This is a genomic window from Streptomyces sp. NPDC057565, from assembly GCF_042801455.1.
Taxonomy (GTDB): domain Bacteria; phylum Actinomycetota; class Actinomycetes; order Streptomycetales; family Streptomycetaceae; genus Streptomyces; species Streptomyces yanii.
In genome coordinates this window covers 1-115,343 of sequence record NZ_JBHVFU010000014.1, presented here as the reverse complement: position 1 = coordinate 115,343, position 115,343 = coordinate 1, and the positions used below count along the sequence as shown (strand labels likewise).

Below are 115,343 nucleotides of genomic sequence, written 5' to 3'. Positions count from 1 at the left end.
ACGCCGTGTCCCGGTTCGGCGCGGCTGTGAGCGACGACTTTGCGCAGGTGGGCGTTCGTTAGTCGGGCACGGCGGCGGTCCAGGTGATCGCTGTGGGCACGACCCGTGCACATAGGGGGTTTCTGCGTGCGTCGGTCAGGCCGAGACGTCCGACGAGCAGACCGGAGTGCGCGGCCGAGGTGAGGGTCTCGGCGGGGACGGCATCAAGCATGAGCTTTGCACGGCGGAACATCGTGAAGGTGCACGCCTCGTCGACGGTGCCCCACGACAGGCGGAACGTCGGAGCGGTGAAGCAGGAACGGCAGACAGCCAGGAAAGCGAACAAGGACGGCGGTATCGTGCCCACTGGAAGCATCGGCGGATCACTCTCAACAGGGTGAACCAGACACTGCCGATGCTTCTGTCTGTCCGTCACACCCCATGAGAGGTACGGCCTCTCACCACCCGATCGAGCGCATCATCACACACCAGTTCACCGACCCAGTGATCCAAAAAGTGCGAAACACGAGGGTGATCCCGCGGGCCAGGAGCAGCTCCTCAACTTCGCGGAAGGAGAGCGGGAAGCGGTGGTACAGCCACACCGCGTGGGAGATGACCTCCGCCGGGAACCGGAACCCCTTGTACGACGGCCCGTCCCCGGCGCCCTCCACCACCAGCTCCCCCCGAACGATCAACAAACCCGGCCACCATCCCAGCCCGGAGACCACTCACTCAACTTGACAGTGCCCCACCACGGCCTGAACACAGGCCCGGACCCGGGGCCCACCATGCCCCGACGCCCCGTCAGGCACGTACACACCCAACAACGTGACAGCGCCAGCCTTAAAAATCTTCCCCATGCAGCTTGACTCGATAGAGCGGTCTCGGGGGGCGGGACGGAGCTTGGTCAGCCCAGCGTCACCGCGCCGGTGCCTGCGTGGTACGCGTGCAGCGTGTCCGCGGTCGCCCGGCGGGACGGCGGGTGGAAGCTGGCCGCCTGCACCGCCGCCAACAGATAGGCGATCTCTGGCGACTTGATGAAGGCGATGCCGCCCAGCGCGTCCACCGCCGTCGACACGGCACGCTTAATTCCGTGCCGGATCCCCTCCCGCACGAACAGTACCCGCGCGCTGAGCCCGTCGGACCGGTCACCCTCGTCGAAGGCGCGGGCGATGGCCTCGAGCGCCGCCATCGACGTCTCGATCTCGCACGCGGCGTCGGCGTAGAGCATCGGGCTGGTCTTCGGATTCGCCAGCATCCGCTCGAGCAGCAGCGACGCGGCACCCAGGTAGGTGGCCGAGATCAGCAGGCCGAACCAGACATAGCCGGTCTTCTCATGCTGGCCGGTCGGATCGTCGACGTCATTCCAGAACAGCATGTCCAAGGGAACGAACACGTCCTTGAGCACGACGGTGTCGCTCTGCGAGGCCGCCAGGACGTGGGTTTCCCAGAACGGCTCGACCGTGATCCCCTCGGACGCGGCCGGGATAACGGTGACACCGCGACGGCCGGTCGCCTCGTCGGCGACGCTAGCGGTGAGCAGGTCCATCGACGCGGACAGGCTGCACGGCTGCTTCCTGCCGTTGACCTTGAAGCCGCCCTCGACCGCCCGCGCCGTCACGGTTGGCTTGAAAGCACTCGCCGCGCTGGTGCCAGGGTTGCCCTCGGAGAAGCCCGACGAGAGCAACATCCTCGCGAGCACCACGGCCTTGAGGAGTTCCTTCTCATCGTCGGTGCCGGTGCCACTGTGCTCGATGAGCGTGGCGATCGACAGATGGTGCATGGTTGTGGCGGCACCGAGTGACGGCGACAGTGCGCCGATGGCCCGCTGCACGCGGGTCGCCTCCAACGCGGATGCGCCGAGACCACCCCACTCCTCGGGCACCACCAGTGCGGGCGCGTCGGAATCCTTGAACATCTCTATGACCCCGCTGTCGCGGGCCTCGAGGTCGAGTAGGCTGTGCCCGGCCAGTTCCTTACGCAAACCGGGCAGGTAGCGATCAAGGGCTGCGCGCTCCGTCGCCATCATGCGAATCGTCACGATGTCCCCCTCTGTGTTGTTACACGACGAGCTGGCGCTCAACGTCCAGCTCCAGCGTGGTGTGGATAGACTTGGCCGCCTCTTCCAGGTCGGCGAAGGTGTGCTCGGCGGTCACGGCCAGACGCAGCATGGCGCGGTTGAGCGGCACCGCGGGGTAATGCGCGAGGGCGGCGAACACACCGCGCTCGTACAGCTCGTGCCACTTGGCGAACGCTCGCAGAGACTCGCCGACGATCACCGGCACGATCGGCGTCACCGCCTCGGCACCGCCGGGTCCGATCGCCGGCTCGGCCAGCGGAACCCCCAGCGAGGCAAGAGAGTCTCGCAGGAATCGGGCGTTCGCCAGGCACCGCTCGGCCCGTTCCTGACCCTCAGCGGACCGGATGAGCCGGACCGCGGCGAGTGCACCGCCGACGGCGGCGGGCACCCCTGCCGCGGTGAACAGCAACGCTCGCCCGTTCGTCCGGATCGCGTCGATGAGGTCGTGCGAGCCCACCGCGAAGCCACCGGTCGAGGCGATGCTCTTGGAGAATGTGCCGGTACGCAGTGGTGTCTTGCCAGCCTTGCCGTAAAGCTCGGTGACGCCGGTCAGGTTCAGGCCGAGCACGCCGACCGAGTGTGCCTCGTCGACCAGCAGGAGCGCGTTGTGCTCCAGGCATACCTCCGCGATCTGGTCGATCGGCGCCAGGTCGCCCTCCATCGAGTACACGCCGTCCACGGTGACCATGGCCGGCCGGCCGTGCTTGGCCGCTGCGGCCAGTTTCTCGGCGAGGTTGTCGATGTCGTTGTGACGGAACCGGACGGACTGCGCGTCCGTGAACTTGCCCGCGTCGTGGAGCGAAGCGTGTGCGTCGGAGTCGGAGACGATCACGTCGCCGCGGCCGACCAGGGCGCCCACAGTCCCCAGGTTCGCCTGGTGCCCGGTGGTGAACACGATCGCGGCCTCGGTGCCGAACCAGTCAGCTATCTCGGCTTCCAGTTCGAGGTGCAGGTCGATCGTGCCGTTCAGCAGCCGACTGCCAGTGGACCCGGCTCCGAACCGCTCCAGGGCCCGGCGCGCGCCCTCGATGACCAGCGGGTGATCGGCGAGACCAAGGTAGTTGTTCGACCCCAGCATCATGCGGGGGCAGCCGTCCATGTTGATCCGGGGCGAGTTGGCCGTCTGCATGGCACGGAAGTACGGCGACGTGCCTTCCAGCTCCATGGCGCGAAGGATCTTCATGCTCCAGTTCTCCTGGAGGCGCCGTACCATCTGGCTTTTCTGGTTCCTGGACACGATAGAGTCCCCCCGTTTCTGTAGAAAGGTCGTGTGACGCGCTCCTCGCTGCGTCTGGCGGGCCCGGTGCGGACGGAGGTCAGCTCCAGTTCCCCTTGCCGACAGGCGCCTCGTTGAACAGATGCTGCCGCAGCGCCACTCGCCTGACCTTCCAAGTGGCCGTACGTGGGATGTCGCTCCAGCCCAGGTGGATCGGGCTGTCGAGGTCGGGCAGACCGGTCAGCGCCGCGCGCCACCGCTGCGGGTCGATCTCTTTGCCGGAGTAGGTGGAATAGACGACGCTGGGCTTGCCCTGTCGGCGGGCCAGCACGATCACCTCGCTCGCTTCGGGCAGCCGGTCCAGCAGCACGTCCTCGATGGCGATGCCGCTCGTGCCCTCGATCCGGTCGATCTCCCGGTCAACTAGCCGAATCATCCCGCTGCGCGACTTGGTGCCAAGGTCACCGGTGTTCCACCACCAGCCGCTGACCTTGTTGTCGTGGCGGTCCTGCTCACCGACATAGGCCAGGCACCGGCCGGGCTGGTTGATTTCGACCAGGCCCACCTCGCCCTTCGGAAGCTGCTTTCCGGTGGCTGGGTCGGTGATACGGATCTTGGCGATCGTGGGCAGCGGCCAGCCCATGTACTGGGTGGGCGGCGGGAACTGGCCGACTTCGCGCACCACCGACTTGAAGTACGGCCGTAGCACGAGACCGCCGTTCTCCGTCTGGCTCCACGACTGCACCCAGACCGGCAGCCGCGCGTCCGAGGCGTTGAGGAACTTGCGGATCGAGCGGGTGTGCACCGCGTCGAAGGAGCTGATGTAGAAGCGGACCTGCCTGAACAGCCTGCGTGGGTCGTCGAGCAGGTGCTCCTGGCGCAGGTACATGTTCGGGAGCATGTCGACAATCGTCGGGCGGTGCTCGGCGATCAGATCCGCGATGCGGTCGTCGGGCACGTCCGAGACCGCGACGTACTTCGGCCCGACCGTGGCGATGGCGAACAGCGCGGTGAGGGTGTGCTGGTGGAAGAAAGGGTCGAAGAAGGCGAAGGTGTCGCTGTGCCGGAAACCCATCCCGCCCCAACGCTCGGTCTGGACGTGCGCGATGGAGTGCAGCGTCTCGGCGCTGTGCAGCGCCAGCTTCGGGATGCCCGTGGTGCCCGAGGTGTGGGTGGCGACCATCGGCTCGTCGAACTTGCGCAGTTCGACGGGCGCGGCGGGGTTGCCGGCCATACTCTCGAAGGAGATCGCACCGTCGGGCAGCGCATCACCGGCGCCGATGACGATGGTTTTGCGGGTCAGCTTCGCCAGCGCCTCCGCGCCCAGTTCGGCGATCTCCAGACGACCCGGGTCGGTCACCAGGAACGGCTGCTCCATCCGCTGCAGCAGCGTGGTGGCCACCTCGTTGCCGTGGTTCCAGGCCAACTGGAAGGGGATGGCGCCGATGCGGGCCGCGGCCGACCCGATGACCTGGACGTCGGGGTGGTTCGCCTTCATCACCGCGACTCGGTCCCACGGCCGCACTCCGACCGCGTAGAGGCGAGCGGCCACGTCATCGACCAGTGCGGCCCACCGCCGGTAGCTGAAGAGAGTGCCTGCGTCGGGCGCGATGTCCGCAGGCCGCGACAGGATGATCTGCTGGTTCGGAAAGCGCTGAGCCGCGACGTGCCACGCCTCACCGTAACGACCGGTAGCCGGCGTCCGGGAGAACGGCGTAATCCGTTTCATGCCCCTGCTCGGGGTATAAACCTTGAGGAATTCTGGTACGGCAGTCGTCATGGTTGCCCTTGGATGTCGAGTACGGATTCGTATGTGGCCGGGCGTCGGCGGAGCCAACCGGAATGGCTCCCGCGCCAATCGCACTGGGGTCAGAACCCACCCGGAGAGCCATCGACACCCAGCTGTGCCTCTGTAGGTTCCGCGTTCCACGGAGCACTGCGTCCTGGAGCAAGTGGGGATCCGGACTGAATGAGCCGCGATGGCGACGACGAGTGTTGAGCAATTGGGTTTGTCTCCTCAAGAGCGCCGGTAACGTTGAGTGGCCAAGGTGTGCGGCGATCCCAGGATTCGCGCATCGGCAGGGGCCGACACTGCCTCAAGCGAGCCGCCTTACGCCGACAGCGTGGCTCCGGCATCGGCCGCGTGTGCCGGATGGCTGCATAGGTCGCATCCGTAATGGGCGATGGTCGGCTGCTGGCATGTTGCGGTACGGGACTGCAGGGCTGCGGCGGCCGCATACCCGGCGGGCGCAACGAGTGATGTCAGAAGCCAGCCAGCGGGAGCGTCGGAGCTGTGGGCGAAGTCGGGTCCCAGTCCGATGTCCACGGTCTGAAGGTGGCCTGCGCCGAGGCCGGTTCCGTGTCCCTTGAGGTAGGCCTCTTTGCGGACCCAGCATTCGAGCAGCGCGCGGGAGCGGTGCGCCGGTGGCAGTCGGTGAATCGCTTCCTGCTCGTTGAGGTGGAGACGGCTCAGCAGTGCCTCGTCGACGCGGTCGACGGCTTCGACGTCGATGCCCACGGGGGTTCGGGCGAGGGCGATCATGACGGTGGTGCGGGTGTGGGACAGGGAGAAGTGCAGGTTCCTCTGTCGCAGCGTTGGTCTGCCGTGGGGCTTGTGGCAGGAGGGGCAGGGCGCGCGCGAGATGGTGACGGCTCGCAGTGCGGTGCCGAGGCAGCTGGCGAGGATGAGTCTCAGGGCCAGGTGCGCGAGGACGTAGGTGTCGCGTCGGTCGGTGCTGAGGAAGCTGTTCGCGCGCTGGCGTTCTGAGGCGTCGAGCAAGGCTTTGAGGCGTTGAGCGCGTCCGGCGGTGTCCGGGTCGGCGTGCAGGGTCCACACGTCGATGTGGCTGGCGGCCGGGCGATATCCGGTCGGCGGGAGGACGAGTTGGGGCAGGAGGTGGTGCTGTGTCCAGGCTGTCATCCGCTTTCCTCTCGCCTGATGGGGGGTGTGGCGGTGGTCGACCAGTCGGAGAAGGGCGGCGGCAGCAGTGGCGCCGCCCTGTCAGGCGAGGCGGCGGTAGGTGCCGCGGTGGCGCAGCAGCGGCTCGCCGTGCCCGTGGCTGGTGGTGGTGACGGCGCCGATGAGGATGGTGTGGTCTCCGCCGGGGTGGGTGGCGTGGACGCGGCAGGTCAGGGAGGCGACGGCTTCGCCGAGGATCGGCACGGTGTCCCGGTAGTGGTGCGGGACGCCGGCGAACCGCTCCATCAGGGGCTTCTCGGCGAAGACCTGCGAGGTGTGGGCCATGGTCGCGGCGAGGATGTTCACCGCGAATGTTCCGTGTTCGCGGATGAGGGCGAGGGTGCCGGAGTGGTTGGCCAGGCAGGCCAGGACGAGCAGCGGGTCGAGTGAAAGTGAGGTGACGGCGCTGGTCGTCATGCCGATCGGGCCGCTCGGGGACATGGTGGTCAGCACCGTAACCCCGCCGGCCAGTTCGCCCATGACATGGCGGAACTGCTGCTGGCGCGCCTGTTCGTCGGTATCGGGGGCGGCGGGGGCTGTGCGGGGCACGGTGCTGTGCGGCATCTAGGCCAGCCTCCCGGTCAGGTAGTCCTCGCGCAGGCGGCCGCGCTGGCGCTTGCCGCTGGTGGTGCGGGGTATGCCGCCGCGGCGCAACGCGATCACGTCGTGCAGGTTGAAGCCGAACGACTGGCGGACCAGCATCGCGGCTTCGCGCTTGATGCGCGGGTGGTCATCGGCTCGTAGCCGGGTTTCGACGACGGCGACGACGTGTTCGCCGATGTCGTCGGTGTAGGAGAAGACGGCGCTGTTGCCGGCGTCGATGTCGGGGTGGGTCTCGATTGCTTCCTCGACGTCGTAGGGCGGCAGGTTGCGGCCGTTGACGATGAGGAGTTCTTTGACGCGGCCGACGATGTAGAGGTCGCCGTCGCGGGTGAAGCCGAGGTCGCCGGTGGCGTGTGTGCGGTCGGCCGCCGGGGCCGTTGTGCCGCTGGGGCTCAGGTAGCCGGCCATGACGGAGTCGCCCTGGAGGTGGATCTCGCCGATTTCGTTGTCGCTGCAGGCGGTGCGGTCGGGTGTGCGGATGTGGACGGTGAGGCCGCCGAGCGGCTGGCCGCAGGCGATGACGGTGAGCGAGGGCCGGTCTGCGGTGGCGTCGGTGACCTTGTTGTGGTGGTGCAGGTCTTCGCGGTCCAGGCGCAGGGCTTTCACGCGGCCCCAGGACAGGTCGCCGGGCGGGCGCCGGTCGAGAGACATGGTGGCGGCGAGGACGGTCTCGGCCATGCCGTAGCAGGGGATGATCACGTCTTCGCCGAGGTTCTGCTTGGCAAAGGTGTCGCGGAAGTCGGTGAGGACCTGGAGCGGGATCGGCTCGGCGCCGACGTACGCCTGTCGCAGCGTGGACAGGTCGAGGTCGGTGTCGGGTGTGCGGCGGAAGCGGTCGGTGGCGGTGCGGTATCCGAAGGGCGGGGCGGTGGTGATGGTGGCGCCGCGCTGGGAGATGTGCCGCAGCCAGGACAGCGGGTCGCGCAGGAAGCTGATGGACGGCATGAGGTCCAGCGGCACGCCGCGGGTCAGGGTGGACAGGGACAGGATGAAGCCCATGTCGTGGTGGAGTGGCAGCCAGTGGCACACCCGGTCTCGTGCCGCGTCCAGTTCGAGCGCCTGGTGGATGGCGCGGACGTTGGCGTTGACCTGTGCGTAGGTCAGTACCGCGGCTTTGGGGGCGCTGGTGGAGCCGGAGGTGAGCTGGATGTGGTGCGCATCGTCCGGGTGTGGGGCGGGCAGTTGCTCGTCGGGTGCGGGTGGATGCTCGAGGTCCGCCATGGTCAGGTAGAGCGGCCCCTCTTCGGTGGCGAGGGCGGTAGCGGTATCCGAGTCGGTGGTGATGACGGCTGCGGGTTCGGTGACGGTGACGACGGCACGGAACTGGCGGGTGCCGGTCGCGGTGTCGTCGCCTGGGCTGGGCGGGACGACGATCGTGCATGGAACCAGGCCGGCGAGCAGGCAGCCCCACAGGGCAGTCAGGTGGTCGGGGCCGGTGCCGAGCGGAAGCAGGACGCGGTCGCCGCGCGTGAGCCCGCGGGCCAGGAGTGCCCCCGCGGCTCCCCTGGCCTGGTCGGCGAGCTGGTGGTAGGTGACTTCTGCGGTGATGCCGCGCGAGTCGAGGAAGGTGACGCCCGCGTCATGGTCGCTGAGGGTGCGGTAGTCCAGCAGCGGTTGGTGGTCGACCGTGGTGATGGCCATGGCCTGGTCCTTCACTTGTCGGTGCGGGCGGCCTTGGCCGCCACCCGCTCACGGACGAAGTCGGCGAGGTCGCCTACGTGGGTGAAGGCGAACGCCTTCTGTTCGGGGATGAAGACGCGGAACGTGGTCTCGATGCGGCTCATCGCGGCGACCAGGGTGATGGAGTCCAGCGGCAGGCTGAGCAGCGGCGTGCTCCGGTCGATCCCGGGCAGGTCTACGTGGGCGAGATCGGACGGGTCGAGGATGTTGGTGAGGGCTTCGCGCAGCGCCGCCAGGAGCTCGTCGTCGGTCGGGGTGGCAGCAGCGGGTGTGGTGGTCACGGCCGGGTCTCTCCTGTGGGTGCGGTGATGGTGTCGCTGCGCGGGTCGAGGCCGAGGGCTGCTTTGCCGATCATGTCGCGCAGAGCGTCGAGGTTGGCGCCCATGACGGCGCCGGCTCGGGCGTCGCGGTAGTGCCGCTCGAGCGCATTGGCGCGCAGGAAGCCGTGGCCGCCGGTGACTTGCATGGCGGTGTCGGCGACGGCGATGGCGGCCTTGTTGCAGATGTACTTGGTCATGTTCAGCGCCGGGAGCGCTTCGAGCGGGTCGTTCTCGGCCGTCCACGCGCCGTGTAGCAGCGACAGGCGGGCGGTGTGGACGGTGGTGGCCATGTCGGCGACATGCAGCCGCACGCCCTGGAACGCGGCCAGTGGCTGGCCGGTGGGGGCGAGTTTGCGGCGCATAACGTGGTCGTTCGCGAAGTTCTGGGCGGCGCGGGCGATGCCGAGGGAGGCAGCCGCGAGGCCGAGGATGAGGGCGGGCAGGGCGTGGGTGAGGCGTGTCATGCCGCCGCCGGGTCCGCCGATGCAGTTCGCACTGGGGATGCGGCAGTCCAGCAGCAGGGTGTTGGCGCTGTTGGCGCGCATGCCCATCGCGTCCCACGTCTGCTTGACGGTGAGGCCCCCGTGTCCGGCTGGGATGACGGCCATGGTCTGGCTGCGGCGGAACTCGGCTTCGCCGCTGTGGGCGTTGATGAGGTAGTAGTCGGCGTGTCCGGCGCCCGTGCAGAACGCTTTGGTGCCGGCCAAGTGGACTTCGTCGCCGTCCGGGGTGGCGCGCAGCTGAGGGTTGAGGATGTTGCCGCCGGTGCCGGGTTCGGAGAATCCCCAGCTGAGCAGCTTGCCCTCGGAAGTGACTTCCTTCAGGATGCGTTCAGCGACCGGGTTGGTCGCGGCGTCTGCGGCCAGGAGGCGTGCGGCCCCGGAGTGCATGGCGAAGATCAGTGCGGTGGATCCGCAGGCTTCGGCGAGCTCGGCGATGGCCAGTCCCCACGAGGTGAGGTCGGCCCCGGTGCCGCCGTATTGGGTGGGCACGAGCAGGCCAAGGAGTTCGGCGTCGTGGAGGTCGGCGAAGTTCTGCGCCGGGAAGCCGGCGTCACGGTCGTGTTCGGCGGCCCGGGGTGCCAGGCAGCGGCGGGCGACCGCCCGGGCCTGGTCGACGATGTCCTGCTGGTCACTGCTCAATGCAAGGTCAACCATGAAAGCTCCTAGAAAGACGCCGCTGACACGGTGGGCCGCAGCGAGGCCACCCGGGTGGCCAGCTGTTCGGGGGTGTAGAAGCGGGCGTCGACGATGGCATCGCCGCCGGCGGCCTCGGCGGTGGTGGGTGTGGTGGCGTAGACGGCATTGCCGTACACCACCAGCGGCACTTGGGCGGGCCGGTCGGCGACGGGGATGGGTTCGCGGTGTCCGTGGCCGAGCTGCCAGCGATGGGTGGCCACCATGTCGGTGGGCGTATCGCAGGCGCTTACGCAGTGGGGCGGGGCCAGCTGGTGGTGGCGGGCGGTGGGGCACGAGCGTGCCCAGGCGAGCGGGGTGACATCGGCAAGGCGCCGCACCACCAGGCCGTCCCGCTCAGGGACGACGGCTGCCGCCTCGGCCTCCACCATGGCGATGCCGAATGCTTCGAGTTCCTGGAGGTACGCCTCTTCGAACACGGTCGGCTCGAGCGAGCGGCGCGGCGTCTCGGCCGCATCATGCGGCCGGCCGGGCAGCATGGCGAGCCCTGCGACCAGCTCGCAGCCCGCGGTGCCAGCGAGGGTGGCGGCGGTGCCGAGGTCGTTGACGGTCACCGTGAGCGGCCCCTGGCCGACCAAGCTCAGCGCCGTGTCGACGAGTTGGGCGCCGGTGCGCTGCCAGGCGGCTGGCAGGACGACACCGGCCCGCAGTCCTGCTTGGCGGATGCGGTCCACGGCCCGGTGCAGCGTGGCCTCGTCCGGCAGCTTGGCCGCGCAGCCTTCCTGCCCGATGCTCACCGCGTCGACGGGCAGGCCGAGGACTTCGTCCAGCCGGTCGGGGGTGGTCAGGCGGACTTCAATGGTCATGAATCTGTCCCCCTTCTATACGTGGGCGCGGCGGTGGGCGGTGTCGCGGAAGCGGCAGCGCTGCTGCTCGCACATCCGCGGCACCCAGCCCATCTGCCACATCAGCTCGACGCGGTCGATGTCGGCGATGGTCTGCTTGGTGCTCCAGCCCTTCGCGACCCCGTTCAAGGCCCGCCGGTACATCTGGGTGATCTTGGCGTTCTGGCGGACGATGGGGCTTTCCCGGCCGGGGATCTGCAGCGCCGCCACCCCGAGCGCCACCAGGGACGGCACGTCGCACAGGGCGCAGTCCGATGCCCCGTCGAGGAACCCGCCCAGATCGGCAACCGCCTCCTCGGGTGCGGGGGTGCCCTGGTAGCCGGCGCGGCAGCCGAGACCGGAGCCGGCCTGGTCGGGCAGTCGGCAGGCATGGCAGTTTGCGCCGGACCCGGTCTGCACGGGGACCTCGACCTCGAGGCCGTCCACAGCGCAGAACGCGGCGATCTCGTCCAGTGTCGTGGCGTGCGGGACTACGACCCTTCGCACCCCGTACGCCTCTTGCAGACGCTGGGCGTAGGCGACGGTGGTCACCCCGAGGTGGGTGCCGGCGACGAGCGGAACGCCCGGATGCCTTTCGGCGATCCAGCGGGCGGCGGGCAGGGTGCCGACGACCACGGTGTCGGCGCCCGCGTCGATGCCCTGGGCGACATGGGTCAAGAACGCGTCCTTGTCGCCCGTGGCGACCGCGGGGGCGTCCGCGCACAAGTGGACTCTCATGCCGGCCGCATGGGCCTGGGTGATGATCTCCTTGAGCAGGCGCCGGTTGGACACCTGCGTCGGATCGCCGTCCCGCTTGCCCGGCAAAGCGTCGAAACTGCTTCCCGACTCGGCCGGTGGCCGGTGGGCGAGGTAGATCTCGGTGGCGCCACCGGTGATCTGCAGTTCCAGCATCTGCAGGTTCCGAACCGGCGCGTCCAGCCCCACCAATGCCGCCGCCGCGGGATCGGGCACCGCCACGAACGCCGCTTCCCGCTGCGTGTGCGGCGGGGCCAGCTCCCACTGATCGGTCACGTCAATACTCACTGCTCAGTGCCCCCGTACTGCTTGGTGTGTCGTGCTAAGGACCGGACGTGCCGTTCCGCTCAGGCGTGGATCGGCTGCGGCGCATCGGCCGGGCCGAGCGCCCGGAGCTTGCCGACGACGTCGACGGTCCGCGCGGCCGCCAACCGGACGGCCTCCAGCGTGGTGGTGCGGCCGGGGCTGAACCGCACCGCGCTGCGGGCCCGTTCTGCCCCGATGCCCATCGCGGTCAGCACGTGGGAGGGCTCGTCGCTGCCGGCGTGGCAGGCGGAGCCGGCCGAGACGCAGATGCCGTGCACGGCGAGCACGTCGACGAGGGTGTCGCCGCGTACTGCGGTGAAGGACACGTTCAGCGTCTCCGGCAACGTGGGTGCGCCCTCGCCGTTGACCGCGATGTCACCGGCCTCCTCAAGCCCCTTGAGCAGGTGGGTGCGTAGCGCATGGCGGTGTTCCTGGTATGCCGGATCGTCCAGGTGTTTCAGGGCCGCGGTCGCTGCGGCGGCCATGCCGAGCACGCCGGGGACGTTCTCCGTGCCGGCGCGCAGGCCGCGCTCCTGGCTGCCGCCGCGTATCAGGGGCGACAGCCGCACGCCGGGCGCTACTTTGAGTGCGCCGACGCCCTTGGGGCCGTAGAACTTGTGCGCGGAGACGGACACCAGGTCCGCGCCGATGCCGGCAAGAGAGATCTTGCCCGCGGTCTGCACGGCGTCGGTGTGCATGAGCGCACCGGCCTCGTGGGCGATGTGGGCGATGTCGGCGATGGGCTGGAGGACACCGGTCTCGTTGTTGGCGTGCATCACCGACACGAGCACGGTGTGCGGGCGCAGCGCGCGCCGTACGTCCTGCGGGTCGATCCAGCCTCGGGAGTCCGGGACCAGGATGGTGATCTCGGCGCCCAGTTCGCGGGCCATGGCGCAGGACTCGAGGACCGCGGAGTGCTCGATCGCGGTGGTGATCACATGCACCGGGCGCCGGTCGGCGGCGGCCAGGACGGTGCCGCAGATCGCGAGCGCGTCGGCTTCGGAGCCACCGCCGGTGAACACCACATCGTCCGCCGTGCAGTCCAGGAGTGCGGCCATCTGGGTGCGGGACGTGTCGAGGGCTTCCTTGGCCTCGTCGCCGGCGTCGTGCCGGCTGGAGGGATTGCCCGTGATGCTCATGCCGTGCAGAACCGCGTCGGCCGCTTCGGGGCAGACGGGGCTGGTGGCCGCGTGGTCGAGGTAGACGCCCGTTCCGCCCGTGGTGGGCTGGGACGGGCTAGGCACAGATGAGAGGTGCGTCATCGTCCACTCCCTCCCGGTGGTTGGTCACCAGGCGGTGCGCCACCTGTCGGCCGAGCGCGGCAACGTGCCGCTGGTCGGGGGCGAGGCCGCCGAGAAGGGCCTCGACCCGCTCGTCGTCCCACGCCTCGATCTCGGTGAGCTTGGCGCCCAGGGCGGCTTCGGTGATGACGCTGGCCGTGGCCAGGGAGGCGGCGCAGCCGTGGGCGCGGAAGCGGATCTCGGCCACGGCGCCGTCGGTGATGCGGGCGGTGAGCATGATCTGGTCCCCGCACACCGGGTTGCCGATGAACGCGCGCACATCCGGGTTGTCGAGCTCGCCGGCGTTGCGCGGGTTGGTGAAGTGGTCCACCACGGTGGGGCTGTAGCGCGGCATGGTGTCAGCCCTCCACCGGCGTGGTGGCGGCGGGGACCTCGCACTCGGCGACGATCTCCTGGCTGTCGATGAACTTCTCGATGCTCACCGCGCAGCAGCCGAGTTCGGCGCCCTGCAGGCGGCGGCGGAAGGACACCGTCTGGCCAGTGCGGCCGCACGGGCAGGGGGTGTGGTCGACCTCGCCGACGTCCTCGCTGAGGATGAACGCGGGGTAGCCGGTGGACAGCGCGTCCATCAGGGCGATGACGCCGGTCTTACCGGGGGCGAGTTCGACATCGGTGTTCTCGACGTCGCGAATCGAGATGTAGGACCACGGCGGCACGTGCTTGCGGTGGTGCTCGCACTCCATGGCCAGCATGTTCGACTCGATCATGCCGTACATGTCACGGACCCGGTCCGCGGGAATACCGAGGTACTTCTCGATCTTGGCGTTGAACTCCTCGCGGCTGATGGACTCGCCGGTGTAGCGCTTCCACCCGCCCAGGGTGATGATCAGCGACTCGGGGTCGAGCTTGAGGGTGATGTCCTCCAGCTCCAGGAAGCGCAGGAGCCGGCCGACGAGGAACGGCGGGCCGATGATGTGCCGCGTCATCGACTCCTCCCACTTGTCCAGTTGGGCGATCGCCTCCTCGGGGTCGAAGGCGTAGTCGCGCACGATGTACGCGTGGTCATCCAGCAGGCCGTTGAGGACGTTGAAAGCCTTGACCATGCCCATCTCCGGCGTCTCGGCCGTCGACGGGCACAGGAACAGCCCCGCGCCCTTACCGACCTGGAAGAACTCCCGGTACTGGGCGAAGATCGCGGTCATCACGCGGCTGACCGTGGTGATGTCGCGGCGGGCGACGCTGGGCACGCCACCGGTGCCGGTGGAGCGGATCTCCAACTCGACGTCGGTCAGCGGAGCGGTCATCAGCACGTGCGCGTCGGGCTGCTTGAACATGCGAACCGGCAGCAACGGGATCTTCACCAGGTCGGCCAGCGTCTTGATGTCCTCGGCCTTCACTCCGGCGGCCTCGCACTGGGCGCGGTAGAAGGCGTTGTGCTCGGCGTGCTCGGCGAACGAGCCGCGCATCGCGGCAGTCACCGAGGCTTCCCACCCGCTCTCGGACTGACGGAAAGCGACGTCCGGACAGCCGAGCATGGCAGCGAGTTCCATGAATCCCCCTTGGATTTGAGCAGCAAGAACTGCGTGCCGCGGTTGGGTAGTTGGCTTGAGAAGCACTCGACCGCGGCGCGACCTACTATTGCAGTAGTACTACGTGGATAGTCAAGGATCGGCTGATGTCCTATGCTGCTCGCCATGGCGAGACTGGGTGACCTCGAGCGAGCGGTGCTGGACTGCCTGTGGCATGCCGACGAACCGCAGACCGTGCGCGAGGTGCACGAGGCACTGGCGGGACGCCAGTTGGCCTACACCACGGTCATGACCACGTTGCAGCGCCTGGCCAAGAAGGGTCTGGTCACCCAGGATGCGCAGGCCCGGGCGCACCGGTTCGGCGCGGTCGCCACACGGGAGGAACTGTTTGCCGAGCTCATGACCGACGCGCTGGGTATCGCCGGGGACCAGCACGAGGCCATGCTGCGGTTCGTCGACGTCATCAGCCCACAGGCCCGCGCCGCCCTGGCCGAGACCCTCGGCCAGCAGGAGCGCGACACGCCGGCCTGACGTAAGACCCCGCGCGGCCGCCGGCGATGACGCCGGGCGGCAATTGGCTCCAGGGGTGGAAGCCGGCCGCGCGGACGAGAACAAGTGGACCAATGTAACGGGGGGTTACGTGGATGCGCTGTGTGTTGTGCTGTTGTCCGTGTTGTTACTGGCTGGGGTCTCAGCCGTCGTCACTCATGCCAAGTGGCCCTACCGGGCTCCGTGCGCGGCGCTGGCGCTGTGGTTCGCAGGGTGCATCGGGGCGCTGACCGGCCTGCTGTTCGCCACCTATGGACTGATCGTGCACTTCGGCGAAATCTCCCAGCACCAGACGCTGTGGCTGCCCGTCGACTTGACCGCTGTGGTGGTTGCCTGGGCCTTCGTGGCCCGCGTGATCCGCGCTTACACGAGGATCCACCGCCAGGGGTCTGAGCGGCGCAAGCGGCATCTGACCCTGCTCGGGCTGTTCGGTCGGCCGGTGCAGCACCTGCGGGCCGTGATACTGCCCAGCCGTCAGCCCCTTGCCTACAGCGTGCCGGGGCCCGAAGGCGGTCACGCCGTCATCTCCGACGTGGTGCTGGCCAAGTTCAGCCGTGAAGAGGTCGACTCCGTCCTCGCTCACGAGCAGGCCCACCTGCGCCAGCGCCACCACCTGCTGACCCAGTTCAGCGACGCGTGGTGCGCGGCGCTGCCCAAGCGCACGTTCGCGGTCCGCTTCGCCGAACGCTTTCACGGGCTGATCGAGATGCGGGCCGACTGCGCGGCCCGGGTCAAGTGCGGCCGTCACACCATTGCGAGCGCGCTGGCCCGCATGGCGTACGACAAGAGCCCCGAACCCGCTGCTGACTCCGGCTGCCCGGTCGCGGCCCGGCGCCGCCACCTGCTGACCAACGACCGATGTTGCAGTTCCCTGACCGCCTCCGCCGTCTTCTGCGTGGCGTGCGCCGTCGCCGCTGCTCCCGCCGCCCTGCCGGCCGTCGGCGTCCTGGCCGCGGCGTGTACCTGGATCTGCCGATGACCGCCCTCCCGTGAGGGCTTTTTTGTTGAGCCGAGAGCGTCTTCGAGAAGGGTTACCGATGGAAGCGCGAGTCTCCGAGTCCATAGAGATCGCTGTGCCGCCCAGCGTCGTGTACGAAGCGGTGACGGACGTGGCCAACATGGGCCGCTGGAGCCCCGAATGCACTGGTGCCGACGTCAAGGACGACGGCCTGCGTCCGGGGGTGCGGCCGGGTATGAAGTTCACCGGGCACAACCGCTCCGCCAAGCGGCCCTGGTCGACCCAGTGCACCGTGACCGCGGCCGAGCCGGGCGAGCGGTTCGCCTTCCTGGCCCGCGGCGCGGGGCTGCGGGTCGCGATCTGGAGTTACCGGTTCGAGCCGCTCGACTCCGGCCAGGCGACCAAGGTCACCGAGACGTGGATCGACCAGCGCGGCTGGTTCATGCACTTCATCGGCCCCAAGGTCAGCGGCATCCACGACCGGGCCACGCACAACCGCCAAACCATGAAGGTCACCCTTCAGCGTCTGAAGGAGACGCTGGAGAAGGAACACCAGTCCAGCTGACAAGCAGCCCCGGCCGGGCGTGCAGAGTAATGCGGAGGGGGTGTGCTCCCAATGGGTGTACACCCCCTCCGCGTTGCGCGCTGCCCATCGGCAGCGCGCCGGATGGACCAGGCTGCCGGGCCGGACGGGGGCGGCCGTGCCCGGCAGCGGGTGGGCGCGGCACGGCACGGGGGATGAAGCCGCACCGCACCCGGCCTGGCCGCCCGGCACGGGCCGGGCGGCCAGGGGCCTTTACGGTGTCGCGCTCTCGGCCTTGGCCTTCGCCCCGGCCGGCTCGGTCAGCAGCGGTGCCTTGTCGCGGGCCGGAAGCAGCGCGACCACCACCACCGCGGTGACCGCGGCCAGGCCGGCGCAGATCAGCGACACCGTCGACATACCGGCCACGAACGCATCGCGTGCGGAGTCGGCGATGCCGCCCGCCTGGGCGGCCGGGAGCTTCTCTGCGACCTGGATGGCGCCGGCCACGTTGTCCCGGATCGCGTCCCGGGCCTGCTCCGGCAGGGCGGCAGGGATGTCGTCATCGACGTTGTTGCGGTAGGCGGAGTTCAGGGAGCTGCCCAGGACCGCCACACCCACGGAGGCGCCGATCTGGCGCATGCTGTTGGCCAGCGCTGACCCGGCGCCGACCTGGTCAGCCGGCAGGGAGCTGAGGATCGCGTCCAGCGTGGTGGGCATAGTGAAGCCCAGCGCGAGGCCCATGATGGCCAGCGCGGTTCCGGTGACGGTGAAGTCGGTGTCGGGATCCACCGTGGCCACCATGCCGAGACCAGCGACCCACAGCACCATGCCGGTGGCGACGATGGCCTTGGTGCCGATCTTGCCGACCAGCCGGCCGCCGATGCCCGCAGCGATGATCAGCGCGCCGATCATCGGCAGCAGGTGCAGGCCCGTGTCCATGGCGTCCTTGCCCTGCACCTGCTGCAAGAACTGGGGCACCACGAACAGGACACCGAACAGGATGAACATCACCGCGGAGATCGCGACGCTGGACCAGGTGTAGCGGGCATTGCGGAAGAACCCGAGGTCCACCAGAGGGTTCGCAGAACGGCGCAGCCATACGAGCAGCAGGCCCAGCAGAACAAGGCCGCCGACCATGGTCAGCAGGACGATCGGGTCGTCCCAGCCGGCGTTCGGGACCTCGATGACGCCGTAGACGAACGCCGAAACACCCAGCAGCGACAGGGCGGCACCGATGAGGTCGAGCCGCTTGGCGTTCGAGTCGCGGGTCTCCGGCACGAACAGGAGCATGCCAATGACGGCGACGATGACGACGGGGATGTTGATGAGGAAGATCGAGCCCCACCAGAAGTTGTTCAGCAACCATCCGCCGGCCAGCGGGCCGAGTGGGAGTCCGAGGGCGAACCCGGCGGTGGCGATGGCCATGGCCTTGGAACGCTCCTCCGGCGGGAACATCAGCGGCACGATCGACAGCGCCAAGGGTGTGATCGCAGCAGCGCCGGCGCCCATGACGATGCGGGCGACGATCAAACCGTCAGGGCTGTCGACTCCCAGGACCATCAAGGACCCGATGCCGAACAGCAGCAGTCCGCCGATCAGGACGAGTCGGCGGCCGATGCGGTCGCCGAGCACGCCGAGCGGCAGCAGCAGGCCGGCGAAGGGAAGGGTGTAACCGTCGGTGAACCACTGCAACTCGGTGGTGGTCGCCTCGAGTTCCGTGGCCAGAGTCGGCAGGGCGACAGTCAGGATCGTCGCGTCCAGACCGACGATCATCAGGCCGAAGACGGGTGCGGCCAGAGCCAGCCAGCGTTTGCGTGCCAGCCCGCTGTTGCCGGGCGATGGCTGATCAGTTGCGGTGGTGCCGGGCATTGCCATGGATGCTCCTCAGCAGGGCGCAAAAGAAGAAGACGATTGAGTGCCGGGCCGTCTGCCCGGCCGGATAAGAGCCACCGATCGGCACGATCTGACGTGGCCCGAGGCGCGTACGGGCGCGCTGGGAAGCCCCCTGAGCTGTTCCGTGTCGCTCAGGGGGCCGATGAACCATCCCCCTTGTCAAGTTGCTTGGGCCCAAGGCCCTGGCTGCCTGCGAGCGGCAGCACTGTCAGGTCAGTTGCAGCAGGCACACCCCGAGGCGCAGCCGCAGGCGTCCTGGTCGACGGCCGGGTCGGTACCGGCCTTCATCGTGCTCAGACCGGTCGGTGCGCAGCAGCCGTCGCCCCGCCATGCTTCCCGGCCCTCCTTGACCGCGATCGCCGCTATCACCAGCGCTGCGATCGGGTCCGCCCACGACCAGCCGAGGGTGGCATTGGCGAGCAGGCCCACCAGCAGCACGGCCGAAAGGTACGTGCACAGCAGCGTCTGCTTGGAGTCCGCGACCGCCGAGGCCGACCCCAGCTCCCGCCCCGCGCGCCGCTGCGCTGCGGACAGGAACGGCATGACGGCCAGCGACAGGGCTGCCAGCACGATGCCGGGTATCGACGACTCCGCCTCGCCGCTGCCCACCAGAGCGCGGATCGCATCCACGCTCACGAAGGCGGCGAGCGCGAAGAACGACACCGCGATGATCCGCAGCGCCTTCTTCTCCCGCGCTTCGCGCACGGCGTGCTCGCGGGCCGAGAACTGCCAGGCGACCGCGGCTGCCGACGAGACCTCGATGATCGAGTCGAGACCGAAACCCACCAGGGCGGAGGACGACGCGATCGTTCCCGCGGTGAGGGAGACCATCGCCTCGATCACGTTGTAGGCGATGGTGGCCGCAACCAGCAGTCGTATACGACGGGCCAGGACCTCCCGGCGTGCGGGGGCCGGGTCGAGCGATACCTCTGCGGCCATCAGCAGCAGCCCTTCTCCTCGGTGTCCGGGCAGGTGCTGTCCTCGGCAACCGCGACGACGGCCTGGCGGAGATCGTCCAGCGCGTGTCCCAGGCGGGGGTCGGCCAGCTCGTAGCGGGTACGGCGGCCCTCGGGCACCGCCACGACCAGCCCGCAGTCGCGCAGACACGCCAGATGGTTCGACAGACGCGTGCGGGAAATGCCGATGGCGTCGGCCAGGTCGGACGGGTAAGCGGGAGCCGCACGCAGGGCGAGCAGCAGCCGGCAGCGGATCGGGTCGGCGAGGGCACGGCCGAACCGTGCCAGCACCTCGATGTCTTGCGCGAGATTCAGCACACCAAAGACGATACACAGAAACCTGAATTCAGGGAAACGTGGATAGTGCCGGATGTGGGCGCACCGGGCCTCGACGGGCGGGCGGCGCCGTACAGGCGCGTGGACCGGGACAGCGCTCGTGCGGTTCGCCGCGGCGGGCCGGCCCGTGCGGGCCCTCGCAATGCGGTGCTGGGTCCAAGCCGCCTCCGGACGCGGCGACTTGGAGGAGCCTCTCCGGCTGGTGGCCCACCTGGAGCGCCATGTAGGTGATGCCGTAGTCGCAACCAATCGCCAGGCGGTCGATACGCCGCCCGGCGACGCTTCCCTGATGACGTCAGCGGCGACTGTGCTGCTGGGACTCGTCGTAGAGGCGGATGATCCTCTTGAGGAGTTCAGGGTGATCGGTCAAGTCTACGTGGCGGGGGTTGGCGGCGTAGCTGAGGAGTCCGAGCATGCGATGCAGGATGTCGGTTTCCTGTTGCTCAAGCTGCCATTTCTCGTCTCCAAGACCATGTCGTTCAGGGTTGAGGTGTTCTTGCGGCGCGGCGCAGAGGCGTAGGTTTTCGGCGAGGCATTCCTTCAGGGCGCCAGGCCAGGCCATGTGCGCGATGAACCGATGGTCGGGCGGGTTGGAAGGGGTTCGGCGTGGGGTTGAAGGCGACGAGGGAGCAGGAAGCGGCGCGGGACGCATTCGCTTCTGGAGCGGACCTGGCGTTGGTTGCCGGGGCCGGTACGGGAAAGACGTCGACGCTGGTGATGATGGGATCGGCGACCCGTCGGCGTGGCCTGTATGTCGCATTCAACAAGCCGATCGCTCAGGAGGCGAAGAGCCGGTTCGAGTGGAACGTGCGGTGCAGCACGTCCCACTCGCTTGCCCATCGAGCGGTCGGCCGACAGTTTCAGGGCCGGCTGAACGCCTCTCGCCACATGCCGCTGAAGCGCACGGCGCAGTTGCTGGGGCTTGATCGGGATCTGGCGGTGGGCAAGAGGCGGATCAGGGCGACGACTCAAGCGCGGCTGGTGATGGAGATGGTCCAGCGGTTCTGCTGGAGCACGGATGAGCAGGTAGCGGCTCGGCATCTGGGGCCCGTGAACGGGCTGGATGACAATGGGGTGCAGTATCTGGCGCAGGTTCTGCTGCGCCGGGCCCGCTGGGCGTGGGACGACATCTGCTCACCTCAGGGGACGTTGCCGTTCAAGCACGATCACTACCTGAAGATGTGGGCGTTGACCCGGCCCGTGTTGCCGGCGGATTTCGTGCTGCTGGATGAGGCCCAGGACACGAATCCGGTACTGGAGGAAATCTTCCTTGCTCAGGACGCTCAGCGGGTGTGTGTCGGGGATCCCGCTCAGCAGATCTACGAGTGGCGGCAGGCCAAGGACATCATGAGTTCGTTTCCGGGGCAGCGCCTGGAGTTGACGCAATCGTTCCGGTTCGGTCCTGCTATCGCGAATGTGGCGAACCGGTGGTTACGTGCGGCGGAGTCGACGATGCAGCTGACGGGGCACGCCTCGGGGGCCTCCGGGCTGGGGCGGGTGGAGGTGCCGGATGCGGTGTTGTGCCGGGGTAACGCGGACGCGCTCGCCGAGGTATTGCGTTTTCTGGATCAGAGGGTGCCGGTGGCGCTGGCCGGCGGCGGCGGGCCGCTACTGAAGATCGCCCAGGCGGCGATCGATCTGAAGGCGGGCCGGCGGACATCGCACCACGAGCTGTGTTTGTTCTCGTCGTGGGGCGAGGTGCAGGAGTATGCCGAGCAGGATTCCGCGGCCGCCGAGCTGAAAGCGATCGTGGAGCTGGTCGATACGTACGGGCCCCAGCAGATTGTCGCGGCCGTTAACGGGATGGTCGACGAGGGCCAGGCCCGCGTCGTGGTGTCCACGGTGCACAAGTCCAAGGGCAGGGAGTGGAACCGCGTGCGGATCGGCGACGGCTTCACGCCGGTGGACGAGCAGGCCTCGGCCCGTGGCGTGCATCCTGCTGAGGCACGGTTGATCTACGTAGCTGTGACACGGGCCCGCGCACAGCTGGACACCGCCGGCATCGCATGGGCCGAGGCGCAGCTCCGGCGCCCCTCGGCCGCGACGGCGGACAGCACACCGCAGGGAGTTCCCTTGGCGGCGCTGCCGCTCACCGGGCAGCTGGAGTACCCGCGATCTCCAATGTCAGTGTTCATGGCGCGGCATCTCCCCCGCCCAGAACAGGTGGTCGGCTCCTATTTGCAGCGGCTGCGAGAGCTGCCGCACCCGGTACAGCCCATGGACGAGCGGCGGCCCGACTGGTCGGCACTCGGGCACACCATCGACTACCGCCTGCGCCTCAGTCTCGGCAGCGACCCTGGACTCGCCGTCGTCCAGGGCGTCCGCCTCATCGGGAGCCCTGTCCCGCTCGATGGGGCCCCGGGTGCCGGTGTTCGCGCGGCCCTACACACGGCCGGAACCCGGCTGCTCGCCCTCTTGCAGTCCCACCTCGACGGCAGATCGCTGTTGAACGAGGAAGACCTGACGCGGTTGTGTCACGTGGCGGGCTACTTCGAGGCGGTCTACCGCAGCGGCGTCTTCCCGCGACGTCGTAACCTGCTTGCCCAGGCCGACGAACACACCACCCTCGAAGAGCTGACCACGGCCGTGCCGGTGTATGTGCTGGAGGACATTGCTGAGCAGATGCAGCTCGCCGAGCAGCCCTTCGCCCCGCTGCGCCGACTGCCTGCTGGGCGCAGGGCGTGCGGGCCGGTCTTCGCCGGAAGCAGCGATCTCGGCGGGGCGGATGCCGACTTCATCGTGGGTGGGCTTCTGATCGACTGCAAGGCCACAACCCGCCCCCACAAGATCGGCCGCGCCGAGGTGCAGCAGCTCGCCGGATACCTGCTGCTCGACTACGACGACACGTACCGGATCGACCGAGTTGGGTTCTACCTCTCCCGCCAAGGCGCCCTCATCGCCTGGACCGTGCCCGAATTCCTCACCGCTCTCGGCTCACGGGAACCGCTGCCTCAACTGCGCGGAGAACTGAGCGACCACTGGCGCCAGACCCGCGTCACGAGAGTTGCTGGAGCGAGTAGCTCAGCGCACTCTCGGCGGTGATGCCGCCGCCGTAGCTGAGGCGGCGTACGAAGTGGCCGACTGCGGCGTTCCGGTGGCGTCGTCCCCAGCGGGACAGACGGCGCCGGTGAATATCGTGCCGCGCCGACCCTGCCGAAGTCCGCTCATCAAACCGTGCGGAGACCCTCGCTGCGGCATGGGAAGATTGCATCTCGGAAGTGCCTTGCTGATCGTCCGTGCTGGAAGCGTGAAGAACTCCCATCATCGCAGGTCACAAGGCACTTCCTCGTTTTCGGAGAAGCTATCCAAAGGCATCAAGCCGGTGGATCCGGGCTGAGGCGGCCTCCTGCCTGATGTGCTGCCGGCCCTCCATGCTCTGGATGCTCGCTTCTGAAGGGGGTGTGAATGCGGAGCGTCACGCGCCCCCACAACGCTCCTGTTGCCACCGATGGTTTGAGATTGTATGTCTGGTGTGGTGGTGAGCGGGGGATAAGCCGGGTGAACTCATTCGGTGGGCCGCCCATGGGTCCCCTCCCGGGAGGTTCCGGCCTTGGCCGACGCTGCTCAGCGTTGCCGACTGCAGGCCACACGACTCCCGCCCGAACCCTTCAAGGGGTCTCCGCCATGAACGCCATCGCACAACTGTTCTCGCAGCTCGGACTGCCGACGCCGACCGCCCTCGCGGCGGTCGCGAGCACGCCGCAGCCCGCAGCCGCGGCATCGCTGGCAACCCAGACGACCATCCCCGTCGGGACCGCCCCGTTCTGGGTGGCGGTCGCACCCAACGGACACGCCTACGTCACCAACCAGAACTCGAACAATGTGACGGTCATCGACACCGCCACCGACACCGTCATCGCCACCGTCCCCGCCGGAAGCCTCCCGCATGGGGTGGCGGTGGCACCCAACGGACGCGCCTATGTCACCAACCTTGGCTCGGACGACGTGACGGTCATCGACACCGCCACCGACACCGTCATCGCCACCGTCCCCGTCGGGACCGACCCGCTCGGGGTGGCAGTGGCGCCCAACGGACGCGCCTACGTCGCCAACACCACCTCGAACAATGTGACGGTCATCGACACCGCCACCGACACCGTCATCGCCACCGTCCCCGTCGGGACCGCCCCGCTCGGGGTGGCGGTGGCACCCAACGGACGCGCCTATGTCACCAACGTCAGCTCGATCAACGTGACGGTCATCGACACCGCCACCGACACCGTCACCGGAACCGTCCCCGTCGGGACCGCCCCGTTCGGGGTGGCGGTGGCACCCAACGGACGCGCCTATGTCACCAACGTCGGCTCGGACGACGTGACGGTCATCGACACCGCCACCGACACCGTCATCGCCACCGTCCCCGTCGGGACCGACCCGTGGGGGGTGGCGGTGGCGCCCAACGGACGCGCCTACGTCGCCAACACCACCTCGAACAATGTGACGGTCATCGACACCGCCACCGACACCGTCTTCGGCTCGCCCATCCCCGTCGGAGACAGGCCGCTCGGGGTGGCGGTCGTACCCGACGGACGCATCTACGTCGCCAACCAGGGCTCGAACGACGTGACCGTGCTCGTCCCGCCCACGCTGGCCATCAGCCCGACGCAGGGAAGCGCCGCCGGCGGCACGCAGGTCACCCTGACCGGTACCAACCTGTTCGGTGCCACCGCCACCATCGGCGGCCAGCCGGCCACCAACCTGTTCTACAACCTCGCCGGCACCGCGCTCATCGCCACCACCCCACCCGGCACCCCAGGCCCCGCCGACGTCACCGTCACCAACCAGGACGGCAGCGTGAGCCTGCCCGGCGGATTCACCTACGTCTCCGCCGCCACCACACTGACCGCCACCCCGGCCGTCATCCGCCTGAACCTGACCACCAGGCAGCGCTACATCCCCACCCTCAGCGCCACCCTGACCGACCAGGTCGCCGGCACCCCCATCCCCAACCAGACCATCACCTTCACCGCCAACCCCGCCACCGGCCCCGTCACCCTCGGCAGCGCCACCACCGATGTGGGCGGCACCGTCGCCCTCACCAACACCATCGTGTCCTCCACCCTCCACACCACCAACCACTACACCGCCACCTTCGCCGGCTCCCCCGGCCACCCAGCCGCCACCGACACCGCCCCCCTCACCTTCAGCGGGCCTGTGTGATGTCGTGATCAATCTTGACGAAGGACATAGAGCCCCCCGTCACGGGGCGCCGCAGCACGTCCTGGTCGACGTGGGGCCGGGGTGGCCTCGCAGGTTGTCAGTCCGCCGTCGGCTCCGCCCCGATCAGGGAAAACGCGAGGATCGAGGCGCGCGTGATCAATCCCGCAAGCAGGATCGTGCCGAAGCCCTCGACCTCCAGCTCGGCGAACTTCCCGCCCAGCCAGGAAAGCAGCCACCAGATGAGCGAGTCCTGTACGAATCCGGCCAGGCCGAAGGCCAGCAGGGCCGGGGCCGGGACACGGGCGGACGGTCCGACGTAGACGAGCTGGGTGAGGAGCATGACCACGAGGGCCGCGACCATGAGTGAGAGCGGCACGTCCACGTCTTCCGCACCCAGGGTGATGCCGGGCAGCAGGGCCCCAGCGATGCATACGCCAGCGAGGGCACCGAGCTTGCGTCGTCTGCCTATGTCAGTCATGGGCGGACTCTCGCACGCGGAAGGTGAGCCTGTGAAGATTCCGCAGGGTCCGTGACCGGATCGAACCGACGTCACCCGACTTGCAAGCGGCTCCCTGAACAACTTGGGCACACGGCCGTGTTGTGCACGAGTACGACCGTAGGGCGGGCAAGCGGGAACGCGTCGTGCTGTACAGCAGCGAAGTACAACAACCACGGCAACTGTCCCCGGCCCACACCGACCCCCAGCGGCCGACTGACCAGCCAGCAGAGGGTCTGTACGGTCAACGGATCTTCGAACAGGAAGTGACAGGTGGGGCAGGCGCCGGTCCCCGCGGTAGACGGCAGTTTGCCGCGCCAGTCAGGGGAGTTCGCGGTATTCGGTGATGAGGTAGTCGGCCTCGTCATCGATGGCATTGTCCAGCCAGTCGATGTGAATCTCAGTGGGGTGTCCATCTGCGGCAAATACCGTCTCCGCGACTTCAGCCTGGCCTGCACGGGCCTTCTGGACATCGGTGAGGAGACCGCCAAGCGTCGGGACATTCTGCGGATTCTCCTCGACCGTGCGCCGGGCCGGCTCGTCGAGGCCGATCGCTTTGACGACCTTCCCGTTTCCCACGGTGATCCGGTACTCCCCAAGGCCGCTCCGCTCTCCGGACTCGGAGAGAAGCCGGAAGGAATACCGATGCGGTTCGGACCATCGGGCTGCCTTTGCCTGGCCACCGCGTCCGGCGGTGGCCGGTGTGGACCCTGCGTCGCAGCCGACCACGGCGAGGGCAAGCGCAGCGGATGCGACGAGCAGGTACATGCCGGATTTCGTCACGGTTAGGCCTTTCAGCAGCTCAATTGCCCCTTCGACGGCATCGCGATTGATTCGGTTCCGCGCGCGAGGATGCCGGACAGAACACCGTCGGCCCGCTGGCTTTATCGAGCAGTAGTGACGCCACTTATCGATGAGTTTGGGAGGTACCTCGATCCACGGTCGGGTGATGTGGATGAGTTTGGGAGGCATGGGGGCTCTTGCCGGGGCAGCATCGGGATGCTCTTGGTGAAAGGTGCTGGTCATGCCTGTCGAAGGTCGAGCTGTACGCGGCAATCCAGCGTCGGGCGCCTGTCTGGCTGTCCGTGAGGTGTCGACGGCAGACATCGGGAAAGCTTCCAACGGCTGTTACCGACGGATACTATCGGACATGACGGATGATCAGACGGGGGAGGCGGAGGGCATGCCGGAGGGTCAGGTGCGGGCGGCCGTGGCGTCAGACACGCTGCCCGGCCGCGTGGCGGTGGCGAACGGCCGGAGGATCGCCCGGTGAAGCACTCGGTTATGAGGTTCGTCGTGTGGGCCCTGAAGCGGGAGACAGCAGCGGAGGCCCCGGAGGCCATCCACGTATTTCAGTGCACGACGTGCGGAGCAGAAGGGGACACCCACGAGGACGTCGTCCTGGCCCAGAACTGGGCATTCTCCCACGTAGGAGAGCATCCATCCCATACGGGATATCGGGAGACCATCACGCGGATCTGGCGGATGTCGAAGACCCCCTCCCCCGCTCAGTAACGCCCACCCTCCTGCCCGGACGCTTCCCCCATGGCATCCCGGACGGGGGCCTGTCTGTTATGCCAGACTCCGGCCCTGTGCCTGCCGAAAACCTCATCCGTCCAGTTCAGGCGGCATGCTGGTACTCGTGGAGGGTGTGGCCGAGGCGGTCGCGTTGCCGTATGTCGAGGCGGGCGATCTGGTCCGGAACGGTGATCGGCGTCGGCAAGGGACGCAGTGGGCGGGCGTTGGCGATGCCCTGGTGGGGTCGGTGGGAGTTGTAGAACTGCCCGCGCTCTTGGGCGCCGGGCGGCGCTGGTGCCGTCGCTCTGGCAGCGGGCGCGACCCGAGCTGGCGTGGAAGATCCAGCCGAAGCGGTCCGGTGAGACAGCGATACTGCGCCGCGGCGGATACGGGCTCTACAAAAGCGGGCTCGGGTACATCAACCGGGATGAGGCGATCATCGCCACGCGGACACCGTGGATGCCCTGGTGGTCGGGTTCACGGGACCGCGGCGTCGACCGCACCATCTGACCTTGGCGGTCGGGGACGAGGGCGGACCGGTCCGGGAATCGACCACCACCCACCGGGTTATGCCCGTTGCCGGACAAACAGCCCGCTCCCCCACGTAGATCCGTTCCACGTGCCGAACGTAACCACCACTCCCCCACCCTCACCCCGAGATTGCCTCGCAATCATTCCCGCAGGTGACAGCCCAAACAAACATCCCTCACACCCGAACCACCCCTAGATAAAAGGACTTCGGGCACATGATGAACGTGCCATCGAGATGCTCGCAATTCCTCAAGAAGGCCAGAAGCGGATTGTAGATCCGTCGGAGAACATCGGCCCCGAACCAGGGGAAGGTGAAGAGGAGTCGCGGCTGCTTCTCAGGTTCGCGGCACCCAGGGATCCGGTGATGGTCGCCAAGTGGGTCAAGTTCCAGATCCTTGACACCGAACGCCAGGACTGGGCCCGCGGCTACGACACCGCTCGGCGCTACCAGGAGCGGGAGGGGCACCTGGACGTGCCGTACGAGCACACCGAGGGCGCCTACCCGCTGGGCCGGTGGCTGTCCGACCAGAGGCGGTCCTACCGGGCCGGAACCGTGTCCAGCACCCGCGCAGATGAGCTGGAAGAGCTCGGCATGATCTGGGACACCGCCGACACGGCGTTCGCCGAAAACCTCGCCGCCGCCCGCGCCTACTACGCGGACGCCGGCACCCTCGCTGCCCCGCGGCACGCGACCGCCCTCGACAAACCCGTCGGGCAATGGCTCACCAACCTCCGACGGCCGGGCGGCCTCGGCAAGGACCCCGAGCGCGCGGCCCGGCGAGCCGAGCAGCTGGTCGCGATCGACCCGGACTGGAATCCGGGGGCCTTGGGGTGGACCGTCGACTGGCAACGCCACTACACCGGCCTGAAGGTGCTCCTCGCGGGCGGTGCCGGCCTCCAGGAGATCGTGCCCGGGGTAACGCACCGCGGCGACGACATCGGACGCTGGCTCACCCGGCAGGAACGCGACTGGGCCCGCCTGAACCCGGAACAGCAACACCGCCTGGGCGAGGCAGGCGTCAAACCAGCTGCACGGCCCTCTCGCGGCCCTACAGTGCGCCCGGCAGGAACTGGCGCGGCACGCGGTAGCGAAGCGTTCCAGCGAGGCGTAGCAGCCCTCGCTCAGTACATCCAGCGGGAGGGGAAGACCGTGGTCGGAAGACAGCACGTGGAAGAGCTCCCCGACGGCACATCGGTGCGGCTGGGTGTGTTTCTGAGCAACCAGAAGAACCGGCGGGACCGGCTCAGCGAGCAACAACTCGCCGCCCTCGCCGAACTCGGATACGACTGGGCGCAGTGACAGGCGGGGCGGTGAAACCGGACACGTCATACCGACCAGCAACCAACTGACCTGCACCATCACCAAAAGCATCAGCCCCAGACCGGTATACGTGTCACCACTCGAATCACCAACCACAACAAACTGAACAGAACAGACCCCCGCCTAACCCACTGACATCACACTGCCGAACCACCACCGACAAAACCCCACAGATCATCAGTCGGGCGAGTGGAAGCAGATCGAAAAGCACCTCAATCGCAAGTAAGGAAGCTGGAGTGACCCGAAAGAAACTGCCGCGAGGATATGCGTGGCCTGTGACGCACAGTGAAATGCGGGATGCGATCGAACCTGCGTCGGCCAAAATCGTGAACCTCACGTTCGGTTCGTCGACCACTGGAGACACATCCGTGATCATGGTTGCCCTATGGACTGCGGCCCAGTCAAGGACTTACGGAGGCGGCGTGCATCCGGAATCCGTGGGGTTCTGGGTCTCGGTGAATCCCGTTCGCATCGAACGCAAGCAGGCGGCGAGGAGAGCGCTCCTCGAAGAAGGGGTACCCGGCATGTTGGCATGGATGAAGGGGCCCCTAGTTGCCAAGGAAGGATGGCAGGCAACACATCACACAAGAGTATGGACCTTCAGGGACGGGAAACTGAAGGCCACTGACATTAAGTGATCTCCTTCTACCCATGGCACAGGGGGCACTGCCCTCGATCAGCCACCGGCCTACGCCGACGGACCGAGGTCAGCGCAGGAACGGAGGAGCACCGTCGAGAGAAGCCACATCGAAGAACTCCCCGACGGCACCTCCGTACGCCTGGGTGTGTTTCTGAGCAACCAGTGTCCCGCGTCGGTAGTTGATCGTTAGTTGTTGTGTGACTTCTGCAGCTGGTACATCCATTCCTCGTCGTGGTCCGAAGCTGGAACCGTTACTGCTGTCCGCCGAAGAGCAGATGGCGCTGGAGCGGTGGACACGTCGGGCTACGACGGCTCAGGCGTTGGCCCTGCGGGCCCGGATCGTGCTCGCGTGTGCCGGGCCCGAGGTCCCCCCGATCGTCGTGGTCGCCCGCGAATTGTGGCGGGCGAACCACTTCATCGCCCGCCACAGCACCATCCGGCACGAGGAGGCTGGAAGGTCCCATGGCTAAGTTCCGAAGCCCACTGCTGTGGTGGAAGGCCGCCTCACTTCTCTTCTGCGCAGTTGTTCTCTCGCTCGCGGTCCGCTGGGACTACCCCGAGGTCGCCGTCGCAAGTGTCGCTGTTGTGCTGCTCTTCAACGTTGTTGCTCTCGCCAGGCACTTGGTCAAGGCCAGGCAGAACAGCGACGCGCCCACGAGCAGATCTGAGCTCATCACCTTTGACTGGCCACTCGCTATCGCCATGTGCGTACTCATCCTCCCGATGGCCGCACTCTTGGTTGCCTACCAGGACGATCCTCAGTGGAGTGCCATGCTGATCGGCACCACCGTCGGAACCGCATCTCTCGTGACCATGCGCTACACCCAACGCCGCTGAGCGGCGGCCGCCTGATCACGCAGCAGTGCCGTACGCTTCCACCGACAGTCAGAGCGCACCCAGTTCGGCGATACCGTCTACCACGACAGAGCCGTCAGACTGTCCGTGCAGACGAAGGCTGGGGAGGTGCAGGGCTTCTGGGGAAGATCTCAGCTCGCCAGTCAGGAGGTGACGCGCCCTTTGTTTTCGGCGCGGGAGCCTTCACGTACATGGCCGGACTCGAAGGCGCCAAGGACTCATGCTAGCGATACGCGCCCTGTTCCTGGGAGCTGGCCTGTTGCTTCTGACAGCAGCGACAGACGCGACGTTCAACGCGGACGTCAGTCGGTCCCTGCCCGTTGCCATGGCTGTGGGAGGCTCTGTCAGGTTGCCGAAGGGGCGTGGGAGGCTCTTGATGGTGATCGTTGCGGGAGGGGCCGGTCGTGGAGTCCGAGGTGTCGCCGTCGTACAAGGGGTATCGGTTCCCGGCCGAGGTGATCGGTCACGCGGTGTGGCTGTATCACCGTTTCCCACTCTCGTATCGGGAGGTCGAGGAGCTCCTGTTCGAGCGGGGCATCACGGTCTCGTACGAGACGGTCCGTGCCTGGTGCGCGACGTTCGGCCCCGCCTACGCCCGGAACCTGCGTCGCCGCCGGCCCCGCCCGGGCGACAAGTGGCACATGGACGAGGTGTTCATCAAAGTCAGCGGGAAGAGGCGGTATCTCTGGCGGGCCGTCGACCAGGACGGCAACGTCCTGGACATTCTGGTGCAGAGCAAGCGTGATGGCCGGGCTGCGAAACGCTTCTTCCGCAAGCTGCTGAAGGATCTTGAGTACGTACCCCGTGTACTCGTCACGGACAAGCTCCGCAGCTACGGCGTCGCCCACCGCGAGGTCATGCCCTCGGTGGAGCACCGCAGCTCGAAGTACTTGAACAACCGTGCAGAGAACAGCCATCAGCCCACGAGGCAGCGCGAGAGGGCTATGAAGAACTTCCGCTCAACGGGTGCGGCGCCAAGATTCCTCGCCGCGTTCTCAAGGATCTCGACACTCTTCCGGCCCCGCCGGCATCTGATCACAGCGAGTGACTACCGTGCCGAGATGACCGAACGATTCCGCCTCTGGAAGACCGTCACCGGCGCGGCCGCGCACGCCTGAGCACCGCGCACGGCACGGCACCCGAGCGCCATCATTACGCCACAACTCACCTTCCACACACGCAACTTGACAAGGCCCTCCGGCATCTACCCAGGCGTGTCGGGACGGTGACCAGAACGGGTGGTGGGCGGTGGCCACAATCTCTCCGTCGGCTCCGCCTGTATCGACGGTGAGCTCAACGAAGTCCTTGTCGTCCTCGGTGATGATGGTGGCCAGGACGGTGCGGCCTTCTGTTTTCCCTGTCTCGGGGTCCGTTGCAAGGATCCTGTCGCCAGTTTTGACGTCCTTGATGTCCTTAACGGTTCCGTCGGCCATGCGGACTTCCGCGTCCGGCAGGAAGCTATTGCACGGGCTAGCCCTGAGGGCCCTGCCTAGGTCCGTATTGGCGTGCACAACGTCTTGAATCGTGCGGCCGGCCGCGTCTTCGTAGAGGCCAACTTGCCCCATGCGCCCGAGTTCGACGTCCTGGAAGTAGTTCCTGAGCCCCTTGGGGCATGCGAGTTCTTCGTGTTTCCAGCAGACGTTTACTGCGGTGGCGAGGACAGTGTTTGCGTCGACCGCCGCGGCACCTCTGGTCTTGTATATTTTCTGTATGTCCTGGTTGTAGGCGTTTATCCAAGCATCCTCGCCAGCGTTGGACAGAGCCTGGCGAACTGCAGTCTGAACTGCTTGCTGAGCGCCACGTGCTTTGTCGCGCTCTCTCGCTATGTCTCCCTCATCGTTACCCTTCGACTTCGGCTTCGGCTTCCGCGCCGGGGCACAGTGCCCCGTCCCGTCGTCTTCGCAGAGCCCTGTGGGGTCGCTGTAGTTGATGGGGTCGTTGTGGGTGTAGCTGTAGGCGGAGAGGTTTTGCGGGTCGTAGAGCCGCTGTGCTGATCTGAGCCCTCAGCCCGAACCGGCGACCAGTGCCTCGCCGAGCGGGGTGCGCCGGTAGAGCACCGACCGTCCGGACCGAGCGCGGACGAGCAGCCCCGCGCCTCGCAGGATGGCGAGGTGGTCTCCAACCGCGCCGGGTGCCATGGCGAGGCTTCGGGCCAGGTGGCTGGTGCTGGCCGGGGCGTCCAGCACCACCAGCAGCCGGGCTCGGGCCCGGCCGACCAGAGCGGTCAGCGCGTCCGGTTGGGGGACGGTCTCCTGTTCGCCCCACAGGGCGGCGGTGCCGCGGGCAGGATAGACCAAGGTCCTGGGCCAGGGGTCTTCCAGGTGGGCGGCGATATGCCCGACGAAGACCGAAGGGATCAGCAGGAGCCCGTCGCCGGCGAGGCGGACTGTTCCGCCTCGGAAGAAGCCGATCTCGATACCGCCGGCGCGCCAGGCGATGCCCGGGTGCAGGCTCTCGATGGTCGTGGACCATCCGTGTTCGCCGATCACACCCACCCGATGCACGACATCGCGCTCACAGATCGCGCGCAGTTGCGGCCAGTCCGTGGCGAGCAGCTCGTGCCATGCCTGGTCCATCGCCTCGGCGATCCTGGAGACGGCGTCCGTCGAGTCCAGCACCGCGCGCACGCGGGTATCGCGGGCGGACGGGCCGGTCGCGGTGGCGGCGAATTCGAGGCGGGCCGCTTCCAGCGGCGTGGCCCTGATCACGGCCAGGTCGTCCGCCCAGGTCTGGTTGAGGCCGCGCGGAGGCGGGGCGACGAAGTTCGGCCCGCCGTGCGGGGCCTGCAGAGCGAGGGCAGCGTCCAGTTCGGTCTCGCGGCGCAGCCGTTCAAAGGCCGGCAGGAGCCGGGCGGCCCAAGCTCGCGGCAGCGGCTGCCCCTGGCCGATGAGCGAGCGCAGCAGCAAGCAGAGGTCCAGCGCGGGCGACAGCGCGAAGCGGCTGCGCAGCAGATCCTCGACGGAGACTTCGAAGCGGAGCACCCCGGGATGCTACCGCGGGAAGACTATTCAGATTCGTCCAGCGACGAATCATTGGTGATGGGCGTGGCCGCACGGCGAGGCTGGGCGGCATGACCCCAACCGCCGAACCCGCGCAGGCCAGCCCCCGTGCCACCTACCGGGAGGTGCTGGCCGAGCCCCGATTCCGGCTGCTCTTCGCAACCCGCACCATCGCGATTACTGCGGACGCGCTACGGATCACCACGTTCTCGGTTCTGGTCTTCGCAGCCACCGGCTCCGCGCTGCTGAGCGCACTGGCCTTCGGCATCGGCTTCATCCCGCAGCTGTTCGGCTCGCTGCTGCTGGGCTCACTGGCCGACCAACTGCCGCCCCGCGCGCTCATCACCGGCGGCTACGCCCTGGAGTGCGCCGCCGCCCTGCTGATCGCCCTGGTGCGGATGCCGGTCGCGGCAAGCCTCGGTGTCGTGGCGCTGGTCGCCCTCGCCACACCGGTGTTCAGCGGCGCGTCGAGTCGGCTGGTCGCGCAGTCGCTGGAGGGCGATGCCTATGTACTGGGCCGTTCACTGAACAACATCGCTGCCTCCGGCGCGCAACTGCTCGGTCTGGCGCTGGGAGGAGCGACCGTGGCGGTACTCGGCCCGCACCGGGCGCTCGCGGTGAGCGCCGCCCTCTACCTCGGCTGCGCGCTCGCCATCCGCATCCGGCTACCCCGACTACTGCCGGGAGAGCTCGACGGCACACCCGATAGCGCCCGGAGCGATGGCGGGGCCGTCCGGGCAAGCCTGCACGGCGCCGGCCTGCTGCTGCGCGGACACACGGTACGACGACTGATGCTGGCCCAATGGCTGCCGCCCGCGTTCGTGGCGGGCGCGGAAGGCCTGATCGTCGCCTATGCGGGAGGACGCCACTTCGCGCCCGGCTGGTACGCGGTGCTGATGGGCTGTCTGCCGGTCGGCATGCTCGTCGGTGACCTGCTGGTGGGCCGTCTGCTGCGGCCGCCCACCCGGGAGCGACTGGTAGTCCCGCTGATTGCGCTGATGGGACTGCCGCTGGTCGCCTTCGCTGCCGAGCCCGGTGTGGGCGTCTCATCCTGTCTTCTCCTGCTCTGCGGCTTCGGATTCGCCTACGGTCTCGGCCTGCAACGGCCGTTCCTGGACGCCCTGCCGCAGGACGGCCAGGGCCAGGCCTTCGGTCTGCTCGGCTCCGGCGGCATGACACTGCAGGGCGTCGGGCCGGCCTGTTTCGGCGCGGCGGCCGCAGTCATCGGAACAGGCGGCGCAATCGCCCTGGCAGGCGGCGCGGCGGCGCTTACCGCCGGCTGGATTCTCACCTGGCACCCGCCCACCACCCCGGTCCCCGTCCCGAACTACTCAACGGGATCAGAGAACGGCACCGACCGGCATGCGTGTGGTTCTCCTGCGCAGTAACCGTCGCAGGTCGGGCCGGCCACGAGCCGTCACGCACCCCGCCCCCACCACCGCGTCTCTCTGACAGAGAATCACTCCCGGTAGCTCATTAGGAGTCCTACGCCTCGGCTCTGCCGGCCGTTGCGGACCACGTACGGGATCTTGAAAACACGAACAGCCCATGGAAGGTTCATGCCGCATGATCGATGAATTCGCGAAGGACAACCTGCACAGCAGACTGCGGCGGGACCGCAAGGCGCTGCTCTGGAAACTCGACGGCTTGTCCGAATACGACGCCCGCCGACCTCTGACAGCGACCGGAACCAACCTCCTCGGCCTGGTCAAACACGTGGCCACCGTCGAGGCCAGGTACTTCGGCGAGGTCTTCGACCGCCCTTCCCCGGAACCGCTGCCCCGGTGGCAGGACTCCGACGGCAGCGACCAGTGGGCGACCGAGGACGAGACCCGCGACCAGATCATCGAGTTCTACCGGCGCACGTGGGAACACTCGGACGCGACGATCAACGACCTTCCCCTCGACGCCCCCGGCCACGTGCCCTGGTGGCCCGAGCCCTATCCCAACACGAACCTGTTCGCCGTCCTGACCCATGTACTCAGCGAGACCGTCCGGCATGCCGGGCACGCCGACATCCTGCGCGAGGGCCTCGACGGCCGGACCGGGCTGCGCGCCGAACACGAGAAGCAGATCGACGAACAAGCCCGTGCAGCCCACTGCGCGAAGATCGAGCAGGCCGCCAGGTCGGCCGTACCAATCAAGGCTTAGTACAAGCGACCGTACAGATCACGGCAAGGGAGCGCGCGACTCAGATCATGGTGTGGTCCGGCTGCCACACCCTCATCTGTGAAGAGCCCAACTACTTCCGTCATGCCGTGGCGAAGTGGACCTTCAGCAAGCTGGATGCCTTCACCTGGTGGAGACTCGCCCACATGCTGCGGGCCCGCCACGGCGTCGAGAGTGCCTCGGGTCCAGGGGTGACGCGGGAGCCTGTGATCACACCTGTTAATGTTTAAAATTGAATTAGCCGCACGAGGCCCCACACCTCATTCCATGGAAAAAATCAGTACGAGGTAAGGCAAAAACTTCACTAAGGAGCCAGCTCAAATGAAGGCTGCACGCTACTACGACCGGGGCGACATCCGCATCGAGGACATCCCGGAGCCCACGGTCCTGCCGGGCACGGTGGGCATCGACATCGCGTACTGCGGCATCTGCGGCACCGACCTGCACGAGTACCTCGACGGACCGATCTTCGTCCCGCCGGCCGGCCACCCGCACCCGATCACCGGCGAGTCCGCCCCCGTGACACTCGGTCACGAGATGTCCGGCGTCGTGTACGCGGTGGGTGAGGGCGTCGAGGGTCTGAAGGCGGGCGACCATGTCGTCGTCGAGCCCTACATCCTGCACTCCGACGTCGACACCAGCGAGAACAACCCGAGGTATCACCTCTCGCCCGACATGAACTTCATCGGGCTGGGTGGCCGCGGCGGCGGGCTCGCGGAGAAGATCGTCGTCGAGCGCCGGTGGGTGCACCCGGTCGGCGACGTCCCGCTGGACCAGGCGGCCCTCATCGAGCCGCTGTCGGTGGCTTACCACGCGTTCGAGCGCTCGGGCGCGAAGGCGGGCGACTTCGCCCTTGTCGGCGGCGCCGGCCCCATCGGAATCCTCACCTGCGCGGTGCTCAAGGCCATGGGCGTCGAGGTCGCGGTCACCGAGCTCAGCTCCCTGCGTCGGCAGAAGGCGCTGGACACCAAGGTCGCCGACCACGTCATCGACCCCGCCGTCACCGACGTCGCCGAGGAGGTCCGGCGCCTCACCGGCGGCAAGGGCGCGGACGTCGCATTCGAGGCCACGTCCGTCAACGTCGTCCTCGACACGCTGTTCGACGCCGTCAGGCCGGGCGGCGTCATCACCGTCATCTCCATCTGGGGCAAGCCGGCGTCGCTGGACATGCAGAAGCTCGTCCTCAAAGAGGTCGACCTGCGCGGCACGATCGCCTACGTCAACTCCCACCCGCAGACCATCAAGCTGGTGCAGGAGGGCCGCATCGACCTGGCGCCGTTCATCACCAAGACGATCGGCCTGGACGGCCTCGTCAGCGACGGCTTCGACACCCTGATCCACCACAACGAGACAGCCGTCAAGATCCTGGTGGACCCCCGCCTCTGAAGTTCCCCCCGGGGTCAGGACAGCTTGATACTGGGACGTATGGGTCCCGGAGGAAGCAGTCCAGGTAGTGAGTAAGAAGAGCAATACGAGCAAGCGGTACACAGCCGAGTTCAAGAAGGATGCTGTTGAGCTCGTCCGTTCCTCTGGGCGGACGGTGGCCGAGGTCGCCCGGGAACTCGGGGTCAGTACCGAGGGCCTGCGGGGCTGGGTCAAGCAGGCGAAGGTCGACCGGGGCGAGGGGCCGGCGGGCGCTTTGACGACAGCGGAGCGCGAGGAGCTGGTCCGGCTGCGGCGCAAGGTCCGCGAGCAGGAGCAGACGATCGAGGTGCTGGGAAAAGCAACCGCCTTCTTCGCGCAGCAGAAGACGAAGTAGCCGCACGCTACGCGTTCGTCGACGCTGCGCGATCTTGGTGGCTAATCCCAACTGTCATGCCGCGAGGCGGAGTTGGAGTCTGGCGAGGTGGCTGTGGTTGGTGCGGTCGAGGGGGTGGCCGTTCCACCAGGCGTTGAGTCGGATGAGGTTGAGGGCGGTGGCGCTCGTGGTGTGGTCGAGGTGGGTCTTGGCAAGGCCGCGGTAGCGGGCTCGGCGCAGGCCGGTGGTGTGGGTGGCCTGGCGGATGGCGCCCTCGACACCGGCGCGGAGCGCATAGTCGCGCTGCCAGGTTCCGTCCTGTTGCTGGGCGCGGGCGGTGCGGATGGTCTCGGTGAGCTCACGGGGGTGGAGGCTGAGCCGGCGGCCCTTTCGTGAGCTGGTGCACTGCTCCTTGGCCGGGCAGGGGATGCAGTCCAGGGCGGCGAAGGCAACGACGGTCTTGGCCACGCCCTCCTGGACGACGTCGTTCCAGGTGGCGCTGATCTTTCCGGTCGGACAGACGGCTCGCTTGCGATCCCAGTCGATGGTGAAGTCGTCTGCGGCGAAGCCTTGTTGGGCCTTGGCCTGGCGGGAGGTGTCGAGCAGGACCGGGGTGACCAAGGCGATGCCGTAGTCCTTGGCGGACGAGACGATCAGGTCGGCGCTGGGGTAGCCGGAGTCGAGGTAGTGCCGGGCGGGCAGCAGGTGGCGGTGGCGAAAGGCCTGGTGGATCGTGTCCAGGGCTTTGCTGTCCGGCAGGGTGGAACAGGTGGTCGTGACGTTGGTGATCAGGTTCGGGCGAGTCGGCCGGTCGCCGTCGGCCTGCGGGTGGCAGGTCTCCGAGACGTGCAGCTTGTAGCCGTTCCAGAACAGGTCACGCTTGGCGGACCAGCGAGTGTCGGTGTCGTAGGGAGAGGCCAAGCGGGCCGGGGCGGGCGGCAGGCCGTCGCCGCCGCTCCCGGTCCGCTCGCGCTGCCGGATCCGCAGCCTGCCGGCCCGGTCGGCGGTGCGGGTGTAGTTCTGCACCAGCACGCACCGCAGGGTCTGCACCGCGGGCAGCTCGCGCAGCCACCCCGGCGAGGCGAGCGCGTAGAGGGCCTGCAGCAGCGTGTAACCGTCGGCGGCGTAGGCGAGCGCGAGTTCGTGCTGCTTGGTCTTGGAGGCAGGCAGTCGCCAGTTGTCGATCCGGTCTGCGTAGCGGTGGCTCCAGTCCTCCACCACCAGCACCTGGTCGACCCATTCGGGGCATGCGGCGGCCAGCGCGTTCAGGGTGGCGCGGACGCTCTCGCCGACCAACTCGAGTCGATTCAGATCCCGCACCGCGGCAACGATGTGCGTGGAGTCGGTGCGTTGGCTGCCGCCCGCCTGCACCAGATCCAGGGTCTGCAGGCGCTCCAGCAACAGGTCCAGTACACGTTCCTCCAGGCCGTGGGCGACGACACGCGAGCGGAACTCTGACAGCACGCTGTGGTCGAAGCCCGGATCCTCCAGGCCCAGGCCGAGTGCGTATTTCCAGGCGAGGTTCTCGCGAACCTCGTCAGCAGCCTGTCGATCGGTAAGGTTCGCGGACTTCTGCAGCACCGTGACCAGTGCCAGACGCCCCGGTGACCAGCCCGGCTTGCCCACCTGGCCGAACGCGCCAGCAAAGGCCGCGTCCGGGAACAGCTCCCCGAGCCGGTCACGAACCTGCACCGCCAGCGGTGCCTCCCGCCTGCCCCGATACATCGCCCTAATCGCCGCCGCGACCTGCGGATCCGGCTCAGGCCAGGACTGCGGCTGCATCGACACGACACACTCCGATCCCCAAGGAATCACGACGAGATCAACGATCAGCATGATCCTATCCGCTGGAGTCGTCGTTCCTCAGCGATCAACTCCGGCTCACAGCAGGTGAATTCGAATTAGCCACCAAGATCTTGCGCCTGCCGAAAACCTCATCCGCCCAGTTCAGGCGGCATGCTGGTACTCGTTGAGGATGCCGCCAAGTCGTTGGCGTCGTCGTATCTCGAGGCGGGCGATCTGCTCTGGATCGGTGATCGGCGTCGGCAAGGGGTGTAGCGGGCGGGCGTTGGCGATGCCTTGGTGGGGCCGGTGGGCGTTGTAGAAGTCTTCGAAATCGCGTAGCGCGTGGAGCAGATGTCGCTGGTTCCAGATCAGGGTGCGGTCCAGGAGCTCGCGTCGGCAGCTCTGCACCCAGCGCTCCATGATCGAGTTCATGCGCGGCATCCGTACTCCGCTGAGCACTACCTCGATCCCGGCATCGTTGAGGACGGCGTCGAACAAGGAGGGAAACTTCCCGTCCCGGTCCCGAATCAGGAACCTGGCCCGGCAGCCGGCGTCTTCGAGGTCCATGACGACGTTCTTCGCAGCTTGTGCCACCCACGCTGCGGTGGGGTGCGCGGTGGCGCCAAGGACCCGGATCCGGCGGCTGGCATGCTCGATCACCGCGAGTACATACATCCGTGCCCCGGACAAGGTGACCGTTTCCAGGAAGTCGCAGGCCAGCAGGGCGTCGGCTTGGGAGCGCAGGAAGTGAGCCCACGTGCTCGTAGCGCGCTCGGGTGCGGGGTCAATCCCGGCTTCCCGGAGGATCTCCCAGACAGTGGAGGCAGCCACAGTGACGCCCAGAACGAGGAGTTCGCCGTGGATACGGCGATACCCCCAGTGGGAGTTCTCGCGGGCGAGCCGCAGCACCAACAGCCGGATGGAGCGCACAGTCCGGGGCCTTCCCGGGCGCCCGGGCCGGGAGCGCGCGGCGTGGCGCCGTGCGATCAGATCGCGGTGCCAGCGCAGCACCGTGTCCGGACGCACCACCAGCCGTATCCTGCGCAGCACCCGTGAGGGAAAGCAGTGCAGCAACGCCGCCAGGAACGCGCGATCACTCGGTGAGAACCGAACCCTCTCGCCACCGAGTTGACGCTCCAAGACCGTGATCTGGTGGCGCAGGGCGAGGATCTCCGCGTCTTTGTCCCGGTCGCTCATGGGCAGGAGGCGTAGCACGGCGAAAGCGTTCGTCACGGTCAGGTAAGCCAGTCGCAGCAGCACGATGGGCCATCATGCCGGGTGATTTTCAGCCGTGCGAGGAGTACCGATGCGAGCGTCCGTGCTTGAGAACCCGCGCACCGTGCACACCGGCTCCCACCTGGACGGATGAGGTTTTCGGCAGGCGCAGGATCCTGGTGGTTAATTGGCGCAGCGTCACAGCAGCGGGTCGTGGCGTCCCGAATCCTGTCTGGTTTGTCGGCAATGCGGGTGCGCTCGCTTCGACGCCTTCGGTGCCTGGATACGCTGAGTAATTAACCACCAGGGTCGCGCAGGGTTCCGACAACCTCTTGGCCGGGCGGACATCATGGCGGCGAACGAGATCCTGTGACGGCCGCGGGCCTGCAAGCGTGCCTGGTGGAATCGCGCCCGCCGGCCGTCGGAACGGACGGTCCGCTGCCACCGATCTCAGGGCGTCCGACTTGACACACAAGACGACCGTTCATATTCTTCAACGTGAGAGAAAGGGAGTTCGAATGCCCAGGCCCAGCGTTCGTGAGCAGTTGGTCGAGGCCGCCATGGAGTGTTTCCACGAGCGCGGCTTCAACGGCACAGGGATCCAGGACATCGCCCGCACGGCCGGTGTTCCCAAGGGGTCGGTGTACAACCACTTCGAGAACAAGGAAGCCCTTGCCAGCGAGGTCATGGACCGCTACGCCGCCTCCCGCAGGTTGGAGATGCTGGGGGACGAGAACCTGCCGCCCGTGTCACGGCTGCGCGCCCATTTTGATTACCTCGCCGCGGATCTGGAGCGCTTCTCCTACGGGCGTGGGTGCATGTTCGGGAACTTCGGGGGGGAGCTAGCGAACCAGAGCGACACCATGCGCGGCAACGTCGACTCCCGTCTGAATCTCTGGACCTCCGCTGTCACACAGGTCCTCGAGGAAGCCCGTGCGGCGGGCGCGCTCACGGTCTCCCTCACCCCTGGCCAGCTGGGGCAGTTCCTCGTCAATGCGTGGGAAGGCGCGGTACTGCGGGCCAAGGTGACCCGAAGCCGGGCCCCGCTGGACGACTTCTTCAACGTCTTCGACTCCTTCGTCGCCTGAAGCCCTGCCCAGAGGTCGGTGCTCTTGATGAAACCTTTGCCGAGCAGGACCGCGCCGGAAACAGGCAGTGCTGGCAGCGAAGTTCGAGACGACCCTGCCGCATCTCGATGAGCGTCAGCGTCGCCTGCTGCTGGGAGAGGGAGGCGCGGTCGATCAGGTACGGCGGCATCAGGCTGGTCGCGCGGGCTGTTGACGGTACGGGAGGCGTGACGGCACTCGACACACCATCAACTACGCTGGCCACAGCCGCATGAGTCGTGTCCAAGGTCAAGGGTCAAGCCCTCCTCCAGGGCACACTTGCGCGGAACTTGAACACGATACTCTCAAGGACCTGGCGGTGATCACGCCACCTGCCCCGGGCGCGGCCCATCGGCGGCAGTAGCGGCTCGATCACCGCCCACTCGGCGTCAGGTATCTCCCCATCCCTCACGACCAGTCCAGCGATCGGATGATCGGAAAGATACTCCCTACTTGGGCCAGGAACGTGCGGGAGTCAGGTCCTGGCCGCCTCGCTGTTGCGTCATGACCGATTGTGGATCACGCCGCCCAGGACGGAATGTCCTGCTCCGCCCAAATGCATTTGCCATCGTGGAGGTAGCGGGCGCCCCAGCGCAAGGAGACAGCCGAGATCAGTTGCAGGCCGCGACCACCTTCGTCGGTGTATGTGGCCTTGCGGATACGAGGGGTGGTCAGGCTTCCGTCGTAGACCTCGCAGATAAGGGAGCGGCTGTACATCAGGCGCAGACGAATGGGGCCCTTCGCATGCCGTATCACATTGCCGACCATCTCGCTCACCAGTAGCTCGGTGGTCATGACGAGGTCATCAAGACCCCATCCGTCCAGCTGCTCACGAACATATGCACGAGCCTGTCCGGCCGCCTGGGGACTGTCGGGCAGGTTGCAGACGGCAATGTGATCGGCACAGGTGCCTCGCGTGTGGGCGATCAAAAGAGCTGCGTCGTCGGTCGTCCGCTCATGGTCGGGGACCAGCGCCGAGATGACCGTGTCGCACAGAGCCTCCAACCGCCGGGGCTCATCGCGTACGTCTCCAGGCCTGGCGTAGGGAAACTGGGCCGCCACGCTGGCCAATGTCTGCCGCAACTGGGCCACTCCCTGGCCGAAGTCGCGAGAAGCGGATTCGACCAAGCCGTCGGTGTACAAAACCAGCAAGCTCTCTTCCGGCAAGCAGAGTTCATGCAATGCGAACGGCGGAGCTGCAGCACCCAGAGGCGGGTCTGGGACCGTTTGGGCGGTGTGGACCTCCCCATCGGGTCGGACGACCAGTGGCGGGGGGTGACCGGCCAGGGAGAACGAGCATGTCCGGGTGACCGGGTCGAAGATGGCATACAAACAGGTGGCGTAGAAGTCCTCGCCCAGGTCACTGACTAGGTCGTTGAGATGTCCCAGCAGCTCGTCGGCCGGCATGTCCAGGTCGGCGAGTGTACGGACCGCAGTACGGAGTCGGCCCATGGTGGCCGCTTCCGTGATCCCGTGCCCCATGACATCGCCGATCACCAGGGCGACCCGGTCCGCAGACAAGGGAATCACGTCGTACCAGTCTCCGCCGACCTCCTCACCCCTGCCTGCAGGCAGGTAGCGGGCTGCGGCACATACCGCAGGGAGGCTGGGCAGTTCCCGAGGCAGCAAACCGCGCTGAAGTTCCTGCGCGCGGGCGTGTTCCACATCGTACAGACGAGCGCGTTCCAGTGCCTGGCCGATCAGACCGCTCAGCGCCGTCAGCAAGGCACGTTCCTGCTCATCGCGGAATGACCTCGGTCGGCGGAAGGCAACCACGCATACACCGATGGAGCGCCCAGAGGCGATCAGCGGAAGGAACACCCACGCCTCCATCGGGGACAGACGCGACCCACGCCACGTCGGCCAGAGCCGGCGGCACTCCGCACGCGTTTCGACGAACAAGGGGGTACCGGCGCGTAGCACGTCAGGGACCGGGGCATGTTCGGTGAGCGGCAACCCGTGCAGCACCATATCGAGGTACTCCTGCGGGTATCCGGTAGACCCGACCACGTACACTCGGCCGCCTTCGAGCGAATAGACGATCAGACCGTCAGCGCCGAAGGGAGGCATCACGTAATCCGCGACAGCCTCAACGACGTCGTGCGAGGTGAGCGCCTCGGCTAGCGCCGCGGTCAGCTCACCCATGCGGACGGTCCGCTCCGCGCTGGCCTCATCGATGCCTGGTGGCGTGCCGCGCACACCCTCCAAGTGCGCGGCGATCCAAGCGGCCACCGAGCCCAGAATCGAGCGCTGCAGTTCATCCGGCTCGCCAGACGCCGCGGTGAGCACGCACAGCACACCCATCGGCCCGTCGGCACCGAGTATGGGCACCGCCGCCGCGCCGCTCGCCCCAATTCCGAGACTGTCGTCACCCACCCAGGTGAAGCGCCCGCTCCGTAGGGCCCGGGCGGGCACCACATCCTGTTCATCGTGCAGTTCCGCCCATGCCTCGGTTGTGCCTGGGGCAAGCCCTTCCACCGTCATGAGATATAGGCGGGCAGAACCCGGGTCCCATCGGTACACCAAGCCCCCCAAGCCCCCAAGAAACGCCGTCACGTGCCGGACGGCCAACGCGAGCGTCTCCGTTTCAGCCGCCCACCGACCAACATCCCAGGTTGCCGCAGCGCCGAACGACGCCAGCTCCGCCCGCTCGGCCTGGTGCGCAAGACTGTTACGCACAGGCGAAACCTCCTGCCTGAGGGCCCTGGCACGCACCCTTGGGCCGAGGCAGCGGCCACGGCCAGCACAAAATGCCTTCTACCCCCATTAACAGTAACTCTGCTGCCATTCACACACCATGGTTGCTCAACCACACACACCCTGGTTGCTCGACCACACACCATGGTTACTCGACCCGGTTTGTCGGCAACAGGCACTGCGGACGGCCGATTAACGTAGGGCCGCGCTGCAATCGCATGCGCTTTCTGGAGCTGCACGTCGGTGATCTGGTCTTCGTTGACCCCCGCACTTGTAGGGGGTGGGCGGTGATCCTCTAGGCAACCGTCTGATGGACGCCCTGCCCATCAACGCCTTCATCCACCCTGCTGCCCTGCCCATCAACAAGATCGCAGTGTTGCGCCGATCACTTGAAGGCGGTCTGTAAAGCGGTGGCATCGGGCTCGTTCAGCTCGCGCCATGGGCACCGGTGCAAATCCCCACACGTACGCCCCGGGCCGGCACTATGCCCGTCGCCGGTGCGGGTTCAGCCCGCCAATCGCGCCGCGAAACCCGGGGTCGGGCGCGTGCGAGGCCAGCCGGATGACCGATGTAGGGCTCCGTCGTGAACCGGAAGCTCAGCAGGGGCGACCGACCCGGTCGTCGCAGCCCAGCGGGTCTCGATGAGGGCGTTCTCTTGCGTTTGGGCCGATCCACTCCTAGCATTTAATACGACCGGTCATATTGGACTGGCTGGAACTAGGAGGACCCCCTCATGTCTGACCTTCTCGACACCGTCATCGCCGCCCACGGCGGCCTCGACCGCTGGCGCTCCGCTACTCGAATCACGGCCGAGGTGCAGGCTGGCGGCGCACTGTGGGGCCTCAAGGGCCAGCCCGGGGTGCTCGACCGGTACAGCATCTCCCTCGACCCGCACCGGCAGTCGGCCACCCTCGCGCCCTTTGCGGGGCCCGAGTTGCGCGCGGCGTACACCCCTGACCGGGTCGCGATCGAGTCCCTCGACGGCCAGGTTACGGAGGAGCGTATCCGGCCGCGGGAGTCCTTCGCCGGGCACACGCTCGAGACGCCGTGGGATCGTCTGCACGCGGCGTATTTCGCCGGGTATGCCATGTGGACCTATCTGACGGAGCCCTTCGTCTTCGCCGAGCCGGACTTCACCGCCACGGAGATCGAGCCGTGGGAGGAGAACGGCGAGACCTGGCGGCGCCTGCAGGTGACCTTCCCCGACCGCATCGCCACCCACAGCCGGGTGCAGACCTATTACATCGACGCCAAGGGCCTCATCCGGCGCCATGACTACCGGCCCGACGTGTTCGGTGCCGCCGACCGCGACTCGGCGCACTACACGTGGGAGCACCGGACGTTCGGCGGGCTCGTCTTCCCGACCAGGCGCTCGGTGCACCTCACCGACGAGCACAACCAGAAGGTTGCCGAACCGGTGATCATCTCCATCGATCTCACCGACATCACGGTCTCGTGAAGCGATGGACGTCTACCCGACAAGGCCCGGACGAGGACAAGAGGATGTCATGAGCGGCTATCGCGCCATCGAGGCGACCGCTGGCGGTGATTTCACCCTTGTCGAGCGAAAGTTCGAGCCGCCGGGGGCAGGACAGGTCCGGATCGCGGTCGAGGCGTGCGGGGTCTGCCACAGCGACGTGGCCGGGATCATGAACATGACCGGCAGTCGGCCGTCCGGTGTACCCGTGGTGCCCGGACACGAGGTCATCGGCAGGATCGACGCGGTCGGTGACGGTGTTTCTGGTTGGCGTGTCGGGCAGCGGGTCGGTGTGGGCTACCTTGGCGGGCACTGCGGCGAGTGCGCGATGTGCCGTCGCGGGGAATTCGTGTACTGCACCGACCAACCGGTGCTGGGAGACAGTCAGCAGGGTGGGTACGCCGAGTACCTCACGGCCCGGACGTCGGGTCTCGTCGCGGTGCCGGACGACATACCGGCGGCCGAGTTGGCCCCGCTGATGTGTGCGGGCCTGACGGTGCATCACGCACTGATGTCCTCGACCGCGCGCACGGGTGACCTCGTCGCCGTCCAGGGCATCGGCGGCCTGGGACACCTCGGGATCCAGTACGCGCGCGCCTTGGGGTTCCAGGTGGCGGCGATCGCGCGTGGTCGAGGCAAGAAGGAGCTCGCGCTTCGGCTCGGGGCGCATCACTACATCGATTCCGCCGAGGGCGACCCGGGGCAGGCACTGCAGGAACTGGGTGGGGCCAGGGTCGTTCTCGCCACCGCCAGCAGTGGCGCCTCGATGTCGCCGCTGGTCGGGGGGCTTGCCGTCCGCGGGCAGCTGGTCGTCGTGGGCGTGGCGCAGGACCCGATCGAGGTGGGCACCGTGCCGCTCATCTTCGGTGCCCGATCGATAGTCGGCTCGTTGACTGGCACACCTCGCGACAACGAGGACAACGTCGGCTTCGCCCACGCCCACGGCATCCGCCCGATGGTCGAGACCGTTCCCTTGGAGCAGGCCGGAGAGGCGTATGCACGGATGATGTCCGGCGACGCGCGCTTTCGGATGGTGCTCGAGGTCGGTCGCTGACGCGGCCGTGTGCGGCGGTCCGGGCGGAAACGCTCTCCCCGCACGGCACGTGACACCCAACTTTTTGTACGGAGATCAAGACGATGGACATAGCTGAGTACGATAAATTCCTCATCGACGGCGCGTGGCAGGCCCCGGCAACCACGGACCGCATCGAGGTGACTTCGGCCAACACCGGCCGACCGATCGGCAGTGTCCCGGCCGCGTCGAAGCGGGACATCGACGCGGCCGTGGCAGCGGCCAGGCGCGCGTTCGACGACCCGAGCGGTTGGGCACACTGGGCGCCGAAGGACCGGGCGGCGGCGATACTGCGACTGGCCGACGCTCTCGCGGCGCGTTCGGACCGCACGGCCGAACTCGTCTCCGCCCAGGTGGGCATGCCGATCAACACCGCGAAGTCGTTCGAGGGCTCCGTGCCCGAGAAGCTCCTGCGGTTCTACGCGTCGATGATCATGCAGACGCCGTCGGACGACCTGCGCGGCGAAACGCTCGTCACCCGCAGGCCCCTCGGCGTGGTCGCCGCGATCACACCGTGGAACTTCCCTGAGGTCCTGGCGTTCTTCAAGCTCGCGCCCGCACTCGCGGCCGGCTGCACCGTGGTCATGAAGCCCTCGTCGGACGCGGTCCTGGACGCCGGGGTCCTCGCCGAAGCTGTCATCGAGGCCGGCCTTCCCCCAGGCATCCTCAACATCGTGCCGGCCGGCCGCGAGATCGGCTCCTACCTGGTCACCCACCCGGGAGTCGACCAGATCTCGTTCACCGGATCCACCCCGGTCGGCCAGGACATTGCCACCAACGCCGGGAAGCTGCTGCGCCGCGTCACCCTCGAACTGGGCGGAAAGTCTGCCGCCGTCATCCTCGATGACGCAGACCTCGAGTCGAACCAGGCGGCCATGTTCGGGGCGAGTCTGCTCAACAACGGACAGACTTGCTTCGCCGGCACCCGCATCCTCGCCCCGTCCAGCAGGTACAACGAAGTCGTCGACTTCTACACCGCACTCACGGAATCGGCCCGCATCGGCAACTCCCTCGACCCCGCGACCCAGATCGGCCCCATGGTCAGCGCCCGGCAGCAGGAGCGAGTCGAGTCCTACATCGCCAAGGGCATCAGCGACGGAGCCCGCCTGACCACCGGTAAAAAGCGGCCCACCGGACTCGACGGCCTTGAGGGCGGCCATTTCGTCGCGCCGGCCATCTTCGCCGACGTGGACAACAGCACCACGATCGCTCAGGAAGAGATCTTCGGTCCCGTGCTGGCGATCGTGCGCTACGAGGATGACGCCGACGCCATCCGGCTGGCCAACCAATCCATCTACGGACTCGGCGGCTCGGTGTGGAGCAGCGACCACGACCGCGCACTCGGCGTCGCACGGCAGATCGACAGCGGCACCATCGGGATCAACGGCTATCAGATCGACGTCAACGCTCCTTACGGCGGCGTCAAGGACAGCGGGATGGGCCGCGAGCTGGGCCCCGAAGCCCTCCTGGAATACACGGAACCGAAAGCCATCTACCTGTCCCCCCGCATGACCGCCGACAACGCGGGATAGCTACCGTCCAGCGTCACCACTACTGCACGGTCCTGATCAGCGCTCTCAGCGGGCAGTGGATCAAAAATGCTCGAGTGCGCCCGCCGTCTGCAGCCGGCCCTGGACACCATCAAGCACTGCGCCCGCGCCGAACAGCCCGAGCGGATGCTCCGGTGGCCGAGTACCGTCCCACCCTCGTCGCCCTCTACCGCGACCACCTATGCCGACGCCGCAACGAGGAGCCCGGCACGCCCGTCAAGCACCTCCTCGAAGAGGTCAGGACCCTCGATCACACCGGCACCCTCAACCTGCTGCACACACACATCAACCAAGGCCGCGTCGAAGTCGACCGCAGCTTCCCACCCCTGAACAAGAGGACGAGGCTCTCCCATGAAGTCACTGGCCAGCGGGACCGCGCCGGTGGACACACACCCGACCACCTCCTCGCCTGACACAGCGGTCGCCCCCGGTGAGGGCGACCGGAGGCGAGGGCGGCGGTCCAAGCGCATCGGACTGCTCTCCGTCTCGCTCGGCACCGCCGGTCTCGGCGGCGCGTGGCAGACCGCAGCGGTGGCCGTGTCCGCTCCCCTCGGGGTCAGCGACGGGCTCTTCGTGGTCAGCGGGCTGGTATGGCTGGTGCTTCTGGCCGAGTACGTACGCCACGGCGGAGCGCGCTGGTCGAACCTCATAAACGATCTGCGACATCCGGGGCAGGGCTTCGCACTCGCTTATGTCCCCATCATTGGCATGCTCTTCACCGCGCACTTCTCCCGGTTCGGAATGGACGTCGCACGCTGGGCGTACGCGGTGTTCGCCGTGGTCACCGCAGTGATCGCGGCCAGATTGCTGGCCCACTGGCTCACCGGAACGCTCAGCTCCTCCCCGCTCCACCCGGGCTATCTGCTGCCGGTGTCGTCGGGACCCTTCATCGCCAGCATCGCCGCGACCACGCTGGGGCTCCCCGAGGTCGCGGAGGGCGCCTTCGCGGTCGGACTGCTGTACTGGCTCGCCTTCGGGACGGTCATACTCAGCAGCCTGGTGGCGAACACCCTGCCGGTGCCGGCCCGGCCGACTCTGGCCGTATTCGGCATCCCGCCGACCGTGGGCGGTCTGGCCTGGATGGCCGCACACCCCGGCCCGGTCGATGCCGTCGGACACGGGTTCGCCGGCCTGGTCGCCTTCACCATCCTCATCATCGTCTTTCTGCTGCCCCACCTGCGGCAGCAGTCGTTCGGCACCGGTTTCTGGATCTACTCCTTCCCCGTCGCCGCGACCGCCAATTTCGTCATCCGCTATGTACACGGCGCCGATGTACCCGCCTCGCGACCAATCGCCTGGGCAATACTCAGTGCAGCAAGTCTGACGTTCGCGGCGCTAGCCGTCGCCACAGCGGTTCACGCCTTGACGAGCAGGCGCCACTCATAGCCGAAACCGAGACCGCCCGGCGATGGCACGGTGGGGTCGGTCGATCTCCGCCCGCCCCGGACCACCGGCAAACCTTTCCGACGCTCAACTCTCCCTGCAATCACAGGCTCTACGCTACGGAAGGACCCTCAGTCGGATCGCCTCTCCCACGCGGACAGGGGGCCATGCAAGCCGTGGAAGTACGGTCAACCGACGTGCACGGGTGCGTCCGAGGGTGTGCCCGCACGCATCGGCTTCTTGATCAGCAAAGTGGCGGCGGCAAGGGCGAGGGCGAAGGAAACCGCACTGGCGATGAAGGCTACGCGGTACCCGTGGACGTATCCGTCCAGGCGCACCGCCTTGGTGATCGTGCCATCCTGGGCAGCGAGGAACCCGGTGAGCGTCGAAACGTACAGTGTGTTGAGGAGTGCTGGCCCCATCGCGCCTCCGATCTGTTGGGTTGTGCTGATCATGGCACTGGCCACACCGGTGTCGGAGGGGTCGATGCCGGCCAGGGCGGTATTGGGCAGGGCGACGAATGCTGCTCCGAGGCCCAGTCCGATCAGGATCATCGCGGGCAGCACGACGAGAAGGTAGCCGCCGGTCTGTTCGATCTGGGGCAGCCACAGAGTGCCGATCAGCGCTACGGCGATACCGCTGACCATCAGCTGCTTGGGGCCGACCTTTGGCACCAGCGCGGCACCAAGCGTGGCTGCGGCGATGAGGCTGCAGGAGAAGGGGAGGAAAGCCAGGCCCGCGTGGAGGGGTTGATAGCCGAGATTGGCCTGGAGGTAGTAGGTCAGGAACAGCATGAGTGCGAAAAGACCGGCGCCGGTGAGCAGGGAGATCAGAAACGCGCCGCCCCGGTCACGGTCCAGGACTACGCGCAGGGGCAGCACGGGGTAAGCCGTGCGCCGCTCGACGGCGATGAAGGCGGCGATCAGCGCAGCACCGGCGATCAGCAAGGCCCAGGACAGCGCACTGGACCAGCCCTTCTCTGCGGCGTGGGTGAAGCCCCAGACCAGTGAGACCAGGCCAGTGGTGACGAGCAGGGCGCCGGAAATGTCGTAGCGGCGTCTGCCTTCCACCCGGCTTTCACGCACCGTTGGCAGGGCTGCGAGGGCGGCAGCCAGGGCGATGGGGGTATTGACGAACATGCACCAACGCCAGGTGGTGTACTCGGTCAGCACCCCGCCGATGATGAGACCAACGGCGCCGCCGGAGCCCTGCAACGCACCGTAGACGCCGAATGCCTTGGCTCGCTCACGAGTCTCGGTGAAGGTGACCGCGATCAGGGACAGTGCCGCCGGAGCGAGGAGGGCGGCGAATACGCCCTGCAGGGCCCGTCCGGCAAACAGAACCGCGCCAGTGGTGGCGATACCGGAGATCATGGAGGCGGCCGCGAACCCCACCAGGCCGATGAGGAAGACGCGTTTGCGGCCCACGAAGTCGACGATGCGGCCACCGAGCAGCAGCAGGCCGCCGAAAGCCAGCGAATAGGCGGTGACCGCCCACTGCCGGTTCGCGTCGCTGATGCCCAGATCCGACTGTGCCTGCGGGAGAGCGATGTTGATGATGGAGGCGTCCAGCACCACCATCAGCGTGGCCACTGAGATCACTGTCAGCGCAAACCAGCGCCGCGGATCCAGTCCAGGGAGGTCCTCGGCCGAGGAGGAAAGAGGCATTGCGGCACCAATCGGGAAGTCGGGGCGGGCGTCGCCTGCGCGGCCGGAAATGGGGGCACTTCGTTCGGCCGCTGCGCGTACGCACGGCCTCGACGTCGGCGCGCTCGCCCCGGGCGAGGGCTGAGGAACGTCCTGGCGGGCCGGCTGTCGCCCGAGCGACCAGGGCGGCGAGATCGCCGGGCCTGCTCGCTCGGGCGACGCCGGTGTGCCCGGCGGTTCAGCCCTGGATGGTGGCGAGCCAGGCGGTCAGCAGGCGGTTGACCTCCTCGGGACGCTCCTGTTGAATCCAGTGCCCGCAGCCCTCCAGGAGGTGGGAGGCGGACAGGGCGGGAAGAGTGGCGGGATAGGCGTCGATAGCGTCGGACATCCAGGTGGTGGAGGCGTCCAGGGTGCCGCCAATGAACAGGGACGGCTGCCTGATCGGGGCGCCGCGGTGGAGGGCGAGGTCCTCCCAGTCGCGGTCCATGTTGCGGTAGCGGTTGAGGGCGCCGGTCAGGCCGGTGCGCTCGAACTCCCCGACGTAGACGTCGAGGTCGTCCTCGGTCAGCCAGGCAGGGAGCTTCCCCAAGGGGAAGCGGTCGCGCAGCCGGGCGCTACCACTCCGGGTCACGAAGTGAGGATCGGGATCGCCCTGAGCGGGCATGGTGTCGGCGGACAAGGCCGCGTAGAAGCCCGCGAGCCAACTGCGGACGTCGGGCTCGATCTCCGCCTCGGCGCGGCCGGGCTCCTGGAAGTAGGAGACGTAGAACTCCTGCTCGGGGCCGCCGATCTGGCCGAAGATGTCGGTAGGACGGGGGCCGCCGGGCGGCGCGTAAGGAACGCTCAGCAGGCCGACGGCGCTAAAGACCTCAGGGTGGAGCAGGGCGGAGGCGGCGGCGATGTTGGAACCCCAGTCGTGGCCGACGATCACCGCGCTCTCCACGCCGAGGGCGCGCACGACGGCGACGTTGTCCTCTACCAGGTCGAGCATCCGGTAGGCCTCGGCCGCGACGGGCTTGGAGGAGCGGCCATAGCCGCGCACGTCGATGGCCACAGCCCGGTATCCGGCCGCCGCGAGAGCCGGGAGCTGCAGTCGCCAGGAGTACCAGGACTCGGGGAAGCCGTGCACGAGCAGGATCAGCGGGCCGGTGCCCTGCTCGACCAGGTGCAGTCGGCCGGCGGGGGCCTCGATGGTCCGGTGGCGGAGTTCTGCGTACGGCTCGGGTTGCATGGGTTTCTCCTCGGTTCACGGGGGGCGGGGTGCACATCGATCATGCGGTGCGACGGTCCCCGATGCGATTAGCGTTGCCATTCGGGCAAACTTGCAGGACAGAGCCAAGCAGCACGGCCGGTGAGAAGGGAGCAGGAGTGACCGACGACGGCACAGTCGAGACTCTGGCGGCAATGGGCTCACGGTTGCGGGCCGCGCGCGAGCGGCATGGCGCCACGCTCACTGGCGTCAGCTGTGCGACCGGCATCTCACCAAGCACGCTGTCACGGATCGAGACCGGCCGGCGCAAGCCCACCCTGGAGGTGGTGCTGCAGCTGTCGAAGGAGTACGGCGTCTCCCTGGACGAGCTGGCCGGCACCGCGCCCACCCCCGCGGCCGAGCCGCGCGCTGCGGCGCCGCTGAGTTTCGGGGATGACAAAGCGGTGCTGCCGTTGACCCGGTACGTCGGCGGCCTGCACGCCCACAAGCACGTCCTGCCCGCCGTCGAGAGCCCGCCCGCACGCCCCGGGCAGGTCTCCCACGACGGCTACGAGTGGCTGTGTGTGCTGTACGGACGACTGTGGCTCGCACTCGGTGACCAGGACCTCGTCCTGAGTGCCGGGGACATCGCCGAGTTCGATACCCGCAATCCCCACGGGGTCGCGAATGCCGGCCCCGGCGGCCCGGTCGAGTACCTGATCCTGTTCGGGCCGCAGGGAGAGCGCTTGCGACCGCGCACCCTGCCCACCCCCGGCCACAGGGCCCGGTAGCAAGCAGCGAACAAACGGCGTGACGTCCCAGATACACCCCTGGACGTCAGGCCTATTCCGCTTCGTCTCAGCAGCGTCGGAGTTACGGAAGGGGCGCAGGCTCTGGCCGGGATCGCGGGCCTTGATGTTGAATAGGTAGCGGCCCAGGGAGTTGATGTGCCGGCCCTTCAGCGGGGAGAGGCGGACGACGTCCTCGTCCTTGATGTCGTGGCCTTCGGCGCGGGGCCGGGCCACGGCGGCGTCCAGGTAGCGGGGTTCCACAGCGCCACCGCGTTGAGATCCAGGCCCAGGGTGGCGAGCTGGGTGGTGCCGACGTTCCCCCAGCCGTTGTCGTGGGCCAGATCGTAGGTGCCGAAGGCTATCGCCGCGTCGACGGGCCGATGAAGTAGAAGCTGTGGTTTTCCCCCGCACCGGATCGTCGGCGGGGCGCCAGTGCCGCCCGGGGTTCGGCAGCTGCCCCGGCTGTTCCTTCTTCTTGGCATCGATGCTGATCACCGGCTGACCGCCGGACTGGTGCACGCTGGGAGTACGAGGGGACAGCCGCAGGAAACACGGAACGAGGGGACGGGACGACGCCGATGGCCGACCAGGACCGATCGCAGGACGCACCGGGGTACGGGCCCTACAGCGCGGGCATGGTCCACGACGGTTACATGCGGGACAGACCGGGGCACGAACGCTTTGCCACCCTCTGGCTCTAGGTGAGCCGGACGGTTTCGCTCATGCTATGTCGGGCGGGTTCAGGCCATGAGAGCGATCACCGAGAAGACCAGGAGAACGGCTGCGTCGACGCCCAGGATCGTCAGGAGCAGCCGGTGGAGTTCGGAGTGTCCGGGCTTGGATCCCGCCGCACTGCTTCCGGCGGAGGTGAGTTCCAAGGCAAACACGACGCGTGGCACCGATGCCATCGTCAGCAGCGAGCCGGCCACGTTATGCAGGGCGACCAGGGTGCGCACGGAGTAGCCCAGTGAATGCGCGGCCCCTGCCTGGCTGGCGGCGAACATGGCGTTCGCGCCGGTGGTCGATCCTGTCAGGAAGCCACCCATTGCGCCGGTCCACGGCGCGAGCGCAACGTATGGACGCCCCAGCCCCGCGGCGGTGCGGGCCAGTTCCGCACTCATGCCGGACGCCGCCAACGTGGCCCCGACCAGGAGGAACAGGGCAGTGGCCAGTGCAACCGGCCACCACTGGCGTACCGCGGCCACCACCGGCTCACTCCCGCGAGCCTTTTCACCCAGCAGCCACGGGGCCGCAGCGCAGGTCATCGGCAGCCAGAACGCCGGGCTGCTCACCACCGTCGGGACCGGCCCCTGGGAGCCGAACACGGCCAGAAGCAGCCGCGAGCCCAACAGGCCGGCCAGCAGCAGGCCGTAAGGGGACAGGACGACTCCGATCGCGCGGCTGGGCCGGGGCCCAGAGCCGTCCCGGAACCAGATCAGCGCGACAGCCGCGGCGGTACCGGCCAACGATCCGAGCGCCCCCGCCAGTGATGTGCCCGCGACTGCTTGGGCCACCAGGACCCCCGCCCACAAAAGGCCCGCCACGACCAGCAGTTCAGGCAGTCTGCGCAGCGCCATACGCCGACCGCAGCCGATCAGCAACGCTGCCAGCCCCGTCAGCAACAAGACCGGCAGCGTCAGCAGGGCCGAATCCATGCCCAGCTGGTCGAACCCCACTCCCGTCAGCTCGGATGCCACCAGAGTGCCGGGGGCCAGGGCGCCCCATGGCACGAGCACAAGCCCCAGCAGTCCCAGCGCAGCCGCCTGGAACCGGGTGAAGCCGAGCCCCAGCAGCAGGGGAATCGCCACGACGATACCGATACCGAATCCCGTCACCGACTCCGCGAACGGCGTGATTCCGAGACAAATGAGTAGAACCGACCGCGACCGGTCGGCACTGAATCGCTGAATCCAGTCCGCGACAAGCTCGTAGGCTCCGACGGCCGTCAACTGTTTGTTCAGCAGCGTCCCACCGAAGAGGATGAGGACCACTTCCAGCAGAGTGGGAGAAATATCCACATATCCGCCTGCGAAGTCAGAAAGTCTCGCGCCGAAAGCCGTGACCGCTACGACGATCGACAGAACGAGGATGGCCGCCGCCACACCTTCCGGGCGAAAGCGCCGGGACAGAATGAGGACCAGGGCCAGGACGGGCGGGGTCGCAGCCAGGACAGCATGCACTCTATGCACTCTTCTCGTGGTGGTTTCATCTCGCTGCCGAGATGCGCAGAGCCCACCGACCGAAATGCAGAACGATGGAAACACATGGCTGAGGGCGACGAACTGTGTCCGCCCGCGCTTCACTCATGGGCGGAGCGCGGGGCAGAGGCTTCAACGATCAGCACTCGTAGTCTTCGTCACCCGCGACAAGGCGCAAGGGGAACCGGACGACATCCATCTCCGGGCGGACGGCGGTGCGCAGCTGACCGCGGTCTACGCGGGGCTGGACGACGTCGAGGCAGCCACACATCTGCAGGCACGCATTCCCGCGAGTGAGGAGCGGACCTGCCATGGAGTCGGGCTCCCGCACCACCGACAGTGCAAGAGCCCGACTGTATCCGTCAGTTCGCAGACAAACAGAGGCGAACTGACGGAGATCGTTGCGAGCCGATTTCCGATACCACAGCCCAGGGCGGTGATCAGGGGATTTGTATGTGTACTGGCACCAGGTGTAGGGCCGATGTCCTCGAGGCCCATGCTCGCGACGTTCACCCGGGTACTTGCCTCCGCCACAGACCTGCCAGGGCGACTGCAAGAGCAATCCCTGCGGCAATCAGAAGGTGTGCTCCTGCGGAAGGGGTGACGACCGCAGCCATTGCGAACGACAGTCCCGGCAGCAGGCGCTGTTTACCACGGAGCAGGCACATGCCAGCTGCGCTCACGACAAGGTAAGTCGTCAGGACAAGAGTTGCCGGCACAGCGACAAGATCGGCGGTACCCCATTGCGCAACGACACACAAGAGCAGGCCGAGGACCCCGATTCCAGCCACCGTGGCAACCGCGGTCGATGGGGCGCCCCGCCTGTTGCGCCGGGTCAGCGCCTTGGGAGCCCAGCCGTCACGGCCGAGTGCTGTGCCGAGGCTGGCAATGGATGAGAGGAAGGCTGTTGTCGTGGCCAGGCAGATCACCGCAGCAGCAAGACCGACGGCCAGACCGGTGGACACCCCCAGCTTGCGGCTGACGACCACAGCCAAGGAGACGCGATCCAGCTCCGCAGTGCCATAGCTGTGCGTGCCCACGACCGCCAGCGCCGCGCCGAGGTAGAGGACTGCGACGGTGACGAGGGTGATAGCCGTCGCACGGGGAAGGTTGCGTCCTACATCGCGGAAGTCGCCCGCCATGTGTACGACAGCCTCCCAGCCGGAGAATGCGTAGAAGAGCACGACGACGGCGCTGCCGATTGCGGCGGTGCCTGCCGGTGCGAACGGAGTCATCCGGCTCCACTGGATCTCAGGAAGTGCTGCCACGATCGCGATCACAAGGATGATGCAGACTCCTGCTGCCAAGACCATCTGGACCCAGCCACCGAATCGGAGGCCCGAGAGGGTTACGCAGACCGAGGCCGCGAGTATCGCCAGGCCGAAGAAGGGAGCAAGGCCCTGCGACAGACCGAAGGCATCGACAAGGTGGTAGCCGGCGGTCAGGGGAACGATCGTCTGGCCGACCGACCCAGCGATGAAGTACCACCATCCCGCGATGCCACCAGCCACGTCACCGAAAGCCCTGGCTGCAAAGACCGCCACTCCACCGCTGTCAGGGAACGTGGTCCCGAGCTGAGCGAAGGTGAAAGCCAGCGGGATCGACAGGCAGATCACGAAGATCCAGGCCACCAGTGACGCAGGTCCGGCCAAGGATGCGACCTGCCCGGGAAGGGTGAGCACGCCAGCGCCGAGAATCGCGCAGACGTAGAGCGAGACGCCGTGCATGAGGCCGATCCCGCCCGGGAGAGGGTGCTGGGGGTGGCTCACGGTAGGCGCCGTGACGTGGTTGGTGGAGGTGAGGTCGGGGGGCACGAATTCAGTGAACGCGAGGAGCACTACACCCGGAAGTGGCAGTATTGACGGCGTGCGCAAAAAACACGCCCCCCATCGCGTCGCTGTTGTGACCACCCCGAACGCCCCCTTGTTCGAGATCGCCGTACCCTGCGAGATCTTCGGAATGCCCCGCCCCGAGCTGATTGACCCGCCCTATGAAGTCACGCTGTGTGCCACGGTTCCCGGCGAAAGAGTCGGCAGTGGGTTCACCCCGGATGCCACGACGTTGGACGCGCTGGAGGAAGCTGACACTGTCGTCGTCCCCGCCTGTGCGGACGTGGACGATGAGGCCGACGAGGATCTCGTCAGGGCGCTCAAGGCGGTAGCTGAGCGCGGCGCCCGCGTCGTGGGACTGTGCTCGGGGGCCTTCGCCCTTGCCGCAGCGGGGCTCCTCGACGGAAGACGGGCCACGACGCACTGGATGTACGCAGACAAACTCGCGCGACGTTTTCCTCTGGTCAAGGTCGACGCGGCCGTGCTCTACACGGCCGAGGGGAACATCTTCACGTCAGCGGGGACAGCAGCGGCCATCGACCTGTGCCTCGAACTCGTGCGCCGTGACCACGGCGCCGCGGTCGTCAACGAACTCGCCCGACGTCTGGTGGTCGCTCCTCACCGAGGGGCCGATCAAGCACAGTTTGTCGCGGCGCCGGTGCCGACCGAGACGGACTCCAGCCTGGGGCCCATTCTCGAATGGGCAAGGGAGAACCTCCACCGGCCGCTCAGGCTGGCGGACCTGGCCGCCCAGGCGCACATCAGTCAGCGAACCCTCATCCGCCGCTTTCAGCGCGAACATGGGCTCCAACCCAGCCACTGGCTGAGGGAGCAACGCTTGCGCCGGGCTCAATCCCTGCTCGAATCCACACAGTTGTCGATCGAGGAGGTGGCCGCACAAAGCGGCTTCGGTACACCCGCCTCCATGCGACACAACTTCGCCCGATTCCTGCACACATCGCCGATCGCGTACCGCAATTCCTTTGCCAAGTAGGCGACCTCGATACCGGTGCCATCGGGGCCAGTGCCGTACGAGATGCTCAGCACAACTCGGAGTATGTGGTCTGACCGCGGCGTAGGAACTCGCGGACTACCAGCGGCGTCCACCGACCACCCAGCGCGGCGAGGGTGATGTCAACAGGGCACCGCGGTTCGTGGCCAGGCGGAACGAGGGCGCTGTCCGGGCAGGCCAGCGGGCCGTCCTGATCACCCGTCGGTGCGTGTCCAACGGTTTGGTGCGTCACGAAAACCGTGAGCCGTCGGTCGGCCGATGGGCGGGGCGGATCAGTTGCGCGTGCCGGCCGGTGGGCCGACGACGGTGGTGAGCTGGAGTTTGGTCTCGTCCTCACTGCCCGGCGCGGCGGTCATGATGACAATCTTGAGCTCCGTGTCGCCGTCGGTCAGGACATCGCAGTCCACCGTGACCGGGCCCACCGACGGGTGATCGACCCTCTTGTGGACCTCGCGGTTCGCGGTCACCTCTCCCGTCGCCCACAGCTCGGCGAACCTCTCGTTGCCTGCGTTCAGGTCGCGGACCAGCGCGGCCAGGCGGCTGTCCCGGGGGAAGCGGCCGGTGGCGCGGCGCAGATCGGAGACGAGGGCGGCGTCGGCGGTGTCGGGGTCCGTCTCGGTGACCGGCCACAGCGCGAGGGGGGTGTGATCGACGTCCACCGGGAACCTGTCGCGGGCGAAGTTGCGCATCCGCGGCGGCGAGACCAAGGGGTCTCCCAGCAGGGCGGCCCACCCGTGGTTCCACCACACCAGCTGCCAGTCCGCCGCGAACACGGCCACCGGTACGTCTCCGAGGCGGACGACTACCCGTTGCATACCGGGCGGGAGATGGTCGCAGATCGTGCCGTCCGCCGGCGGCATGATCTGGGCCAGCCGGTAGAGGTGGTCCCGCTCGGCGGTGGACAGTTGGAGAGCGCGTGCCAGGGACGCCACCACCGACGCCGAGGGTGTCGTGGCCCGCCCCTGCTCCAGGCGCACGACGTAGTCGACCGACACTCCGGCCAGGTCGGCCAGTTCCTCGCGCCGCAGCCCGACAGCCCGGCGCTTGCTGACGACCGGCAGCCCGGCGGCCGACGGGGGCAGCCGGTTCCGCCACGTGCGGATCATCGCGCCCAGTCCAGCTCCGGGGGGTGTCGTCGTCATGCTCTCCATCCTCCCGCGTCCCCGATCACATGCGGGGGCGCGAGGGTGGTACTGGTCTTCCCACCGTCGAAGCGTCCCTGGTCCGGCTCCCTCGTCAAGGCAACTATCGAAGGCATGACGATCACTTTCATCACCGGAGCCAACAAGGGCATCGGCCGCGAGACCGCCCGCCGCCTCATCGCGTGCGGTCACACCGTTCTCCTGGGAGCCCGCGACCGTGAGCGGGGTGAGGAGGCAGCCGCCGCGCTGGGCGCACGCTTCGTCCCTGTCGACGTGACCGACGACGCGTCCGTGGCCGCCGCCGCCGCGGACGTCGCCGAGCACGAGGGCAGGATCGATGTCCTGATCAACAACGCGGGGGTCCAGGGTCCCTTCGGTGATCCCGGCGACCTCACCGCCGCCGACGCCCGCGCCGTCCTCGACGTCAACGTCATCGGCGTGGTCCGCACCACCACCGCGTTCCTGCCGCTGCTGCGCCGTTCGGACGACCCCGTGATCATCAACGTCAGCAGCGGCATGGGCTCCCTCGCCTTCACCCACGACCCCGGCCGGTCCGAGTCGCACGTCGTCGTGCCGCTGTACGCCTCCTCGAAGGCGGCGCTGACGATGTTGACCACGCAGTACGCCAAAGGGCTCAAGGGCATTCGCGTCAACGCCGCCGACCCCGGCTACACCGCGACCGACATAAACGGTCACAGCGGCTCCCAGACCCTCACCGAGGGCACGGACGCGATCGTCGCCCTCGCCACCGAGGAGCCCGGCGCCAGCACCGGACGCTTCATCGACCGCCATGGCGAGATCGCCTGGTCCTGAGACCGGCGGTGCCGGGTCACCGGCCCTGAAGAACAGAACGGGCAGAACTCGGAGTACGAGGCGTTGTCGGTCGCGACCATCTCCGGCTTCACCCCGCCGTCGAGGTTCAGCAGGGTGTCGAGGGTGTAGAGGCTGTCGCGCGATCCACATTCGGTACTTCGGCGTCCGCTTAGCGGTCGCGTCCGGGAGTCGCGGCGCGGGCCGACATGGCGGGCGGTCCGAACCGAACTCGGATGTCCCCTCGGCGCTGCCCCTGCCGAGAACGAGGCGCCAACGGGAATCCGCTCCCGCACTGCACGGAGCGAGTGCCCAGGCGGTGCTGCCGGAAGAGGCAAGGCGCCAACGGGAATCCGCTCCCGCACTGCACGGAGCGAGTGCCCAGGCGGTGCTGCCGGAAGAGGCAAGGCGCCGACGGGAAAACGCTCCCGCCGTCCACGAGGACGGCGGCGTGTTCCGGTGATTTCCCGGGATGGTGCTCCTGCGGGGCCCGCCCCCACCACGCGAGGGAGGCGGGGGCGGGCCCTGTAAAGGGGCGTCCGACGGACCTGAGTCGCTCAGGCCAGGTCGGGTCGCTCCGCCACTCGTACAGCGTTCACCAGCGTCTTGCCGTCACCCGCGACGAAGCGCAGGTTGAGCTGCCCGTCGGTCACGGTCACGGTGTAGGTCTTGACGAGGGCTGTCTTCTGGCCCGCCTCCAGGGCGATGTCCAGGTTGGGCTCGACGAGCTTGCCCTCGGCCATCACGTCGAAGACCCGCTTGGTGGGTGCCCTGCCACCGATCTCGGCGAAGTCGAGGTCCACGCGGTAGACACCGTCCGGCACGTTGTCGAAGCGGTACTCCAGCATGCCCTCACGGGCCGTGGTGAAGCGTGCGTCGTCCTCGATACCGGCGATGGGGCTCTTCGTGGACGTGGTGACGGACCTGCCGATCCAGCCGTATCCGCCCGCCCTGTACTCCTGGTCCGCGGCCCAGGAGTCACCGTTGACGTCCGCGGCGGTGGGGTCGTCGGCGCCGATGTCCAGCGCCTTGAGGTAGGCCGGGACCACCATGCGGACCGGAATGACGATCTCGGGCGAGCGACCCGACTCCGAGTGCACGACCAGGTCGGTGCTGTACACCTGGCCGGGCGTGAGGCCCTTCGTGTCGAAGGAGAGCTCGATCTTGGCCTCGGCGCCCTTGGCGACGGTGCCCTCCGTCGCGTCCAGGGTCAGCCAGTCCTCGTCCTCGGTCGCCGTCCAGTCGGCCTCGGAGCCGCCGTTGGTGAGGGTGACGGTCCGCTTGCGGGAGTCGTCACCGGGCACCACCGCGGTGATCCCGTCGGTGCTCTTCGTGGTGACGACGCCGGTCGCGAGCGAGGCGCCCACCTCGGTGAGCTCACCCCCCCGGACGTCGGCCGACTTCTCCACGTCCTGGTAAGCGGGCGCCGAGATCTTGACGTTCTGCTGTCCGACCGGGGCCTGGAGGAGGTACAAACCCTCGGCATCGGTGACCGTCGAGGCCGTACCGGCCGTCACCGTGGCGCCATCGACGGGCAGGCCGTCGTTGGCGTCCGTCACCTTGCCCCAGAGCACGCCGGTGGTTGTGGAGTGGAAGGAGATGCTGGTGCCGTCGTCGATGACGGCCTCGTCGTTCGAGTACTGCAGGGCGTCGGTGCCGTTGGCGTTCTCGACACCGATGGTGGCGCTGTTCCCCTGGAACCGGCCATCGCTCGGGACGTCCTTGTACCGGTAGGTTACAGCGCCGGTCTCACTGATCTCCGCGGAGAAGGAGAAGGACTGCGTGATGCCGAACGGGTGGATCTTGCGCCACTCGATCACGAACTTGCGGTGGGGCGCCGTTCCGTAGGCCTTGGTGTAGACGCCGCCGGCCTTGGCGTCGACAGCCAGGTCGTCCCAGAACGGGTACAGCGCGGCGTTCGGGGCCGCCGCCGTCGGGATGGCAGTGTTGTAGAAGAAGGTGCTGGCGCCGCCGAAGGAGATCAAACCGTTGGTGTTGATCCAGGCGGTGCTGTAGGACCTGCCGTAGAACGGGAAGGCGAACGGCAGGGCCGTTGAGGTGACCACGTCGTCACCGACGAGGTTGAGCTTGGTGTCGCCCTCGACCCAGGCCGCGGTCCCGGTGCGGCAGGCGGTGCGGAACGTGTCCAGCCGCAGCGTCAGCGAGAAGTCCGCTGTGGTGTCCCCGCTGACGCTGATCTCCCGGCTCGCCGGGCTCACGCAGCGCGAGGGGCTCGTTGCCTTGAGGGTGTAGTCACCGTTGGGGATCACAGCCGAGTAGTGCCCCTGGGCGTCGGTGGTGGCCGAGACCGGGGTGTTCGCGAAGCTGACGACCGCGCCGGCGGCCGGTCCGTCCTCACTGGACACAGTGCCGGAGACGGTGCTGGTCGGCGTCTGGACCAGGTCGAAGTTGGCGGAGGCGGTCTGGGCCTCGGCGATGGTGACCGATTCGTGGGCCGTCCTGTAGCCGAACTTGCTCGCCGTCAGCTGGTAGTCACCAACGATGAGGGTGGGCAGCGAGTAGGTGCCGTCCGCTCGCGTGGTGACGGAACGGTGGATCGGGCCCTCGGCGGTGATGGTGGCGCCGGCCAGCGGCTCACCGCCGACGAGCACCGTGCCGCCGAGCGAACCGAGGGAACCACGCGGGGCGTTGTCCACCGCGGTCTTGACGTCGAGCTTGCCCTCACCGAAGACATTGTTGTTCTCCGCGGTGCCACCGCACTGCAGGTTCTCGGTGTCGCGGGCCGACTGGTTCAGCGCCTCTTCGGTGGCTTCGACCTCTCCCCGCAGCGCCGGCGAGGCGGACCAGAGCAGAGCCACGGCGCCCGCGGTGTGCGGGGAGGCCATCGACGTGCCGCTGTTGAGCTGGTAGCCGCCACCGGGGACGGAGGAGCGCACGTTCACACCGGGGGAGGCGATGTTGGGCTTGATCGCGCCGTTCTCACCGGTGCCGCGGGACGAGAAGGAGGCGATTTTGCCGTTCACGTCGTAGGCGCCGGAGGCGTAGCTGGCCACGTAGTTGCCCGGAGAGCTGGCCGTGTTGCAGCCCGAGCCGGAGTTGCCGGCCGAGAAGGCGGGGAAGATGCCCGCGGCCCGCCAGGCCTCGACGATCTCCTGGTACCAGGGGTCGACGCCGGGGGCACTGGAGCCCCAGGAGTTGTTGACGACGTCCGGGGCCATGTCCGGGCGGGGGTTGTTGCCCTGACGGTCGGTCGGGGCGACGATCCACTGGCCCGAGGCCAGCAGGGCCGCCTCCGGGCAGCCGCCCGACTCGCAGCCCTTGGCGGCGATCCACCGGGCGCCCGGTGCGACGCCGATGTGGTTGGCGCCGCCGTCGTCGCCGACCATGGTGCCCATGGTGTGGGTTCCGTGGCCGTTGTTGTCGCAGGGGGCTCCGCCGGTGCAGACGCCCGACGGGTCGAACCAGTTGTAGTCGTGACTGAAGGACCCGTCGGCGTTCAGGCCGCGGTACGTGCCGGCCACGGCGGGGTGGGTCTGGTCCACGCCGGTGTCCACGTTGGCGACGACGATGCCCTCACCGCGGACGCCGTAGTCGTTCCAGACGTCCGGGGCCTTGATGTCGTCGATGTTCCACTCGACGCCGTTGACCGAGGCCTGGTCCTTGCCCTTGATCGGCTCGTCCAGCTTGATGGTCCTCGGCGCTCGGACGGCCGTCACCTCGGGAAGCGCGGCAATCTTCTCGGCCACCGCCTCGGTGGCGGTGACCTGGACCTGGTTGGCGATCCAGAACGACTTCGCCTCGGCATTACCAGCCTTGGCGATCTCGAGGACGTTCGCCTGGGACTCCTTGGCGGTGGCCTTCTTGGCCCGCATCAGCTCGGCGCCCCGATCGGCCTTCTTGGTGAGCTGGTTGGCCTTGGTGAGGTCGGCCTCGCCCTTGAGGTCGACCATGAAGGTGGCCTTGCCCTTGTCGTCGAGCTGCTCCAGGACCTTCTGCTCGGCCTTCACGCTCAGGGGATCGGCGTCGGCGGAGGCCGACGCGGTCGCCGCGACGGCGGTGAGGGAGCCTAAGGGCAGCAGAGCCATGGCGGTCACCGCCACGGCGACGGCTCTTAACGGTTTGAGGGTCCTCGACGGTCCGGAGGATTTGGTCCGAATCGGTCTCACTGAGTCTCCATCACTGTTCACGCGGGGATCACCCGCTACCGAACGACGGCACGTGCACGGATGGTGCGGATGTGGGTGCGCTGAATCCGGGCCCGTGACCTACAAACCCGCGAATCTTTGCTCAGCCCTGCAGAGCGGCACAAGAACGCATGCGTGGCTACGGCATGAATGGCGTGAAGGCGCCACTTCCGACACTGCGCATAACAACGCCGCCGGCTGGGTACCGACGCCTCCCCGGACAGACCCAGCCGGGAGCGAGAGCACGCCGGACGGCTTTGTCAGGTTGAGCGAGTGCTCGAGGGTGTGAGCCGGTTCGACGCGTTTCGGCTTCGGTGGTGACAGCGGCTCAGGCTGCGGCGGGCAGGCTGGCGACGCCGGTGATCTGGTCCCAGATCGCGAAGCGGATGATCATCTCGGCGCGGTAGTTCGGGGCGGTGAGGAGGTGACGGCGGGTCGGAAGTGGGGTGAGATGCCGCTGAACGCGGCCGGGAACCGTTGTGCGGCACCCACCGATCGGAAGCCTTTCATCGCGCGCTCGCGTTGCCTCGTCGGCTGGTGGGAGTTCTCGGCCCGGTTGTTCAGGCCCTTGCGCGAGCGGTGTTCGACCGACGGCATCTCGTGGCGGTGGGCGGCGCCGTAGGAGCGGAGCTTGTCGGTGACGATCACCCGGGGCACCGACCGGGTCTTCTTCATCAGCTTCCGGAAGAAACGCCTGGCCGCGGCCTCGTCCCGCCGGTTCTGCAGCAGGATGTCGAGCACGTTCCCGTGCTGGTCCACGGCCCGCCACAGGTAACGCTGCACGCCGTTGATCATGACGAACACCTCGTCCAAGTGCCACGTGTCACCAGGCCCCGGACGGCGCCGACGCAGAGCAGCGGCATAAGCCGGGCCGAACCGGCGCCTCCACTGGTGGACCGTCTCGTGGCTGACCTCGATGCCGCGCTCGAGCATCAACTCCTCGATGTCGCGCAGGCTCAGGTTGAAGCGGTGGTACAGCCACACGCAGTGGGAGATGACCTCCGGAGGGAAGCGGCAACCCCGGTACGACGGCGTCACCACGGACAGCCCCTCCAGCGATTCGACCAGACGAATGATCACGCCGCCTGAGAAGGCCACCACTCAACCTGACAACGCCTGTTGAACGCCTCGCGCGGATCTAGGCCGGCGTCGATGAGCAGCAGGTCACGTCCATGCCGGACAGGTCGGTGTCGGTGACCACGCCGACCGGCCGGTGCTCGTCGTCGACGACGACGCCCGCGTTGTGGGCGCGCTTCGGCAGCAGGGCCAGCGCGTCGGCGACGGTCTGGTGCGGTGCCAGCACGATGGGGGTGTCCAGGACGTGGTGGCGGCCCTTCACCCAGGAGACGACCTCGGTGACGACCTCGATGGGGATGTCCTGCGGGATGACCACGAGTCCGCCGCGTCGGGCCACGGTCTCGGCCATGCGGCGCCCGGTGATGGCGGTCATGATGGCGACAACGAGCGGGATGGCGGTGCCCGTGCCATCCGGGGAGCTGAGGTCCACGTCCTGCCGCGAGCCGACGGCGGAGCGGCTCGGCACCATGAAGACGTCGTCATACGTCAGGTCGTAGGACGGCCGGACATCGTTGAGAAATCGCACGTGCACATCCCGGAAAGCATCAGATTCGGCCCCGCGACGCGACAGCCGAGGGGAAAGGGCACGTGCTTCATGTTCCCGCGCCGCGGGGCCGACGCGCCAGAGGACGATCGTCCGGTCCGGTGGATCAGGGTTCCGTACGATCCTCCAAGCGCGGGCGGGCCGGGCCCCACGGCCGGCACAGCCAGAGGTGGTCACGGGCATGCCAGCCCAGCTGGATACGGGAGGTGACACCGGCCAGGTCCATCATGTGGCGGATGCGCCGCTGCACGGTCCGCCGGCCGATTCCGAGCCGCCAGGCCACGGCGGTGTCGGTGTGCCCGGACAGCAGCATCCGCAGGATCCGGCCGTCCAGCTCCAGGAGCTCCGGGAGCTCGGGTTCCTCCAGTTCCTCGGGTTCCTCGGGTTCCTCCGGTTCCTCGGGTTCCTCCGGTTCCTCCGAGCCCTCCGGTTCCTCCGAGCCCTTCGGCAGCGGAGCCGACGCAGAGGCGCGGGTCGGGTCCGTCACGGGTCTGACGGATGTGTGCGATCGCATGCGCATTTCTCCTTCGTGGCTCCCACAGGGCGTGAAGGGGAGGAAGTCGCCATTCCGTTCGCGGCGATCAGTGCGGCGTGGGCGCAGGATCGGACCCTCAGGGGCGAGCTGACGGCGTACGAGTCAAGGTCCGAGGCGTATGTGCTGCACAGAGTCGACCAGGCGCCAGCGGCGCGGCTGCGACGACGGTCAACTCCTGGCTGCCGAAACGCCACTTGCGTGCCCACAACGGCTCCACGCTGGTCACCGTCGTCCAGGTGCCGGACGATCCCTCCGACGAAGATCCTGCGCCGAGCGGTACGAGCTTCTGAGCCGGCGTCGCACGCAGCCCGACCGCCCGCCGGTCCGCGCGGCGGGCTCATGCCCTGCCGCGCGGACCTCTCCGTCACATGGTGCGTTGGACGCCGATCACATAGTGCGGTGGACGCCGATCACGTGGTGCCGGTAGGTGTCGCTCACCTGGTGCGGTAAGCGTCGATGATCGTCTGGGTGAAGGCGTTGTCCTGCCGGTCCCGGACCTCGGCCCGGAAGGACACCGAGCCTCCGGCGGCCGGATTGTGCACGGTCGCCTTGCCGTTTCGCACCGCGAGCGGCTGCCAGGACTTTCCGCCGTCGTAGGAGACGAACACCTTCAGCGTCGCCAGGTCCTGGTCCGTGGCCGAGCCCTGGACCGTGACCGGTACCGACTGACTCTTCCCCGCGGTGGCCGTGGAGTCGAGGGCGAGCTTGGGCGTGTACCGGACCACGCTCGCCGGAACGGCCGTGGCCCCGGTTGTGTGGCCGGAGGTGAACTCGGCCTCCCAGGTGACCGTGGAACTCGTCGCGGAGACACCGGCCTTGGCACGGCTGACCGTGGTGACGAGCCGGTACCTGGCCTTGTCCGGCGGCAGCTGGAAGGTGGCCGAGTCCAGGACGTCGTCGAAGGTCGCGTACTTCTCGCCGTCGCGGTAGAGCGTGGTGGACGCCGACTCGGCGTCGTACAGGCTGCTCCCGCTGTGCCCGGCGCCGTCGGCGAAGGGCGTGATCCTGCCGGTGAGGGTGTCACCGTCACGGACCAGACCCGGCTTGTCGCCCAGCAGGGGGCCGAAGACGCCGTTGTTGAACGTCTCGGTGTACTTCTGTCCGGCGCGGTACGCCGCGGCGGGGGCACTGTACTCGGCCTGTGCCTTGCCAGTGGTGCCGTTGATCTGCCGGAAACTGCGCTGCCAGCGGTAGCCGCCCTGGAGGTAGACCGTCCGGTCGCTCGGCAGACCGGAGAAGAACCCCACGGCCGCGGCCCCTGGAACGTCCGCGGGGAGCGTCCAGTCGATGCCCTGGGCACCCTTGGCCGAGCCTCCCAGGTCCGTCGTCAGCTGCGCGAGCTCCTTCCACGTCACATGCTGGGTGTGGCCGGTGTAGAAGCCCCCCTTGTGGGTGTCCGCGATATGGAACTCCGTGTTGCCGTCGATCCAGCGCGACACCAGGTACGAGGTCACCTCGTCCGCCGGCGGCGGAGTGCCGATCTGCGCCAGGCCGATACTGCCCGTGGCGTCCGGGAGCAGACCGAGAGCACTGGTGTGAACGGTCCCGTTCTCCTTCACCGCCGTGTAGAGAATCGTCGAGTAGTGCTTGGCGTTCGGGTCGGGCAGCGACAGCTCGAGCGGCTTGGCCTGCCGCGCGTCGAGCTCGATGGTCATGTCCTTGTCGATCTTGAGCTTCGGAGCGGAGAGCAGGTCGAAGCCCTCGGTCGGGGAGCCCCCCACGAAGAACTTGCCGACCAGGTTGTAGTCGCCCTTGGGCACGCGCATCTGCGCCATGCCGTCGGTCCCGGTGACGATCTGGAAGTTGTTGTTGTCCAGGCCCGTGAGCCAGGCGTTCCAGAACAGGGGCTCGGGCTTGTTGCCGTCCCGGTCGGTGGCCTCGAAGGTGATGTCGTAGACCTCCGCCTCGCGTTCCAGACCGCCCAGGCTGCGGACGGTCTGGCCGTCGCCCGACGCGGTGACGGTGACGGTGTACGCGCCTGTGGTGTCACCTCCCAGCCGGGTGTCGGCGGTGACGTCGACCGACGCCGTGCCGCCTGCGGGCACGGTGACCTGATGGGCGCTCAGGGTGAAGAAGCCCTCGGGTGCGGCACCCTGCGGTCCGGTGGTGTCGGTGGACAGGTCGAGGGTCACCGGCTGCGTGCCGCTGTTGCGGTAGGTGATCGTCTTGGTGAGCGGTTCGTCGTCCGTGTGCGGAAAGCGCACCCGGCCGAAGTTGATCGAGCCCGGCTCGGAGATCACGGTCTGGCGGACCGCTCGTGCCACGTCGACACGTCCGCTGCCCTGCTCGTACGCGGTGTAGTCGCCCGGCTCGGCCGAGCCCATGAGCGCCGCCTTCAGCTGCGCACCGCTCCAGTCGTGGTGCTGCTGGGCGAGCAGCGCCGCCGCACCCGCGACGTGCGGGGTGGCCATGGACGTGCCGTCGAGCGTGACGTAGCCGGGGGCCGGGTGCGGCTTGTCGGCCAGGGTACCCGCGGCGTTCGCCGCGGTGATGCCCACCCCGGGCGCCGTCACATCGGGCTTGATCCCGCTGTCCTCCAGCCGCGGACCGCGGGAGGAGAAGGAGGCGAGGACGTCCTGCTTGTCGACCGCGCCGACGGTCAGCGCCCTCTGGGCGGTGCCGGGCGTGCCGACAGTCTTGCTGCTCGGGCCCGAGTTGCCCGCGGCAATCACGAACAGCGCCTGGTCGGAAAGCCTGTTGACGGCGTCCTCGAGCGGGTTCGGGCCGATGATGTCCGGTGAACCGAGCGACATGCTCACGATGTCGGCGCCCTGCTCGACCGCCCACTCCATGCCCTCGATGATCCCCGACTCCAGGCCGGAGCCGCTGTCGCCCAGCACCTTGCCGTTGAGCAGCTCGGCACCCGGCGCCACGCCCTTGTAGCGGCCGTCCGACGCCGCGCCGGTTCCGGCGGCGGTGGAGGCGACGTGCGTACCGTGGCCCTGATGGTCCTTCGCGTCCACCGAGGGCGTGAAGTTCTTCTCGGCGACGACCTTGGATTCCAGGTCCGGGTGGCTGGTGTCGATACCCGTGTCGAGTACGGCTATTCGCACCCCCGTACCGTCATATCCCGCCTGCCAGGCCTCCGGGGCGCCGATCTGCGGAACGCTGGTGTCCAGCTGGGCGCTCATCACCCGGTCCAGGCTGATGCTCGCCACGCCGGCGGCGGCCTGCAGCCCCGGGGCGGCGGCCTCGGACCCTGCGGCCCCCGTAGCTCCTGCGGCGGAGGAGCGGAGCTGCGCGGTGGCGGAGCGGGTGAGCGACGCCCATACCGCCGAGGCGTCCTCGGCCGGCACGGTCATGGCCTCCCCATGGACCGCGTCGAGCCGGTGGACGGGCGCGTCGGTCGCCGCGAGCAGCGACTGCGGCGCGGCCGAGCGGGCCTTGGTGTTGGCCTTCGCGTAGTGGTCCTTGCCGTAGGTGACGATGATCGGCACGCCACCGCCCGTCAGTTCCCGGTACTCGGGCCTGCTCAGTTCGGTGACGTCGAACAGGCTCATGTCCAGGGTGTGCGCTGCGAGCATCGCGTCGGCGTCCGCCGGGAGCACGTAGGTGTGGCCGCCGATCTCGCTGATCTGCATGGGTACGGAGGTCCGGCCCTTGGCGGGCAGCACGCCGGCCGCCTTGCCGTGGGCGTCCACCATCACCCGGTCACCGGTGATCAGGGTGACCTCGTCCTTCGGCTGGGTCGACGGCAACGGCGAGGCGCCGGACGGGTCCGGCGTCGGCGCCGGTGTCGCGCTCGCGGTGTCCAGGCCTGCGGTCATGCCCACCATCAGGGCCAGGGCCGTCGCCGCAACGGCGGCGACGGGTCTGCTCCGGGTGGAGCGGGTTATTCGCACAGTGGCTTCCCTTTGTACTTGACTGCCCCCGGCCGCGGAAGAATGCGCCGGAGGCAAATGCCATCGTCAAGATGTCGACTAGGACTTGCAAAGAAATCTGAATGTCAGTTAACTCGTACGTTCACCAGCTCGTTGAGGATCGTCGGGCACCTGCGTGGGCGCTGTCACGTTGTTGGGTAGGTGGTCGTCTGACGGCGCGTCAGCATGTGGCGGGGCCCGTGTGACGGCCTGTGCTCAGGCCGCGGTGGGTCGGCTGGTGACTCCGGTTGTGCGTGCGAGCTCAGTGAACGCGAGGAGCGTCACAGCCGGAAGTGGCAGTATTGACAACGTGCGCAAAAAACACGCCACCCATCGCGTCGCTGTTGTGACCACCCCGAACGCCCCCTTGTTCGAGATCGCCGTACCCTGCGAGATCTTCGGAATGCCCCGCCCCGAACTGATTGACCCGCCCTATGAAGTCACGCTGTGTGCCACGGTTCCCGGCGAGAGAGTCGGCAGTGGGTTCACCCCGGATGCCACGACGTTGGACGCGCTGGAGGAAGCCGACACTGTCGTCGTCCCCGCCTGTGCGGACGTGGACGATGAGGCCGACGAGGATCTCGTCAGGGCGCTCAAGGCGGTAGCTGAGCGCGGCGCCCGCGTCGTGGGACTGTGCTCGGGGGCCTTCGCCGCGGACCAGGGCGCGTAGCAGTCCGCCGCTGATGCCGTCAGGCGTCGTCATAGGTCCATGGTTACCGGGAGCGCAGAGCACAGCTGCGGCATGCCGGTGATCGTGGAGCGGCCGGCCGCGGCCAGCGCCGCAGGGGCATTCGAATGGCCCTTATTCCCGTCCCGGATGAGAACTGACGGCCGTCGCCCCGCCTGTGTTCAATCGGTCCATCGCATCCGAGCCGAACACTGGAGGAGACGGCCGTGCACGATGACCGCGTGGCAGGGCCTGGGGGACGGACCGTGGTGGTGATCGGCGGCACCAGCGGGATCGGCGCCGCGATCGCAGGCCGCTTCGCCGCCGACGGGGACCACGTCATCGCCGCTGGACTCGACGCCGCGAGAGCCAGGCGCGAGCTGCCCGGCCAGGTGCGGACGGTGGACCTGGACGTCCGGCGGGAAAGCGAACTGCGTGCCTTCCTCGACACGTTCGAGGAACTGCACGTCCTCATCAACGCCGCCGGCGTCATCGCCCGGGGCCGGGAGTTCGACTCCGAGGTGTTCGCCGACGTCGTCGGGGTCAACCTCACCGGAACCATGCGCAGCTGCCTCGCCGCCCGCAAGGCCCTGGCCGACTCGGGCGGCTGCATCGTCAACATCGCTTCCATGCTGAGCTTCTTTGGCGGCGGCCGGGTCCCGGCGTACAGCGCCAGCAAGGGCGGCGTACTGCAGCTGACCAAGTCCCTCGCGGTGGCCTGGGCGGACGACGGGATCCGGGTGAACGCCGTCGCACCGGGCTGGATCCGCACCGGGCTGACCCGCGAACTGCACGAGAGCGCCGAATCGAACCGTCGCATCATCGACCGTACGCCGATGGGCCGCTGGGGCACGCCTGCGGACATCGTCGGCGCTGTGTCGTTTCTCGCTGGCCCCGACGCCGCATTCATCACGGGTGCCGTGCTGGCGGTCGACGGTGGATATCTGGCTGCCTGAGCCGAATCCCGCTCCCTGAATTCCCGGAAAGGACCGATGTCCATGGTCATCATTCCCACCTCCTCCACCGTACCGCCGGAGATCGCCGTGGCCGCCGTACCCGACGACGACCGGGTCTGGGTGCCGCAGGCGCCGAACGTGTGGTTCCGCCCGCTGCTGTTCAATACCGTGACCGGGCAGTGGTGCAATCTGCTCAAGGTGACCGCCGCCGGCATCGTCTCCCGGCATCGGCATCCGGGGGTCGTCCTCGGCTATGTACTCAAGGGCAAGTGGCAGTACCACGAGCACGATTGGGTCGCCGAGGCCGGCCACTTCGTCTATGAACCGCCCGGCGAGATCCACACGCTGGAGGTGCCCGCGGACTGCCCCGAGATGATCACGTTCTTCAACATCAACGGCGCCATGGCGTACGTCGACGAGAACGGCGAGCAGACCGGCTACGAGGACACCTTCACGAAGATCGACATGTGCCGGGCGCACTACGCGAAGAACGGTCTCGGGGTCGACTACGTCGATCAGTTCATCCGCTGATGGCGCCTCAGGAACCTCACGAGAAACAACCTGAACCATTCAACTATCGGTGCGCCGAGGGTAACGTTCTCGCCGATCTCGGTGATCGGAGGACAGCCATGGACCTCAACAGCGTGCACCACTACCGCATCGACTGGATCGCGAGCTTCGTGGCGGTGGCGCGCCACGGCAGCTTCTCCGCCGCCGCCCGGGCCCTCTACCGCTCCCAGCCCCGGGTCAGCAGCCATGTCGCCGCCCTGGAGCGGCTGGTGGGCTGGCGGCTGGTGGACCGCTCTGTGCAGCCGTCCATCCTCACCCCCGAGGGGCGCGGACTGCTGCCGCACGCCGAGGAGATCATCCGCCGACTCGATCTGCTCGCCGAGACGGCGGAGGGGGCGGTGTGCGGGACGGTGCGACTGGGCTGCTATCCGAGCGTCGCGACGTACCTGTACCCGCGGGTGGTACAGGCGCTGCGGGCCACGCATCCGCAGGTGCGCCTGGTACTGCACGAGGGCTCCAGCCTCGAGCTCGGCACGCAGCTCGCGGACGGCGGCGTCGACCTCGCCGTACGCCCGTTGCATCCGCTGGTCAACTCCGACCGGGTGGCGAGCGAGGTGCTGTGGCGCGAGCCGCTCGTCGCCGTGTTCCGCGCCGACCATCCGTTGGCCCGCATAAGGGAGGTGACGCTGGCTCAGGTCGCCCGGCTGCCGGTGATCAGCATCGGGGAGAGCGACGACGGCCACAGCCGCCAGTACGAGACCAACCTCGCCTTCGCGAACCACGGGCTGCACCCCGTGATCAGCGAACGCACCAACCAGCCGCAGACGCTGATCTCCCTGGTCCGCCACGGCCTGGGAGTCGGCATCACGAACGCGCTCGCCATGACCACCGCCAACACCGACGGCGTCTGCCTGGTCCCGCTCGCCGACGCGGGCTGCGAGCGCGTCGTCGCCGCCTGGTGGCGGCTGAACGAGGGTCCGTCGCCCGCCGTGGAGGCGGTACGGGACTGCCTGAGCCGGCTCTCCCCACCACAGTGGCCGTGGCCGGACGAGGCCGAAGGCCGGACCGACACAGCTGAGGGACAGCCGGACACAGGCGAGGACCTGACGGAGACCTCACCGGCGTCCTTTCCCTCGTCCTTGCCTTACACCGGATAGCCGCTGGCATCCGCTTGTCGAATACCCGCATACGAGCTCCAGCCTTAACCGTTCCGACAACCCGCTTCTACGGTTTCCCTGGCCGCGTCACCGGACTGGTCACGCCCTGACGGAAATCAGCCTCCGGAGTGCGGCGCCTGGCGCAGAAATCCCTGCCGAAAGCCTGCAGAGAAACGGAGTCACGACATGACCACGAAGCTTTCCGCCGACACCATTGCCGCATTCCGTTCCATCGCCACCGCCTCAGTGGCCGACGCGGTCGAACTGAGCGGTCGCCGCGGCTATCTGTCCGGTGGGATCCGGCAGATGCTCCCCGGGACGGGCCGGCTCGTCGGCCCGGCGGCCACGGTGCTTGAGGTGCCGTCGCCCGATCCGGCCCCGCCGGCCCACGCGTTGCGTGCCATCGACGAGTCGGAACCGGGCAGCGTCGTCTGCATCGCCGCCGGCGGCGCCGACGTGGCCGTATGGGGCGGACTGATGTCGGCCGGGGCGGTGGCCAACCGGGTTGCCGGAGCGGTGCTCGACGCAGGTGTTCGCGACATCGAGGAAATCAGCCGCGACTACCCGGGCTTCCCCATCTACGCCCGCGGCAGCGTGCCCGCGACCACAGTGGGCCGCTACCGCACGGTGTCCCTCAACGAGCCGGTGGAGATGGGCGGCGTGGCCGTACGCCCCGGTGACCTCATCGTCGCCGACACCGACGGGGTGGTGTGCGTGCCCTCGGACAGCGTCGCCGAGGTGCTTCGGGCGGCGCTGGAGATCGAACGGCGGGAGCGGGAGCAGACCGCGCTGATACTCGAGTCGGGTTCGCTGCGCGGCGGCATCGAGAAGCACGGCCGGATCTGAGCCGTGGACATCCTCGCGGTGGGTGAGCCGCTCCTCGAGTTCAACGCCCGGATCAGCGGTGCCCGGCCGGTCCAGGGCGACGACACGTTCACCCTCGGCTACGGCGGTGACACCTCCAACTTCGCCGTCGCCGCGGCCCGTTCCGGCGCCCGTACCGGCTATGTCACCCGGATCGGCGACGACGACTTCGGTTCGGCGTTGTTGCGGCTGTGGGAGCGGGAGGGGGTGGGCACCGAGCACGTCGTGCGCGAGGCCGGCGGACGGACCGGCATCTACTTCAACTCCCGTGCGGGGTCGGAGAGCAGGTTCACGTATTTCCGCGCCCACTCCCCCGCCAGCCGGCTTGCCCCGCAGGACATCCCGGCCGAAGCCGTCCGCGGGGCCCGCCTCCTCCACCTCACCGGCATCACTCAGGCGATCAGCCCGTCGGCCTGCGACGCGGGCTTTCACGCGATGGAGCTGGCCCGCCGGGCCGGGACGCTGGTCAGCTACGACCCGAACCTCAGGCCCGCCCTCTGGCCGGCCGAGCGCGCCCGTGCCGTGATCATGCGCGGCGTCGAGCTCTGCGACATCGCGCTGCCGAACCTCACCGAGGGCCGGGCCCTCACCGGGGAGGACGATCCCAAGGCGGTGCTCGACGCCTTCGTACGGCGGGGCCCGGCCACCGTGGTGCTGAAGATGGGCGCCGAGGGCGCGCTGCTGGCCCACGAGGGCACGGTCACCCGTATCGCCCCGCACCCCGTGCGGCAGGTCGACCCCACCGGGGCCGGCGACACCTTCGACGGCGCCTTCGCCGCCCGGCTGCTGGACGGCACTTCCGTGCCCGAGGCGGCCCGGTACGCGGCGGTGGCGGCGGCGCTCACCACGACCGGCCCCGGCGCGGTCACCCCGATCCCCCACCGCGACGCCGTCGAGGCTCTGCTCGACGGCGGCCGCCCCCCTGTCCGACCGTCCAGATCGATCAGGAGATGAGTCATGTTGCGCTCGAAACGCCGCCTCGCGGTGACGGCTTGCTCGGGCTTCGTTCTGCTGCTCGCCGGGTGTTCCGGCGGATCCACCGTCGACGACGACGTCGCCGGCGGTGGTGGCGGCAGCGCGAAGGCTCCGACCGAGGTCTCCGCGGGATACGTCTCGGCCATCGACCAGATCGGTCTGCCGGCCGGGGTCGAGGCCGGCTACTTCGACGACCAGGACCTCAATGTGAAGCTCGCCGACCCGTACCCGACCGGAGTGGACGCGCTCAATGCGCTCCAGGCCGGCGAGGTGGACTTCGTCCAGGTCGGCACGCCGGCCATCGCCGCCGCCCAGAAGGGCATCGGCCTGGCCCTGGTGGGCAACTACACCGGTTCTGCCAGCCGGCGCTCCATCGACGACACCATGGCCGTGGTGGCGAGCGGCAAGTCCGGGGTCGACGGGAAGGATCTGACGACCCTGCGGGGCAAGCGCGTCGGCGTCTCCGAGGGCTCCATCAACCACCTCTACCTGCTCGGGCTGCTGGAGAAGGCCGGGCTGAAGGCCGGCGATGTCAAGATCGTGAACACCGAGCCGCCGGACATGGCGGTGGCGCTCAAGACCGGCGGCATCGACGTCGCCATCATCTGGGACCCGTTCCCGATCACCATTACGCAGCAGGTGGACGGCGCGAAGGAGGTGCTGCGCGGCGGCGAGTACATCCCGTTCGTCGGCTACATCGTCACCACGCCCAAGTACGCCGAGGAGCACCCCGACATCGTGGAGCGGTTCCTCACCGCACGGGCGACCACGGACCAGTGGATGCGCCAGAACCCGGACAAGGCCGCCGATGCGGCAACCAGGTGGCTGCCGGGCACGCCGACGGACGTGGCCCTGGAGGCGATGCAGCACAACGTCAAGCAACTCGACCCGCGCTTCTCCGCCTGCAACTACCTCGCCCTGGACAGCCTCGCCCAGCTGCTGGCCGCCCAGGGCAACGTCGAGGCTGGCTTCGACGTCAACAAGTACTTCCGGCCCGGTCCGATCCTGAAGGTGATGACCGACGACGCGAAGCTCTTCGAGGACCTCCCCGAGATGCCGGCGTCCGCAAGGATCGAGAGCGGCTACGCCTTCGACCGCACGGCGGCCGGGAAGGCGTGCCCGTCGTGACGGCTCCGACCGTGAAGCGGCTCCCGCGGCGGCGCGGCCTACAGACCACCGCCGCGGGCGCGATGTGGTTCTTCGGGCCGCTCGCGGGGCTCGTGGCGGTGTGGGCCGTCGCGGTGTCGGCGTCAGGGGTACCGGTGCGGGTCTTCCCGCAGGTCGCGGATGTGCTCGGGGCGCTGGGCGATCTGTGGTCGAGCGGGGACCTGTTCCGCCATCTGGGCGCCAGCCTGCGGCGGATGGGCATCGGGATGGCGCTGGCGCTGGTCACCGCGCTGCCTTTTGGCATCGCGCTGGGGGCCAGCCGCGCGCTGTCCGAGTTCTTCTCGCCGCTGCTGCGGTTCTCGGTGGCGCTCGCCGGGATCGCCTGGATCCCGATCGCGACGCTGTGGTTCGGTTACGGCGACCGGGCCGTGATCTTCATCGTGTGGAACGCGATGTTCTTCGCGCTCACGTACAACGCGATGCTCGGCGTCCGGCAGATCCCCACCCAACTGCTGCGGGCCGCTCGCAGCATGGGCACCAGCCGGCTGCGGATGTTCTGGGAGGTCCTGCTGCCGGGCGCCCTGCCCAGCATCGTCACCGGGCTGCGGGTCGGCCTGGGCTACGGCTGGCGCGGTCTGGTGGCGGCCGAGATCATCGCGAGCGACGCGGGCCTCGGATACGCCCTGTTCCAGGCGCAGAAGTACTTCCGGACCGACGTGATCACCGCGTCGATGGTGATCATCGGCGTGCTCTGGCTGCTGATGGACCGGCTGCTGCTGGCGCCGCTGGAGCGGCGCACGGTCGAGCGCTGGGGGATGACGGGAGCGTGTGACTCATGACTTCGACCGCTGTCCCGACCGACGGCAGGCGCACGGCGCGTGGCTCTGGCCGGCGCGGGCCGGGAGCCGGCCGGGGACTTGCGTGGCGGGTGTGGCACCGGTGCCTGCGCAGCGGCACGTTCCGCACGCTGGGGCCGTTCGTGCCGGTGGTCGCCTTGTGGTGGCTGCTGGACGCGCTGGAGGTGTTCCCCGAGTCGTTCTTCGTCGGCCCGCCCACCGTGGTGGACAAGATGGGCGAGCTGCTTGAGAAAGGCATCCTGCCCGGCTATCTCTCGGACTCGCTCACCCGGCTGTGCTATGGCGTCGGCTTCGGCCTGCTCATCGGGCTCCCGCTGGGCTTCGCGGTGGCGATGATCCGGGTGGTGCGCCGCGCCTTCTGGCCGATCCTGCTGTTCTTCCAGGCCGTCGCGGACATCGCGTGGCTGCCGATCGTCATCGTGTGGTTCGGCTTCAGCCTCACCGCGGTGACGTTCGTCCTCGTCTACACGATCGTGTTCCCGCTGATGCTCAGCGTCGTCGCCGGTGTCGAGCAGGTGCCGCGCGAGCTTGTGCGGGCGGCGCGCAGCCTGGGCGCCGGCCGCTGGCGGGTGTTCCTGGAGGTGATCGTGCCCGGGGCGCTGCCGTCGGTGGCCGGCGGTGTCCGCACCGGTCTCGGCTACGGCTGGCGGGCCCTGGTGGCCGCCGAGATCATCGTCGGCACGAGCGGTGTCGGCTTCATGATGTTCGACGCCCGCCGGGTCGGCGACATCAGCCAGGTGTTCCTGGGCATGGTTGTGCTCGGCGCGCTCTGGTACGCGCTCGACGCCCTGATTCTGGCCCCGTTCGAGCGGGCGACCGTCGAACGCTGGGGGATGGTACGCACATTGGAGGCAGACGGATGACCGCGCTGGAGATCGACCGGCTGCACAAGGCCTACACGGACACCTACAGCGGTGAGGAGGTCACGGCCATCGACGAGGTCTCCTTCGCGGTGAAGGAGGGCGAGTTCGTCTCCGTCCTGGGCCCCAGCGGCTGCGGCAAGACGACCGTGCTGAACATCGTCGCCGGTTTCGTACGGCAGTCCGGCGGCACGGTTGTCGTCGACGGCCGCCCGGTCGACGGGCCGGGGCCGGACCGCGGGGTGGTGTTCCAGAGCCACGCGCTGTTCCCGTGGAAGACGGTGCTGGGCAACGTGGCCTTCGGGCTGCGCATGCGCGGCGTGCCGCGCGCCGAACGCAACGCCAGGGCACGGGAGTTCCTTGAGCTGGTCGGCCTGAACGGCTTCGCGCACCGGTATCCGCACGAGTTGTCCGGCGGTATGCAGCAGCGGCTCGGTGTGGCGCGGGTGCTGGCCAACGAGCCGGCCGTGATGCTCATGGACGAGCCGTTCGCCAGCATCGACGCGCAGACCCGTCGCAAGCTCCAGGAGGACCTGACGGGGATCTTCGAGACCCGCAGGCCGACGGTCTTCTTCGTCACTCATGACGTCGACGAGGCAGTGTTCCTCTCCGACCGCATCGTGGTGCTGTCCCGGCGGCCCAGCAGGGTGCGGGAGATCGTGAACGTGACGCTGCCCCGGCCACGCCGCTGGCAGGACACGGCGGAGCTCCCGGAATTCCGCCACATCGCGAACCGGGTCAACGAACTGCTGGCGGTGGACGAGGACACAGCGACCGGAGGCGTGGCGGGCAAGGACGTGAAGGGTGGGCACGATGCCGCCTAAGAGCTCGCTGCCGCGCCGGGCCGCGAAGAGCCCGACGCTCCGCAAGATCGCCGTATTGATCGCAATCGTGCTCGCCTACCAGATCTGGCTGAGCGTGCAGGCCCAGGGCAAGGTCGGCCCCGGCGTCGGCGCGGCCCGCGACGACCGCGGCCGCTTCCCGGTCGACGTGGAGCTCGGCTTCGCGCCGGAGCGCTATCACATCCTGCGCCTTCAGCTTCACGGCCGCATCGCGGGCACCGACGGCCACGTCGTGCACCTGCGGGGCGTGGCACCGGCGGGCGTGGACGAGCTGGCCCGCTGGTACTGGATCAAGCACATCGAGGCACCGAAGAGCGAGTCCTGACACAAGAAGAGGTTCCGGCATATCCGATATCGCTGATTCCTCTGACGTGAACAACGTTCAACCGCCTGCTCGTTCCCGCCGTACCCAAGCTCTGCCAGTGGATGTCCCGCAATCCCGACGAGGCGACGGCGCGCCGCTGTGGCGGCGGTGGTCCGGCTCGCCGCCCCGTACGCGAACCTTGGCGCCTCGCTGGCCCGCCGGGCCGCCGAGCGCACCCGCGCGGACGCGGGCGACGGCGGCACGACCACGCTCGTCCTGACGCAGGCGCTGGTCGTCGCCGGGATGCTCGATCGGCGCGGGGAGCGGATCCGATGGCGCTCGTACGGGGCGTGCGGGCACGGTTCAGGCCGTCGCCGGGCACCTCGACGACGCGGCCCGGCCGGTGTCCGGCGCGGTGGCCGCGGCCGTGGTGGCAACCGCCGCGGCCGGGGACGGGGAGTACGGCAACCTGGTCGGCAGGGCGTGCGCCAAGGCGGGCGACCATGGCTCGGTCTCCGTGGAGGAGGCCCATGTGGTGGGTGTGGAGCTGGAGTTCGCGGAGGTAATGTGCTTCGGCGCGAAGCTACTCAGCCCGTTCATGGTCACCCACGCGGAGCGCGGCGAGGCCGTACTGGACGATGCGTACCGGGCAGGATCGCCCATCTCGAACACGCCCGGCGCACCGCCGCCGACACTTGGGAGCGCGAGGTGATCGAGCGGCGTCTCGCCCGGCTGGCCGGCGGCGTCTGCGTCCTGCGAGTGGGCCGGGCGACGAACCCGGAGCGCGCCCAGCGGATCACCGGTGCCGTGGCGGCGGCCCGGGCGGCACTGGCCGAAGGCGTCATGCCGGGCGGCGGCACGGCCCTCGCCCGGGCGGCGGATGTGCTCGACAACGGGCTCGGCCTCACCGGGGACGAGCGCACCGGCGCGCTCGCGGTCCGCTGGGCACTGGCGGCACCGCTGCACCGGATCGCGGCCAACTCCGGGGCGGACGACGGGCATGTCGCTGCGACGGTCGCGTGGCTGCGCGAGTGACACGCTGGGACGCGACGGCCCGCGCGTACCGCGAACCTGGTCGCGGCGGGGGTACTGGATCTTGTACGCGTGACACGCACCGCACTGCACAACGCCGGCTCGGTCGCCGCGCTGCTCCTCACCGTCGGCGGCCTGATCACCGACCACCGCCCACCCGACCCGGTCCCGCCACGGGCATGGGCATGGGCACCCACACACCAGGGCGGTGAGCAGGCCAACGGGCGTAAAGCACACGGTTATGCGGCTGGACAGGTATACGGCTATTCGGAATGCGGATCGGCCCCCGTCCGAAACCAGGACCGGGATTGTCCGCCGTTGGGCGTGGCGGTAGACGGGAGGCATGCTCCGCACCGATCTGCGTCTCGAATGGCTCGTCTCGTTCCTCACCGTCGTCGACACCGGAAGTTTCAGCGCCGCAGCAGAGGTCATCCACCGTTCCCAGCCCCGGGTGAGCGTGCATGTCGCCGCCCTGGAGCGGGAGGCGGGCGTGCCGCTGTTCGACCGGGATCGCCGGCCCGTGTCGCTCACCGACGCGGGCGCGGTGCTCGCCGAGCACGCCCGTACGCTCCTGCGGCAGCTGGCAGGCGCGGAGGCCGCCATGGCCGGCTTCCGCGGTGAGGCCCGCGGGGTGGTGACGCTGGGCAGCTATCCCAGCGCCAGTGTGGCGTTCGTACCCCAGTTACTGGAGCGGATGGCGCGGACCCGCCCAGCGATCAAGGTGATCCTGGTGGAGCGCTCCACGCTGGAGCTCGACGGGGCGCTGGCCGCTGGCGAGGTGAACATCTGTCTGCGGCCCATGGCGCCGCCGGCCGGACCGTCGGTCGAGTGCCGCCCGCTGTGGCGGGAGGGCCTGATCGTGGTGCACCGCCCGGACCACCCCCTGGCCCGGCTGCCGGAGCCGCTGTCGGTGGCCGACGTCGCCGAGTACCCGGTCATCACCATCGGCCGGCTCGGTTCGCCGGAGGCGATGGGCTTCGAGACCTATCGCGCCTTCCGCGAGCGCGGTCTGGAGCCGAACGCCGTCCAGGCCACGAACCAGCCGCAGACCCTCATCTCCCTGGTCCGCAGCGGCCTCGGCGTCGGCGTCACCAACCTGTTGGCGGTCGCCACCGCCGACACGAACGGCGTGGTGGCCCGCCTCCTCGACGTCCCCTGCGGCCGTCGCGTCGGGGTGCACTGGAGCACCACCAGCCCGCTGACCCCGCCGGCCCGCACCCTCCTGCGCGAGATCGAGGTGTCGGACATCCCCGTTGGCACTACAAGGCTGCACCGATCGATGCATTAGCCCTGGGTATGCAGCGGAATTGGGATGGCTGACGCCCCGACAGCAGAAAGGTGCCGTTGACCTGCGGTGCACGGTCGCTATACCGCTGGCTGGAAGATCACCGTGGACGACGAGAAGGCCATCGCGAGGCCACCTGGGAAACCTCCCTGCACCAGGACGGCAGCCTGCAGGAGGGCTACTTCGTCGCGGAACTGACCGGGCTGGACACCCGTGGGGGCCGGCCGGAGGGCATGTGGCTGATCGTGCGCCGCGTCAGACCGACCCATCGGCATCTGAAGAAACTGACCGCGTTCGAGAAGCAGACCGGCTGGCGCTACTGCATCACCGCGACCAACATCTGCCACATGTGGGGCATCGCCGTCTCGGCCCACGCCCAGTTCCTGGACATACTGCACCGCTCCCACGCCGGCGTGGAAGACCGGGTACGCACCAACAAGGCCACGGGACTGGGCAACCTGCCCTCACAGTCGTGGGAGGTCAACCGCGGATGAATGCTCGCCGCCAACCCCCCGCCGACCTGGACGCATGGCTACGGCCGCTGACCCTGCACGACATCTACGACCTGGCCGACGCCGATCCGGCCACCATGCGTTTCCACCTCATCACCTGCCCGCCCGCCTCGCCGACCACGCACGCCGCCTCTTCCTACGCATCGAGACCACCTGGCCCTGGCAACCGCGTTCACCACCTGCTGGAACCGGCTGACCGCCCTGCCCGCCGTCACCTGACGACCAATCCATCAGCCCGACGGGACCAAATGGAGCGTACGACCTCCAGGTGCCGTGGAACCCCGGCGCAGCCGCAGCGACACACGAAGGCCCCACCTGCCACCACGCGGGGCAAACAGGGCGAACCGACAGCCCGGTCAGGCAATCACAACCGCTGAAGAATCAAGGTTCGGAAACTTTCCGATTATCGAAACCGAATATCCGGTACGCAATTCTCCCGTTCACTCTCAAACGACCTGGGTTCATCCGGGTTCCGAATACGGCCATACGAGCCACGCGCTTAACGCCCGCCCCAGCCCTCCCTACCGTATGACGCACCAACAAAAACCGAATCCACTGGGGCCCGGATGCAGACTGAAGGAATATCCCGAAGAGCAATACTCGGCGGCGGAGCAGCCACGGCCGGCGCGCTCACCCTGGGCCCGCTGCTCGGCAACACGGCGGTGGCGGCCGACAACACCACACCGGCCGGCGCCGCCGCGGCACAGGCGGCGAAGACCGACTACGCGGCAATCGGCGTACGTCCGCTGATCAACGGACGCGGCACGTTCACCGTCCTGAGCGGCTCGCTGATGCTGCCCGAAGTACGGAACGCGATCGACAAGGCGGCACGGGAGTACGTCCAGCTGGACGAACTCGCCGACGCCATCGGCAAGCGGCTCGGGGAGCTGACCCAGTCCGAGTTCGGGCTGGTCAGCTCCGGCTGCTCCGCCGCGCTGGGACACGCAGCCGCGGCATGCGTGGCAGGCGGCAACCCCGATCTGCACGTACAACTGCCGGATCTGACCGGCTTCCGGAAGACCGAGGCGATCATCCCGAGGCACTCCCGGAACGTGTACGAGGCGGCGATCAGTGCCACCGGGCTCAAGGTCGTCGAGGTGGACACCCGCGAGGAACTGAAGGCGGCGCTCGGACCGCAGACCGCGCTCGTCTACATCATGGCCATGCCCCGCGTCGATAAGAGCGAACTCGACACCAAGACCATCTGCGACATCGCGCACGCCGCGAACGTGCCGGTGCTGGTCGACGCCGCCGCAGAAATCCTCACCATCCCCAACGTCCACCTGGAGCGGGGCGCCGACCTCGTGGCGTACAGCGGCGGCAAGGCGCTGCGCGGGCCGCAGTCAGCCGGGATCCTGCTCGGTCGCAAGGACCTGGTGCGGGCCGCCTGGGTACACAGCGCACCGCACCACGGCTGGGCCCGTGGGTTCAAGGTGGGCAAGGAAGAGGCGATGGGGATGCTCGCCGCCGTGGAGATGTGGGTGCAGCGCGACCACGAGGCCGAGTACGCAACCTGGACCTCGTGGCTGAAGACCATCTCCCGCCGGGTCTCCGTGGTGGACGGCGTCAGCTCGGAGATCCTCCAGCCTGAGGGGCTGTCCAACCGGACCCCGTCCCTGCGGATCCTCTGGAACGCCGCGAAGCTCGGCGTCGCAGGCCAGACCATCGTGGACACGCTGTACAACGGCGCGCCGCGTATCGCCGTCAACGCCGCGAGCAGCGGCGGCCAGACCGGCCTCTCCATCACGCCGTACATGCTGGAGCCCGGCAACGAGAAGACCATCGCCGACGAGGTCGTCAAGCTGCTCAAGAACCCTCCGGCGGCGCCCGAACCACCCAAGCCGCCCACCGTCGACGCGACCGGCACCTGGGCGCTGAAGATCACGTACGCGGCCGGCACGTCCACCGCGCACGAGCTGAAGCTGAGCCAGGACGGCGCGCGGATCACCGGCACGCACAGCGGCGAGTTCGTCAGCCGGCCAGCGACCGGCAGCGTGAGCGGCGCCACGGTGTCCGTGCGCAGCCGCTACGGCGAGGAGCACGGCGACTCGCTCGACTACGCCTTCACCGGCACGGTCGACGGCGACGGCTTCAGCGGCGACCTCAGCCTGGGTGAATACCTCGGGGCGTCCTTCACCGCCACCCGTCAGTCCTGACCGGCGGCACCCACCCCCCGCATGTCGTGCACTGAACATCCCCTCCCCCGTATCAGCACTGGAGGAAGTGTGTCCTCGAACCGACGGGACTTCATCCGCAAGACCCCAGTAGTGGCCGCCGCCGTCGCGGTACCGGCCGTGGCGGGCGCCGCCCCCGCGGCGGCCGCCGACACTCAGAGCAGCCGCCGGCCGCACAAGGAGGTGCACTACCCGAACGGCGGCACCCCGCCGGAGAACCCGCTGTTCAGCCCAATTGTCACGTACGGCGGCATGGTGTTCATCTCGGGCATCGGCGCGCACTTCGAGGGCGACATCCGCGCCCACACCGACCACGTCCTCAACGAGGTCCAGCGCTACCTGGAGTCTGTCGGCTCCTCCATGGAGAAGGTGCTGAAAGTCAACGTCTACCTCAACTCGCTGGACGACTACGACGGCATGAACGAGGTCTTCCGCGGCCGCTGGGGCGCCGCGCCCGGCGTGCGCACCACCATCGCCGCCGCCGGGGGCATCCCCGGCAACTCGCTCGTCGAGATCGACTGCATCGCCGTCATCTGACCACACATCAGCTGAGTTTGGAGTCCGTATGCACGCGAGAGATCAATTCCGCCGGGTGACTCTCCCGGCGGCACTCACTCTGGCGCTGGGCGCCTTGATCGGCACCACGATGACGGGTGGCGCCTCGGCCGCCACCTCCGGCGGCGAGGCCGCCGAGGCGTACGACCTGGTCGTCCGGAACGGCCACGTCATCGACCCGAAGAACCACGTCGACGCCGTCCGCGATGTCGCCATCAAGGACGGGAAAATCGCCAAGGTCGCGGAGCGGATCGATGCCTCGGCCGCGAAAAAGACCGTCGACGCGTCCGGGGAGTACGTCACCCCGGGCCTCATCGACCTGCACGCCCACCTCTTCCCCGGACCGGAAAACGCCTACAAGAACGGCTGGGCCGGTGTGGCGCCCGACGGCTTCACCTTCCGCTCCGGCGTGACCACCGCGGTGGACACCGGCTCGTCGGGTGCGCGCAGCTTCGACCTGTTCAAGAAGAACGTCATCGACCGCTCCAAGACCCGGGTGCTCGCGTTCCTCAACATCGTCGGCGAGGGCATGGCGGGCGGCGACTACGAAAGCGACCTGGGCGACATGGACCCGGACATGGCCGCGGCGAAGGCCAAGGAGAACCCAGACACGATCGTCGGCATCAAGACGGCGCACTTCACTGGACCGGAGTGGACGGCCGTCGAGAACTCCGTCAAGGCGGCCGAAGAGGCGGACATCCCAGTGATGGTCGACTTCGGCAACAACCGCCCCCAACGCCCGCTGGAGCAGTTGCTCACCGAGAAGCTCCGCCCCGGCGACATCTACACGCACGCCTACTCCGGGCTGCGCGGCGAGCTGGGCAAGGACGGCAAGCTCAACCCGGGCATGTGGAAGGGCCGGGAGCGGGGCGTGCTGTTCGACGTAGGCCACGGCGGCGGCAGCTTCGGCTGGGACGTCGCCATCCCGGCGGTGGAGCAGGGCTTCCTGCCCGACACAATCTCCACCGACCTGCACATCGACAGCATGAACTCCGGCATGAAGGACCAGTCCAACGTCATGTCGAAGATGCTGACGCTGCGCATGCCGCTGAAGGACGTCGTCAACGCCTCGACCTGGGCTTCGGCGAAGGCGATCCAGCGGCCCGAACTGGGGAACCTCTCGGTGGGCGCGCCGGCCGACCTCGCGGTCTTCACGCTGGAAAAGGGCAAGTTCGGGTTCGTGGACAGCTTCGGCTGGCGCGTCGACGGCAACCGGAAGCTGTCGGCCGAGGTGACAGTCCGCGCTGGGAAGGTCGTATGGGACCTGAACGGCCAGGCAGCCCAGAAATACACACCGGCGGCGAGCCGGTTCACGGCAAGCACGGACGAGCACTGAGGTACGGACGTGTTCTGACGCCCTGACGCGAACGGACAACGGGGCGGGATGCCTGGCGCAGCGCTCGGCACCCCGCCCCTCTCGCACACTCGGCCGCCACAAACCGCGGGCCTCCTGGTGCCCTTCGCCCCGCTGCGCCGACTGCCTGCTGGACAAAGGGTGTGCGGACCGGTCTTCGCCGGAAGCAGCGACCTCGGCAGGGCGGATGCCGACTTCATCGCGGGTGGGCTTCTGATCGACTGCAAGGCCACAACCCGCCCCCACAAGATCGGCCGCGCCGAGGTGCAGCAGCTCGCCGGATACCTGCTGCTCGACTACGACGACACGTACCGGATCGACCAGGTTGGGTTCTACCTCTCCCGCCAAGGCGCCCTCATCGCCTGGACCGTGCCCGAATTCCTCACCGCTCTCGGCTCACGGGAACCGCTGCCTCAACTGCGCGGAGAACTGAGCGACCACTGGCGCCAGACCCGCGTCACGAGAGTTGCTGGAGCGAGTAGCTCAGCGCACTCTCGGCGGTGATGCCGCCGCCGTAGCTGAGGCGGCGTACGAAGTGGCCGACCGCGGCGTTCCGGTGGCGTCGTCCCCAGCGGAACAGACGGCGCCGGTGAATATCGTCCCGCGCCGACCCGTTCTGCTCACCAGTCGGCCGTATCGACAACGGGCAGCCTGCACCTTGATCGTCTGAATCCAAGGCGGGTACGCTGGCGGCCGTTACTGTGCGTGGTGCAGCAAGGACAGTCGGCTGAAGGCTGGCGACCGGGCTGGCTGCAGGATGCGGGGGGGGGCCAGGTTGGATAGCTCTATAGCCGTGGCAGCTGGTGTTCCGCCCATCCATTTCGGAGTGCACGAGCTCCGCACCGGAAGCGCGGACGGGGCGCGAGCCGACTTCGAGAAGATGCTCGCTCAGCTTGCCGCCGCTACCACTCCGAATGTTCGGATGATCGCGGCCAACCCGGGTGACTGGGGAGTCGACGCCTTCGCTGGCGACCTCGGAGGCGCCATCACCGTCTGGCAGTCCAAGTACTTCATGCCTATCACCACGACCAAACACGCGCAGCAGATCCGCGAGTCACTCGCACACGCGCTTCAGGCAGCGGCGGACAACGATCACACCATCGCGATCTGGATCCTGTGCATCCCCTCCAGCATGGACGGCCCCGCAGCGAATTGGTGGGACCGTTGGAAGAAGAAGCAGGAGGAGGAGCACGACATCGTCATCGAGCTTTGGGACGAGACCGTACTCGTACAGAAGCTCCAGAGCCCCGAGGGCGACCATGTGCGTCGCGCCTACTACGAGCCCTACACACCGGCGCTGGCCCAGGAGCAGCTGCGGCTGGTCCTGGACGTGGAGGACGACAAGGCTGCAGCGCTCGACTCGGCTCTCTTCGTGCGGCAGATGACGGAGGCCGGCCACGTCGAGCTGGACTCCGCCAAGCAGCAGTTCTTCAACGCCGATCTGGTCGCACGCGAGATCGTGCACAAGGCGGTGCCTACAGAGGTGGCTGCGCTCAGGTCCGCTGATGCCACCTTGCATGGTGTGTGGGAAATGCAGTTCAACGAGTGCTCTGCCGAAGATGCCATCAAGGCTCTCCATGGACGGGTCTGGCGCGAGGTGCGTAGCGAGCACGACAAGCTGCCGAAGGTGCTGCGTCTGGAGTTGGTGCACAGCTGGGGGTTGGTCCACCGGCTGGTTGACAACCGTCGGGCCGGCTGGGTCAAGCACTGGCGGCAGATCGCAAGCGGTCATCCCGACGGCTGAGACCTCACGATGACCCTGTCCCGCTAGACAACTGAGGAGGAGCACGCCGTGGAAGCACACCGGCCGGTAGTGATGCCGGAGGATGAGGTACCTTTCCGGCTCGCTCAGTTGCTACTGCTCCTTGACGCGGTTGCCGGGCAGGACGCGAACGGGGCGAGCTTGGAACGCATCGGCTACTACGACTTCCTGTCCGCGAACCCCTTCCTCGTGGTCCCTTCCGAAGGCCGAGAGGCCAGTCTCCTTCGCCTGGCCGGGTTCGACCCGCAGGTTTTGGCATACGCCTCTTCCTCGCAGCGGTTCACCAGCCGTCGGGAGCGCATCCAGCACGACCTCGCGCTCCTGGTCGCCTACGGGTGCTGCCAAGTCCGCAACCACAAGGGCTCCCTCGCCTACTCGATCACAGCGGCTGGGCAGGAGCTCGGTGGACAATTCACAGCCACCTACGCCACCTCGTTCAGTACCGCGGCCGGCATCGTCGTGGGTCGGCTCCGCAAGCTCAGCGACAAGGGTCTGCGGGAGCAGACGGCCCGGTGGCTCCGGCCGGACGGGCACGGTGGCCCTGCGGCTGCCCTCATGAGTGTCCTGGGCCCGGGCCCGCGGGTGTCCGCAACATCTTGGGAGAGATGACCACCATGGAGCCGCAACCCGGCATTCGGATCCGACGCCTACGCCTGGCCGGGATCGACCGGGCCTATGACGTCGACTTCACAGTCGAGCAGCAGGTACGGAACCTGTCTGTGATCGCCGGGGCGTTCAGCTCGGGCAAGACCGCCGTGCTGGAGTTCATCGCGTACGGGCTCGGCGCCAAGAGGCACCCCCGTCACCAAGAGGTATTGCGGAAGGTCCGCTCCTGCCTTTTGGAGGTCGAGCTTTCCGGCGAGCCTCATTTGATCGAACGGTCGGTCGGAGAGCCTTCAAAGGTCGCCTTCGTACGTCGCGGATCACTGGACAGTAAGCCCATGTCCAGACCGGAGAGCAAGCTCATCGAGCCGCCCGGCTCTTCGGAGAGCCTGTCCGCGCTCCTGCTGAGCCACTGCAAGCTCGAAGGCGTCCACCTGCGTGAAGCCCCCACCAGCCGCGAGTCCCGCACGGACCCGCTCAGCTTCCGTGACCTGATGTGGCTGGCCTTCCTTCCCAACGAACGTGTCGCGGACAAGAACTTCCTCTTCGAGAACGACTACATGCGCAAGCACAAGCTGCGGCAGGTGGTCGACGTTGTCTTCGGGGTCCACGACGACCGTGCCGTCGAGCTCGGCCAACGCATACGGGAACTCGGCGGCCGGCTCAACCATGCGAAGGCCGACCTTGCAGCGGCGCGTGCCTTTGTCGAGGAACAAGCTCCCACCACACTTGGCGATGCCATCTCACCTCTTGCCTACGAGCGGGAACTGGCCGACATCACCGCTCAGCTTCAGAACCTGGACCGGGCCGCTCAGGCGGGGACGGCCTTCGCAGCCCGGCTACGCCGTGAACACCAGCAGGCCGCCCAGAGCTCCCGACGGGCGGCAGCGGTCCTGCGGGACTGCGAGACGCAACTCGCTCGCCTGCTCCCGCTGCGCGCGCAGTACGCGGACGACCTCCTCAAGCTCGGCATGCTGGGCGAAGCCCAGAAGCTCTTCGACCCGCTGAGTGTCACCGCCTGCCCAGCCTGCCTGAACCGCCTGCCGGCTCCCCCGACAGCCGCCAGTGGGCGCTGCAGCCTGTGCAGTCACGATCTGAACGACGCTGACGGGACGCTGACCTTGGGCGCTGCCGACGTCGGCAGCGCGGCCGAAGGCAACCGCCTGGACGTTGCGGCCGAGACCCGGTCCACCAAGGCCCGCCTCAAAGAGATCACCGCCTACATCGAAGACCTGGACGTCTCACTGGCCGCGCTTAAGCTCCAGGCCGAAGACGCGGCGATCCTTGAAGAACAGGCTTCCGCCGCGCTGGATGAGGCAACCTCGCCCGCGGTATCACCATTCCTCGCCGCTCGCGACGACCTCCACCGCAGGCGCGAACAGGTACTCCGTCTCGTCGACCAGGCCGAAAGCACCGTGAAGCTTCAGGAAGGGCTCGCCAAGCGAGCCGCCACGGTGGAACGCCACGAGGCCGACATTGCCCGTCTGCGCGATGAACTCGCGCAGCTCGGGGACGTCACACTCGACCGCGATCGGATCATCGGCCAGATCAGCAGCCGCTACGGCGACCTCCTTCGGGAATGGCGCTACCCCAAGGTCAGTCAGCCCTTTATCAAACCTGACCTCACGCCATTTGTACGCGGTGAGCCCTACCAGGGAGCATCCTCGGGCGCCCGCACGCTCCTGACCCTTGCCTGGCAGCTGGCCGTCTTCGAAATCGCCGTCGAAACAGGTGCCGCGCACCCCGGCTTCCTCATGATCGACAGTCCCCAGAAGAACCTCGGCCACGGCGGCACCCTCGATGCGGTGATCGCCGATGCCGTCGCCATCGACGACGTCTACCACCACCTCTCCGTCTGGCTCGCAAACCGAGGTACCGGAGCGCAGCTCATCGTCGTCGACAACAGCCCGCCGCTCCTCGCGGAAGGCAACGTGGTGGCGCGCTACAGCCGAAACGAGGACCAGCCTCCCTACGGGCTGATCGAAGATGAGACCAGCGCAGAAGCGGAGGGGGCTGGACGCTAGAGCTCCACAGCACTTCAGTTGCACCCATCGCTATGGCTGAGCTCCACGGTCGACGGGGCGGCAGAGCCGGCCTGCGGGCGGCGCTGCTCAATGATCACCCGTGAACTCCTCGGCCGCAGAGTGGGGCCTTTTGCCGCATGCGGCTGATCGCATGGTCAGTACGTGGGCTACCGGCCGCGGCGTGTTCGGCAACGCGGCGGGTGGCATGAGCGTCGTTCAGCAGCATCGAGTGCCAGGTGTTGCAGGCTGCGCGGCAGGGCATGGCATTTCGCCTCCGCGTCGTAAGGGCCGCCCAGGCGCCGGCTGCGGTAGATGGCGTGTCGTGCTGACCCCCACGGCTACGGGTCTTATGGCGTCCTCCCAACGGGAGCGTTCAGCCAGGCCTGCACTGGCGCGAGGTCGCCGTGTGGGCGCAGCAGTTCGCGGGCAAGGACGCCAAAGCGAAACCGGAAGAAGACGGACGATGCCGCTGAGGAGAAGCCGGTCCTGAACTTCGAGGCAGGCAGACTCCGGATCAGCCTCCAGCGTGTACCCGTGAAACTCCTTGCAACCGGAGCAGCGGTCACCATCACGCTACTCACCGGCGCCCGCCCCTGGCTGCTCTGACCTCACCTAGGGGTGTGCCCCGCGGAACGCGCAAAGTGACCGCGGGGCACGCTCGATCACCGTCCTGTCACGGTGCCCACGTCCGACCGTAGATCCGTCCCAGCGGCGCCGCATCTCCAAGGCATCCCTCACCGACGTTCGGCTCCCGCCTGCCACAACTGCTCCCACGTGCACTGTCGTACAACGCTCGCCGGCACGGGGAGTTCCCGCACATGCATCACGTTGCCGTCGTACCAGCAGTTCCACCGCACCCGGTCCTCGTCGTCACGGGACGCGATCAAGTCCAGCCAGCTCCGCGCGTGACCTACCGTTTCCTTGTCGAAGCACGGAAAGTGCTCGCTGATCAACTGGTATTGCTTGGTCGTCGCGATTTCGCTGTCGTACCAGGCCTTGCCTCGCCCCTGCTCTCCCGGATCGGCCCCAGCGGAGATTTTCTCCTCGGCAGCCGCCAGATACGCGGCGGCTGTCTGCACCTTCGTTACGTACTTCTCGACCTTTGCCCTGATCGGGACGCACGCGGCCTGCTCACGTCTCTCCGCTTCCGCCGCTCCGACATTCAAGAGAACGAACACGGTGACGATCCCGCCCACGACGGCAAGCGCAGCCGCTGCCAGCAGGAAGAATCTGATCTTTACACCCAGCGTCACTGCGTGTCCCCCGAGGCCGAAACCGGATCTGTCTCTAATCTATCCACTGGCACCGCCGCCACGGAGCGGCGGACCTGCTCCATCTTCAGAGGCTCTGGCTTTGGCCCTTGGCGAACGACGCACTGACGACATCCGGGGCAGTCGTGACGCTGCGATGCCAGCGTCCTCAAGGGTGATCGGCCCGTGCTGAGAGCCGATCGCTTCGGCAGAACGACGCTTACGGTGTCGTGCGCGACTGAGGTTGGGGCGTGTTGGCCTGGCGGGTTGGCTGATAGGTGATTACCGCTCTGCGGTGCGGTCGGAGACGAGGCCGGCGATGGCCAGATGGGTCTCGGTGTAGTACTCGCGGCGGCCGAGGTACCGCTGGAGGGGCCTCCACTGCTTGTGCTCGGCGTTGGCGTGCTCGACGCAAATCCGCTCCGAGGATTGCTTCTTGCGGGCGCCTCCCAGGCGGTGACCTCCTCGGCCGACGCGTCCTTGGCGGGCTTCTTCGGCGGCGCCTGGACCTGGTCGGGAAACCGTTTGGCCAGGCCCCGGTATCCGGCATCCACCTTGGCCTTGACCTGCGGATATTGCTCGAAGAGGGCCTCGATCCCCTCGGTCTTGACCGCCGTCTGATCATGCATGCGACCTGGCCGGACCGCGCCGGTCCACAGAGTCCGGCCCTGTCCGTCGCTGATGACGGTGGCCTTCTTGGTATTCTGCCGCATCTTGCCGGACACGAACACACGCCGGCCGGGGCGGCCCGCCTTCGGACGCCGGACCCGTACCTCGGTGCCGTCCAGGCGTAGCTCAACACCCTTCGCGGTGGCGTAGGCGAAGACATCGGCCAGCGTGTGCAGACGCAGTCCCGCCTCGCCGGGGACCGCGAAGCCCCGCGCCGCCAGGAGCGGACGGATCTCATGGACAGCCCGCGTGACGGTGGAGCGGTCCACGCCGTAGAAGACGGCGAGGGCGGCGTGCGGAAGCTGGAACCGCAGGATCACCAGGGTCGCGATCACCCGATCGGTGAAGACCAGTTGATGGCTGGGTCCGCCGCCCTCGGCGCGCAGGCGCTCATGGCCTCGGCGTTCGCCCAGCCGGGACTCTTCCCGCGCCATCCACGGGCCGGCCAACTCGGCGATGAGCGCTCCGAGTCGACGCCTCGAGATGCCCGTGCAGATACGATGCGAGAGAGCCGTACGGGCCAAGGATCGCTTCACAACCATCCCAACCCGTACGGCTCTCCTCACGTTCCCGACCAGCCGAAACCACTGTCGTACACAACGCCGTAAGCATCAAGCAGGAGGAACTCGCCGACGTCCTGAACATCGGCCAGCCGAAGGTCAGCAGGGCCGAGGCCGAACTCCGGGCCAAGGGCATCGTGCGCTACCGGAGCAGGGGCCGTATCGAGGTCCACCCACTCTTCGGCGTGTTCGAGAGCCAGGCTGCCATGAAGAGCGCCGCTCTCCAGGCACTCGAAGAGGGCTGGGATCTCCGGTTCCACAAGTCCGCCGACGGCGGCCAGGACGACGGACCCGACGGAGACGGCGGCCAGCCTCTCGCCGTCGTGGTTCCGATGCCCATCCTGCGCAAGGCCAGCTGACCACACCGCTCTCTGCGGCCACCACGCCCGGCATACATGCCCCCGAAGGCATATATGCCGGGCGCAGCATTCTCCACACGCATGCTCCCCGACCTGCTCCTTGGCGTCGCCCACCCACCAGGCATGGGCCAGAAGCAATCGTGAGACGAATACTCTGCCCACTCCGGGCCCGCCCCTTCCGCCCACTCACACGCCCGCAAAGTATGCGTCTCGCGAATACAAGGCGCGCGACCTGATAGGCAACCACGGCGACTTAAGTATTCGTTCAACGAATACTTCAACCGTCCGCACGCGCCCCTAAAGTATTCGCCATACGCATACTTCAACCCGCCGCCGGAGGGTGCCCTACGCCTCGCGTCGGCCGGCCACCTCGCGCTCGCGCCGGGGACGGGCCGTCAAGTCTGCGCCCGAGGCCGCTTGGTGATCCGGACTCAAGCCCCTCGAGGAACCCCCGGCAGCGGAAAGGCACTGCCCAGCGCAAGTGTGCTGGAGGCGTTTCTCAGGGTGTGCGACGTGCCACAACCTCTGGCACGTACCTGGCTGACGGCCCGCCAGCGGGTCGCCGACAACGAAGAGGCGCACGCGCGGGCAGTAGTGCGGCCGCAGCCCATCACGATGCACGAGCAGATCGAGTACGCCGCAGTGCTCCGAGAGCAGGACGAGGAAATCAAGATCAAGGTCGGGCACCCCCGCGAGCCCCCGCCCGACGACTACGAACTCCTCCACTTCCCCGAGCCCGACCATCCGGACCCGTACGACGACGACACTCTCGAGGCCATGGAGGCCGAGGCCAAAGCGGCGATGGGGACACCGGCCGAACAGGAGGCAAGGCCCGCTGCCCTGCGAGCCGAACTCAAGGCAATGCTCGCCCGTACCCAGTCGCCCTGATCTCGGCCGCTCGCCCGCATCCGGCGCTCCGTCCATGTCGGCGCCGGGGTCCTGCTCGTGCTCAACGCCCTTGACCGGAGCGTCGGTGGTGCGGCCGCCGGGAAGCGCTGCGCGGGCGCCTTGGCGCCTCGGAACGGTCAGTGGGTCCGGAGTTCGCCGAGGAGAATCCGGCCGGGACGGTTGTGCGGGCGGGGGCCGGGTTCTGCACGGCGGCGGGCCGGGGCCGCGGGGCGCGGGCGATGACTCTGGCGTGCGGGATCAGTGGGGCGCAGGTCTGGCAGACCTCCTCGACACTCCATACCCGGCCCACCGTGGGGTCGTGACGCAGGATCATCACGACGCTGCCGGTGCAGTACACCCGGTCCTGCGCGTGCGCGGCGCAGGTCTGCGCGCGGCAGTGGCATGCGGCGTTGGGGCGGATCGTGGCCGCCTTGGCGTGGGCGGCAGCGTGGCTGGCTGCGAAGGTGCGCAGTGCCGCGAGATCCTTGGACCGGGCCGGCATCCGGCATGCCGCGGTGCTGCAGGTGATGGTGGCGGAGCGGTCGGCGTGCCCGGTGAGGCGGACCGTCCAGGACCGTCCGGGGATGCGCTCGGTGGTGGATTGGTAGGCGGTCGTCATTGGCCGTCCGTTCGTTGGTGCGCGGTGGGTGTCGGTCCACTATGTGCTATCCAGTCGCTGGTTGGTCAGCTCTTTTCGGGTACGGATGGTGTGGTCCCAGGTGGTGATTCCCCGGGATGCCGTGGTGTCCCATCTGGCGGCCGGGCAGGACTGGTTGGGCGCGCTCCGCGCTGTGTGTGCGCTGCGCGGGGTCCGGAGCTCGCCGTGGGCACCGCGGCGCGGTGTACCATGAGGGCCCAGTCATCGGGGTGGCGTCGGAGCGAGACTTCGCCGGTGTGGCTGAAGCCCGTCAGGAGGTTCTGGCTCTGGGCTCGGTCGGGCACCGGTTGAAGTGTTCCATGAGCCGCTGTTCGCCCTGTTGACGCTGATGCTTCAGATCGGTCCGGCGGGCGTCCGTGGCGGGCCTGATGGCCTCCCCGCCGAAGGGGGCTCCGCAGCACGTCAGGCCACGGCTGGCTCGCACCTCGCGGTCCGGTGACAGAGTGAGCTGTCAGGTTCTGACCGACGCCAGGACGCTCGTGTGGGCCATGCTGGAGACCTCAACCAGGGGAGGCCCATGAACTACAGAGATCACGCCATCAAGTACGCCGAAGAGCGCGGGTGGGAACATGTGACGGCCTCGATGACGCTGGGCTCGACCCGGGCGACGGTCGAGGAGTTCCGCAAGGGCGGGAAGGTCGTCGTCGCGACGTTCATGAACTTCGACGCACTCACGGACTGGTCGGACTACTGGACCTTGGGCCACTACGACTTCGGTGACGGCCGCCATGGTCGCATCGAGGCCGTCCAGTCCCATTCTGATCAGAAGCAACTGAGCCTGGAAAGGGCCCTTGACGAGCCTGCATAGTCCTGCAGAGACCGACGTTCCTGGCGGGCGCCCCTAGGTGCACGGTTGCGGGCGGCCGGTTCAGCCCTGGTGACGTCTCGGGTCGATCTCGGTGAGCGTCATGGACTGCCAGGCGGCTGGGACCCAAGCGCGCCTGCGCAACAGCAGGTTGCCGGTTTGCACAGCAGCGAGGACACCACAGCGCGCGCCGTCCATAGGTCATTTGGTCGGCGGCGCAGTGGCGGCCTCGAAGGACGCCCCGGATCCAGGCGCCGTTGAGCACGCTGCCCAGCGGGAGAACGGTCGCGTACGCGGCCGCGGCCCGGCCATAGCATGCGGGGACTGGTGACGGACCCGGCGGCGCTGCCGTGGCCTGAGTCGGTGGCGGTCTTCGCCGTCCGTGCTCAGCGGGTCGGGGGCCGGTTGATGGGGTGGTTGGTGTCGGGCGGGGGCTGCCGGCGCAGGGGGGATGTGGCCGGGAGGAGGGCTGCGCGGGTGGCTGCGGTCCGTACTCGCATCTGCTCCAGCCGGCGCTCGATGCGGGCGTGGGTGTACAGGTCGATGGCGTCGGTGAGGTGGTCCCACTCCTCGCTGTCGAGACCTTGGGGCCGCGGCCCCAGGATGTCGGGACCGGCCTGGTGGTGGCGGCGACGGTAGTGGCTGATGGCGGTGAGCAGCTTGGTGTAGGTGCGCTGTTCGTCCTTGTCGTCGTCGCCGGGGGCGGTGATCTCCTCCATCCAGGACTCCGGGACGCTCGCGCCGGCGAGCACGGCGGTCAAGGCGCGTCGGGCGAGGCGCGCGTTGAGGGCGGCCGCGTTGAGCGGGGCGATACCGAAGGGGTCGCGCAGTGCCGGGTGATCGGGCAGTGCTGCTGTGGGAGGCGGGCTGTCGAGGTGGTCGAGGGCTGCTTCCAGCACCACCGAGGCGGGTGCGCCGGGGGGCGGGAGATGCACCGGGCGGCGAAGGCCGGTGAGCGCGCGGATGCGGGCGTCGAGGTCGTCCCAGGCGGCGGCGTCGTCCGGGTCGGCCGGTCGGGGGCCCAGGCCGGGCACCGTGGTAATCGCGTGGCGGGTGCGCCAGAGTTCGACCAGGGCGCAGGTCTTGGCCCATGTCTCGCGGCGCAGCGGTGCGGTCGGGGGCGGTGGCGGTCGGAGCGGTCGGGCCCAGGCGGGCGGGGCGGCGGCCAGCTCGTGGCCGCGGTCGGTGAGCGAGCGGGCCAGGATGCGGTGGCGTTCGGTGAGGTGGTGGCGCCAGTGCTCGGGGGTGCCGGGGTGGGTCAGGGCGCTGCGGTCGGCGACCCAGTCGGGGATCTCGCCGCGGTGGTCGGGGCGGTGCGCAAGGTGGTCCGGGAGTCGTTCGCGCAGGCGCAGTTCGGCGGCGATCTTGTCAAAAACGCTGTTGGCGCGAGCGAGTGCGGCCTTGGTGAAGTGCAGTCGCTGTGCGGTGGTGGCGCGGCGGTCGGCGACGGTGCGGCGGCGGGCGGCCAGGGACTGGGTGCGGGTGGCCGGGCGATGTGCGCTGTTTTCGCGCTGGAAGTCTTCGCGTGCCTGGTCGCGCCAGCGCAGGTTGCGGCGGAGCTGTGACTCGTGGGTGAGGGCTGCGATCGTGTGCCGGGCTGCTGCGGACAGTGGGGTGTTGCTGGTCTGGGCGCGGCGGATCTGGGAGCGGATGGTGGCCATCTGGGTGGCGAGCTCGCTGCGGGTCAGTGGTCCCAGCGGGCGGTCGGGCCAGGCGGGATGGGTGTGGCCGGTGCCGGTGGTGACGGGGGCGGGCAGCTGGGTGACGGCGGCGTCGGCTGCCTTGAGTGCTTCGCGCGCGGCGGCTCGGTGGCCGGTGGCGAGGCGGGCCAGGGTGTGGAATTGGTCCCGTGAGAGGTGGGCCAGGGGCCGTTTGCGGTTCTCCTGCCGGGCGTCGGCGGCGTCTTCCAGGCGCTCACGGATGCGCCAGGTGAGGACGGCGGCCATGTCGTCGGCGTCGGCGAAGCCGCGCCGCAGCTCGGTGGCCTGAAGGAGGCGGGGCAGTTTGAACCCGGCCCGCTCGGCGTCGCCCATGGCGCGGATCAGGGCCGGGTGGGCGCCTGCGGCCATGAACGCGGCGGCCCGGTCGAATCCGAGGACGTGCTCGAGGACGCCGGTCAGCCGGGCGGCGGTGGCGCGCTCGGCAACGTCGGCAAACTCGGCCGAGAGTTGCCCGGGTGCGGTCACCTCCTTTTGCAGGGCGGCGATCGACTCGGTCGCCGACAGCTGGGTGCTGCGCCGGGCGGCGATGGAGGCCAGCACGTCATCGAGCCGGTCGCCGTCGTCGATGGCGACGTAGAGCCGGTTGGTACGGGCGCCGCGGGTCAGCTGCACGTAGACGCCTTCGCGGTTGGAGCGCGTCGAGGCCAGTGCGTGGGAGGTGTCGACCGTCATGCCCTGGGCGCGGTGGATCGTGGAGGCGTAGCCGAGCTCGCACTGGGCGGCGACGTAGTCGGCGGGCAGCCGGATCCGGCCGCGGTGCCCGGTGTGCCGGACAACGACGTCACCGCTCTTGGTGATGGTCTGGATGGTCCAGGTGTCGCCGTTCTTCACGAAGTCCCGGCCGCCGCGCAGCGTCATGCGGCGCCGGTTGAGGCGGGTGACGATGATGTCGCCGACGTGGGCCTGCTGGCGGGCACGCAGGGCGACCGTCCGGCGGGTGTCGACGTCACCGGCGGCGATGTGCCAGGCCTGGGCACGCAGGTTGAGGGCGGTGACCGTCGCGGTATCGGCGGCGGTCATCAGCGAGTTGAGGCCCTTGCCGCAGTCTTTGGCCCAGGCGTCGAAGACTGCGTCGCACATCGCGTCGTAGCTGCCGGCGACGATCCGTCCCTTGTCGCGGTACCAGGTGAAGGCGTCCCGATGGTTGTCGCCGTCGCGCAGGAGCAGGGAGGCATCCGCCTCGCCGGGGACCCTGAAGCGGTGCAGTCGGTCGAGCTCGATCGCGCCGCCCGCCCGGGCGATGAGCCGCAGCGCTCCCCCGGCATCGACGGCGGCGAGCTGGTACGGGTCGCCGAGCAGTCGCACCACAGCGCCGACGGATGCCGCGTCGGCGAGGATCCGGTCCAGCAGCAGCGTGCCTGCCATGCCCGCCTCGTCGACCAGGACGACGTCGCCGCGGCGCAGCTGGAAGTCGTTGCCGACGTCCTTGCCTTCGACTGCGCGGTCTCGCTGGTGGAGCCAGGAGTGCAGGGTGTGGGCACGCAGTTTCAGGTCGCCGCCGAGGACTTTCGCGGCGCGCGCGGACGGCGCGAGCGGGATCAGACGGCCACCAGAGGCATCCATGGCCCGGGCCACGAGCCGCATGGCCGTCGTCTTTCCGGCCCCGGCGGGGCCGAGCCCGGCGAGCAGCAGGTGGTCGGACAGCACGAAGGAGCGGGCCAGTTCTCGCTGCCCCGTGTCCATGGGGCCGCGGTGCAGGGCGGCGACCCGGTGGAAGGTGCCGCGTCCCACGGGTGGGATGACGTGGGTGCGGGCGGCGGCCAGCAGCCGGTTCTCGGCGGCCAGCAGCGAGTGGGTGGTGTAGGCGGCCGACCCGATGGGCCGGTAGACACTGCTGCCGTCCGCTCGGACGAGGTCGGGGTGGGAGGGGTTGATCTCGGGTGGGGTGATGTCGAGGCAGTCGCTGTGCGCGAGGGCCTGGTCGGTGATCTGTTCGGCCAGGTCGTGAGGGGCTGTGGCACCTGCGAGGGTGCGCATCAGGTAGCGGCGGGCCTCGGCCAAGACGTGGCGGCGGCGGAAGGTGGTGCGGCGTTCGCTGACCGCGGCAAGCACCTCGGCGCCCGCCATCTCGGGATCAACGTCCGCGTGGGGGTGCTGTTGTGTGGCGGCGGCCTGCGCGGTGGCGAGCAGGTTGTCGACGGTGGCGCGACTGGTGGCGGCGATCGCCCGGGTGCGCCAGGTGGCCAGCAGATCGTCCAGGCAGCGGGCCTGGCCTTTGGCCGGGCGGGTCAGCAGGGTCGCCCGGCCCTGCAGGCGCGGTCGCGTGGACGGGCCCGGCTCGCGTCCGTAGCGGCGCCGGTAGTCGTCGAACAGGGCCTGCGCCATGGTCCGCACCGCGGTGGCCCGCTGCGAGAACTCCGACCTGATCCGGGAGTCGATGCCCACGATTCTCATCACGGGACGCTGTCCGGGAGTGACCTCGACCTCCTTGGCCGTAAGGCCCAGGCGGGCGCAGACCAGCTCGAGGGCGCGTTGGTTGAACAGCTCGCTGGCCGCGACCACTTCCCGGAACAGCAGCCGGGAGTCGAGGTTGCGCCACCGGTCGTCCGGCCCTTTGACGCGGGGGCTGATGACCACGTGCTCGTGGAGCATCGGGTCTCCGGCGCGCGATTCGTAGTGGAGGTAGACCGTCGCCAGCAGGCCAGGCGCGGCCCGCTGCTGGGCGATCCCGCCCGGCCCGGTGCGTACCGCAAGGGCGTTCTCCTCCAGCCAGGCCACCGTCTCGCCGCGGGCCTGGGCCAGGACTTCCAGGACGATCCGCCGCACCTCGGGGCTGCCCAGGGCGAACAGGAGGGACAGCTCCTCGGAGGCAAACGTCAGGTCGAAGCCGGTCCGGGCGTGGCGCTGCGGGCCGGTACGAGCGGCGAGGAAGCGGCCGAGTTCGGCGCCGTCGGCCGGCGGGCGGTGGTACTCGGCCTCGAACGCGCGCGCCGCGGTCCGCATCCGCAGGTGCTGCGTCTCGGCCTTCGTCAGCGGCCGGCACAGCTCCTCGGCGGCGTGCTGCAGAACCTGCTCGATCTCCTCGTCCAGGGCGGAATGCTCGGACAGTTGCGGTACTGCCGGGCCGAGCTTGGCCGCCTTGAGGGCCTGCTTGGACGTGCCGCCGTCGCCCAGCTTCCGGGTCACGATCTTCTCGGCATCGGGGTGCATTCCGAGGCCGAACAGAGCGCGCATCTGCGGCTCGCTCACCACTCCCGTCAGCCCAAGCGCCCGGGCGGCCTGGCCGTGCCACACCCCCGGAGGGACACCGGGCTCGTCCGAGGACACGGTCGGCCCGCTTCCTCGAGCGCCGTCACCCGCCGCGATGTTGCGCCGGTAGTAGAGGTAGTTCTTGGCCGTGAGCCCCTTCGCCGTCATCCCCACGACGCCAGTCGAGCACCCCCGCCGCGTCCATGCGGGCTGCGCCGGCGTCCAGGACTGGAATCTCCCAAGGCCCTGGAAATGATCTGCGAACCCGTCCCGTCGCCCGGGAAATCAGGCGTTCCGGGAGAGCAGCGTCAAAAGTGCCAGAGGTGTGTTCCGCAACAGGCCTCACACCCCCGGGGACCACCCAGCCCCCACCACAGGCGTCCGGAATCCGGCTCACGCACCACGCTCACCACCCGGCTCACACACACGCTCACCCTCCGGCTCATACCCGGCAGGCACTACTCGGTGCCCCGCCGTACTCCCCCGCCCAGAGCGCTGGTGTCCCGTGGGCCTGGTCCTCGACGAAGCCCACCTGCTCAACTACGAACAGCTCGAAGCCATCCGCATGCTGACCAACACGGCCATGGACCAGGACTCGCCGCTGTCCTGCCTTCTGGTCGGTCAGCCGACGCTGCGGCGGACCATGAAACTCGCTGTCTCCTGGCCGCCCTCGAACAGCGGACCGCCCTGCGCTACACGATGCCCGGCATGACCTCCACCGAGACCGCCAGCTACATCAAGCACCACCTCGGACTCGCCGGCCGCAGCGACCAACTGTTCACCGACGACGCGGTCACCCTCATTCACACCACCTCGCGCGGCTGTCCCCGCGCGGTCAACAACCTCTGCCTGCAATCCCTCGTCGCCACGTTCGCCGCGGGCAAGTCCCTCGTCGACGAGAAAGCCGCCCAGTCCGCCGTCATCGAAGTCCTCGACTGACATTCCACACCCTCAAAACTCGATGTCGGTGGCGCCGGATAACTTGCATCAGACGATCCACACCACTGGAGGGGACATGCCGTCTCAAGGAACTGTTCTCGCCGCACTCACGGCGGTAATGCCGCCACATGACGGGGCCGATGAGCAGGTGGACTGGGATGCGATCCGGCGGGCTTGGGGAGTCGGCTTCCCCTCCGACTACATCGCCTTCATGAGCACGTACGGAGCCGGCGGCATCGACAAAGCGCTGGGCATCGTGACCCCCGAAGCGAGCACGCAGCCGGCCGACAGCCCTGACCTCGAGGGCATGGCGGCAGAGACAGCCAACATGCGGCACATGTGGGAGTCCGAAGGAGGACCGGACGAGGTCGATGCCGGACCTGATTCTGTCGTCGCTTGGGGCGTCAGCTGCGGAGCCGACATCCTCGGCTGGCTCACCGTTGACCACGACCCCAACAAGTGGCCCGTTATCGTGTGGGAACGGCACGGCTGGCCCCACTGGAAAATCTACGACTGCGGAATGGCGGAGTTCCTTCGGCGCCTGTTCACCAAGGGCTTCGACGAGTGCCCACTCAGCGACGCCTCCCTCTGGGGAGAGCCCTCTCCACACTTCGTCCACTGGCGCGAGGAACGACGACGGTGGGAGTCCGGCGTCGACCCCTACACAGGCGAACCCGACCCATACTTCGGCATGAAGTTCGACTGATTGCGCCTCGGCACCTTGCCGACGACCGCGACACCTCGCCGACAAACGCCCCGCTGGGACCACCCCAGTGGGGCGATCTTGTTCTCGGTGATCGGCACCTTCAGTGCCGGACCCGTCGGCATTCTCAGCGTCGGCCAACAGGGGGTGGCGCTCGTGGCGCGTCGCGTGGCTGCTTTCGGTCTCGCGCTCGCGGGCGGTCAGGGCGGCTACGCGGCGCCGGGCGGCGGTGTCAGTAGTGGGGCAAGCAGGACTGGCCCCTCGTGCCAGAGGCGCGAGGGGCCAGGCGGTCGCGGGTCAGGGAGTGGCGGTGCCGGGGGCTGCAGGGCCGCCCTCGTAAGGGGAGGGGCGGGGGCGGCCCTGCTGCCGGGGGCTCAACCGCGTCGGGGGGGGTGTGCGGGAGCGTCGTTCCGGCAGCACCGACACTGCCCCGGGTGGGGCCAAGCCCCGCAACTCCCCGGCAGGGGCGGAGCGGGGCGGGCCCGGCATGGTCGGCCTGGGCCGCAACGGCCGCAACCCGCCGGCCGGGTTGGCCCTGGGCCGGGCGGGCGCAGCACACGCCCGTGGCTGTGGGGTGGAGACCTATCCGACGCGGGCCATGCGGTCGGCGGCGTCCTCGTTCGGGTCGGAGCGGAATCCGTACCGTGTGTACCAGGCGGCCAGTGCCTCGGTCGTCAGACCGGCGACCCCTCTGGGCCACTCCCCCAGGTCCTCCACGGTGAAGGCGGAGCAGGAGAGCGCGATGTCCGCGCCGGGGTTCTCGTGGATCACAGCGTTCAGCAGGAGGGAGGCCAACCCACGGCTGCGGTAGTCGGGATGCACGGCGATGTCCGTAATCCACAACTCGTGACCGCAGTCGATGATGTCCACGAATGCGGTCAACAGGTCTCCGTCGTGCAGCAGGAACCAGGTCTCGTTGGCCTCGTCGTCGGTTTTGCGGGTGAGGACGCACGCATTCGCGGTGGCTGACTCGGTGTTTCGGGGCATGGCGAGGTTCCCCTCGGTGTGAGGCGGCTAGTGGGCGAAGGGCCGGGGTAGGGCGGCAGCGGATACGGAGGCGCCGGTGGGTGTCCGTCTCAGCGGGCGCGCGGACGGCGGCCCAGTGGGCGGGGCAGGTAGGTACTCATCGCTCGCCCGCTTCGGAACTCGGCGCCGGCCCTGACCGACACGTGGGGCAACCGCCGTAGTCTGCGGCCGGAGGCCGGCAGAACGCCGCCCGAGGCGTAGCGGTGCGACGGGGCGGCTGCGCGGCCACCGCTCCCCCGGGGCCGGTCTTTCCAGCGCTGGAACAGGGGCCGGGGCGCGGCCGGACGGCCGGGGGGCGTCGGTCAGGCGCACACGGCCGGGGTGGCGGCCGGGGCCGGGTGGAAGAACACGTCACCGACCAGCCGGGAGTGGAGGGTGACGATGCCGGTGGGCAGCTCCAGGTGGACGCTCACCGTGCGGGTGCGGGCGGCCTGCCAGGCCAGTTGGCGCAGCCACGGGCCGGAGACCGGCTCGGTGTACGTGAACGCGCCGTCACGCAGGCTCAGAAGGCGGCTGCGGCTGGTGTAGCAGTCGCCGGTGATCAGGCTCGTCTCGGTAGGAGTGAGCCGGTGGACCAGGGCGAACTGGCTGCCCGGCTTGTGCCGGGTGTGCCACCAGCCGGTGACGGTCCGGTCGGTCAGGGTCAGGCCGCCCGCCCGGCCAGGGACGATCCACCGGCCGTCGTGGCGCATCCACTCGACGCCCAGGGGGCAGCTGATGCTGTCGCCGTCGCGGAAGAGCGGCAGCGTGGTCTGCGCCCGGCCGGTGCGGGCGAGGGTGAAGAAGTCGGCGGCCGCGGCGCGGGGACCGTCGTAGAGAGCCGGGTGAACAGGCCCGGCCGGCGGGACACTGCACGGGACGCTGTACGGGGCGGGGAACGGAGCGGCGTACGGGGCGGTGTGCGGGGCGGCGGCCATCGGGTGAGCGGGCGCGGGCATGGCAACTCCAGAGCACGGGGTGGCGGGAAGAGTGCGAGAACGCGTCCGGCCCGGCGTTCCACCGGCCGGTGGCTCCACCACCCCCGACGGGGTGGGAACCGCGCTCTCGATGCCCGCACACTCACCCGGGCACAACCAACCCCCGCAACCCCCGGCAACCCCCGCCTGGGAAGCCGGCCCCGCCCGGACGGCACCACGGAAACGGCCCGCCCCCAGAGGAAACCCCCTGGGGGCGGGCCGCACGACCGGCCGGGGTGCGGCCGGGGTCAGAACGGTGGTTCGTCGCTGCAGCCCCCGGCCCAGCCGGGCCCCGGCTTCGGGTGGTCGGCGGTTTTGCACCGTCCGGCGAACCAGCAGCGCAGCTGGTCGAGGAAGTGGAGCGGCCACAGAGTCAGGTCTTCGAACAGGACGCGGTAGACGGGGCAGGTCGGGCAGGGGGCAGCCCGGTCGGCGGCCCGGCCGGGGGTGATGTGCCTGGAGAGGTAGCCGCTGCCATCGCAGCGGCGGCAGGAGTACTTCCCGCCGCGGACCGAGTACTTGGGACCCCGGGACAGGGACAGGGTCTTGATGCCGGGGGTGTAGAGGAGTTCGAAGTACCCGTAGCGCCAGGCCCATTCTTCGGGCTGGTCGGGGTCGTCGTAGGGGTGGGCGGGCTCGGCGAACAGCACAGGCGCCTCCTTGCACTGAGGGGTGGGCGGGCCCCGGTGGCCGGTCCGGTGGTTCCGGCCCCGGGGTGGCCACACCGTGGAGCACGGAAGGTCAAGCGGAGCAAGGGGGGCGGTGCGACGCTGCGGCGCGAGGCGAGTACACCGCGCCGAACAGCCCGCCCTCTGGTGCGGGGCGGGCTGTCCGGTTGCGGGTGCGCGGGGCCGCGCTGTGGGTCAGACGCGGACGGCGGACCGGGGCGTCTTGCTGATGCGGCGGATGGTGGTGGTGCGGGCCGGGGCGCGGGAGAGGGTGATGCGGTCGAAGTATTCGTGGCCTGCCGTGTCGAAGTGGTCGGTGGGCCAGGTGTGCGCGGCCTGTTCGGCCGGGGGCGGCCCGGCGGCCGGGGGCTCGACCGCACGGTGAGGGGGCGGTGCGGGAGCGCCTTCCGGCCCCACCGACATTGCCCCGAACAGGGCCAAGCCCCGCAAGGCCCGGCAGCCGGGTGCGGCGGCATGACAGGTGATGGGTGAACGCAACGGGGCCCACCCCGGGCGGGGTGGGCCCCGTTGCGTCACGGGCGACGGCTCAGCGCTCGCGGATCCTGGTGGTCTCGGCGGTGGTCAGGGTGTACGCGGGCAGGGTCGCCCGGCCCTCGGTCATCGCCCGGTACATACGGTGGACGCCGTCAATCAGCAGGATGGCGGGACCACTGGCGAACTCCAGGGTGGCGATGATGACCGGGGTGTTCAGGTCGGTCTGCAGGGCGTGTTCGGCGTTGAAGGCGGACTGGTCCGGGCCGAAGACGGGGCACCAGGGCGCGCCATCGTAGCCCGGGGCGAGTCGGTCCAGGTGGTAGTGGGCGGCCCAGTCGGCGACAGGGGTCGGCTTGGCGTCGCGGGGGTGTTCCTTCAGGAGGGCCTGGGCCTGGTCGATGTTGAACGGCCACTTCCCGTAGAGGAACAGCTGGATGTCTGGAACGGACACGGTGGTCCTCCTTGTCGGCTGGCTCGAGGACGAGCTGCGGAGGATGGACGGTGGCGGGCTGCTGGGAGCGGCCCGCGGCTGGCTGCACCGAGGTGTCGGGCACCCCGGGCACAGACCGGGCGCGGGAACGGGGAGGCGGGGCCGGACATCTGTCAGGCGAGGGAGGCTGCGGCCAGGACCAGCGAGTTCAGGGCGGCGAACAGGTGGGCGTCGCCGTGGCCGTATCCGGCCTTCAAGCCGTGGGCACGGGCGTTCGCCAGGTGCGCCATGCCGCGGATGCTGTCGTCGTCGTCCATGTCGCCGTACTTCGCTTCCGCAGCCCCGATCACGTTCGCAAGGACGTCGGACAGGTCGGCAGCGTCATGCAGCTCCCACCGCGCGGGCAGCTGCACGATGGTCCCGAACGTGTCGGGCACCCACGTGGTGAGCTGTACGCGGGCGGTCTCGATCAGCGCCCTCTCGTTGACGGTGCGCCGGTGACCGCCGAACGGGGCCAGCTCGAACCGTCCCTCGTGGCGGTCCCTCAGGTGGGCACGGGCGGCGATGAGCGAGTACAGGGCTCCCAGGAGGTAGGCGTCGCCGCGGCCGTGTGCGGCGTACAGGCCGTCGGCGTGGGCGTGGAACAAGTGCGCGAGGCCCCACGGTTCGGCGTCCCCGCCCGCCTGGACGCCGTAGAGGTGGACGTGTTCGGTGATCTCGCAGAGGAGGCGGGCGATGCTGTCGGCGGGCCCGGCCGTGAGCATCTCCGGGGTGGGGACGGTGAACCCCAGCTCGGCGGTCACCCAGGTGCGAAGCTGCACGCGGATCGCTTCGGCCAGTGCGCCCGTGTGCAGGACCGGCTTCGGGTGGGGGTAGGTGCTCGTGCCGGCGGCGATTCCGTCGGCGGTGTAGGTGCTGGTGGTCTCGGTCATCGCGTCGTCTTTCTTGATCGGGGTGTCACTACAGGTGGCCTCGCCTCTCCCCTCGGGGAAGGCGGAGGCCCGGGGGGCCCGGGGGCGGCCGCACGGTGGTGTGAGGACGCTCTTCCGGGCCCCGCCGACGCTCCCCCGGGCAGGGACAAGACGCGCAAGGCCCGGCTGCCGTACGGGCGGGCGTGCGGCGGCCCCGAACCCGGGGCGGGGTGCCGAGGGTTCGGGGCCGGGACACGGCGACGCCCCGGCCAGGAGTGGCCAGGGCGTCGCGCTGTGCGGGGTTCTACTGCTGGGCGTCGCTGCGTTCGTCGTCGATGACCTGCTGCGTTTCGGCCAGGGCCGTGGACAGCCCGTCGGCCGTCTCGTCCTGCCCGGGGCCGGCAAGGTTCTGCCGCAGTGCAGCGGCACGCTCCACGCCAAGCTCCAGCCAGTACGGCTCGCCCTGAGGGCCGGACAGCAGGACGGTGGCGGTGCCGTCGTCGCCCCACAGCACGTCGTCCAGCCCCCAACGCAGTCGGGTCGGGTTGTCGGCTGCCGCAAGGTCCGGAGTGTCGTCGGCGCCGAGGAACTCACGGAGCGCACGGTCGCTGTCCCCGCCGTGGGTGTCCCTCTTCGCGAGCTGGCCGATGAGGTAGCGGCATTGTGCGCGCAGGCGCTCCAGTTCCGTGTCGCGGACGGCAAGCACCGCGTCCGCGCGCCGCTCCGAGTGGCAGGAGCCGACCCGGCCGTCGGGGTGGACGCACCCGGTCCAGTACGGGCGGCCGGTCACCGGGCAAGGGTGGGTGTGGTGCGCCTCGTCGAGCGCGGCAATGTACGCGGTGCGCAGCACGTCGGGAGCGGCAGGCGCGGCCAGTTCGGTGCGGAGGCGGCGGACTTCAGCGACGAGTACGGCGATGTCCTCGGCGCGGGGCATCGCGGTGATGGCGTCGAGGTCGAGCTGCTGGTCGGTCACAAGGGTCTCCTGCCTGGGAGTGTGGTGGTGGCGGTGCAGCGGCCCGAAACCTCGGGGGCGGGTGCGCCTGGGATACCGGGCCGCCCCCCGGGGGGTGGGGGCTGCCCGGCGGCCGGGGGCTCGAGCGCACAGTGGAGGGGGATGGTGTGCGGGGGCGCTTTCCGGCCCCACCGACACTGCCCTGGACAGGGCCAAGCCCCGCAAGGCCCGGCAGCCGGGTGGGCGTGCGGCGGCCCCGAACCCTGGGCGGAGTGCCGGGTTCGGGGCCGGTGGGAGAGGCGCGGGCGGTCAGTGCTTGGGCTTCGGCTGGTCGGGCAGGGAGAACACGCGGCGCGCGGGGCGGGGCGGGGGCTGGTCGGGGAGGACCTGCTCGGCCAGGGCCTGTACCCAGTCGGGCACGCTGTCGCGGAACTGCGCGGGGTGGTAGAAGCGGCGGCTCGTCCATGCGCCGGTGGTGCGGTGGCGGGCGTCGACTCTGCGTCCCCGCAAGGTGAGCGTGGCGACTTCCCACCGGAATGTGCCGGGCGCGTCATCGACCGGGTACGGACGGAGTTCGGCCTCGAACTCCTCGGCTCGCATGTGGTGTGTGCTGTCCCGGTCGGTGGCGAGCAGCTGGGGGTGGCTGATCGTGCCGGGCACGGTGAACGTGGCCTCGGGGGTGCCTAGACGGATCTTCACGTAGGGCTCCTGGTCGACGAGGGGAAACCTCCCGGAGACGTGCCGGGCGGCCCGGTTCGGTGGCGGAGACGGCGCGCGGGCCGGTGGCCGGGGCGCGCCGTGAGGGGGGTGCCGGGCCGTCCCGGGGGTGCGGGCGGCCCAGCGGCCGGGGGCTCGACCGCACGGCGAGGGGATGGTGCGGGAGCACCTTCCGGCCCCACCGACGTTGCCCCGGGCCGGGGCAAGCCGCGCAAGGGCGGAAGGTCCGGCCCGGCAGCCGGACGGCGGGCGTGCGACGGCCCCGAACCCAGGCGGGGTGCCGGGGGTTCGGGGCCGGGGCATTCGGGGTGGTGTGGTCGGCGGGGCGTCAGGGGGCCAGGTCGGCCAGGAGGGCGGTCGCGTTGTCCGCGTAGACCTGGTTCGGGTCCAGGGCGCGGCTGGTCTTGACGGCGGTGTCGACAGCCAGGTTCACCAGGTTCCGGACGGTGTGAATCAGGTCGTCGCCGTCGCATTCGGTGAACAGGCAGTGCCGGGCGTCCTCGTGGGGTTCGTAGGTGCCGTCCGAGGCGAGCAGCAGGCGGCAGGGGCCGGTGATCTCTCGCGTGGCGGTCTCGATGGCGGGGTGGCGGTACCGGTTGCGTACGTCCTCGTCGGTGCGGTCCGAGCCGAGGCACGAGGTGATGTGGTTGCGGTTGCCGCCGAACGGAGAGGTAGCGGTGGGCGGGATTACGCGGCGCTTGTTGTGGTCCTCGCTCAGGCGCACCGCGATCCCGCGCTCCATCAGGTACGCCCGGGAGTCGCCGCACCAGGCCACCGTCAAGGGCTCTCCGGGGGCCTTGACGGCGACCACGGCCGCCGCCTTGTGACCGACGCCGTAGTGGAGAGCGTCGTCCCGGCACAGGTCGTAGACGTGCCGCAGTCCGGCCTCGGCGTCGCGCCGGCGGGCGGCGGTGCGGGCGATCTGCCGGGCGGCGCCGAGGGCCCACAGATGGGTCTCCTCACGTCGGCCGAGGCCGTCCAGGAGGACGTACGCGCGGGTTCCATCCGGGGAGGTGCGGACGGCGGTGGCGTCGCACTGGCCGGGGTCGGTTCCGGTGTGCTGGGCGGTGGCGTAGGTGCGCATGAGTCGGCTCCGTTCAGCGGGCTGATGGTGGGTGGGGGGTGGGGGCCGCCCCGAGGCGGGGCGGTGATCACCCGCTCCCCGGCAGCTGGTGCGTACTGTGGCCGGGCGCCAGGCAAGGACGGCAACCGCAGCCGGTTCTCGGCCGAGGTCAGTGAGCAGCCGGGCCCCTTGACTCGCGGGGACGCGCCCAGGGGCTCGGGGCCGGAGTGTGTGTGGAGGTTGGGGCGGGGGTCAGGAGGGGTGGGGGTCAGGAGGGGTGCGGGTGGGTCTCGCTGTCGGTCAGAGCCTCGATCTCCTGCCATGTCAGCGGATGCCTGTACGCGCGGTGCGGTTCACCGGCCAGGACGTATGCGGCGTTGCGGTGGGCGGTCTCGCGAGCGCGCCTGATGCGTGCGGCGACCTGTTCGGGTGTGGCATGGGGGGGATGCCGTCTCCCGCACGAAATCGGCTGCTTCGTCGGCTACTTCGTCCGGTGTGGCGTCGTACATCACGAGGTCGTCGACGACGGTGGAGTAGACGGCGAGTCGGCCGTCGGGCTGGCGCACGATCTGTCGCATGGGTGGCTGGTTTCTCCTTCGCGGTGAGGGTGGTTCGGTCCGGGAGCTGGTGTGGGCAGCACCGGGTGAGGGCGGGGCAAGAGGCGCAACCGCCGGACGACGGCCCTATGCGTGCGAGCCACCGATTCCGGGCCGCGGGCCTACTGACCAGCTCCTCACCGGTGGCCTTCCTCAGGTTGAGGCCCTCGTAGGTGACGGTGCAGGTTGCGGACGCGCCGGTCTTCGCCCCGAGCTCGGGGCACCGGGCGCTGGTGGCGCCCATGGCTTTGGCCATGTCCAGTGTGCTGAAGGGCGCGTCGGCCGGCGGGGAGGACGGCACCAGCACGGGCTTTTTCGTCAACCAGGCGCACCAGGCGAAGCGACTCGCAGAGCAGGGCGATATCCTCGCGCGCTGATGTCTCCGGGCCGAAGACATCAGCCATGACCGCACGCTGGGCCGCACCCACTTCCCGCTCGGCCGCAACGGCCGCCGCCTCCACTGGACCGAGACCGCCGCGGGCGGAGCCGGGCCCGCCCGGGGCGGTAGGCCGGCGCCCACCGCGCACCGGGGGCTGGCGCGCCTCCCCGACGAGGGGAGTAGCAACTCAGACTTCCCAGTGGGGGCGCCACAGTTCGATCAGGTACGTGTGCGCGGTCTCGGTGAGGCCGACGGCGCGGACGGCCGGGCTGTAGCGCGAGCTGGTGAGGAACTCTGCGATGGTGAGTGCGGTGTGGGTGCGGTCATCGGGGAACGGGCCGTCCAGCGGTCGGAGTGGCTCACCCTCATGCTTGGGCCGCAGGTAGGCGGCGAGTACCTCGGCGCGGTTTAAGTCGTGAGGGTCGGCGCGCACTCTGAGTACCTCGGCGTCGGGGTACAGCTCCTTCAGCGGGGCGAATTCGGGGGTGGTGCGGGGCTGGCCGGGGCGGTCGAGGATGGCCGGCTGGTTTTCACTGGCGGAGGGCTTCGGGTACGGCTGCATGGGGACTCCTGGTGGGTGGGGCGGAGGTTGGTGGTGGCTGGGCGGGGGTGCAGGGCCGCCCTCGTGAGGGGAGGGGCCGGGGGCGGCCCTGCTGCCGGGGGCTCAACCGCGTCAGGGGGTGTGCGGGAGCGTCCCTCCGGCAGCACCGACACTGCCCCGGGCGGGACCAAGCCCCGCAACTCCCCGCCAGGGGTGGGCCGGGCGGGCCCACCATGGTCGGCCGTGGGTCATGCGATGAAGCGTCCGCTTCGGAAGCGGGCGGTGGGCGGCAGGTCGCAGCCAGGCAGGAGGCCGGTCACTACCGGTCCGGGGGCGCCGTGCACGGTGCGTACGTGCACGCTGGGGTGCAGGGGCTTGACGGCGGTCATGAATGGCTGCGGCTGGGTCAGTCCCATTGCGGCGTCGGGCAGAAGGACTGTGATGTGGTGCGCGGTGGTGTAGCCCAGGCGCTGGTAGAAGCCTGCGAGTTCGGGTTTGTGGATGAGGGTGGCCAGCCGGTATCTGGTGCTGCGGGCGCGGGTCTCTGTCTCGGTGAGCAGCGTGCGGGCGATGCCCTGTCGGCGGTAGTGGGGTGTGACGGCGAGGCCGTAGACGCAGAGGGCTGTGGTGGCGAGGAGGTCGGAGAGGTGCGGGTCGGCTTGGCATAGGGGGTGCTGGTAGGTCCAGTCGGGCAGGGACGCGAACACGGCTCCGACCGGTTTGAGTGTGCGGCGGGCGTGGGCGGTCAGGCACAGGGCGGGCCCGTGGGTGAACAGTTTCCAAAAGGGGGGTGAGGGCGAGGATCTGTTCGATTTCGGCGGGCAGGCCCTCGTCAGAGGTGGTGAGGTCGAGCAGGGCTAGATAGTCGGGGTGGTCCGGTCGCTGAAGCGGGGCCACGTCTATCCGGGTGGTACGGGGCTGGGCGGCGGTGGTGGTCACGGGGCTGGCTTCCTTCCAGGGTTCGGCGGGGGTGGGCCGCCAGGGGCGCCCTCGTTCGACCGGGCACGGCGGGTGTGGTGACCATGGCCGCTCGCACGGCAAGCACCGCAAGCACGGGGTTGGTGGGGTCAGCGCGGGAAGGGGTCGCCCCTCGAAGCTCCGGCCACCGCGCGTGCCGGAACGGGGACGGGGGCCAGGGGCGCGTGGGTCGGCCCCCTGGCGCGGCGTGGGTCGCTGAGCCAGGGGGCCGGGAGGGTTGAGCGGGGGTCCTTGGATCGCCGGGCGGGGATGGTCAGTTGGCCCTCGTACGGCGATCGCCCCGGTAGATGTCTCCCTCGACGTAGGTAATCGTCGAGCCGTCGGGGGCGCGCATCGCGTAGTAGTACGGGGCCTGCGCCCAGATCAGTGTCCAGCCGGCCGTGTGCAGGGCAGCGTTGACGGTCTGGTCGCCCCCGGATCCTGCGAAGAAGGCGTCACCCGAGGCACCGTCCCAGTCCGGTCCGTGCGGATTGCGGTCGGGTCCGAGAATGCGGATCACGTCATCGGCGGTGCGGGCCGACTCAAGCTCCTTGTGCTGTCCGGCGATCAACGCCCAGAAGGTGTCGAGCATGGCTCATCTCCTCTTTCACGTCGTGGTCCCAGGGCGGACGCGGTACTTCGCGGCCTGGAGGGCAGAGGGTGCAGCCCCGGCGGACCGGCCGGGGATGGTGGCGCGCCTTTGTGGCTGCGCCGACGGTGTCGAGCGGGCGGGCAAGCCATGCAACCTCTGGTCTGCCGGGGGCGGTGAGGACACGGCGGCACCGCGCGCATGGGGCCGGTCCCGGGTCCCAGGGGCGCAGGCCGTCGAACGGCGAGCAGGGCGGCGGGGCGCGGTCGGCGGGGCCACGAGTCGGTCCCCCGGGCGCGGCGAGGCTGCGGCGCCCGGGGGCCGTCGTCCCAGGTCAGCGATATCCTTTGTTTTTGCGGCCATTACTACGGTGCCCCCGACAGGTGCGGGTGACAGCGGGCGGGGGGTGGTGTTGGCGGTTGCGCTCGGGCGCGTTGGGCGCGGCCGGGCGGACCCGGAAGAGCCAGGTCTGCCTTCCCTCTGGTGCGAAGACAAGCCCGGCACGGCCAGAGGCCTGCGGGACTGCGCGCCTGGAGGCCTGGGGGCCTGGGGGGTAGGCCGGCAGGAGACGGTCGGGGATGCGGCGGCCCCCGGCCCCGTACAACTGCCTCCCTGGCCTGGACGGACGGCCCACGCCGTCGTTCAGGCAATCAGAGAATCGTGGATGAGGAACCGCTCGTGACCAGGCATACCGGCACGTTAGACCTGCTGACGTTCAACCTGACCAACCCGTCGACGGACCGGGCTGAGCGGCAGCTGGCGTACCTCGAGGCCCCGCCGGAGGCGGTCCTCGTCCCGACAGACCGACCAGGGTGCCTTCGTGTGCTCGCGCAGCCGAGCTGTTTCGGGTTTCTCCTCTTCATCGCCGTGCTGCTCGCAGCGGGCGGCGTTGCCGATCTCGCCTCGTAACTCCGGCTGCGGCCGCATGAGGAGGGTGCGCGCGGGGGTTGACACGTCCGTGGTCACAGAACCCATTCCTCAACCTTCCTAGTAGTGCTTGGTCAGGTTGGCTGCGGTGGTGCGTGTCCTTCTGGCCTGGTGTGGCGTTGGGAGGGTGTGACTCCGGACGAGATTGCGGCGGTGCGTGGTGAGTTGGAGGCGTTCGCGGCGGAGGTGTTCGAGCCGTTCGCGCGGAAGGATCAGCGTCGGTGGGGGCAGGTCTACCTGCGGGGGCTGCTGACCGACGGGCGGCGCAAGTCGGTCGAGCCGATGGCGGCCCGGCTGGGTGAGGACGGGAATCGGCAGGCGCTGGCCAATTTCGTGACCACCAGCCCGTGGGATCCGGCGCATGTGCGGGCCAGGGTGGCCTGGAGAATGGAAGCGGCGATCCGGCCGTCCGCGCTCATTTTCGACGACACGGGGTTCCTGAAGGACGGGACCGCTTCGGCGTGTGTGTCGCGGCAGTACACCGGCACGGCGGGCAAGGTCACCAATTGCCAGGTCGGCGTCTCGCTGCATCTTGCCCATGACCACGCTTCGGCGGCGGTCAACTGGCGGCTGTTCCTGCCCGAGACATGGGACCCCCGCTCGCCGAAGGCCGATCCGGACAAGGCCGCCCGGCGCGCCGTCTGCCAGATCCCCGAGGATGTCGGGCACGTGGAGAAGTGGCAGCTGGCTCTGGACATGCTCGACGAGACCCGCTCGTGGGGGATCGAGGTGCCGCTGGCCATCGCGGACGCCGGATACGGCGACGCTGCCGCGTTCCGGCACGGGGTGCAGGCCCGCGGCCTGAACTACGTGGTGGGGATCTCCAGCACGCTGTCGGCCCAGCCCGGCGACGCGGTGCCGGTGGACGTGCCGTACTCCGGGACCGGACGCCCGCCGGTGGCCAAGTATCCCGACAAGCCGCGGTCGGTGAAGGAGCTGGTCATCGCGGCGGGGCGGAAGGCAGCTCGGCCGGTGCAGTGGCGGGAAGGCTCCCGGCCCGGCACGGGCCGATCTGGCCGCAAGCGGATGTACTCCCGCTTCGTGGCCTTGCGGATCCGGCCCGCCGGACGTGAGGTCCGGCAGGCCGCCGACGGCCCGGAGCTGCCGGAGTGCTGGCTGTTGGCCGAATGGCCCGCCGGCGAGCCCGAGCCGGTGCAGTTCTGGCTGTCCGATCTGCCCTCCGGCATGCCTGTGACCACGCTGGTCCGGCTCGCCAAGCTCCGCTGGCGCATCGAGCACGACTACCGGGAGATGAAACAGGCCCTGGGCCTGGCCCACTTCGAGGGCCGAACCTGGGGCGGCTGGCACCACCATGTCACCCTTGTCTCTGTCGCGCACGCCTTCTGCACCTTGCAACGACTGGCCCAAGCCCCAAAAGACGCGGCGCCGGCCTGAGCCTCTACCAAGTCGTCCGCGAACTCCAGATCCTGCTCGCGGTCTGGACCGGCGCCTGCCCCACCTGCCACCGCGACATACCCACACCAATACGGACCTGACCAAGCCCTACTAGTGTCTCGTGATCCTGTCCATGTCAGTTCGAGTTGTTATTGACGAGTTTCTTCACGTTGGTCGCGACGAGCCTGACCTTCGCGAGGACCTCG

General features: G+C 68.7%; 104 protein-coding genes, 1 tRNA gene and 9 pseudogenes. 58 read left to right on the top strand and 56 right to left on the bottom strand.

The features are described 5' to 3' along the window. Positions 1–58: 58 nt before the first annotated feature. The 15 genes and pseudogenes from ACFU8W_RS24760 to ACFU8W_RS24690 all read right to left on the bottom strand — a co-directional run. Positions 59–271: pseudogene (locus ACFU8W_RS24760) on the bottom strand (DUF5990 family protein); the annotation flags it as partial. 166 nt (positions 272–437) lie between these two features. Then, positions 438–677, bottom strand: a complete 240-nt coding sequence (locus ACFU8W_RS24755) for a hypothetical protein (protein WP_384041184.1) — start codon at positions 675–677, stop codon at positions 438–440. Positions 678–886: 209 nt separating this feature from the next. Beyond that, positions 887–2,020 carry an acyl-CoA dehydrogenase family protein gene (locus ACFU8W_RS24750; protein WP_384041054.1) on the bottom strand — a complete coding sequence of 378 codons (1,134 nt, stop codon included), beginning with the start codon at positions 2,018–2,020 and terminating at the stop codon, positions 887–889. Between the two features lie 19 nt (positions 2,021–2,039). After that, on the bottom strand, positions 2,040–3,242 hold the full coding sequence (locus ACFU8W_RS24745) for an aminotransferase class I/II-fold pyridoxal phosphate-dependent enzyme (protein WP_384041051.1): 1,203 nt from the start codon (positions 3,240–3,242) through the stop codon (positions 2,040–2,042). Positions 3,243–3,375: 133 nt separating this feature from the next. After that, positions 3,376–5,055: an AMP-binding protein gene (locus ACFU8W_RS24740; protein WP_384041048.1), complete on the bottom strand. Its 1,680-nt coding sequence runs from the start codon at positions 5,053–5,055 to the stop codon at positions 3,376–3,378. Between the two features lie 330 nt (positions 5,056–5,385). After that, the gene (locus tag ACFU8W_RS24735; protein WP_384041047.1) at positions 5,386–6,195 is read right to left on the bottom strand and encodes a 4'-phosphopantetheinyl transferase family protein; all 810 of its coding nucleotides are present in this window, start codon (positions 6,193–6,195) and stop codon (positions 5,386–5,388) included. An 81-nt stretch (positions 6,196–6,276) separates the two neighbouring features. Next, complete coding sequence (locus ACFU8W_RS24730) at positions 6,277–6,798, bottom strand: flavin reductase family protein (protein WP_384041044.1); 522 nt, start codon at positions 6,796–6,798, stop codon at positions 6,277–6,279. Beyond that, positions 6,799–8,478: an AMP-binding protein gene (locus ACFU8W_RS24725; protein WP_384041041.1), complete on the bottom strand. Its 1,680-nt coding sequence runs from the start codon at positions 8,476–8,478 to the stop codon at positions 6,799–6,801. Positions 8,479–8,489: 11 nt separating this feature from the next. Continuing rightward, positions 8,490–8,798 carry an acyl carrier protein gene (locus tag ACFU8W_RS24720; protein WP_384041038.1) on the bottom strand — a complete coding sequence of 103 codons (309 nt, stop codon included), beginning with the start codon at positions 8,796–8,798 and terminating at the stop codon, positions 8,490–8,492. Continuing rightward, the gene (locus ACFU8W_RS24715) at positions 8,795–9,994 is read right to left on the bottom strand and encodes an acyl-CoA dehydrogenase family protein (RefSeq protein ID WP_384041035.1); all 1,200 of its coding nucleotides are present in this window, start codon (positions 9,992–9,994) and stop codon (positions 8,795–8,797) included. Before ACFU8W_RS24715 ends, ACFU8W_RS24720 begins: the two co-directional genes overlap by 4 nt. 8 nt (positions 9,995–10,002) lie before the next feature. After that, positions 10,003–10,839, bottom strand: coding sequence for a hypothetical protein (locus ACFU8W_RS24710; protein WP_384041032.1), 837 nt, complete (start codon positions 10,837–10,839; stop codon positions 10,003–10,005). A gap of 15 nt (positions 10,840–10,854) precedes the next feature. Beyond that, positions 10,855–11,889 (bottom strand): peptidase U32 family protein, encoded by a 1,035-nt coding sequence (locus tag ACFU8W_RS24705; RefSeq protein ID WP_384041030.1) that lies wholly within the window; start codon positions 11,887–11,889, stop codon positions 10,855–10,857. Between the two features lie 71 nt (positions 11,890–11,960). Continuing rightward, positions 11,961–13,163, bottom strand: coding sequence for a cysteine desulfurase family protein (locus ACFU8W_RS24700; RefSeq protein ID WP_384041027.1), 1,203 nt, complete (start codon positions 13,161–13,163; stop codon positions 11,961–11,963). Next, complete coding sequence (locus tag ACFU8W_RS24695) at positions 13,156–13,554, bottom strand: iron-sulfur cluster assembly scaffold protein (RefSeq protein WP_384041024.1); 399 nt, start codon at positions 13,552–13,554, stop codon at positions 13,156–13,158. The genes ACFU8W_RS24700 and ACFU8W_RS24695 overlap by 8 nt, the downstream gene beginning before the upstream one ends. 4 nt (positions 13,555–13,558) lie before the next feature. Continuing rightward, positions 13,559–14,710 (bottom strand): hypothetical protein, encoded by a 1,152-nt coding sequence (locus ACFU8W_RS24690; RefSeq protein WP_384041021.1) that lies wholly within the window; start codon positions 14,708–14,710, stop codon positions 13,559–13,561. A 144-nt stretch (positions 14,711–14,854) separates the two neighbouring features. Between ACFU8W_RS24690 and ACFU8W_RS24685 the strand changes: the two genes are divergently transcribed. The 3 genes from ACFU8W_RS24685 (at position 14,855) to ACFU8W_RS24675 (ending at position 16,761) form a co-directional block, all read left to right on the top strand. Next, on the top strand, positions 14,855–15,220 hold the full coding sequence (locus ACFU8W_RS24685; RefSeq protein WP_384041020.1) for a BlaI/MecI/CopY family transcriptional regulator: 366 nt from the start codon (positions 14,855–14,857) through the stop codon (positions 15,218–15,220). A gap of 139 nt (positions 15,221–15,359) precedes the next feature. After that, on the top strand, positions 15,360–16,217 hold the full coding sequence (locus ACFU8W_RS24680) for a M56 family metallopeptidase (RefSeq protein WP_384041017.1): 858 nt from the start codon (positions 15,360–15,362) through the stop codon (positions 16,215–16,217). A 58-nt stretch (positions 16,218–16,275) separates the two neighbouring features. Beyond that, on the top strand, positions 16,276–16,761 hold the full coding sequence (locus tag ACFU8W_RS24675; protein ID WP_384041014.1) for an SRPBCC family protein: 486 nt from the start codon (positions 16,276–16,278) through the stop codon (positions 16,759–16,761). A gap of 231 nt (positions 16,762–16,992) precedes the next feature. Here the strand turns inward: ACFU8W_RS24675 and ACFU8W_RS24670 are convergent, their stop codons facing one another. The 3 genes from ACFU8W_RS24670 to ACFU8W_RS24660 form a co-directional block, all read right to left on the bottom strand. Further along, positions 16,993–18,594, bottom strand: a complete 1,602-nt coding sequence (locus ACFU8W_RS24670) for a DHA2 family efflux MFS transporter permease subunit (RefSeq protein ID WP_384041011.1) — start codon at positions 18,592–18,594, stop codon at positions 16,993–16,995. Between the two features lie 231 nt (positions 18,595–18,825). Further along, entirely contained in the window at positions 18,826–19,551 is a 726-nt protein-coding gene (locus ACFU8W_RS24665; protein ID WP_384041008.1) for a cation transporter, read from the bottom strand. Continuing rightward, complete coding sequence (locus tag ACFU8W_RS24660; RefSeq protein WP_138051750.1) at positions 19,551–19,886, bottom strand: helix-turn-helix transcriptional regulator; 336 nt, start codon at positions 19,884–19,886, stop codon at positions 19,551–19,553. The genes ACFU8W_RS24665 and ACFU8W_RS24660 overlap by 1 nt, the downstream gene beginning before the upstream one ends. Before the next feature lie 220 nt (positions 19,887–20,106). On the opposite strand from ACFU8W_RS24660, the gene ACFU8W_RS24655 reads away from it, so the two are divergent. From ACFU8W_RS24655 to ACFU8W_RS24645, 3 genes are all read left to right on the top strand, one after another. Continuing rightward, positions 20,107–20,424, top strand: a complete 318-nt coding sequence (locus ACFU8W_RS24655) for a hypothetical protein (RefSeq protein ID WP_384041004.1) — start codon at positions 20,107–20,109, stop codon at positions 20,422–20,424. A gap of 86 nt (positions 20,425–20,510) precedes the next feature. Then, a complete protein-coding gene (locus tag ACFU8W_RS24650; RefSeq protein WP_384041001.1) occupies positions 20,511–22,946 on the top strand; it encodes a UvrD-helicase domain-containing protein in 2,436 nt (811 codons plus the stop codon). 582 nt (positions 22,947–23,528) lie between these two features. Next, the gene (locus ACFU8W_RS24645) at positions 23,529–25,064 is read left to right on the top strand and encodes an IPT/TIG domain-containing protein (protein ID WP_384040999.1); all 1,536 of its coding nucleotides are present in this window, start codon (positions 23,529–23,531) and stop codon (positions 25,062–25,064) included. 97 nt (positions 25,065–25,161) lie between these two features. Here the strand turns inward: ACFU8W_RS24645 and ACFU8W_RS24640 are convergent, their stop codons facing one another. The 3 genes from ACFU8W_RS24640 to ACFU8W_RS24630 form a co-directional block, all read right to left on the bottom strand. Continuing rightward, positions 25,162–25,542 (bottom strand): hypothetical protein, encoded by a 381-nt coding sequence (locus ACFU8W_RS24640; protein ID WP_384040996.1) that lies wholly within the window; start codon positions 25,540–25,542, stop codon positions 25,162–25,164. Between the two features lie 45 nt (positions 25,543–25,587). After that, positions 25,588–25,659: transfer RNA gene (locus tag ACFU8W_RS24635), tRNA-Cys, on the bottom strand. 222 nt (positions 25,660–25,881) lie between these two features. Then, entirely contained in the window at positions 25,882–26,586 is a 705-nt protein-coding gene (locus ACFU8W_RS24630; protein ID WP_384040993.1) for a DUF6174 domain-containing protein, read from the bottom strand. Between the two features lie 124 nt (positions 26,587–26,710). Between ACFU8W_RS24630 and ACFU8W_RS24625 the strand changes: the two genes are divergently transcribed. The 6 genes from ACFU8W_RS24625 (at position 26,711) to ACFU8W_RS24600 (ending at position 31,543) form a co-directional block, all read left to right on the top strand. Beyond that, positions 26,711–26,833, top strand: a complete 123-nt coding sequence (locus tag ACFU8W_RS24625; RefSeq protein WP_384040990.1) for a hypothetical protein — start codon at positions 26,711–26,713, stop codon at positions 26,831–26,833. A 539-nt stretch (positions 26,834–27,372) separates the two neighbouring features. Further along, entirely contained in the window at positions 27,373–27,588 is a 216-nt protein-coding gene (locus tag ACFU8W_RS24620; protein ID WP_384040987.1) for a hypothetical protein, read from the top strand. A gap of 385 nt (positions 27,589–27,973) precedes the next feature. Then, positions 27,974–28,909, top strand: a complete 936-nt coding sequence (locus tag ACFU8W_RS24615) for a helicase associated domain-containing protein (RefSeq protein ID WP_384040984.1) — start codon at positions 27,974–27,976, stop codon at positions 28,907–28,909. A gap of 257 nt (positions 28,910–29,166) precedes the next feature. Next, positions 29,167–29,568, top strand: coding sequence for a hypothetical protein (locus ACFU8W_RS24610; RefSeq protein ID WP_384040981.1), 402 nt, complete (start codon positions 29,167–29,169; stop codon positions 29,566–29,568). A gap of 464 nt (positions 29,569–30,032) precedes the next feature. Then, a complete protein-coding gene (locus ACFU8W_RS24605) occupies positions 30,033–30,407 on the top strand; it encodes a hypothetical protein (protein WP_384040979.1) in 375 nt (124 codons plus the stop codon). A gap of 422 nt (positions 30,408–30,829) precedes the next feature. Further along, complete coding sequence (locus ACFU8W_RS24600; protein WP_384040976.1) at positions 30,830–31,543, top strand: IS6 family transposase; 714 nt, start codon at positions 30,830–30,832, stop codon at positions 31,541–31,543. A gap of 90 nt (positions 31,544–31,633) precedes the next feature. Here the strand turns inward: ACFU8W_RS24600 and ACFU8W_RS24595 are convergent. Both ACFU8W_RS24595 and ACFU8W_RS24590 read right to left on the bottom strand, forming a co-directional pair. Continuing rightward, positions 31,634–31,858, bottom strand: a pseudogene (locus ACFU8W_RS24595) (polymorphic toxin-type HINT domain-containing protein); the annotation flags it as partial. 570 nt (positions 31,859–32,428) lie between these two features. Beyond that, positions 32,429–33,406 carry an ArsR/SmtB family transcription factor gene (locus ACFU8W_RS24590; protein ID WP_384040973.1) on the bottom strand — a complete coding sequence of 326 codons (978 nt, stop codon included), beginning with the start codon at positions 33,404–33,406 and terminating at the stop codon, positions 32,429–32,431. 89 nt (positions 33,407–33,495) lie between these two features. Between ACFU8W_RS24590 and ACFU8W_RS24585 the strand changes: the two genes are divergently transcribed. From ACFU8W_RS24585 to ACFU8W_RS24565, 5 genes are all read left to right on the top strand, one after another. Further along, positions 33,496–34,812, top strand: coding sequence for an MFS transporter (locus ACFU8W_RS24585; protein ID WP_384040970.1), 1,317 nt, complete (start codon positions 33,496–33,498; stop codon positions 34,810–34,812). 178 nt (positions 34,813–34,990) lie between these two features. Further along, positions 34,991–35,575, top strand: coding sequence for a DinB family protein (locus ACFU8W_RS24580; protein ID WP_384040967.1), 585 nt, complete (start codon positions 34,991–34,993; stop codon positions 35,573–35,575). Positions 35,576–35,622: 47 nt separating this feature from the next. Beyond that, positions 35,623–35,823 (top strand): group II intron maturase-specific domain-containing protein, encoded by a 201-nt coding sequence (locus ACFU8W_RS24575; protein WP_384040964.1) that lies wholly within the window; start codon positions 35,623–35,625, stop codon positions 35,821–35,823. A gap of 91 nt (positions 35,824–35,914) precedes the next feature. After that, positions 35,915–36,979, top strand: coding sequence for a 2,3-butanediol dehydrogenase (locus ACFU8W_RS24570; RefSeq protein ID WP_384040961.1), 1,065 nt, complete (start codon positions 35,915–35,917; stop codon positions 36,977–36,979). A 67-nt stretch (positions 36,980–37,046) separates the two neighbouring features. Then, positions 37,047–37,352 carry a transposase gene (locus ACFU8W_RS24565; protein ID WP_266992109.1) on the top strand — a complete coding sequence of 102 codons (306 nt, stop codon included), beginning with the start codon at positions 37,047–37,049 and terminating at the stop codon, positions 37,350–37,352. Positions 37,353–37,406: 54 nt separating this feature from the next. Here ACFU8W_RS24565 and ACFU8W_RS24560 read toward each other — a convergent pair whose 3' ends face one another. Continuing rightward, positions 37,407–39,167 carry an IS1182 family transposase gene (locus tag ACFU8W_RS24560; RefSeq protein WP_384040958.1) on the bottom strand — a complete coding sequence of 587 codons (1,761 nt, stop codon included), beginning with the start codon at positions 39,165–39,167 and terminating at the stop codon, positions 37,407–37,409. 111 nt (positions 39,168–39,278) lie between these two features. Beyond that, positions 39,279–40,376: an integrase core domain-containing protein gene (locus ACFU8W_RS24555; RefSeq protein WP_384040955.1), complete on the bottom strand. Its 1,098-nt coding sequence runs from the start codon at positions 40,374–40,376 to the stop codon at positions 39,279–39,281. Between the two features lie 473 nt (positions 40,377–40,849). On the opposite strand from ACFU8W_RS24555, the gene ACFU8W_RS24550 reads away from it, so the two are divergent. Beyond that, the gene (locus ACFU8W_RS24550) at positions 40,850–41,419 is read left to right on the top strand and encodes a TetR family transcriptional regulator C-terminal domain-containing protein (RefSeq protein WP_384040952.1); all 570 of its coding nucleotides are present in this window, start codon (positions 40,850–40,852) and stop codon (positions 41,417–41,419) included. A gap of 274 nt (positions 41,420–41,693) precedes the next feature. On the opposite strand, the gene ACFU8W_RS24545 is transcribed toward ACFU8W_RS24550, so the two are convergent. Together ACFU8W_RS24545 and ACFU8W_RS24540 are read right to left on the bottom strand one after the other, a co-directional pair. Next, positions 41,694–41,849, bottom strand: a complete 156-nt coding sequence (locus tag ACFU8W_RS24545) for a transposase (protein WP_384040949.1) — start codon at positions 41,847–41,849, stop codon at positions 41,694–41,696. A gap of 107 nt (positions 41,850–41,956) precedes the next feature. Next, positions 41,957–44,116 (bottom strand): SpoIIE family protein phosphatase, encoded by a 2,160-nt coding sequence (locus ACFU8W_RS24540; protein ID WP_384040946.1) that lies wholly within the window; start codon positions 44,114–44,116, stop codon positions 41,957–41,959. Between the two features lie 751 nt (positions 44,117–44,867). Between ACFU8W_RS24540 and ACFU8W_RS24535 the strand changes: the two genes are divergently transcribed. The 5 genes and pseudogenes from ACFU8W_RS24535 (at position 44,868) to ACFU8W_RS24515 (ending at position 49,619) form a co-directional block, all read left to right on the top strand. Continuing rightward, positions 44,868–45,593 carry a hypothetical protein gene (locus ACFU8W_RS24535; protein WP_384040944.1) on the top strand — a complete coding sequence of 242 codons (726 nt, stop codon included), beginning with the start codon at positions 44,868–44,870 and terminating at the stop codon, positions 45,591–45,593. A gap of 49 nt (positions 45,594–45,642) precedes the next feature. Next, a complete protein-coding gene (locus ACFU8W_RS24530) occupies positions 45,643–46,665 on the top strand; it encodes an alcohol dehydrogenase catalytic domain-containing protein (RefSeq protein WP_384040942.1) in 1,023 nt (340 codons plus the stop codon). A gap of 83 nt (positions 46,666–46,748) precedes the next feature. After that, entirely contained in the window at positions 46,749–48,215 is a 1,467-nt protein-coding gene (locus ACFU8W_RS24525) for an aldehyde dehydrogenase (RefSeq protein ID WP_384040939.1), read from the top strand. Between the two features lie 66 nt (positions 48,216–48,281). Beyond that, a pseudogene (locus tag ACFU8W_RS24520) lies at positions 48,282–48,550 on the top strand (ISL3 family transposase); the annotation flags it as partial. Positions 48,551–48,584: 34 nt separating this feature from the next. After that, a complete protein-coding gene (locus ACFU8W_RS24515; protein ID WP_384040935.1) occupies positions 48,585–49,619 on the top strand; it encodes a hypothetical protein in 1,035 nt (344 codons plus the stop codon). A 185-nt stretch (positions 49,620–49,804) separates the two neighbouring features. Here the strand turns inward: ACFU8W_RS24515 and ACFU8W_RS24510 are convergent, their stop codons facing one another. Next, positions 49,805–51,208: an MFS transporter gene (locus tag ACFU8W_RS24510; protein WP_384040932.1), complete on the bottom strand. Its 1,404-nt coding sequence runs from the start codon at positions 51,206–51,208 to the stop codon at positions 49,805–49,807. 292 nt (positions 51,209–51,500) lie between these two features. Beyond that, a complete protein-coding gene (locus ACFU8W_RS24505) occupies positions 51,501–52,493 on the bottom strand; it encodes an alpha/beta fold hydrolase (RefSeq protein WP_384040929.1) in 993 nt (330 codons plus the stop codon). A 173-nt stretch (positions 52,494–52,666) separates the two neighbouring features. Between ACFU8W_RS24505 and ACFU8W_RS24500 the strand changes: the two genes are divergently transcribed. Further along, complete coding sequence (locus ACFU8W_RS24500) at positions 52,667–53,242, top strand: helix-turn-helix domain-containing protein (protein WP_384041171.1); 576 nt, start codon at positions 52,667–52,669, stop codon at positions 53,240–53,242. 147 nt (positions 53,243–53,389) lie between these two features. Here the strand turns inward: ACFU8W_RS24500 and ACFU8W_RS24495 are convergent. The 4 genes and pseudogenes from ACFU8W_RS24495 to ACFU8W_RS24480 all read right to left on the bottom strand — a co-directional run. Next, positions 53,390–53,482 (bottom strand): annotated as a pseudogene (locus ACFU8W_RS24495) (hypothetical protein); the annotation flags it as partial. Between the two features lie 64 nt (positions 53,483–53,546). Then, positions 53,547–53,758: pseudogene (locus ACFU8W_RS24490) on the bottom strand (ISAzo13 family transposase); the annotation flags it as partial. A gap of 224 nt (positions 53,759–53,982) precedes the next feature. Further along, a complete protein-coding gene (locus tag ACFU8W_RS24485) occupies positions 53,983–55,545 on the bottom strand; it encodes an L-lactate permease (protein WP_384040926.1) in 1,563 nt (520 codons plus the stop codon). Between the two features lie 404 nt (positions 55,546–55,949). Next, positions 55,950–57,167, bottom strand: coding sequence for an APC family permease (locus tag ACFU8W_RS24480; RefSeq protein ID WP_384040923.1), 1,218 nt, complete (start codon positions 57,165–57,167; stop codon positions 55,950–55,952). Positions 57,168–57,342: 175 nt separating this feature from the next. Here ACFU8W_RS24480 and ACFU8W_RS24475 point away from each other — a divergent pair, with 175 nt between their 5' ends. Next, on the top strand, positions 57,343–58,263 hold the full coding sequence (locus tag ACFU8W_RS24475; protein WP_384040920.1) for a helix-turn-helix domain-containing protein: 921 nt from the start codon (positions 57,343–57,345) through the stop codon (positions 58,261–58,263). A 290-nt stretch (positions 58,264–58,553) separates the two neighbouring features. On the opposite strand, the gene ACFU8W_RS24470 is transcribed toward ACFU8W_RS24475, so the two are convergent. Next, positions 58,554–59,432 (bottom strand): helix-turn-helix transcriptional regulator, encoded by an 879-nt coding sequence (locus ACFU8W_RS24470; RefSeq protein ID WP_384040917.1) that lies wholly within the window; start codon positions 59,430–59,432, stop codon positions 58,554–58,556. Between the two features lie 105 nt (positions 59,433–59,537). On the opposite strand from ACFU8W_RS24470, the gene ACFU8W_RS24465 reads away from it, so the two are divergent. After that, a complete protein-coding gene (locus tag ACFU8W_RS24465; RefSeq protein ID WP_384040914.1) occupies positions 59,538–60,236 on the top strand; it encodes an SDR family NAD(P)-dependent oxidoreductase in 699 nt (232 codons plus the stop codon). 554 nt (positions 60,237–60,790) lie between these two features. On the opposite strand, the gene ACFU8W_RS24460 is transcribed toward ACFU8W_RS24465, so the two are convergent. The 5 genes and pseudogenes from ACFU8W_RS24460 to ACFU8W_RS24440 form a co-directional block, all read right to left on the bottom strand. Then, the gene (locus ACFU8W_RS24460) at positions 60,791–64,279 is read right to left on the bottom strand and encodes a S8 family serine peptidase (protein ID WP_384040911.1); all 3,489 of its coding nucleotides are present in this window, start codon (positions 64,277–64,279) and stop codon (positions 60,791–60,793) included. Between the two features lie 427 nt (positions 64,280–64,706). Beyond that, positions 64,707–65,419: pseudogene (locus ACFU8W_RS24455) on the bottom strand (IS6 family transposase). 77 nt (positions 65,420–65,496) lie between these two features. Next, a pseudogene (locus tag ACFU8W_RS24450) lies at positions 65,497–65,981 on the bottom strand (IMP dehydrogenase); the annotation flags it as partial. A 124-nt stretch (positions 65,982–66,105) separates the two neighbouring features. Further along, positions 66,106–66,513: a hypothetical protein gene (locus tag ACFU8W_RS24445; protein ID WP_384040908.1), complete on the bottom strand. Its 408-nt coding sequence runs from the start codon at positions 66,511–66,513 to the stop codon at positions 66,106–66,108. 455 nt (positions 66,514–66,968) lie between these two features. After that, positions 66,969–70,376 (bottom strand): S8 family serine peptidase, encoded by a 3,408-nt coding sequence (locus ACFU8W_RS24440; protein ID WP_384040905.1) that lies wholly within the window; start codon positions 70,374–70,376, stop codon positions 66,969–66,971. 328 nt (positions 70,377–70,704) lie between these two features. On the opposite strand from ACFU8W_RS24440, the gene ACFU8W_RS24435 reads away from it, so the two are divergent. The 22 genes from ACFU8W_RS24435 (at position 70,705) to ACFU8W_RS24330 (ending at position 90,794) form a co-directional block, all read left to right on the top strand. Next, positions 70,705–71,064 (top strand): hypothetical protein, encoded by a 360-nt coding sequence (locus ACFU8W_RS24435; protein WP_384040902.1) that lies wholly within the window; start codon positions 70,705–70,707, stop codon positions 71,062–71,064. Between the two features lie 224 nt (positions 71,065–71,288). Beyond that, positions 71,289–72,017: an SDR family NAD(P)-dependent oxidoreductase gene (locus ACFU8W_RS24430; RefSeq protein WP_384040899.1), complete on the top strand. Its 729-nt coding sequence runs from the start codon at positions 71,289–71,291 to the stop codon at positions 72,015–72,017. A gap of 42 nt (positions 72,018–72,059) precedes the next feature. Then, a complete protein-coding gene (locus tag ACFU8W_RS24425) occupies positions 72,060–72,548 on the top strand; it encodes a 2,4'-dihydroxyacetophenone dioxygenase family protein (protein WP_384040896.1) in 489 nt (162 codons plus the stop codon). A 98-nt stretch (positions 72,549–72,646) separates the two neighbouring features. Further along, positions 72,647–73,684 carry a LysR family transcriptional regulator gene (locus ACFU8W_RS24420; protein WP_384040894.1) on the top strand — a complete coding sequence of 346 codons (1,038 nt, stop codon included), beginning with the start codon at positions 72,647–72,649 and terminating at the stop codon, positions 73,682–73,684. A 186-nt stretch (positions 73,685–73,870) separates the two neighbouring features. Then, positions 73,871–74,530, top strand: a complete 660-nt coding sequence (locus tag ACFU8W_RS24415; RefSeq protein WP_384040891.1) for an RraA family protein — start codon at positions 73,871–73,873, stop codon at positions 74,528–74,530. Between the two features lie 3 nt (positions 74,531–74,533). Further along, a complete protein-coding gene (locus tag ACFU8W_RS24410) occupies positions 74,534–75,502 on the top strand; it encodes a sugar kinase (RefSeq protein WP_384040888.1) in 969 nt (322 codons plus the stop codon). A 3-nt stretch (positions 75,503–75,505) separates the two neighbouring features. After that, positions 75,506–76,651: an ABC transporter substrate-binding protein gene (locus ACFU8W_RS24405; protein WP_384040885.1), complete on the top strand. Its 1,146-nt coding sequence runs from the start codon at positions 75,506–75,508 to the stop codon at positions 76,649–76,651. Then, entirely contained in the window at positions 76,648–77,469 is an 822-nt protein-coding gene (locus tag ACFU8W_RS24400; protein ID WP_384040882.1) for an ABC transporter permease, read from the top strand. The genes ACFU8W_RS24405 and ACFU8W_RS24400 overlap by 4 nt, the downstream gene beginning before the upstream one ends. After that, complete coding sequence (locus ACFU8W_RS24395) at positions 77,466–78,350, top strand: ABC transporter permease (protein WP_384040879.1); 885 nt, start codon at positions 77,466–77,468, stop codon at positions 78,348–78,350. The genes ACFU8W_RS24400 and ACFU8W_RS24395 overlap by 4 nt, the downstream gene beginning before the upstream one ends. Next, entirely contained in the window at positions 78,347–79,171 is an 825-nt protein-coding gene (locus ACFU8W_RS24390) for an ABC transporter ATP-binding protein (RefSeq protein ID WP_384040876.1), read from the top strand. The genes ACFU8W_RS24395 and ACFU8W_RS24390 overlap by 4 nt, the downstream gene beginning before the upstream one ends. Further along, complete coding sequence (locus ACFU8W_RS24385) at positions 79,161–79,514, top strand: hypothetical protein (RefSeq protein WP_384040873.1); 354 nt, start codon at positions 79,161–79,163, stop codon at positions 79,512–79,514. The genes ACFU8W_RS24390 and ACFU8W_RS24385 overlap by 11 nt, the downstream gene beginning before the upstream one ends. A 406-nt stretch (positions 79,515–79,920) precedes the next feature. Further along, a complete protein-coding gene (locus ACFU8W_RS24380) occupies positions 79,921–80,205 on the top strand; it encodes a hypothetical protein (protein ID WP_384040870.1) in 285 nt (94 codons plus the stop codon). Continuing rightward, the gene (locus ACFU8W_RS24375; RefSeq protein ID WP_384040869.1) at positions 80,202–80,528 is read left to right on the top strand and encodes a hypothetical protein; all 327 of its coding nucleotides are present in this window, start codon (positions 80,202–80,204) and stop codon (positions 80,526–80,528) included. The genes ACFU8W_RS24380 and ACFU8W_RS24375 overlap by 4 nt, the downstream gene beginning before the upstream one ends. A gap of 340 nt (positions 80,529–80,868) precedes the next feature. Then, positions 80,869–81,813, top strand: a complete 945-nt coding sequence (locus ACFU8W_RS24370) for a LysR family transcriptional regulator (RefSeq protein WP_384040866.1) — start codon at positions 80,869–80,871, stop codon at positions 81,811–81,813. Between the two features lie 56 nt (positions 81,814–81,869). Then, positions 81,870–82,304 carry a hypothetical protein gene (locus ACFU8W_RS24365; protein WP_384040863.1) on the top strand — a complete coding sequence of 145 codons (435 nt, stop codon included), beginning with the start codon at positions 81,870–81,872 and terminating at the stop codon, positions 82,302–82,304. 584 nt (positions 82,305–82,888) lie between these two features. Beyond that, on the top strand, positions 82,889–84,478 hold the full coding sequence (locus ACFU8W_RS24360) for an aminotransferase class V-fold PLP-dependent enzyme (protein WP_384040860.1): 1,590 nt from the start codon (positions 82,889–82,891) through the stop codon (positions 84,476–84,478). A 69-nt stretch (positions 84,479–84,547) separates the two neighbouring features. Next, the gene (locus ACFU8W_RS24355; RefSeq protein ID WP_384040858.1) at positions 84,548–85,033 is read left to right on the top strand and encodes a RidA family protein; all 486 of its coding nucleotides are present in this window, start codon (positions 84,548–84,550) and stop codon (positions 85,031–85,033) included. A 28-nt stretch (positions 85,034–85,061) separates the two neighbouring features. Continuing rightward, the gene (locus tag ACFU8W_RS24350; protein ID WP_384040855.1) at positions 85,062–86,387 is read left to right on the top strand and encodes an amidohydrolase/deacetylase family metallohydrolase; all 1,326 of its coding nucleotides are present in this window, start codon (positions 85,062–85,064) and stop codon (positions 86,385–86,387) included. Between the two features lie 48 nt (positions 86,388–86,435). Next, positions 86,436–86,909: a hypothetical protein gene (locus ACFU8W_RS24345; RefSeq protein WP_384040852.1), complete on the top strand. Its 474-nt coding sequence runs from the start codon at positions 86,436–86,438 to the stop codon at positions 86,907–86,909. Positions 86,910–87,231: 322 nt separating this feature from the next. Next, positions 87,232–88,149 carry a serine/threonine protein kinase gene (locus ACFU8W_RS24340; protein WP_384040851.1) on the top strand — a complete coding sequence of 306 codons (918 nt, stop codon included), beginning with the start codon at positions 87,232–87,234 and terminating at the stop codon, positions 88,147–88,149. Positions 88,150–88,197: 48 nt separating this feature from the next. Then, positions 88,198–88,776: an ABC-three component system middle component 2 gene (locus ACFU8W_RS24335; RefSeq protein WP_384040848.1), complete on the top strand. Its 579-nt coding sequence runs from the start codon at positions 88,198–88,200 to the stop codon at positions 88,774–88,776. A 110-nt stretch (positions 88,777–88,886) separates the two neighbouring features. After that, on the top strand, positions 88,887–90,794 hold the full coding sequence (locus ACFU8W_RS24330) for a DNA recombination protein RecN (protein ID WP_384040845.1): 1,908 nt from the start codon (positions 88,887–88,889) through the stop codon (positions 90,792–90,794). 734 nt (positions 90,795–91,528) lie between these two features. On the opposite strand, the gene ACFU8W_RS24325 is transcribed toward ACFU8W_RS24330, so the two are convergent. After that, entirely contained in the window at positions 91,529–92,047 is a 519-nt protein-coding gene (locus ACFU8W_RS24325) for a hypothetical protein (protein ID WP_384040842.1), read from the bottom strand. 279 nt (positions 92,048–92,326) lie between these two features. Then, positions 92,327–93,255: pseudogene (locus ACFU8W_RS24320) on the bottom strand (transposase family protein). On the opposite strand from ACFU8W_RS24320, the pseudogene ACFU8W_RS24315 reads away from it, so the two are divergent. The 3 genes and pseudogenes from ACFU8W_RS24315 to ACFU8W_RS24305 form a co-directional block, all read left to right on the top strand. Then, positions 93,240–93,386 (top strand): annotated as a pseudogene (locus ACFU8W_RS24315) (hypothetical protein); the annotation flags it as partial. The pseudogenes ACFU8W_RS24320 and ACFU8W_RS24315 overlap by 16 nt on opposite strands. A gap of 72 nt (positions 93,387–93,458) precedes the next feature. Beyond that, positions 93,459–93,632: a hypothetical protein gene (locus tag ACFU8W_RS24310; RefSeq protein WP_384040839.1), complete on the top strand. Its 174-nt coding sequence runs from the start codon at positions 93,459–93,461 to the stop codon at positions 93,630–93,632. A 513-nt stretch (positions 93,633–94,145) separates the two neighbouring features. After that, a complete protein-coding gene (locus ACFU8W_RS24305; protein ID WP_384040837.1) occupies positions 94,146–94,520 on the top strand; it encodes a hypothetical protein in 375 nt (124 codons plus the stop codon). A 61-nt stretch (positions 94,521–94,581) separates the two neighbouring features. Here ACFU8W_RS24305 and ACFU8W_RS24300 read toward each other — a convergent pair whose 3' ends face one another. After that, complete coding sequence (locus ACFU8W_RS24300) at positions 94,582–95,139, bottom strand: hypothetical protein (protein WP_384040834.1); 558 nt, start codon at positions 95,137–95,139, stop codon at positions 94,582–94,584. A gap of 556 nt (positions 95,140–95,695) precedes the next feature. Between ACFU8W_RS24300 and ACFU8W_RS24295 the strand changes: the two genes are divergently transcribed. Continuing rightward, complete coding sequence (locus ACFU8W_RS24295) at positions 95,696–95,986, top strand: hypothetical protein (protein WP_384040831.1); 291 nt, start codon at positions 95,696–95,698, stop codon at positions 95,984–95,986. A gap of 383 nt (positions 95,987–96,369) precedes the next feature. Here the strand turns inward: ACFU8W_RS24295 and mobF are convergent, their stop codons facing one another. After that, positions 96,370–101,061, bottom strand: coding sequence for a MobF family relaxase (gene mobF, locus ACFU8W_RS24290; protein WP_384040829.1), 4,692 nt, complete (start codon positions 101,059–101,061; stop codon positions 96,370–96,372). A gap of 337 nt (positions 101,062–101,398) precedes the next feature. Here mobF and ACFU8W_RS24285 point away from each other — a divergent pair, with 337 nt between their 5' ends. The 3 genes from ACFU8W_RS24285 (at position 101,399) to ACFU8W_RS24275 (ending at position 102,538) form a co-directional block, all read left to right on the top strand. Next, the gene (locus ACFU8W_RS24285) at positions 101,399–101,605 is read left to right on the top strand and encodes an AAA family ATPase (RefSeq protein WP_384040826.1); all 207 of its coding nucleotides are present in this window, start codon (positions 101,399–101,401) and stop codon (positions 101,603–101,605) included. After that, complete coding sequence (locus ACFU8W_RS24280; RefSeq protein WP_384040823.1) at positions 101,602–101,832, top strand: hypothetical protein; 231 nt, start codon at positions 101,602–101,604, stop codon at positions 101,830–101,832. Before ACFU8W_RS24285 ends, ACFU8W_RS24280 begins: the two co-directional genes overlap by 4 nt. 76 nt (positions 101,833–101,908) lie before the next feature. Further along, positions 101,909–102,538, top strand: a complete 630-nt coding sequence (locus ACFU8W_RS24275; RefSeq protein ID WP_384040820.1) for an SMI1/KNR4 family protein — start codon at positions 101,909–101,911, stop codon at positions 102,536–102,538. A gap of 579 nt (positions 102,539–103,117) precedes the next feature. Here ACFU8W_RS24275 and ACFU8W_RS24270 read toward each other — a convergent pair. The 10 genes from ACFU8W_RS24270 to ACFU8W_RS24225 all read right to left on the bottom strand — a co-directional run bounded on the left by ACFU8W_RS24270 (position 103,118) and on the right by ACFU8W_RS24225 (position 110,331). Next, positions 103,118–103,522 (bottom strand): GNAT family N-acetyltransferase, encoded by a 405-nt coding sequence (locus tag ACFU8W_RS24270; RefSeq protein ID WP_384040818.1) that lies wholly within the window; start codon positions 103,520–103,522, stop codon positions 103,118–103,120. 341 nt (positions 103,523–103,863) lie between these two features. After that, positions 103,864–104,499 (bottom strand): hypothetical protein, encoded by a 636-nt coding sequence (locus ACFU8W_RS24265; protein WP_384040815.1) that lies wholly within the window; start codon positions 104,497–104,499, stop codon positions 103,864–103,866. 266 nt (positions 104,500–104,765) lie between these two features. After that, complete coding sequence (locus ACFU8W_RS24260; protein ID WP_384040812.1) at positions 104,766–105,167, bottom strand: hypothetical protein; 402 nt, start codon at positions 105,165–105,167, stop codon at positions 104,766–104,768. A gap of 213 nt (positions 105,168–105,380) precedes the next feature. Then, positions 105,381–105,683, bottom strand: coding sequence for a hypothetical protein (locus ACFU8W_RS24255; RefSeq protein ID WP_384040809.1), 303 nt, complete (start codon positions 105,681–105,683; stop codon positions 105,381–105,383). A 49-nt stretch (positions 105,684–105,732) separates the two neighbouring features. Beyond that, positions 105,733–106,131 (bottom strand): hypothetical protein, encoded by a 399-nt coding sequence (locus ACFU8W_RS24250; RefSeq protein ID WP_384040806.1) that lies wholly within the window; start codon positions 106,129–106,131, stop codon positions 105,733–105,735. 152 nt (positions 106,132–106,283) lie between these two features. After that, complete coding sequence (locus ACFU8W_RS24245) at positions 106,284–107,042, bottom strand: hypothetical protein (protein ID WP_384040803.1); 759 nt, start codon at positions 107,040–107,042, stop codon at positions 106,284–106,286. A 283-nt stretch (positions 107,043–107,325) separates the two neighbouring features. After that, positions 107,326–107,994 carry a hypothetical protein gene (locus ACFU8W_RS24240; RefSeq protein ID WP_384040800.1) on the bottom strand — a complete coding sequence of 223 codons (669 nt, stop codon included), beginning with the start codon at positions 107,992–107,994 and terminating at the stop codon, positions 107,326–107,328. A 288-nt stretch (positions 107,995–108,282) separates the two neighbouring features. After that, positions 108,283–108,672, bottom strand: a complete 390-nt coding sequence (locus ACFU8W_RS24235; RefSeq protein WP_384040798.1) for a hypothetical protein — start codon at positions 108,670–108,672, stop codon at positions 108,283–108,285. Positions 108,673–109,018: 346 nt separating this feature from the next. Continuing rightward, on the bottom strand, positions 109,019–109,774 hold the full coding sequence (locus ACFU8W_RS24230) for a mucin-2 (protein WP_384040795.1): 756 nt from the start codon (positions 109,772–109,774) through the stop codon (positions 109,019–109,021). A gap of 332 nt (positions 109,775–110,106) precedes the next feature. Next, the gene (locus ACFU8W_RS24225; RefSeq protein WP_384040792.1) at positions 110,107–110,331 is read right to left on the bottom strand and encodes a hypothetical protein; all 225 of its coding nucleotides are present in this window, start codon (positions 110,329–110,331) and stop codon (positions 110,107–110,109) included. A 191-nt stretch (positions 110,332–110,522) separates the two neighbouring features. Between ACFU8W_RS24225 and ACFU8W_RS24220 the strand changes: the two genes are divergently transcribed. Next, positions 110,523–110,726, top strand: a complete 204-nt coding sequence (locus ACFU8W_RS24220) for a hypothetical protein (protein WP_384040789.1) — start codon at positions 110,523–110,525, stop codon at positions 110,724–110,726. A gap of 189 nt (positions 110,727–110,915) precedes the next feature. On the opposite strand, the gene ACFU8W_RS24215 is transcribed toward ACFU8W_RS24220, so the two are convergent. From ACFU8W_RS24215 to ACFU8W_RS24205, 3 genes are all read right to left on the bottom strand, one after another. Continuing rightward, positions 110,916–111,290, bottom strand: a complete 375-nt coding sequence (locus ACFU8W_RS24215) for a hypothetical protein (RefSeq protein ID WP_384040786.1) — start codon at positions 111,288–111,290, stop codon at positions 110,916–110,918. 227 nt (positions 111,291–111,517) lie between these two features. Next, on the bottom strand, positions 111,518–112,105 hold the full coding sequence (locus ACFU8W_RS24210; protein WP_384041169.1) for a GNAT family N-acetyltransferase: 588 nt from the start codon (positions 112,103–112,105) through the stop codon (positions 111,518–111,520). A 395-nt stretch (positions 112,106–112,500) separates the two neighbouring features. Continuing rightward, the gene (locus ACFU8W_RS24205) at positions 112,501–112,818 is read right to left on the bottom strand and encodes a hypothetical protein (protein ID WP_384040784.1); all 318 of its coding nucleotides are present in this window, start codon (positions 112,816–112,818) and stop codon (positions 112,501–112,503) included. Between the two features lie 675 nt (positions 112,819–113,493). Between ACFU8W_RS24205 and ACFU8W_RS24200 the strand changes: the two genes are divergently transcribed. Continuing rightward, a complete protein-coding gene (locus ACFU8W_RS24200) occupies positions 113,494–113,724 on the top strand; it encodes a hypothetical protein (RefSeq protein ID WP_384040782.1) in 231 nt (76 codons plus the stop codon). A 147-nt stretch (positions 113,725–113,871) separates the two neighbouring features. Next, positions 113,872–115,137: an IS701 family transposase gene (locus ACFU8W_RS24195; protein ID WP_384040780.1), complete on the top strand. Its 1,266-nt coding sequence runs from the start codon at positions 113,872–113,874 to the stop codon at positions 115,135–115,137. The last annotated feature ends 206 nt before the right edge of the window (positions 115,138–115,343 follow it).

Coding starts and splice junctions, on each gene's coding strand:
- ACFU8W_RS24745 (WP_384041051.1), bottom strand. CDS start 3,242: ATGAAGATCCTTCGCGCCATGGAGCTGGAAGGCACGTCGCCGTACTTC.
- ACFU8W_RS24740 (WP_384041048.1), bottom strand. CDS start 5,055: ATGACGACTGCCGTACCAGAATTCCTCAAGGTTTATACCCCGAGCAGG.
- ACFU8W_RS24735 (WP_384041047.1), bottom strand. CDS start 6,195: ATGACAGCCTGGACACAGCACCACCTCCTGCCCCAACTCGTCCTCCCG.
- ACFU8W_RS24730 (WP_384041044.1), bottom strand. CDS start 6,798: ATGCCGCACAGCACCGTGCCCCGCACAGCCCCCGCCGCCCCCGATACC.
- ACFU8W_RS24725 (WP_384041041.1), bottom strand. CDS start 8,478: ATGGCCATCACCACGGTCGACCACCAACCGCTGCTGGACTACCGCACC.
- ACFU8W_RS24715 (WP_384041035.1), bottom strand. CDS start 9,994: ATGGTTGACCTTGCATTGAGCAGTGACCAGCAGGACATCGTCGACCAG.
- ACFU8W_RS24710 (WP_384041032.1), bottom strand. CDS start 10,839: ATGACCATTGAAGTCCGCCTGACCACCCCCGACCGGCTGGACGAAGTC.
- ACFU8W_RS24695 (WP_384041024.1), bottom strand. CDS start 13,554: ATGCCGCGCTACAGCCCCACCGTGGTGGACCACTTCACCAACCCGCGC.
- ACFU8W_RS24690 (WP_384041021.1), bottom strand. CDS start 14,710: ATGGAACTCGCTGCCATGCTCGGCTGTCCGGACGTCGCTTTCCGTCAG.
- ACFU8W_RS24685 (WP_384041020.1), top strand. CDS start 14,855: ATGGCGAGACTGGGTGACCTCGAGCGAGCGGTGCTGGACTGCCTGTGG.
- ACFU8W_RS24675 (WP_384041014.1), top strand. CDS start 16,276: ATGGAAGCGCGAGTCTCCGAGTCCATAGAGATCGCTGTGCCGCCCAGC.
- ACFU8W_RS24670 (WP_384041011.1), bottom strand. CDS start 18,594: ATGGCAATGCCCGGCACCACCGCAACTGATCAGCCATCGCCCGGCAAC.
- ACFU8W_RS24665 (WP_384041008.1), bottom strand. CDS start 19,551: ATGGCCGCAGAGGTATCGCTCGACCCGGCCCCCGCACGCCGGGAGGTC.
- ACFU8W_RS24645 (WP_384040999.1), top strand. CDS start 23,529: ATGAACGCCATCGCACAACTGTTCTCGCAGCTCGGACTGCCGACGCCG.
- ACFU8W_RS24640 (WP_384040996.1), bottom strand. CDS start 25,542: ATGACTGACATAGGCAGACGACGCAAGCTCGGTGCCCTCGCTGGCGTA.
- ACFU8W_RS24630 (WP_384040993.1), bottom strand. CDS start 26,586: ATGACCAGCACCTTTCACCAAGAGCATCCCGATGCTGCCCCGGCAAGA.
- ACFU8W_RS24625 (WP_384040990.1), top strand. CDS start 26,711: ATGACGGATGATCAGACGGGGGAGGCGGAGGGCATGCCGGAGGGTCAG.
- ACFU8W_RS24615 (WP_384040984.1), top strand. CDS start 27,974: ATGGTCGCCAAGTGGGTCAAGTTCCAGATCCTTGACACCGAACGCCAG.
- ACFU8W_RS24605 (WP_384040979.1), top strand. CDS start 30,033: ATGGCTAAGTTCCGAAGCCCACTGCTGTGGTGGAAGGCCGCCTCACTT.
- ACFU8W_RS24585 (WP_384040970.1), top strand. CDS start 33,496: ATGACCCCAACCGCCGAACCCGCGCAGGCCAGCCCCCGTGCCACCTAC.
- ACFU8W_RS24580 (WP_384040967.1), top strand. CDS start 34,991: ATGATCGATGAATTCGCGAAGGACAACCTGCACAGCAGACTGCGGCGG.
- ACFU8W_RS24575 (WP_384040964.1), top strand. CDS start 35,623: ATGGTGTGGTCCGGCTGCCACACCCTCATCTGTGAAGAGCCCAACTAC.
- ACFU8W_RS24570 (WP_384040961.1), top strand. CDS start 35,915: ATGAAGGCTGCACGCTACTACGACCGGGGCGACATCCGCATCGAGGAC.
- ACFU8W_RS24560 (WP_384040958.1), bottom strand. CDS start 39,167: ATGCTGATCGTTGATCTCGTCGTGATTCCTTGGGGATCGGAGTGTGTC.
- ACFU8W_RS24550 (WP_384040952.1), top strand. CDS start 40,850: ATGCCCAGGCCCAGCGTTCGTGAGCAGTTGGTCGAGGCCGCCATGGAG.
- ACFU8W_RS24535 (WP_384040944.1), top strand. CDS start 44,868: ATGTCTGACCTTCTCGACACCGTCATCGCCGCCCACGGCGGCCTCGAC.
- ACFU8W_RS24530 (WP_384040942.1), top strand. CDS start 45,643: ATGAGCGGCTATCGCGCCATCGAGGCGACCGCTGGCGGTGATTTCACC.
- ACFU8W_RS24525 (WP_384040939.1), top strand. CDS start 46,749: ATGGACATAGCTGAGTACGATAAATTCCTCATCGACGGCGCGTGGCAG.
- ACFU8W_RS24515 (WP_384040935.1), top strand. CDS start 48,585: ATGAAGTCACTGGCCAGCGGGACCGCGCCGGTGGACACACACCCGACC.
- ACFU8W_RS24505 (WP_384040929.1), bottom strand. CDS start 52,493: ATGCAACCCGAGCCGTACGCAGAACTCCGCCACCGGACCATCGAGGCC.
- ACFU8W_RS24500 (WP_384041171.1), top strand. CDS start 52,667: ATGGGCTCACGGTTGCGGGCCGCGCGCGAGCGGCATGGCGCCACGCTC.
- ACFU8W_RS24480 (WP_384040923.1), bottom strand. CDS start 57,167: ATGCACGGCGTCTCGCTCTACGTCTGCGCGATTCTCGGCGCTGGCGTG.
- ACFU8W_RS24470 (WP_384040917.1), bottom strand. CDS start 59,432: ATGGAGAGCATGACGACGACACCCCCCGGAGCTGGACTGGGCGCGATG.
- ACFU8W_RS24465 (WP_384040914.1), top strand. CDS start 59,538: ATGACGATCACTTTCATCACCGGAGCCAACAAGGGCATCGGCCGCGAG.
- ACFU8W_RS24460 (WP_384040911.1), bottom strand. CDS start 64,279: ATGGCTCTGCTGCCCTTAGGCTCCCTCACCGCCGTCGCGGCGACCGCG.
- ACFU8W_RS24445 (WP_384040908.1), bottom strand. CDS start 66,513: ATGCGATCGCACACATCCGTCAGACCCGTGACGGACCCGACCCGCGCC.
- ACFU8W_RS24425 (WP_384040896.1), top strand. CDS start 72,060: ATGGTCATCATTCCCACCTCCTCCACCGTACCGCCGGAGATCGCCGTG.
- ACFU8W_RS24420 (WP_384040894.1), top strand. CDS start 72,647: ATGGACCTCAACAGCGTGCACCACTACCGCATCGACTGGATCGCGAGC.
- ACFU8W_RS24415 (WP_384040891.1), top strand. CDS start 73,871: ATGACCACGAAGCTTTCCGCCGACACCATTGCCGCATTCCGTTCCATC.
- ACFU8W_RS24405 (WP_384040885.1), top strand. CDS start 75,506: ATGTTGCGCTCGAAACGCCGCCTCGCGGTGACGGCTTGCTCGGGCTTC.
- ACFU8W_RS24395 (WP_384040879.1), top strand. CDS start 77,466: ATGACTTCGACCGCTGTCCCGACCGACGGCAGGCGCACGGCGCGTGGC.
- ACFU8W_RS24390 (WP_384040876.1), top strand. CDS start 78,347: ATGACCGCGCTGGAGATCGACCGGCTGCACAAGGCCTACACGGACACC.
- ACFU8W_RS24385 (WP_384040873.1), top strand. CDS start 79,161: ATGCCGCCTAAGAGCTCGCTGCCGCGCCGGGCCGCGAAGAGCCCGACG.
- ACFU8W_RS24370 (WP_384040866.1), top strand. CDS start 80,869: ATGCTCCGCACCGATCTGCGTCTCGAATGGCTCGTCTCGTTCCTCACC.
- ACFU8W_RS24360 (WP_384040860.1), top strand. CDS start 82,889: ATGCAGACTGAAGGAATATCCCGAAGAGCAATACTCGGCGGCGGAGCA.
- ACFU8W_RS24350 (WP_384040855.1), top strand. CDS start 85,062: ATGCACGCGAGAGATCAATTCCGCCGGGTGACTCTCCCGGCGGCACTC.
- ACFU8W_RS24345 (WP_384040852.1), top strand. CDS start 86,436: ATGCCTGGCGCAGCGCTCGGCACCCCGCCCCTCTCGCACACTCGGCCG.
- ACFU8W_RS24300 (WP_384040834.1), bottom strand. CDS start 95,139: ATGACGACCGCCTACCAATCCACCACCGAGCGCATCCCCGGACGGTCC.
- ACFU8W_RS24295 (WP_384040831.1), top strand. CDS start 95,696: ATGAACTACAGAGATCACGCCATCAAGTACGCCGAAGAGCGCGGGTGG.
- mobF (WP_384040829.1), bottom strand. CDS start 101,061: ATGACGGCGAAGGGGCTCACGGCCAAGAACTACCTCTACTACCGGCGC.
- ACFU8W_RS24280 (WP_384040823.1), top strand. CDS start 101,602: ATGACCTCCACCGAGACCGCCAGCTACATCAAGCACCACCTCGGACTC.
- ACFU8W_RS24275 (WP_384040820.1), top strand. CDS start 101,909: ATGCCGTCTCAAGGAACTGTTCTCGCCGCACTCACGGCGGTAATGCCG.
- ACFU8W_RS24270 (WP_384040818.1), bottom strand. CDS start 103,522: ATGCCCCGAAACACCGAGTCAGCCACCGCGAATGCGTGCGTCCTCACC.
- ACFU8W_RS24265 (WP_384040815.1), bottom strand. CDS start 104,499: ATGCCCGCGCCCGCTCACCCGATGGCCGCCGCCCCGCACACCGCCCCG.
- ACFU8W_RS24245 (WP_384040803.1), bottom strand. CDS start 107,042: ATGACCGAGACCACCAGCACCTACACCGCCGACGGAATCGCCGCCGGC.
- ACFU8W_RS24230 (WP_384040795.1), bottom strand. CDS start 109,774: ATGCGCACCTACGCCACCGCCCAGCACACCGGAACCGACCCCGGCCAG.
- ACFU8W_RS24225 (WP_384040792.1), bottom strand. CDS start 110,331: ATGCGACAGATCGTGCGCCAGCCCGACGGCCGACTCGCCGTCTACTCC.
- ACFU8W_RS24215 (WP_384040786.1), bottom strand. CDS start 111,290: ATGCAGCCGTACCCGAAGCCCTCCGCCAGTGAAAACCAGCCGGCCATC.
- ACFU8W_RS24205 (WP_384040784.1), bottom strand. CDS start 112,818: ATGCTCGACACCTTCTGGGCGTTGATCGCCGGACAGCACAAGGAGCTT.